Here is a 114694-nt window from a genome sequence, read left to right on the forward strand (position 1 = left end):
CCTCGCGCCATCAGAGATGTGTATAAGAGACAGGTCCTGGATCAGGTCGGTGACGTCCTCGATCGCCGCGACCTCCGACTCCAGCGTCTCGACGCGGTCGAGGGCCTCCTCCGTCCGCTCGTCAACGACGCGAAGCTCCTCGATGGCGGCGGTCGCGGCGTCGGTCCCCTCGGCGGTCCGCTCGGCGACGCCGGCCGCGGTCTCGGCCACCTCGTCCGCGGAGGCCGCGACCTCCTCGGTGGCGGCCGAGACGGTCTGGAGCTCGCTCGTCGCGGCCGCGATGTCGTCGCGCTGGCGGGTCGCGGCCGCCTCGATGTCGTCGACCGCGGCGTACACCTCGTCGCTCTGCGCCTTCGCCCGGTCGACGTTCGACCGGACGTGCTCGGTCGCGCCCGCCACCTCGTCGCCGAAGCCGTCGACGGCGGACACCGTCTCGGCGACCCCGTCGACGAACTCGTTGAGCGTCGCCGCGAGCGCCGCCGCCTCACCGTCCGCGTCCTCGGTCGGGAACCGCGCCCCGAGGTCGCCGTCGGCGAGCCGCTCCGCGGCCTCGCGGAACGCCGAGACCGGAACGTCGTCGCCCGCGGCGGCGCCGGAGGCGGCCGCCCTCTCGCCGGACGCGACCCCGCCGTCGGTGGTCGCGTCCGCGTCCGTCGATGCCGCCGAACGGTCCCTATCCGTCGCTGCCGCCGAGCCGTCCGCGTCGGCGGGGCCCAGACCGGACCCGTCGCTCGCGTCGTCGCCGTTCATTTGTCGCCACTCGCCCACGGGGGTATATAAGAATCAGAGTCGAATTATCCCGGGTGATAGCGGCGCTCCCGGATCCCGGTCGGCGCCGCGGTCGCCCGACCGCGGCGGCTCAGTTCGACGCTGTCGGCCCGCCCTCGTCGACCGGTTCCGCGAACCCGAACCGCGGCTTGACGTCGGTGACCTCGACCGCGAGGGTCTCGCCGACGTCGCCGTCGACGAACAGCGTGTACCCCTCGACGTAGGCGATACCGTCGCCCTCGTCGCCCTCCTCCTCGATCGTCACCTCGACGCGGTCGCCCTCGGCGACCGGCGAGGTCGTGTACCCCTTCGCGACGAGGTACACCTCCGAGGAGGCGTCCCGCGAGGCCGGCGGCGAGACGGTCCGGACGTACTGGAAGGAGTCCGCCACGTCGTCGCGGAAGGCGTCGAGGTCCTCGCCCTGGAACACCTTCACGACGAAGTCGCCGCCGGGCGCGAGCAGCTCGTCGGCGGCGTCGAGCGCCTGCCGCGCGAGGTGGACCGACCGGGCGTGGTCGAGGTTGTACTCGCCGGTCATGTTCGGCGCCATGTCCGAAAGGACCGCGTCCGCGCCCCCCTCGCCGACCGCCTCGCGCAGGTAGTGGCGGGTGCGCTCCTCGGTCATGTCGCCGCGAATGGTCTCGACGTCGTGCTCGTCGAGCTCGTCGATGCGCTGGAGGTCGACGCCGACGACGGTGCCGCTCTCTCCCACCTCCTCGGCGGCGACCTGGAGCCACCCGCCGGGGGCGGCACCGAGGTCGACGACGGTGTCGCCGGGGGCGAGCAGGTCCGCCTCCTCGGCTATCTGTTTCAGCTTGTAGGCGGACCGGGCGCGGTACCCCTGCTGTTTGGACCGGTTGTAGTAGTCGTCCTTCCCGCTCATGCCTCGATCACCGCGGTCCGGGAGGGGACCGCCGAGATCGCGGGCGAATTCGCGCTCATACCCGCAACGACGGGGGCGACCGGGAAATGAACGTCGAATGCGCGCGTCGACCGCTCGGCGCGGGTCGGTCCGCGAGATGCGGGCGTCGGACGCCTACTCGCGCCGTCCCCGGAGCCACGCCGCGACCCGCCCGACGCGAGACGCGAGCGCGGCGAAGGGTCGCCATCTGCCGGTCGACGCCGACGCGTCGGGGGTCGGCTCCGACGAGCGGTCGGACGTCCGCTGAGCCGCAACGATCGACTCGTAGTTGTCGATCACCTGTTGGCGCTGCCGCTCCTTCGACTCGACTTCCGCTTCGAGCGCCGCCACCTCCGCCTCGAGCGATGCGACTTCGTCCGCGAGCAGCCGGACGCGTTCCTCCGGGAGGTCGCGCTCGGCCGGGGGGACGTCGTCACGGACGCGTCGGTCCGCGGCGGGCCGATCGTCGGCGTTCGAGCGGTCGTCTGCGGACGCGGTCGATCGGGGCGGGGGACCGTCGATCGAGTCCACCGCCTCGACGTCGATGCTGCCGGGGTCGAGCGAGCCGGACGCTGAGGGCATCATCTGTGGGGAGACATGCGTACACGTACCACACTGAAAAAGCTCAGTCAGCCGCGAGTCGGACGCGCCGCTTGCGCCCGGTTCACGGCGGCTCGCGACCGGGCACCGACACCCGTCCTTCGAGGCGCTCCGGGCTCCCGTCGGCGGGGGCGACCGCGCGCCCGTCACCGGCGTCGTCCGCCCCGCCGTCCGCGGCGTCGTCCGCTGCCCCCGCCGGCCGGACCGCGAACCCGAGGTCCTCGTAGAACGCCCGCAGGTCGGCGTCGAACGTCGCGGTGACGGCCGCGACGGCGGGGTCGCGCGCGGCGCGCCGCACGGCCGCGGCGACGAGCGCGGAGCCGATGCCCCGGCCGCGCCGCGCGCGCCTGACCGCGACAGCGTCGACGCGGAGGCGGTCGGGGGCGGGACGCACGGCGACCAGCGCGCCGACGACCCCGCCGGTCCGCGCCGAGCGCGCGACGAGGGCGTCGCCGGCCGCGATCCGGTCGTCGACCGCGTCCGCGTCGGTCTCCAGCATCGCGGCGTCGAGGATCCGGAGGACGTCGAGGCGGTCGTCGGGGGTCGCGGGCTCGACGGTCACGTCCGCGGGCGGGTCGGGGAGGTTCCCGTCGACCGTCACGGCGAGTCGCCCGTGCCCGTTCCGCCCTTGATCAGCCGCAGGACCCGCACCGTCTCGGCGTCGACGACGCGGTCGCCCGGGACCGGCGAGCCGTCGACCAGCGCCGACGCCTCCTGCGGGTGGTAGCCCGCGGCGCGGATCAGGTCGTCGTACGTCGCGTCGGCGGCGAGGCTGTACTCCTCGGCGCCCTCCCCGACGACCTCGACGGTCACGTCCATGGACGGGGTAGCGGGCGGGCGGGCGTCAATCGCACGGTTTCGACGCCTCGGCTCAGTCGTCGGCCGGCTCGCGGACGTTCCACTTGTAAAGGAACCACGTGACTGCGACGACGATCGCGACCGTCACCAGCACGTCGGGCCGGGGGACCGAGCCGGTCCACGCGTCGACGATGAGGAGGCTCGTCGCGGCCGCCGCGACGACGAGGACCCGGGCCGCGTCGCGGGCGAGTTCCGCCTCGCGCTCGGGCGGCAGGTCGCCGTCGTAGCCCGCGATCAGGCCGACCTTCCCTCGATACCGGATCGCCCACGCGAGCAGGAGGAGCAGGGCGATCGGGACGGCGGACAGGAGGGTGGAAGCGAGGGCCATACGCGGGATACGTCGCGCGACCGGAATAAAAACGACCGGTCGTTGACGGAAGTGAATCGGATCGGGCGAGTGACATCGCTTGCGGCCATTTATAAGCGAACGACGACGCTGCGACGAACACCTCCGAAGCCCCAGCCGCTCGTTTATAAATAATTTACCGGAGATCGACGGTGAACACCTCCAAAGCCCCAGCCGCGAGGGCTCGGTGCGCTCGCTGCGCGCCTCAGTCGCTCGTTTCACTCGCTCCCTCGGTGCTTACGTCGCGCGCCTTCGCCCTCGCGGCTGCCCCTTTGAGTCCCACCCCGCCCGCACAGCACCGCACCTCACGCCTCCCCAGCCTCGTCAGTCGCCGTCGCTCCGCTCCGGCGACTGACTCCCTCGCGCGTGCGACTCGCGCCCTGCGGGCGCTCGTCGGCACGCGCCAACTGCGTCGTTCTTTATAAATGGTCGTCGCTGCCGCTCACGAGTATTTAAATACCATATCTCCGCCGCCGATCCGATTCGTCCGCTCCCGAAATCGCCCGACGCTCGACCGTCTCAGCCGTCCAGCTCCTCGCGGAGCAGCCCGTTCACCTGTCCGGGGTCGGCGCTGCCGCCGGTCGCCTGCATCACCTGGCCGACGAGGAAGTTGATCGCGCCCTCGTCGCCGTCGTGGTAGTCGGCGACGGCGTCGGGGTTCTCGTCGATGGCGGCCTCGACCGCGGCCTCGACCTCGCCGCTCTCGGCCTTCCCGAGCGCCTCGCGCTCGATGACCGTCTCGGGGTCGTCGCCCTCGTCGAGCATCTCGCGGAGGACGATCTCCTCGGCGTTCTTCACGGTCAACTCGTCGGCGGCGACCAGCTCGATCAGGCGCGTGAACTCGTCGAGCCGGCCCTCGACGTCGGTTATCTCCATCTCGCGGTAGTTGAGCTCGCCGAGGAGGTTGTCGGCGACCCACGTCGCCGCGAGGTCGGGGTCGAACTCGCTCGCCACGTCCTCGAAGAAGTCCGCGACCGCCTTCGTGGAGGTGAGCTTCGAGGCCGCCTCACGGTCCAATCCGTACTCCTCGCGGAAGCGCTCGCGGCGGGCGTCGGGCAGCTCCGGGATCGCGATCTGCTCTTTCCAGTCGGCCACTTCCAAGGCGGGGAGGTCCCCCTCGCGGAAGTAGCGGTAGTCCTTCTCCGCCTCCTTCGACCGCATCCCGACGGTGACGCCGCGGTCCTCGTCCCAGTGACGCGTCTCCTGTTCGATCTCGCGGCCGCGACGCAGGACGTTCTCCTGACGGGTGACCTCGTAGGCGAGCGCCTGCTCCGCGCCCTTGTGGCTGGAGATGTTCTTCACCTCGGCGCGGTTCACGTCGTCGAGCGCGTCGCCGTCGATCGTCCCGTCGTCGGCGACGTGCTCGGCGGGGACGAGCGAGACGTTGGCGTCGACCCGCAGGCTCCCGTCGCGGCCGGGGTCGAAGACGCCGAGGTATTCGAGGACCTCCTCCAGCTTCGCGAGGAACGCGCGCGTCTCGGCCGGCGAGCGGAAGTCCGGCTCCGTGACGATCTCCATGAGGGGCGTGCCCGCGCGGTTGTAGTTGACGAGGGTGTGGGTCGCCGACTCGATCGAGCCGCCGGCGTGCTGGAGGCTCCCGGGGTCCTCCTCGAGGTGTGCGCGGGTGATCCCGATCGTGCGGGGGTCGCCGTCGACGCGGACCTCCAGCTCGCCCGACTGGCAGATCGGCGCGTCGTACTGGGTGAGCTGGAAGTTCTTCGGGAGGTCGGGGTAGTAGTAGTTCTTCCGGTGGAACGTGGTGGTCTCGGGGATGTCGGCGTCGATCGCCTTCCCGATCTTCACCGCGGCCTCGACCGCGCCCTCGTTGAGGACCGGGAGCGCGCCCGGCAGCCCGAGACAGATCGGGCAGGTGCGCGTGTTCGGCGCCTCGTCCTCGGCGGGCTCCGTCGAGCAGCCGCAGAAGATCTTCGTGTCGGTCTCGAGCTGGACGTGGACCTCCAGCCCGATCACGACTGTCCGGTCCGCCGTCGCGGCCTGCGTACTCATTACCCGCCAGTTGTGAGCGGGCCGCCTAAATCGTGTCGGGACGACGAGCGCCGAGGCGACATCGAACGACGCTCGCAGATCCGAAAGTCCGGAGCGAACGATTATGAGGGGGCCGATCCTACCTCGCGCAACGAATGAACCGACGACCCTCTCGGGCGAGTTCGAGTCGCCCGACTGACAGCCGTTGGCCGCGCGAGACGGGAGGCGCGCAAGGTGAATGAGCGCTGAGGACCCCTCGAGCCTCGGGCGACCACTGCGGAGCCGTCTCGCCGCCGATGCCAGCTGAGCCGACGCTTCACGTCGGCGATCCGGTGGACGACCCGTGGGGAGAGCTCCCCGAGCCGACGCGCGTCCGCCGAGCGAGCGACGGCGGGAGCGGCGCCACCGAAGAGTCGGAGTCCGACGGTGGTCCGGAGCGGCTCGTCGTCCGACTCCGGGAGGACGGAGACGACGGCGGCGCGTCGGGACAGAGCGGTTCGGGTCGCGCGAACGCCGACCTCGCGGCCGGCGACGGAGCGGTCGCGACCGACGGTCTCCGTGCCCTCTGCGACCGCTACCCGGACGCGACGATACTCGCGTACACGGTCGACGACGCCCCCGACGCCGCGATCGACGCGAGCCGGCTCGGGGTCGAGTACGCCTCCGGGCGGCGGCTCGCGGCCGACGGCGAGACGCTCGCGGACAGGCTGGCCGAGCGAGCGGGAGCAGACGAACCGGCCGAGCGAGCGGGAGCAGGCGAGGCGGGCGACGGGCGGGAGCGCGCGCTCGAATCCGGCGCCGAGGCGGCGTCGGTCCTCGAACCGTTCATCCGGATCGTCTCGGACCGGGCGACCGACCTCGACGAGAAGCTCGACGCGCTGCTCGAACTGGGGCGCGACCGGCTCGGGCTGTCGATCGGCTACTCCTCGCACGTCGACGGCGACCGGCTCGAGATCCGACAGTACAGCGACGGGACGGGGATGCTGGACGCGCTCCTCGAGAACAACCCCGACGCGGACCGGTCGATCCCGCTGGAGCTGACCTACTGCCAGCAGACGGTGCGCGGCGACGACGTGGTCGCGTTCACGGACCCCGAGGCCGCGGGGCTGGCCGACGACCCGGCGTACGAGCGGTTCGGGTTCGGCAGCTACGTCGGCGGCAGCGTCGTCGTCGACGACGCGGTGTTCGGGAGCCTCTGTTTCCTCGACCCGGAGCGCCGCGACCGCCCGTTCGACGAGTCGGAGCGGCTGTTCGTCGAGCTGCTCGCCGACTGGCTGGGCCGCGCGATCGAGCGGGAGATCGCCCGCGAGGAACGCGAGGCGGCGGTCGAGCGGTTCGAGGAGACGCTCGAACGGATCGACGACGCGTTCTTCGCGCTCGACGACGACTGGCGGTTCACCTACGTCAACGAGAAGGCGGCGGCGCTGCTCGACCGCCAGCCCGACGAGCTGCTCGGCGCCGACGTCTGGGCGGAGTTCCCGGCAGCGATCGGCGAGGAGTACGAGACGAACTACCGGCGGGCGATGGAGACGCAGGAGTCCGTGTCCTTCGAGAGCTACTACGAGCCGCTGGACCTGTGGACGGAGGTGACGGCGTACCCCTCGCCCGACGGGCTCTCCGTGTTCTTCGCGGACGCGACGGAGCGAAAGCGGCGCGAACGGGTCCTCGAACGGCTCCTCGGGACCGTCGAAGCGCTCCAGCGGACCGACAGCAGGGAGGCGGTCGCCGACCGGCTGATCGGGGCCGCGGACGAGATCCTCGGCCACGAGATCAGCGGCGTGCGGCTGTACGACCCCGACGACGACCGGCTGCGGCTGGTCGCCACGAGCGACGGCCTCGGCGAACGGTTCGCGGACAGCCGCGGGCCGCGCCGCCCGGGCGAGGGGTTCACCGGCCGGGTGTTCGAACGGGGGGAGCCCCGGGTGGAGGAGGACATCTCGGCGGCCGGGGACGACCGGCCGTACCACGGGATGCGTTCCGTCGCGGCGGTCCCGCTCGGCGACCACGGCGTGTTCATCGTCGGCGCCGTCGACCCGGACGCCTTCGACGAGAGCGACGTTTCGGTCCTCGAACTGCTGGCCGCGAACGCGGTCGCGGCGATGGACGCCGCCGACCGCCGCCGCCGGCTCCGGACCTACGAGGACGCGCTCAAGAACGTCGACGACATGGTGTGCGTGCTCGACGGCGACGGCGCCGTCACCTACGCCACCGGGCCGTTCGTCTCGTGGATCGGCGCCGACGACCTCGGCGACGTCGCCGGAAGGCCGCTCGATGCGCTCGTCGACGAGGCCGACGCGCCGCGGGTCGCCGACGCGGTCGCGGCGCTCACCGACGCGGCGACCGAGGCCGGCGGGGCGCCGGAGCCGACCCGGACGGTCGACCTGACCGCCGACCGCGACGGCGGTCGTCGGTCGCGACACGGCGAACTGCGGCTGTCGCGGCTGTCCGACCACGGCGCCGGCGTCGTCGGGTCGCTGTCTGACACGACCGACCTCCGCCGGACGCGGACCGAGCTGTCGGCCGAGCGCGACCGCTTCCGGCGGCTGTTCGACCGGATCCCGGACCCGGTGATCGAGGTCGTCCTCGAACCGGAGGAGACGGTCATCGACGGGGCCAACCCCGCGTTCGAGGCGCAGTTCGGCGTGGACGAGACGACGCTCCGCGGCCGGACGATCGACGCGTTGGACATCCACGACGACCGGCTCGGCGACCGCGAGGGGCGCGGCGGGGTCGGGGCGGCGGACCTCGACTCACTGGTCCGCGAACGCGGGTTCGCGACCGAAGAGGTCCGCCGGCGGACCGTCGACGGACCGCGCGAGTTCCTCTTCCGCGGGTTCAGCTACGAGACCGAGGGGACCCGCCGGGCGTTCGGCATCTACACCGACATCACCGACCGGAAGCGCCGCGAGCGGTACGTGCGGATCGTCAACCGGATCCTCAGACACAACCTGCGCAACGAGCTGAACGTCGTTTTCGGCTTCGCCGGCGAGATCGCCGACCGGACCGACGACGACCGGATCCGCGAGTTCGCGGAGCGGATCGAGGCCACGGGCAAGCGACTGAGCGGCGTCGCGGAGGGGGCGGCCACCCTCCGGCGGGTCGTCGAGGAGGGGTACGCGGCCGATCCCGAGCCGATCGACGTGGGCGCGGTCGTCGAGGAGGTCGTCACGCGCCACGCGACCGACCGTCCCGACGCGCGGATCACCGCCGACGTGCCGGCGGGGATCGCGGTGCGGGGCGACGACCGACTCTCGATCGCGGTCGACCACCTCGTGGAGAACGCCGTCGAACACGGCGGGGACGCCCCGCGCGTCGCGGTGACCGCCGAGCGCGACCCGGACGACGGGGTCGTGGCGGTGCGCGTCGCCGACGACGGCCCGGGGATCCCGACCGCGGTGCAGGAGGTGATCACGGGGACCCGCGAGGTGACGCAGCTCCAGCACAACACCGGCGTCGGGCTGTGGATCGCCGCCTGGGTCGTTGAGGCGTACGGCGGCGAGATCCGGTTCGACGACGGGCTCGACGGCGGGGGGACGACGGTGACGCTCGTCCTCCCGGCGACTGAGCGGGGCGGGTCGGGGTTCGACGGCGAGTCGGAGCGGTAGCCGACCCGCGGCGTTCGCGCGCTTCCGACCCGTTTATTGTCGGGCGCGGCCCTCCTCCGCGTATGACCGACGACGACCGACGACGCGAGCTGATCGCCGCGCTCACCGCCGCCGACGCCGTCCGGTTCGGCGAGTTCGAGCTGTCGCACGGCGGCACGAGCGACTACTACGTCGACAAGTACCTCTTCGAGACCGACCCGGACGCCCTGACGCTCGTCGCCGAGGCGTTCGCCGACCGCCTCGCGGACACGGACGCGAAGCTGGCGGGGGTCGCCCTCGGAGCCGTCCCGCTGGTGGCCGTGACGGCCGCGGAGCTCGGCCGCCCGTACGTCATCGCGCGCAAGCAGGCGAAGGAGTACGGGACGGGCAACCGGATCGAAGGCCGGCTCGACGAGGGGGAGGAGATCGTCGTGATCGAGGACATCGCCACGACGGGGCAGTCCGCGGTCGACGCGGTCGAGGCGCTCCGCGAGGCGGGCGCGACCGTGGACCGCGTGCTCGTCGTCGTCGACCGCGAGGAGGGCGCCGCGGAGCGCCTCGCCGACCACGACGTCGAGCTGGAGTCGCTGCTCACGGCGACGGAGCTGCTCGACGAGCGCGACGCGGAGTAGTTCGCGGCTTCCCTTTTTAAACCGACCTCACGCTTCCGGCGCCTCCACCGTCGGCACCGCGACCCGGTCGAGCACGTCGGCGATCACGTCGCGCTCGTCGACGTCGTTGACCGCCGCGTCCGGCGTCAACACGAGCCGGTGCGCGAGCGTCGGCTCCGCGACGCGCTTCACGTCGTCGGGCGTGACGAACTCCCGGCCGGCGAGGAGGGCCGCCGCGCGGGCGGTCTCGAAGAGCCGCTGGGTACCGCGCGGGGAGACGCCGGCCTCGACGCGGCGGTCCTCGCGGGTCGCCCGCGCGAGCGCCGCCGCGTAGCGCAGCAGGTCGTCGTCGACCCGCACGGACTCGGGCACCTCCCGCAGCGCGGCCACGGCGTCGGGGTCGAGCACGCGGTCGACCGTCGGCGACTGCTCGACGCGCCCGGCGCGCCGGCGGAGCAGCTCGAGCTCGCCGTCCTCGTCGGGGTAGCCGATCGACGTCTTGATCGTGAACCGGTCGAGCTGCGCCTCCGGCAGCGGGAACGCGCCCTCGCTCTCGACCGGGTTCTGCGTCGCGATCACGTAGAACGGGCTCGGCAGCTCGTGGGTCTCGCCGTCGACGGTCACCTGGCCCTCCTCCATCGCCTCCAGCAGCGCGGCCTGCGTCTTCGGCGGCGCGCGGTTGATCTCGTCGGCGAGGACGACGTTCGCGAAGATCGGCCCCGGGGAAAACGAGAAGGAGCCGTCGCGCTCGTCGAACACGTTGGTGCCGGTGACGTCGGCGGGCAGGAGGTCCGGGGTGAACTGGATCCGCGAGAACTCCAGGCCGAGCGCGGTCGCGAACGAGCGCGCCGAGAGGGTCTTGCCGGTGCCGGGCACGTCCTCCAGGAGGACGTGGCCGCGGGCGAGGATGCCGAGCGTGACGCGGTCGAGGAACTCGCGGTCGGCGACGACCGCGCCGCCGACCTCGTCGACGACGCGGGAGCAGGCGTCGGCCGCTTCGGGGACGTCCATACCGACCGCACGGGAGCCGGGCCGAAAAGCGTTGTCGGGAGCGGCGAACGCCGGCCGGGACGCGACGGGGTCGCAGACCGGGCGAAAGCGATCGAAACGCATAACAGCGGAACCGGCCAACGTCGAAGCGAGCCGAGGTAGCCTAGCCTGGCCAAGGCGGTAGATTCGAAATCTACTGTCCATTCGGACACCGGAGTTCAAATCTCCGCCTCGGCGCTCCTCTCAATTTCGCCCGACGAGCGACGGCGCCGCCGTCCGCTTCTCCGCTGACGCCTACCCGATCAGCGCCGCCGCGAGGAACATCCCGCCGGCGGCCGCCGGCGGGATGGTGAGGTTGTCGTCGACGGCGATGCCATAGATCAGCGGCGGGAGCCCGTCCGCGATCGCCGCGGGGATCGCGCCGGCGAGCGCGACGATCACACCGGGGTCGGGGCCGAACTCGGGGATCGCGTACGGGACGGCGATCCCGAAGCAGACGAACACCATCGCCGCCACCACTGAGAGCCGCTTCGGCTCCGTCGCCGCGTTCTCGCCGAGGCCGCCGCTTATCGGGTCGCCGACCGAGAGCATCCACATCGCGGGCACGGCGAACACCGGCGCGAACGCGAGCGCGGCCGCGGCCATCCCGACCTGATACAGCGCGTAGCCCGCGACACCGTCGGCCTCGTAGTCGCGGACGAGCGCGTCGTACAGCGGGTCGAGCGGGCCGGCGGAGCCGGAGAGCCGCAGCGCTTCGAGGAGCCCCGCGACCGCGACGCTGAGGATCATCAGCCGCCCGGTCGTCTCCCAAGAGATCCAGCCCAACAGGTACGGGACCGGGTAGAGGGTGCCGCTCGCGTGGACCAGCCGCCGCTCGAACTCCACGCGCTCGCGCCACGCCGCGGCCGGGAGCGTCACCCCTCAGTTCCCCGCGGTCTCGACGTCGGTGTCGACCGCGTCGTACCGGTCGGCGACCGACGCGAACGGCTCGCCCTCGCGCAGCGCGGTCAGCTCGTCGGCCAGGTCCGCGACCGGGACCCGGACCTGCGCCGCGGAGTCGCGTTCGCGGAGCGTCACGGTGTCCGGGCCGTCGCCCTCGATGCCGTCGCGGTCGACCGTGACGCAGAACGGCGTGCCGACCTCGTCCTGCCGGCGGTAGCGGCGCCCGATCGAGCCGGAGTCGTCGTACGCGACCGCGAGCCCCGCGGCCCGTAGGTCGGCCGCGACCTCGTCGGCCAGCGCGGTCAGCCGGTCGTCGTTCGTCACCAGCGGGAAGACGGCGGCGTCCTGCGGCGCGGCCGCGGGTTCTAAGGAGAGGTAGGTGCGCTCCTCGCCGTCGACCTCGTCCTCGCTGTACGCGTGCGCGAGCAGCGTCTGAACGGTGCGGCCGACGCCGAACGACGGCTCGACGACGTGGGGCGTGATGTGCTCGCCGCTCTCGGTCACCTCCTCGACCGAGAAGTTCGCGACGTCGGCGTCGACCTCGACCTCGCGGTCGCCATCGACCTCGACGGTCACCGTCTCGGCGTCGAAGGCGTCCGGGTCGCGCTCGGCGAGGGTTTCGAGCGCGTCGGCGACCGCACCGGCGTCGCCGCCGAACTCCGGCCCGAGGACGGACATGTCGGGGTCGACGGTCGCGCGTTCGACCGTCTTCGGCTCGTCGTAGCGCTTGAACACCGTGAACGCGTCGTCACCGTACTCGTCGTGCTTCGAGAGGTCGTAGTCGCCGCGGTACGCGAAGCCGGCGATCTCGATCCAGTCGCCGTCGACCTCGCTCTCGGCGTCCCAGCAGTCGGCCGCGTAGTGGGCGCGCTCGCCGGCGAGGTGCTGGCGGAAGCGGAAGCGGTCGAGGTCGACGCCGACGCGCTCGTACCACTCCTGGGCGACGCCGAGGTAGTAGCCGACCCACGGGGAGCCGATGACGCCCTCGTCGACCGCCTCGCCGACCGTCGTGTCGAGGTAGTCGCCGTCGTCGGCCTCCTGCTCGGTCGCGGGGTACAGGCGGACCTCGACGTCGCGCACGCGGTCGAGCGGCGGCTCGTCCTCTTCGGGATCGATGAACTGCTCCAGCTCGGCCTGCGTGAACTCGCGGAGGCGGAGCAGCCCGCCGCGCGGCGAGATCTCATTGCGGTAGGCGGGACCGATCTGGGTGATCCCGAACGGGAGGTTCCCCCGGGCGTACTCCTTCAGCCGCGGGAACTCGACGAAGATGCCCTGCGCGGTCTCCGGGCGGAGGTAGCCCGGCTGGGCGTCGCCCGGGCCGATGTCGGTCGCGAACATGAGGTTGAACGCCTCGACCGGCTGGCCGGCGAGCTCGGTGCCGCACGCGGGGCAGGCGATCCCCTCCTCGGCGATCAGCTCGGCGACCTCCTCGCCGGGCAGCGCCTCGGCGTCCTCGACGTCCGTGGCGTCCTCGACGAGGTGGTCGGCGCGGTGGGACTCGCCGCACTCGGGGCACTCGACGAGCATGTCGTCGAACCCCTCGAGGTGGCCGGAGGCCTCGAAGACGGCCTCGGGCATCACCGTCGGCGCCTCGATCTCGCGGTTCCCCTCGCGGATGGTGAACCGGTCGCGCCACGCGTCCTCGACGTTCCGCTTGAGGGCGGCCCCCTGCGGGCCGAACGTGTAGAAGCCGGCGGTGCCGCCGTACGCGCCGTTCGAGCCGAAGAAGAACCCGCGACGCTTCGCGAGTTCGGCGAGCGCGTCCGCGGCCATCTACAGCCCCTCCAGCAGGTCCACGTCGCGGACGATGCCGTCGAGGTCGGTGCCCGAGACGAGCGGGACCTGCTCGATGTCGTTGCTGATGAGCTCCTGGGCGACCTCCTTTGCCGTCCGCGTGGCGTTGACCGTGATCAGTTCCTCGGTCATGAAGTGGCGGACCGCCTCGGCGGGGATCTCGACGTTCCGGGTCGGGAGGTAGCGCGCGCCGGTCGCCTTGATCCCCTCCCAGGACCACTCGGAGTCCTGCTCGGCGATCGAGTCGCCCGTGCTCGCCTCGCCCTCGACGACGCGGGCGACCTCGAGGATGTCGACCTCGGTGAGCATCCCCGCGACCGCGGCCTCGTCGTTGAGGACGACCGCGTACGGGACGCCGGAGAGCGCGATCTCGCGCTCGGCGACCGGCAGCGGCGTCCCCGCGTGGGTCGCGTTGACCTCGCGCGTGGCGAGCTCGCCCACCTGCGTCTCGCCGTCGACCTCGCCGCGGGCGATGGCCCGGACCACGTCGGTGACGGTGAGGATGCCGACCAGCTCGTCGCCGTCGACCACGGGGAGCCGGCGCGACCCCTCCGCGACCATCGTCCGGGCGGCGTCGACGATGTCGTCGTCGGCCCCGGCCGTCGGGACCTCGCGCATCAGCAGCGCGAGCTGGTCCTCGTCCGGCTGGTCGATCAGGTCGTCGCGCGTGACGAGCCCGCGGTACACCTCCTCGCCGCCGGCGTCTTTCACGACCGGGACCGACGAGAACCCGTGTTCTTGAATGTACTCCAGCACGTCGTTCCGGCTCCCGGGAATCTCGACGACGACGAGCTCCGAGCGGGGCGTCATGGCGTCTGCGACGTTCATGCCCGCCTTTCAGCGTGCCACCTCTTGTATACTGCGAAGGTGTGCGGAGCCGGACCACCGACCCGCGGCGTCGGAACGGCAGCGGAGCGACGACGGATCGGCGGCGACCGGGGCCGTCCGCCGGCGTACCGCGAGGGGACGCGAGCCGATGAGAAACTCGACACGTTCGGGCACATCGTCGGCCGAGCGACGGTTTTTCGGGAGATGCGCCGGCGGACGGTCCCCGGAATCTCCGATCCGACGGCCGACGTCGGTCCGGTTCGCAACTCTTATACGTACTGTGAACTATTCACAACCATGTCACGGAGTTCCACCCCATGGGACGAGCCGGACCCCGACCGTCGCCGGACGGCGCTGCCGACGGATCCGGCGCTCGACGCCGCCGACGCGCCGGACGTGATGGCGTCCATCGACTCCTCGTCGTCGCGGCCGGAGCTCGTCATCGCGGACGTCTCGCGGGAGGACGCGTGGGTGTCGGTCGACGAGACCGACGCGACCGTCCTCGAGGAGTGGTGTTGAGCGCGTAGCGGCCTCGAACGCCGCCCGCCCCGGATCCGTTTCGCGGTTCGACGTTACTCCGGACGGAGCCCGCGCGCCGCCTCCCAGCCGCGGAGCAGCGACCCGATAGTTCGGCAGGTCGGCGTCGAGACCCCGTGGCGGTCCGCCCGGTCGACGACCGCGCCGTAGACGGCGTCGACCTCGGTGCGGCGTCCGTTCGCGACGTCCTCGTACATCGACGACCGGTTGGCGGCGGTGTCGGCGGCGACGCGCTCAACGGCGGCGACCGCGCGGTCGTCGACGAGGTCGACCCCGGCCGCTCGGGCGACGCGGGCCGTCTCGCGGGCGGCCGCGCGGGCGACGCCGCCGGCGGGCCCGTCGAGCGTCGGTCCGTTCTCGGTCCGCGCCAGCGCCGAGGGGCCGTTGATCCCGGCGTTGACCGCGAGCTTCTCGAAGCGGCGCGCCGGCATGTCCTCGGCGACGACCGTCTCGATACCGGCCGCGTCGAAGGCGGCCCCGACCCGCGCGGCCGCCGGGCTCGCGCCGCCCGAGAGCGCCCCGACGGCCACCTCGCCGACGCCGGTACAGGTGACCCGGCCCGGCTCCGCGAACCGGGCCCCGTAGCTCGCGGTCCCGGCGAGCACCGTCGCGTCGAGCGCGGCGACCAGCCGCTCCTCGGTGAGCCCGTTCTGGAGCGAGCAGACCGCCTCGTACTCGCCGGTCGCGAGCGCGCGGGCGGCCGCGTCGGTGTCGTACGCCTTGGTCGTGACCACGGCGAGGTCGGCGGCGCGGTGCGTCCCGTCGGTGAGCGCGCGCGGCGTGACGCGGACGTCCACTTCGCCGTCGATCCGGAGCCCGTCCTCCCGGATCGTCCGCATGTGCGGGTCGCGCCCGACGAGCGTCACGTCGTGGTCGCGCGCCAGCAGCCCGCCCACGAGGCTCCCGAGCGCGCCGGCGCCGTAGACGAGCACCTCCATGGGAATACCACGCGCGTCGACCGAAATAGGGGTACCGGTCGGGCGGGTCGGGGACGGCCGGAACGGCCGGCTCAGTCCTTCAGTCCGCTCCCGGTCAGCGGCACGACCACGTCTTCGTCGGGACCGATCTCGCCGCGCTCGCGGAGAACCCGGAGCGCCGCGGGCGCGACCGCGCAGGTCGGCTCCGTGTAGAAGCCGGCGGCGTGGAGCCGGTCGAGTTCGCGCGTCGCGGCCGCCTCGGTGACCGCGAGCGCGTCGCCGCCGGTCGCGTCGATCGCCCCGCGGATCTCCCGGTCGCGGACCGGCTCGGCGATCTGGATCCCGTCGGCCGCCTCGTTGACCGCGCCGTCCGGGTCCGCCGCCTCCGGCCCGTGGAGCGCTCGGACGATCGGCGCAACGCCGGCCGCCTGCGCCCCGTAGAGCCGCGGGACGGAGTCGACCCAGCCGGCGCGTTCGAGCCGCCGGAACCCCCGGTAGGCGCCGAGGAACAGCGTCCCGTGGCCGAGCGGCGTCACGACCGCGTCGGGGGCGTCCCAGCCGCGCTGGAGCGCGATCTCGTACGCGACCGTGGCGGTCCCCTCGAAGAACGCGGGGTTCCAGGCGTGGCTGGCGTACCAGGCGGAGTCGCCGTCGTCGCCTACGCCGGCGTCCGCGTCGTCACCCACGGCGACGTCCCCCTCACCGAGCGCCGCGATACACGCGTCCGTCACGTCTCCCCGGCTCCCCTCGATCCGGACGGGCTCCGCGCCCGCCCGCCGGATCGCACGGAGCTTCGACTCCTTGACGTCGGCGGGGACGTAGATCTCGGCGGCGATCCCGGCGCGGGCGGCGTAGGTCGCGATCGCGGCGCCCGCGTTGCCCGAGGAGTCCTCGACGACGCGCTCGACGCCCAGCTCGCGGGCCCGCGTCAGCGCCGTCGTCGCGCCGCGGTCCTTGAACGAGCCGGTCGGGAAGACGTACTCCAGCTTGAACGACGCGTTCCAGGGAGGGCGGTCGGTTCCCCCGTCCACGGCCGGTTCGCGCCCCTCGTCGGCGTCGACGAGCGGCGTCATCCCCTCACCGAGCGTCACGCGGTCGCGGAGGTCGTCGCCGACGGCGAGCAGGTCGTCGAACGCCCACAGGCCGTCGCGCGCGTCGAACGCGTCGGGGTCGGGCGCCGCGCCCTCGGGCGTCGGCGGATCGGCGAAGTCGAGCGGAGCGCCGCACCGACAGCGCCAGCGGTCGCGGTACGTCTCGCCGCACTCGGGACAGCCGAGCCGGCGGGGACCGGTCGCCGCCGGCCCGGAACCGTCGGAGTTCCCCATCAGTACTCGTCGACGTTGGTGCCGATCGAGCAGACGTACTCGCCGGCGGCCACCTGCGGGAGCCGGCGCGTCCGCCAGAAGATCCCGTCCGTGTCGGCGGTGACGCGGCCCTCCAAGGCGCCGAAGGTGTCGGTCACCTCGAAGAGGACGTCGCCGGCCGAGACGCGCTCGCCGAGTTCGCGCTCGAAGCGGACCAGGCCGCCGGCGGGCGAGCCGTACTGGTCGAAGCCGCGGGCGCGCGTCTGCGATTCGAGGGACGCGTCGCCGTCGAGGAACCCGTAGTGGCGGAGCACGTTGAACACGCCCTCGACGCCGTACCGGATCGACTCCTCGTCCCAGCCGACGCAGCCGCCGAGCTCCGGGTCGACGGTGGGGATTCCGTGCTCCGGGCCGGCGCGGGCGAGCTGACCGTCCGGGCCCTTGATGTCGAGGACGTGCCCGCAGCCGAACGCCTTCGCGAGCTCCAGGCACTCCCCGTGGAGGCGGTGGCGGACGCCGCAGCGCACGCGGGTCTCGTTTATCATCCGGCTCGTCGACCCCTGGTGGAGGTCGAGGATGTAGTCCGCGCGTTTGGCGATCTGAAACGTCTCGTAGGCGATCCGCTCGCTGGTCGTCCCGTCGGCGTCGCCCGGGTAGCCGCGGTTCATCTTCCGGTCGTCGACCGGGTTCCGGTGTTCCGCGGCCTGGAACGCGAAGTGGTTCACGATGCCGACGACGAGGACCGACCCGGACAGCTCGGCCGGATCGAGCCGCGGAACGACGCGGTTGACGACGCCCAGCCCGTTCAGCTCGTCGCCGTCGCTCACCGCCTGGACGTACAGCGTCGGCCCGTCGGCCGCGCCGTTGACCGCGGCGACCGGCAGCCGAACGGGGCTCCCGTCCCGCATCTCCCCCACCTCGAGACGGCCCGTGTCCGTCTCGCCCGGAGAGGCGCGGGCCGTTCCCAGCGTTATCATTACGCGGAGGTGGGGCGGCCGGGACTTTATCCGTTCGGTCCGCGGCGATCCGGCCGACGCAAGCTTTATCGCCGCTTTCCGTCAATGAGTGGTACCCACAACCGCCGCGGCGCCGGTCCCTCGTCCGTCTCGACGACCGCGGCGAGTCCCCATGAGCATCGACATCGACCCGCTGCGCGAGGCCGACGGGATCACCGTCACCGACCACATCGAGAACACGCAGTTCGAGGTGTACACCGACCGACCCGTCGAGCCGCGCCGACGGCCCGAGTCGGAGCACTACTTCCCGGTCGACGCCAGCGTCGCCGTCGAGACGGGGTCGATCGAGATCCCGCGCGTCGCGGTCGTCGAGACACGCGCGGGCGACGGGACGCTCCTCACCCACGGCGACTGCTACACGATGCCGGACGGGACGTACCACGTCGGAATCAACCCGGCGCCGACGAAGCTGTACCTCGCCTTCGACTCCGGGTTCTCAGTCTCGACGACCGACCGGACCACTCGGATCGACCTCGACACGCCGGGCGCCGTCGGGCTCGGGTTCCGGTCGCTCCACCAGACGCCGGCGGGGACGATCACCACCCCCACGGACCCGGAGTCGCTGATGGGCGCCGTCTCCCTGCTCGGCTCCGCGCTCCAGACGACGAGCCCCGAGCGGTCGTTCCCGACCCTGCGGGGCCACCCGCCGCTGGTCGAGCCGGGCGACGAGTTTCACGCACCCGAGCGTGTCGAGCCGGTCGACAGCGGCGTCCGGATCGTCGTCCCGCCGGAGTACCGCTACCTCTACCCCGTCGTCTCGCTGGCGTACTACTTCGCGGCCGAGGTCGTCCCGGGCGACGCCCCGCGGATCGAGGGCGACGGGTGGTCGTACCCCCTCGAACCGGGGTTCGAGGCGCGGACCGCGCAGGTGCTCAGGCAGTCGTTCCACATGGACTGTCTCGCCCGCACGGAGGGGTTCTACCCGGTCGACCTCCACGAGCGCGAGACGACCGACCTCGACCTCGACTGGGAGCGGCTGTACGACCTCCCGCTCGCGGCGCGGCTCGGCGAGTACCTCGACGTCCCGTTCGAGGCGGTCAAGCCCGAACTCCCGCAGTGGACGCTGACGACGGACGTCCGGCCCGACCCGGCGAACGTGGAGATGCTCCCGTTCGTCGCCGGCGAGCTGTCGATCGTCCGCTCGCCGGAGACCGTCACGCCGGTGGACGACGACGGCGGCGTCGGCGTCGGCTTCTTGGGCGGCGCGGACCGGAGCTCGTCGGCGGCCACGAGGCGAGAGGTCCCGGTCGGCGGCGTCGCGCCCGACGGCGGCGCCCTCGGCGACGCCGAGTTCGTTCGCGGCGCCGCGAGCGCGGAGGCCACCCGCGGCGCGGACGCCTCGGCAGACCGCGGCGCCGTCGCGGCACAGACCGACTTCGTTCGGCCGGAGCCGGTCGACACGGTCGAGCACGCGTGGGTCGGCGACGGCGTCCCGCTCGACGCCAACAAGGCGACGCTCGACGCGTATCACCGCCGGCTCGAAGCGGGTCAAGTCGAGCAGTCGCGGATCTCCGTCCTCGTCGTCTGTAACGACGAGCAGATGCGAGAGGAGGGCAACGTCGCTGACCTCTACGGGCTCCGCGACATGGTCCAGTTCGACATCGAGGTGCGCCACGACCTCACGCGCGCGGAGATGCGCGAGACCCTCGAATCCGACGTGGACTTCCTCCACTACATCGGCCACGTCGACGACCGCGGGATGCAGTGCGCGGACAGCTACCTCGACCTGACGGACGAGGACCTCGAAATCGGCGTCAGCGCCTTCCTGCTCAACGCCTGCCAGTCCTACCAGCAGGGCGAGGCCCTCGTCCACCGCGGCTCGCGCGGTGGCATCGTCACCCTCTCCGACGTGGCGAACTCGCCCGCGACGACACTCGGCCGGATCATCGCCCGTCTGATGAACAGCGGGTTCAACCTTCGCACCGCGCTTCACGTGGCGAAGCGCGAACTCATTACGGGCCACCAGTACATCGTCGTCGGTGACGGGGGAACGACGATCTGTCAGAGTCGGAGTGGTGGGGCAATTGTAGTCGATTTAAAAATCAATTCGCCGGACAATATCAAAACACAGACCAATATATACCCGAACGGATCTCACGGGATTGGGTCACTATCCAGAATTAATCTCGAATCTAGCGATACGAACCACTATGTTCCTTCAAAAATACTCACGAATGACGTTTCCAGTAGTGAATTAAAGGATTTCTGTGAGTTGGAACTCTTTCCGATGTTCGCTGACGGTCAACTCCAGTGGAGTGATCAATACTCGATAGATTAGGGGCCAGGATTCACGACAGCCGCATTCGCCGCCGCGGGCGCCGCCTGCGTCAGCAGCAGGAGGGCGGTGAACAGGACGCCGGCCATCTTCGGGTGCTCTGCCACGTAATCTGCCACACTTTCGTGCATATTCGAAACGTATCAGGATAAATAAATATTAAGATTGTTCTGCGGTTGAGCTATAGGGATATTTAAATCTGTTATTTTTTGTATTAAATAAGTAGGAGTGCCGAACGTCGGAGAATCGGCCGCCTAACACGACTACGGACGAGCGAGACCAGTCGAGCTCGCGACGCCGACCGAGGACCGCGTTTTTTCACCGCGCGGCGCGGAACGGACCGTGCCATGACCGACATCGAAGCGGCGATCCGAGAGGCCTTCGAGCACACCGAGTACGACCTCGGCGACGTCGCGGTGAACCGCCGGCAGGTCCGCGTGCCCGTGAGACAGGAGGGCGCCGACCCCGACGCGCTCCGAGCCGTTATCGAGGAGGCGCTCGGCGCGGACGCGCTCGCCGCCGTGACGGTGACCACGGAGCGCATCGCCGGCGAGGACACCGTCGGCACCGTCGTGTCGTTCCGCTACCGGGACTGACGCGGCCGACGGGCGGGCCGAAACCCGAGCACGGTGCCCGGGCCTGCGACGCGATACGGTTAACAGGGCGGTACCCGTACACACGGATCATACGATGACGGCCGAGGTGGGACACGACGGCGCACAGTACCTCGCCGGCTCGCCCGTTCGGGTCGCGATACTCCGGGCGCTGCGCGAGGAGCCGCGGCGCCCGGCCGAGCTGACCGACGCGGTCGACGCCACGCGAACGACTGTCCAGCGGATCCTCGGAGGGTTCCGCGAGCGCGACTGGGTCGTGAAACGCGGCGCCGACTACCGGGTGACGCCGACCGGAGAACGCGTCCACGACGCGTACGAGACGCTGCTGACGGAGGTCGAGCGCGGCGACCGCTATGGTCGGTTCGCCGAGACGGTCGAGCGCGTCGGCGTCGACTTCCCCGCGGAGGGGATCCCCGACAGCGACCTCACGGTCGCCTCCGACCAGAACCCGCTGGCGGCCGTCGACCGCCTCACCGACCTCTTACGCGAGAGCCGCGGGGCCGAGATCCGGGCCGTCTCTCCGGTCGTCCTCCAGCAGTTCAACGACGCGGCGGCCGCGGCGCTGGACGGCGGCGCGAGCGTCGAGCTGATCATCGACCGCGACGTGGTCGACGCGTCGGTCGCGGAGTTCGGCCCGGCGACCGACCGCGCGCTGGAGGACGACGACGCGACGGTGTACGTGAGCACCGAATCGATCGAGTACGGGCTCGTCCGCTGTGACGACGTCGCGTGCGTGACCGCGTACGACGAGCGGAACAACCCGCGGTGCGTGCTCGAATCGACCGACGAGACGGTGGTCGACTGGGTCGACAACGCGTTCGCGTCGCTTCGAGACGACGCGACGCGACTCTCGGCGGTCGTCGAACGCGCCTGAGAACGGGAAAGTGACCGCTACGCGTCGTCGCTCGCGGCGTCGTGGTCGCCGGCCGCCTCGGTCGTCGCGTCGTTGTCCGGGTCGAAGTTTGAGGGAACGACCGTCGGGTGGTCGATGCCGACGGAGGGCGTGGTGGCGCTCATGGCTCTACGTGAAGGTACGCGACTCTCACCCTAAAAATTACCCATAGGCATAACGCATCCGGGCGCGGGCCCCGGATGCTCAGTGGTTATACGGCCGCTACGCGACCTGCTCGTCGTACAGGTCCTGCGCGTGTTCGATCGCCTCCTTCGCCGCCGCTTTGTCCTCCCAGCCGAGCGTTTCGACCTCCTTGCCGGCCTCGAGGTTCTTGTAGGTCGCGAAGAACTCGTCTATCTCGTCGAGGGTCTGCTGGGGGATGTCCTCGAGGTCCTCGATGTGATCGAATCGGGGGTCCTCGGTCGGCACCGCGATCACCTTGTCGTCCTGCTCGCCGTCGTCGTCCATCTTCATCATGGCGACGGGGCGGGCCTCGACGACGCAGCCGGGGAACGTCTGGTCCTCGACGAGCACCATCACGTCGAAGGGGTCCTCGTCGTCGTAGTACGACTGCGGGATGAAGCCGTAGTCGTACGGGTAGTGGACGTTCGAGTGGAGCACGCGGTCGAGCACGACGCCGGGGATGTCCTTGTCGTACTCGTACTTGTTCCGCTCGCCCTTGAGACACTCGACGACGGCGTAGATCTCGTCCGGCGCGTTCGGTCCCGTCTCGAGATCCTCCCAGAGGTTGGCCATGTATCCGTTGGTGGGTGGAAGTCGGCCAAAGTCCTTTCGGGATCGCGCGAGCGCGTCGGTCACCGATCCCCGTCGCAACGACGGAGGGCCGGCGCCACTGACCCCCGTCGCAACGACGGGAGGCCGGCGCCACCGAACCACGAGGAGCCGAGGTCACGAGGGGGGACACCGGGCGAGGCCGGATCTCCGCGGTTTCGATCGTGAGCCGTACGCCGAACGCGACCGACGATCCCTCGGTCCACCCGCTGAAAGCGGAATCGATCAGTCGAACGCGTTCCATCGCCGGATACCACGAGCGTCCGCCGAGAGACCGTCGGTACCGAGAGATCCGGACAACCGTGCGAGGTTACGCATCGCAACGGTCGTGAATGTTGAGAAAGATTATAAGTTCGGGTCCCTTCTCGTCAGGCATGTCAGAGGCACAAACAGTCACTGATGAATCGACGGCGGCAAGCGATCTAACGGCGTTCCAGCAGAACATCCTCACCATCCTCGCCGAGGAGCCGATGTACGGCCTCGCAATCAAGCGGGAGCTGGAGGCGTACTACGGCTCCGAAGTGAACCACGGCCGCCTGTACCCCAACCTCGACGACCTCGTCGACCACGGGCTCGTCGAGAAGAGCGAACTCGACAAGCGGACGAACCAGTACGAGCTCACCGACGAGGGCCACGACGTCGTCCTCGACCAGATCGAGTGGGTCCTCGACCGGTTCGTCACCGACGAGGAACGCGCGGACGAGGTCCGCGCGCTGCTCGAGTGAGCCGGAGCGCCGGCGCCCGCGCGGTATCGGTTTCCAACTGAAATTCTGGCACACGGCGCGGCGAAAGCCGCGTTCTCTTTCCGCCGAGCGACCGCTACGTCGAACCGTCGTCGTCGGCCGACTCTCGGTCGTCGAGGGCCTCGACCGCGACGGACTCGTCCACGTCGGCGGCGACGGATTCGATCACGGACAGCGACTCGTCGGCGACCGCCAGCTGCTCGTCGGTCGGCCAGCCGTTCCGGACCAGGTACTCCTCGCGGAACTCGGCGCGCATCTTCGGGGTGGCGTCGTCGACCGGGCGGACGTAGTGGTTGCTCATGAACGCCGCGAACGTCTCCGCGGTGCGCGCGTGGACGTCCGCCTCGCGCTCGGCGACCGCCTCGGCGACCGCCTCGTTGTACGCGGCGACCTCGCGGTAGCGGTCGGCGTCGCCCGGCCCGGAGAGCGACACCTCGACCGCGCGGTCGGTGTCCTCGACGCGGTCGAGCTGGACCGTCCCCTCCTCCATCCACTCGTCGGGGTACAACACGAGCGCGTCGTCCTCGTCGCGGACGCGCGCGGTGTAGCCGTACTCGGCCGCGAGCGCGTCGCGCCGCTCCCGGTACTGGTCGGCCGCCTGCTCGATCTCCGGCGTCGGCTCCGCGGACTCGGCCTCGCGGGCGAGCCGGGTGAGCCGCTCCGCCTCGTCGACCGCCTCGGCCGGGACGTCCGGGACGCGCTCGTCGTCGCGTTCGGGTGCCTCCGCGGCGTCCGCGGGGTCGTCCGCGTCGGCGGGGCCGTTCGCCTCCGCGTCTTCCTCCGCTGCCATCATCTCCCGCGCCCGTTCCTTCGCCCACTCCGGCGGTTCGTCGTCAGTTCGCGTCATCGAGTGCCTCGTTCGCCAGATCGTCGGCGCGCTCGTTTATCTCCCGCGGTACGTGGGCAATCGACCAGCGGTCGAACCGCTCCAGCAGCTCCCGGGCGCGGACGCGGCGCTCGCGGAGCTCCGGGTCGTTGGCGTTCCACTCGCCGCGGACCTGCTTGACGGTCAGCTGCGAGTCGCCGCGGACGTCGACGGCGTCGAAGCCGTACTCGTCGGCAGCCTCCAGCGCGCGGATCAGCGCGGCGTACTCGGCCTGGTTGTTGGTGGCGCGGCCGATCCGCTCGCCGCCCTCGGCGACGACCCCGTCGGACGTGACCAGACACCAGCCGACCGCGGCCGGGCCCGGGTTCCCGCGGGAGGCGCCGTCGAAGTAGACGTGCGCGCGGCCCCCGCCGTCGCGCAGCAGGGCGGTCAGTCGGGTGGGGTCGCTCCCCTGGACGACGACCTTGTCGTCGTACGCGACCGCGACGGCCCCCTCGCGCTCGGCGCGCCACCGCTCGTGGGGGGTGTTCCCCTCGTCGATCCGGACGCCCTCGCCCGCGAGTCGCTCGCGCGCGGCGGTCGGGTCGCAGTCGATCGTCGGCATTCGTCCGGGTTCCGCGCCCGGCGGACAAAGGGCTGTCCGTCCGACCCCGGAACAAAAAGGACCGGATACGTGAGGCGCCGCCGACACGGGCAGCGCGTCCCTCGATCGCGACACAGTGACCGCTTCGAACGTCGAGCCGAGCCGCCCGGGTGCCGCATCCGCCGCCGACCGGTCGGATCCGAACCTGCTGACCGCGCTCGGCGACGTACGCGAGCGGCGCGGCACCGTCGCCGTCACCTGTCGGTACCGGTGCGCGACCGGGACCGAGTTCGGCGGCGAGTGGCGCGGCGTTCCGGTGGAACCGCTCCTCGACGACGCGCCGCCCGACGCGACCCACCTCCGCGCCGAGTCCGCGGACGGGTACCGCGCGCACGTTCCGGTCCGGAAGGCGTTCGACGCCGTCGTCGCGACGGAGCGCCTCGACGGTCCGGGTGACGGGCTTCCACGGCTCGTCGGCCCCGAGTTCGACAGCGCGCAGACGGTGCGGGATCTCGCAGGGCTCGTCCCCGTCGCGCTCTCGCCGGACGCCGACCCCGTACCGGGGACCGCCGGGGACGACGGAGCGGACACGGGCGACAGGTGAAATTCGGCGTCCGACACGCGCCGCCGCTGAGCCGATCCGACGGAGTCTCCCGACGCCGAACGCGCATGAGATGCGTTCGCATGGTAACGAACTTTTAAGTCAAACCGTTTGGATAGTATATAAATGCGATGACACGGCCCACCCGGCAACGGGATCACGACCGGCAGCGCGTGGGGGACGAAGAGGCCGAGGAAGACGAGATCGACGTCGAGGAGGTCGAGAACATTGACGAGTTGGACCCCGAGGACTTCGATCCGGAGGACCTCACCCGGACGGCAGACGGGGAGCTGATACACGAGGAGACGGGGATGATCATCGAAGACGAGCAGATCGATCCCGGCCCGGAGTGGCGCGCGTTCAACCACAACGAGCGGCAGGAGAAGTCGCGCGTCGGCGCCCCGACGACCAAGACGATGCACGACAAGGGGCTGACGACGACGATCGACTGGAAGGACAAGGACGCCTACGGGCGCTCCATCTCCTCGAAGAAGCGGTCGCAGATGCACCGCCTGCGCAAGTGGCAGGAGCGAATTCGGACGAAGGACGCCGGCGAGCGCAACCTCCAGTTCGCGCTCTCGGAGATCGACCGCATGGCGAGCGCGCTCGGGGTGCCGCGCTCGGTACGGGAGGTCGCGTCCGTCATCTACCGACGCGCGCTCAACGAGGACCTCATTCGGGGGCGCTCCATCGAGGGCGTCTCCACCGCGGCCCTGTACGCCGCCTGTCGCAAGGAGGGCATTCCGCGGAGCCTCGAGGAGATCTCCGAGGTCTCGCGGGTCGACCGCAAGGAGATCGGCCGGACGTACCGCTACATCTCCCAGGAGCTCGGCTTGGAGATGCGCCCGGTCGACCCGAAGAAGTACGTCCCGCGGTTCTCCTCGGAGCTGGAGCTCTCCGAGGAGGTCCAGTCGAAGGCCAACGAGATCATCGAGACCACCGCCGAACAGGGCCTCCTCTCCGGGAAGTCGCCGACGGGCTACGCCGCCGCCGCCATCTACGCGGCCTCGCTGCTCTGCAACGAGAAGAAGACACAGCGCGAGGTCGCCGACGTCGCGCAGGTCACCGAGGTCACTATCCGGAACCGGTACCAAGAGCAGATCGAGGCGATGGGAATTCACAGTTAGGACGGTCTCGCGGTCGCTTCTCTCGCTTCCCTGCTTTCGCTTCCGGGCTTCGCGTCCCGCCGCGCCGGAAACGTTCAAGCCGGTGCGCCGCCAACGCCGACCCGAATGCGGCTCGACGAGTTCATCGAGTTCGAGGCGAACGAGCGCGCCGAGCGGCGGCGCCTCGCCGCGGAGAAGGACTACGGAATCTTGGACCACCTCGACTCCTTCGAGCGGCGCTTCGACGAGCACGTCTCCGACAACGCCGTCGTCGGCAGCGTCTCGCCCGCCATCTTCGTCGGCCGCGCGGACTACCCGAACGTCTCGACCGGGCTGCTCTCGCCGGTCGGCCGCGAGGAGCGCGCGGCGGCGTTCGAGACCTCCGCCGCGTGGTACGACGAGGGGGTCTCGATTTCGGACGTGTTCGACCGCCGGACGAGCCTGCTCAACTCGACGCGCGGGGTCGACGTCGCGGACGCGGGCGCGACCGGCGGGGTGAAATCGGTTGGCGGCGAGAGCGGGCCGGCCGAGAGCGTCCACGACGCGTGGGACGGCTGGCTGGGCGTCCAACGCGAGGTCGCCATCGCCGACCGCCCGGTCGACGTGGAGATCGGGCTCGACGGCCGCCCGGACCTCGACTTCGAGGTCGGCACGGAGGACATCAAGACGCCGACCGGTCCGCGCGCCGCGGCCCGGACCGCCGACCTCGGCGAGAATCCCCACGTCCCGCGGCCGGTGAAGAAGACGCTCGAAGACGACGACTGGCGCGCGGAGGGCGCCATGACGTACCTCTACCGCCGCGGGTTCGACGTGTACGAGATCAACACGATCCTCTCGGCGGGCGCGCTCGGGCAGGGCGAGAACCGGCGGCTCGTCCCGACGCGCTGGTCGATCACGGCCGTCGACGACACGGTCGGCCAGTTCCTCCGCGGCTCGATCCGCGATCACCCGACGATTGACCGGATCGAGGTCCACCGCAACGAGTACCTCGGCAACGCGTTCTGGGTGATCCTGGTGCCGGGACAGTGGGAGTACGAGCTCGTCGAGATGAAATCGCCCGGCTCGATCTGGAATCCGGATCCGGAGGCCGGCGTCTACCTCGCGGCCGCCAGCGAGGGGCGCGAGGGGCGGACCGGCTACGTCGAGGAGACGGCGGGCGCCTACTACGCGGCCCGGCTCGGCGTCCTCGAACACCTCGACGACCGCGGCCGGCAGGCGAAGGCGCTCGTCTGCCGCCACGTCTCCGACGACTACTGGGGCCCGGTCGGCGTCTGGCAGGTGCGCGAGGCCGTCCGCAACGCGTTCGAAGGCGAGTTCGGGGCCGCGGAGACGTTCGGCGAAGCGGTCCGCGGCGTCGCCGACCAGCTCCCCGTCTCGCTCGGCCGCCTCCGCCGGAAGTCGACGCTCGCGGCCGGACTTCAGGCGAACCTCGGGGACTTCGTCGACGCGGACTGAGCCGGCGAGCGACGGCCCCCCGCCCCGATCGCTTTAGTCGCGCCGTCGAGTGGACGGCACATGGTCTCTTTCGTCCCCGCGTTCGGCGGCGTGCCCGGCGGTCCGGAGCTGATAATTATCCTGATCATCGCCGTGGTCCTCTTCGGCGTGCCGCTCGTCCTCGTCGCGGGAGCGGTGGTGTACCTCGCGACGCGCTCCGATGACGAGACAGCGAACGGCGAGGCGACGACCGCCGAGACGGCGGACGACGACCGGATCGCGGAGCTGGAGGCGGAGGTCGAGCGCCTCCGCGAGCAGGTGGGCGACGACCCGGACGAGCTCGAGGAGGAGGAAGCTGAGAGCTCATAATTGCTCGAAGCAGTCGGCGCGCGCCTCCGAGCGCCCGGCAGGGCGCGAGGAGCGCGTGCGAGGGACGCGGCGACCGGAGCGAAGCGGAGGGAGCCGCGAGGCTGGGGAGGCGTGAGGTGCCGTTGCGGGGTGGGACTCAAAGGGGCAGCCGAGAGGCGGGCGCAGGCGACGTAAGCACCGCAACGAGCGTGCGCCCGCCTCCCGGCTGGGGCTTTGGCGGTGTTCGCCGCGCCGACACGGTCTGCCGTTTATAAATAAGCAACGAGAACAGAAGCTGGGTTCCCGGCGTCGTCCTCTCAGTCCTCGGCCCAGTAGTACAGCTCCTCGCGGGGCGCGTCGCAGTTCGGGCAGTTCGCGGGGAGCTGGTCGCCGATCTCGCCCATCTCGCCGCACTCCCAGCAGCGCCACATCACGTAGGCGGTGCCGAACACGTCGCGCGCGTCGGTGAGCGCCAGCGTGTCCGTGTCCGACGGCGACGCGACGTAGAAGCCGTCGTCGTCGACCCCGCGGATCGACCCGAGGCGCTCGCCGTCCTCGTTGTACACCTCCTGTCCGATGCTCACGTTCGCGAAGACGGGTTCGTCGGAGGCCATGCCCGGCCGTACGCGCTGATCCCCTATAAGTGTGGGAGTAGATAGCACGCCACGTGCGGGATATTCGGCCACGGATCGACGGTGACCACCGCCAAATGCTCAGCCACTTGTTTATAAATGAGTGTTAACGGATCGACAGTGAACACCGCCAAAGCTCCCAGCCGCTCGGCTGTAAGTCGCTGACGAGGGGTCGATGGCGAACAGGCGAACACTGTCAAAGCCCCAGTCGCGACGGCTCGCGCGCCTTGCTGTGCTCCTCGCTCGGTCGCTGTCGCTCCCTCGCTGCGGTGCTTGCTGCGGCGTGCTTCGCCCTCGCGACTGCCCCTTTGAGTCCCACCCCGCACCGCAGCCGCTGGAAGACGGTCCTGCTCGCTCGCTTCGCTCGCTGCGCGGGCTGCGACTTCCGCACTCCCGCTCGCTCCCTCTGGTCGCTCGCGGGACCGCAGCCTCACGCCTCCCCAGCCTCGTCAGTCGGCCTCCGCTACGCTCCGGCCGACTGACTCCCTCGCGCGCGCTGACTCGCGGCCTCCGCTTCGCTCCGGCCGCTCGCAGGCGCGCGCCACCGCCGTCACTGTGGGTGACGAGCGAAAATCGCCGGCGAAAGAATCAGAATCTGCTCGTTCAGGCGACCGGGGTGCGCTCGACGACGGTGCCGTCGACGGTCGGGTACTGCTCGACGATCTCGCCCTCGGCGAGGTCGCCGTCCTCGACCATCTCTTCGAGGAGCCACCACGCCACCTCGACGTGGTCCGACTTCACGGTGTAGAACTCCTCGGGGACGCCGAGCGCCTCAAACCGCTCGGCGTCGGCGAACGCCTTCCCGTAGACGAGCGTGCCGTCGTCGGTCACCTCGTCGAACTCGCGGCGGATGTTCTTCGCCATGCGCTTCAGGCGGTTCCGGTGTTGCGCGGCGTCTTTGAACACCGACGTACAGAAGTACACCTGTTCGTGGCTCGCCATCTCCTCGAGGATGGCGTCCTTCGACCCCTCGACCGCGGACATGTGCCCCTCCTGAAGCTCGAACCCCTCCTCTTGCATCCGGCGGTAGTTCCCGTCGGACATCTCGAACTCGTTGATGTTACAGAACTCGGCGGCGCCCTCGTCGAGGAACTCCAGGAACTCCGGCTCGGCGCGAATCCCCGGGATCTCGAAGGCGGGAGTGAGCCCCTCCTCGCGAGCGATGTACAGGATCTCTTCCCACTCGGTGCCGTGCATGTCGCCCCACAGCTCGACGGGCGGGTGGAAGCGGATCTCGTCGAGGCCCGCCTCCGAGAGCTTCCGCATGTTCTCGCGGCCGCCCGTAATTCCGGTGTAGAGGTGGGTGTGGTGGTCCTCGCCGAACTCGTCTTTCAGCAGTTCGAGGTACCGGGTCGTCTTCGCCATCGCCTCCTGCGGCTCGCCGCCGGTGATCGAGGTGCCGAGCGCGCTCATGCGCTTGGCCTCCTCGATGACGTCCTCGTCGGACTCGACTTTCCGCTCGTTGGCGTACACGTCGGTGACGTTCTTGCGGTTCTCTCCGAGGGGGCAGTAGAAGCAGTCCCGCTGGTCGCAGTACCCGTAGACGAAAAGCACCATCTTCCCGCCCTTGGCGCACTGTTCACAGCCCTTGGAGATCATCTACCCCTTCCTACCGGCTGCGGCCTCAAAAAGCGTCCGAACCGCACGTTCCCGGGAGATCCGTTGGCACGGCCGCGGATTCGGCGGTTCGACGCCCAGCCGAGCGGCGCCGAAGCGGAGGTGAGCGAACACAAAGTATGTACCCCCGCCGCCGATACGTGAGGCCATGAAATCCGGTGAGACGTTCGACTCCGCCGACGAGAACCGCTCGACGACCGACGCGACCACCCGTCGGGGGGCGCTCGGGCTCGCGGGCGCCGTCGGGATCGCGAGTCTCGCCGGCTGTACCGCGCTCGACGTCGCGACCGGCGACGGGCCCGCGGAGTTCGCGGCGGGCACCGCGACGGTGCGCGATACGACCCTCTCGGAGAGCGGGTACGAGCTCAACGAGGTGTCCGACGAAGTGATCTCCCGCGAGGTGGAGGTCGGCGGACAGACACGGGAGGTGCGCGTGACGAACACGGTCGCCGAGTACGACAAGGCCGTCGAGCTGTTCGGCGAGCGCTACCAGGCCGCCGTCTTCGCCGCGGTGACGACGCCGCAGATCGAGGTGCTCGGCCGGGCGCTCAACCCGATCGCCGAGCTGGGCACCCGCGAGCGCGCCGACCTCATCCTGAGCCGGTACGAGGGGGTCGGCGACCTCGAACGCGGCTCGGAGTACTCGACGGCGGTGCTCGGTTCCGACGCCGAGGTCGTCGTGTACACGGCCGACGGCGAGATCGAGGGGACGGGCGCGAGCACCGAACTGGAGCTTCACATCGGCGAGCCGGTCGGGGTCGAGGACGACTTCGTCCTCCCGCTGGCGGCGTATCCGGCCGCGTTCAGCGACGGCGAGAACGTCCGCCGCATGATGAACGGGCTCGAACACGAGCCGAACGAAGAGAACTAAGCGCGGTCGCCGACGCGGGGCCACCCCCACCGACGCGACCGCCCGCGACGGCGCAGTCGCCGGGTTCACCGGGCGCGACCCGAGCCGAAAACATATGCCGCCCCCCCGCGTAGCCTCGGACGATGCTGCTCGTCCTCTGTGTCGACCTCGACGACGACCTCGGCCGCAAGACGGGGATCCCCACCCCCGTCATCGGCGCCGACGACGTCACCGAGGCCGCGGTCGCGCTCGCGACCGCCGACCCAGAGGACTCCGACGTGAACGTGCTCTTCCAGGGCGTCAACGTCCACGACGAGCTCGCCGCCGAGGGCGAGGCCGTGGAGGTCGCGGCCGTCACCGGCGTCGACGGCCCCGACGTGAAGGCGAACCGCGCGGTCGGCCAAGAGGTCGACCGCGTGCTCGCCGAGCTGTCGACCGGCGAGGAGGTGTCCGCGGTCGTGATCACCGACGGCGCCCAGGACGAGTCCGTCCTCCCCGTGATCCGGTCGCGGATGCCGATCGACGGGATGCGCCGCGTCGTCGTCCGGCAGGCGCAGGACCTCGAATCGCTCTACTACACGATCAAGCAGGTCCTCGCCGACCCGGAGACCCGCGGCACCATCTTAATCCCGCTCGGCGTGGTCCTCCTCATCTACCCGCTCGTCGTCGTCGCGAACCTCTTCGACGTGGCCGGCGCGGCAGTGCTGGGAATCCTCTCCGGCGCGGTCGGGCTCTACTCGCTGTTCCGCGGGCTGGGGCTCGAAGACACCGTCGACGGCGCCGCCGAGAGCGTCCGCAACGTCCTCTACACCGGGCGGGTGACGCTCGTCACCTACGTCGTCGCACTCGCCTTGGTCGTCGTGGGCGGCGTTCAGGGCGTCGACACCGTCGACGTCGTCCGGACCGCACAGGGGAGTCCGCTCGCCGCCGGCACCGCCCTCGCCGCGTTCGTCCACGGGTTCGTCCAGTGGCTCGGCGTGGCGGGCGTCACCTCCAGCCTCGGGCAGATCACCGACGAGTACCTCGCCGGTCGGTTCCGGTGGCGCTACCTCAACGCCCCCTTCTACGTGGCCGCCATCGCCGTCGTGCTGTTCGCGGTCTCCGGCTTTTTCCTCCCGGACGCGCCCGGCGTGACGGCGCTCGGGCTCTCGGAGCTGGCGTTGGCGCTCGCGGCCGGGACGCTCATCGGCGTGTTGAGCACGCTGGCGTTCGCGGTCGCGGAGTCGCAGCTCCCGTCGGCGGAGCCGGTCTAAGGCAGGGAAAAGAAAGTGCGGACGGCGCTCACCGCGGCGTCCAGGAGTCGCACGCCTCCATGTCGTCCATCAGCTCGTCGTAGTGCGCGCAGTAGGGCCGCATCCCGTCGTCCGTCCGGACGTAGTCGAACTTCGCGCAGTTGCCGCAGTAGGCGTCGCCCGGGCCGTCGCGCGCGGCGGGGGAGCCGGGCGAGGGCGCGGACTCCGGCGTCGACGGCGAGGACGGCCCCGCCGGCCCCGCGCCGTCCAGCGGCGAGGAGATGTCCGTGTCGGCGCTGCCGCCGTCGCTCACGCCCGCCGAGCCGGGCATGGGGGATCCGCCCGTCCCGGACCGGCCCGCGTCGGTCGTCCGCCCGCCCGCGCCGGAGCCTCCCGCGCCGCTCGACCGGCCGCCGGTGGTGTCCGACGCGCCGGTGCCGGTCGCCGCTCCGGAGTCGGCCGTCGTCCCGGGGCCGGACGCCGCGCCGGCGGCGTCTCGGTCCGTCGACCGGTTCGCGTCGCGCGCCGACCGGTTCGCGTCGTCGGGACGGTTCGTCTGCGTCTCCACGTCGCCGTCGGGGGTGCCGCCGAGGAGGCCGACGCCGCCGGGGCCGCTGAGCTGGTCGCGGGGGACTTCGACCACCTTCGTCTCCCCCTTGTGGGTCACCTCCATCGAGACGGTGCCGCCGGGGTCGTTGCGGGTCTTGAAGTTAGCGACGCCGACGAACACGCTCCACAGCGTCGTCGCGGCGCCGAGGAAGTAGACGCCCGCGGTGTGGAGCGTGAGGTTCGGGAGGTCCGGGCGCGGTCCGCCGACCCACCGCTCGGGGTACGCGTAGGTGAAAACCGCCACGCCGAGACACATGACGGCCGCACCGACGACCGCCGCTGCGTAGGTGCTGCGGTCGGCCGGCAGCACGGCCATCACGCCGATCAACACGAGCGGGACGCCGATGCCGCCGAGGACCCCGCCGAGCTCCCGGGCCGCGGCAGAGCTGTACCCCGCAGGCACCGCCACCTCGGCCGCCGCGAGGATGCCCGCGACGAGGAGCAGCGCCCCCGCGGCGAACGATCCCACGCCGAGGTACAGCCGCCGCGGGTCGGCCCCGGAGCGCCCCCGTCCACCGTACGCCTCCGAGAGACTGGTCATAGGCGGGGTACGTCGTCCACCGTGAAAACAGTACGTCAGACGATCACGGATCGCGGGCGAACGCGACCACGAACTTCGGCCGAACCGGACCGGCGCTGCGGCCGAACCGGATCGAGGATACGGCCGAACCGGACGGGGGTCGCGCCCTCAGACGAGCGCGTCGACGTCGACGTGGTCGCCGAGCAGTTCGGCCATCCGGTCGACCGTCCGGACGTCGCGCGTGCGGCCGCCGCGGATGACCCCCTCGGCGCGGTCGATGGCGGTGACCGTGTCGGTGTTCACGGCGAGGACGGGCTTGCCGGCGTCCGCCGCCTTCCCGAGCACCGCGCCGGAGGGACGGTGGCCGCCGGTGAGGACGAGACAGGCCACGCCGGAGGCGTCGAGTGCCGCGGTCTGAACGTCCGCGCGGTCGCCGCCGGTGATGACGGCGGCGTCGCGGGCGCGCCGGAAGTAGCGGAGCGCCTCGTCGCCGCCCATCGCGCCGACGAGGAAGCGCTCGACGAACGCGTCCGTGGGCGCGTCGGTGAGCAGCTCGGCGCCCAGCTCGTCGGCGAGCTCGCCGACCGTGACGCCCGCGAGCTCCTTCTCGTGGGGGATCGCGCCGAAGACGGTGATCCCCTTCGATTCGAGGAACGGGATCCCGTCCTGGTCGAGCGACTCGAAGGCGTCGTCGGACACCTTGTTAAAGACGACGCCGGCGAGGCGGTCGCCGAACGCGTCGGCGGCCGCGAGCACCTCGTCGAGGTCGTTCGGCGAGCCGTACTCGGCGACGAGGACGACCCGCGCGTCGAGCAGCTCCGCGACGTCGACGTCGGTGAGGTCGACGACGCCGCCGGTGGTCCAGCTGCCGCCGCCCTCGACGAACACCTGGTCGTTGTCGGCGGCGATGTCGTCGTACTCCTCGCGGATCCGGTCGCGGAGGGCGTCCGGGTCCTCGGTGCCGCGGATCGCGCCCTCGACGAACGTCGGCGAGTAGACGACGGGCTCCATCTGGTGCATCTCGGCGTCGAGGCCGAGCACCTCGCGGGCGAGCATGGGGTCTTGGTCGAGCGTCTTGCCGACGTTCGACTGGAGTCGGGTGCCCTTCGGTTTCATGTAGCCGACGCTGCGGTCGCGCTCGGCCGCGAGCCGCGCGAGGGCGACGGTGATCGCTGTCTTTCCGGCGCTGTCTCCGGTCGCGGTGACGAGTGTGGTGGGTGTGTCAGTCATCGGTGGGTTCCTCCGCGTCGAGCGGCTTCGGGTCGGTCTCCGCGTCGGTCCCCGGCGCGTCGAGCGCCTCCGGGTCGACGGTGAGTCTCACGTCGACGGCGGCGGCGTTCGTGCCGCCGTCGTCGTCGGGCAGTGCGACGAGGGGGTTGATGTCGAGCTCGAGGATGGCCGGGAAGTCGGTGACCAGCTGCGAGAGCCGGCCGATCGTCTCGATGACGGCGTCGACGTCGACCGGATCGCGACCGCGGGCGCCGCGCAGGAGCGGCGCCGACTGGATCTCCTCGGTCATCTCGCGCGCCTCGGGCTCGGAGACGGGCGCAACGCGGAAAGTGGTGTCCTCCATCACCTCCACGAAGATGCCGCCGAGCCCGAACATCAGCAGCGGGCCGAACTGCGGGTCGCGGTTCATCCCGACGATGGTCTCGACGCCGTCGTCGAGGTTCACCATCTCCTGGACTTGGACGCCGAGGACGGTCGCGTCCGGCTGGTAGTTGCGCGCGCGGGTGATGAGGTCCTCGTAGGTGTCGGCCACGTCGTCGTCGCTCACGCCGACGGCGACGCCGCCGATGTCGGACTTATGCAGGATGTCCGGCGAGACGATCTTCATCACCACGTCGCCGTCGACGCCTTCGGCGACCTCGCGGGCGCGCTCAGGCGAGTCGACGATCTCGCCGTCCGGCGTTGGGATACCGTACGCGTCGAGCAGCTCCATCGCCTCGACGCCGAGGCGGTTGTCGTCGCGGTCGCGCACCGTTCCGAGGATCTCGCGGGCGCGCTCGCGGTCGACGTCGAACGACATCGGCGGCGCGTAGTCGCGCGCCTTGATGTCGCGGTAGCGCGCGAGCGTCGCGAGGCTGTCGATGGCGCGCGCGGGGTCGAAGTAACAGGGGATCCCCTTCGCCTGGAGCTGCTGTTTGGGCTCGCGGGTGCGGTCGCCGCCCATCAGGCAGGCCGCGACGGGCGCGTCCATCTCCTCGCTGACCGCCTCGATCGCGTCCGCGAGCTCGTCGAACTCGATCGTCGCCGTCGGCGCGGCCAGCACGAGCGCGGCGCCGACGTTGTCGTCGGCGACGGTGATCTCCAGCGCCTCGCGGAACCGCTCGACGTCGGCGTCGCCGATCACGTCGACCGGGTTGTGGATGTTCGCCTCCTCGGGCATCGACTCGGCGAGCCGATCGCTCGTCGCGCCGGTGAACGACGCCATGTCGAGGTCGGCGTCGCCCACCGCGTCGGTCGCCATCACGCCGGGACCGCCGGCGTTCGTGACGATGGCGACGCTGTCGGTGTCGGGCAGCGGCTGGCTCCCGAGGATGCCCGCCGAGTCGAACAGCTCGTCGACCGACTCCGCGCGGATGACGCCGGCCTGGTCGAGGCCGGCCTCGTACGCCTTGTCGGAGCCCGCGAGCGTCCCGGTGTGCGAGGAGGCGGCCTGCGCACCGGCGCTCGTCCGCCCCGACTTCACGGCGACGATCGGGGTGTCCTGGGTCGTCTCGCGGGCGGTCTCGATGAACTCGCGGCCGTCCTCGATCCCCTCGAGGTAGCCGATGATCACGTCGGTCTCCTCGTCTGCCCCCCAGTGGTCGACGAAGTCGGTCTCGTCGAGGACGGCCTTGTTGCCGAGCGAGACCACGTCCTTGAAGCCGATTCCGTTGTCGTTGGCCCAGTCGAGGACCGCGGTGACGAACGCCCCGGACTGGCTCATGAAGGAGAGCCCGCCGGGGAGCGCGTTCTCGGGGCCGAACGTCGCGTTCATCCCCGAGGGGGTCGACATGATCCCCAGGCTGTTGGGGCCGACGAGGTTCAGGTCGTGCTCGTCGGCTAGCTCCGCGAGGCGACGCTCCCTCGCCGCTCCGTCCTCTCCCGTCTCGCCGAACCCGGCGGTGATCACGACGACGTTGCGGACCCCCGCCTCGCCGCACGCCTCGATGGCGTCCAACACGATCGAGGGGGGCACGACGACGACCGCGACGTCGGCGTCCGCGTCGGCGACCTCGTCGACGCAGGGCGTGTCGAGCACCTCGTCGTAGTTCGGGTTGACGGGGACCGTGTCGCCGTCGAAGTCGTCGAGGAGATTCGACGTGACGGCGCGGCCGACGGCGCCCTCGCGGGCGGTCGCGCCGACGACGGCGACCCGGTCCGGGTCGAACAGCTCGTTGAGCGTACCCATCAACGCGGGAGTACGCGAAGCGACGGCTTAAGATCCGTGGGAGGTTCTTCGAAATCGGGTCCTACGGTGAACGATCGATCGGGTTTCGGTCGGCCCCCCGGCGATCCTCACGACGGACCGGGGGCGGCGTCGGGGTCGTCGGGGTCGTCGTCCGCGGTCGACTCGCGGCCCCCGATCGGCTCGCCGTCCGCGACCGGCCCACAGTCGGTGGCGTCACGGTTGTCGGGGTCGTCGGGATCGGCGCCGGCGGTCTCGGCCCCGACCGCCTCGGTGTCGCCGGACTCGGCCCCGACAGGCTTGGAGCCGCCGGCCGGCGCCGTCGCGCCGCCGTCCGGCTCGGCCGCCGCCGGCCGGACTTCGGAAACCGGCGGCGGGCCGCGGTCGGCCGCCGGGAAGGAGGGATCGCCGTCGGCGTCGGGGACGCTGATCGTCACCTCGTTGCCGTCGGCGCCAGCGTCGAACGCGAGGTCCCCCCCGGAGCGGTCCGCGATCCAGTAGACGAGCCACAGTCCCATCCCGCCGGTGTGTCTGAGGTCGTCCATCTTCCACCGGTCGGTGATGGGGTCCCGCTCGCCCGGCGGGATGGGCGGCGCGTCGTCGCGGACCGCGATCTCGACGCGGTCGGCGGGCGCGGTGACCTCGATCTCGACCGTCGCCGGCCCCTCGGCGTGTTCGATCGCGTTCTCGATCAGCTCGGCGATCGCGTAGTCGAGCTCGGGGTGCGTGAACGCCCGCGTCCCGTCGGGACAGGAGACGGTGACGTCCGCGGGCGCCTCGTTCGCGTCGTCGACGGCGTCCGCCACCGCGCGCTCGACGAGCGGCGCGACCCGGAGCGGCTGGGGTGACTCGTGTTCTCGGAGCAGGTCGATCACGCCGCGCTGCTTCTCGGCCGTGGTCAGCAGGTCGTCGGCGACCCGGCGGACCGTCTCCGCGTGGTCGATCAGGTCGGCGGCGAGCTCGGCCAAGTCGACGTCCGCGGGGACCGCGTCGTCCCCCTCGGTCGCCGTCGCGGCCGCGCTGACGGCGTCGTCGACCCGGTCGACGATCCGCTCCGCGGTGCCGTCGACGATGTTCATGTCGTTGCGGATGGTGTGCCGGAGCAGGTTGTCCATCACCGTGAGCTGGCGCTCGCGGCGGTACTCGTCGGTGACGTCGCGAGCGAACCCGGCGACTGCGACGACCTCGCCGTCCTCGCGGACGGGGCGCGCGGGCACCCTGACCCAGGTGGTCGGGCCGTCCGGGGAGCCGACCCGGTAGTCGAGGTTCGTCGGATCGCCGGCGGAGAGCCGCTCCATCGCGCACTCGACGTCCGCCCGGTCCTCGGGGTGGACGGCCTCCAAGAACGCTCGCGGCCGGCGCTCGAGGGTCTCGGGGGCGATCCCGAACACCGACTTCGCCGCCCCGTTGACGAACAGCAGTTCGCTCCAGTCGGCGCTGAACATCCACAACACGTCCGGCGACGTCGAGGCGATGGTCTCCAGGCGCCGCCGGGACTCGACCTCGAGGGTGATGTCGCGGGAGCTCAGCGCGTAGCCGTCGAGGCCGGTCTCCGCCGGCGGAAACACGCGGGTGCGGAACCACACCCAGTCGCCGTCGGCGGTCCGGTAGCGGTACTCTAAGGGGGCGTCCGGCCGCGTGCCGTCGGCGACGAGCGACTCGAAGGCCGCCCGGACCCGGTCGACGTCGTCGGGGTGAATCAGGTCGAACGCGTCCGTCCCGACGAGCTCGTCCGGGTCGAACCCGAGCAGCTCGCGGGTGGCCGCGTTGAGGTACCGGAACCGGCCCGCCTCGTCGATCACCGCGATTTTGTCCTGCGCGAGATCGATGAGGGTCTCTGGCTCCGGCGAGCGAGACATATCGGAGACCATCCTGAACTGAGATAAAACGTTGGCCGTTCGATTATCAGATTCGAAACGCAGCCGCGCGGCGCGGCAGCCCGCCGTCGGGAACGGCGGTCAGTCGGCCGAGACCCCGGGGGCATCGAGCGCGGCGGCGAGGGGGTCGGTCCCCCCCTCCTCGACCGTGAGCGCCACGCCGTCGTCATCGAGTTCGATCGCGGCGTCTTCGGCGTCGCGGACGTACTCGGCGGCGTGGTCGCCGTCCGGATCGAACCGGACCCCCTCGGCGAGCAGCGGCGTCTCGCTCAGCAGCTCGACCTTCCGGTAGGCGGTCGAAAGCGCGATGTCGCAGTCCTCTGCGAGCTCGCTCGTCGTCTTCGGCGTCGCCGCCGCCGCGAGGATCGCCCGGCAGTCGGCGTCGGCGAGCGCCTCGAACGTCGCGTCGAGCGCCGCGTCTCCCTCGGTCGTCGTCGTCGCGTCGGTCGTGCGCGGGGGGCGTTTCATATCTGTAAAGAGTGGCTCCACGCCCCCGAACGGTGGCCCATCATATGCTGGGTGTTTTATACCGGGCGGCGCGCCCGCCAACGTTTTTGCCCGGGGCGGGTACGGACGAACGAGATGGGATCGGGAATCCGGGCGGAGGTCTCGCTGCCGACCGCGCTGTCCCCGTTCGACGGGGTCGTCGACGGGGCGACGCCGGTCACCGAGGTCGCGCGCTGTACGCCCGCCGACGACCGCGAGCGCGTGGTCGTGGAGTTCATCGCGGACACCGACCTCGCGGTCCCCGAGGGGGCCGAGGTCGTCTTCGACTACGGCGGCCGGGCGGCGTACCGCTTCGAGGCGGCCGTCGACCCCGACTCGCCGTTCGCCGTCCTCGACCGCCACGAGACGCCCGTCTCGGAGGCGACGATCCGCGACGGGCGGCTCCGGCTCACCTTCCACGCGAGCGACCTGCCGACGCTGCGGTCGGTGTTGGAGGCGTTCCGCGACGCGTGTCCGGACATGGAGGTGTTGCGCCTGCTCCAGTCGACGACGACGCCGACGGAGTCGGATCTGGTGACCGTCGACCGGAGCGAGCTGACGGAGCGGCAGCGCGAGGTGCTAGCGGCCGCCTACGAGGCGGGCTACTTCGACCACCCGAAGGGGGCCAACGCCGGCGAGGTCGCCGAGTCGCTGGGGATCGGACGCTCGACGTTCACGGAACACGTCGCGGCCGCCCAGCGGAAGCTGTTCGGGGCGCTGCTGGATTAACGATCGTTCATCACATTCCGAACCCCCGAGAATCCGAGACCCGTTTGATGGGCGTGGGTGTCGTACTCACGGGTATGACGGGGCGATCCACCCACACCTTCGTCTGCCCGGAGTGTCGGCGCTCGATCGAGGTGGACGACGCGATGCGGGCGACGCTGCTCGAGACGGGCTGTGTCGTCTGCGGCGCGCCGGTCACCGAGGAGGACATCGGCGAGGCGCCGACGATCAGGTGAGCGACCGCGAAGCGACCGCCTCGCGGACTCCGCGCCGCATCGTCGACACCGCCCCGCGGTCCCCGCACCGCGTCGCCCACGACCCCTTGCTAGCCCACCGCCCGCGCCGTCTCGTGCCCTTTAAGCCGCCGTGCGAAGAAATTCGGGGTATGCCGACGAACAGCGAGGTCGAGATGACGCCGGCCGAGGTGGACGCGCACCTGTCCCGCCACGAGACGGGAGTCCTCGCGCTCGCGCGCGACGACGCGCCGTACGCCATCCCGATCTCCTACGGGTACGACGCCGACGACCGTGCGTTGTACCTCCGGCTGGTGTCGACGCCCGACAGCGAGAAGCGCGAGTTCCTCGCGTCGACGCCGGAGGCCCGCGTGGTCGTCTACGAGGAGGACGGCGACGAGTACGCGAGCGTCGTCGGCGTCGGCCCGCTCGAACGGGTCGACCTCGACGAGCTCACCCCCGAGACGATCGCGCAGTACGGCGAGACGCAACGCCCCCTCTTCGAGATCTGGGCCGACGACAAGCCGGAACTCGACATCGAGCTCTACCGCTTCGCGCCCGAGACGCTGACCGGGCGGACGGTCGTCGTCGAGCGCGACGAGGAGTAGGGAGTCGCAGCGTCGTTCAGCGCCAGACGGTCGACTCAGTCACGAACTTCTCATCGTTGGTGACGATCGCTTCAGTGCCCCGGACGCGATGGTTGGCGATGAGCAGCGCGTCGTGGAGGGTGTATTGGTCGATCAGACTCCCATACACCGCGAGGTCGTGGTCGTCGCTCGGAGCGATCCGTACCGGCCCGTCGGTCACGAGCCCACGTAACACCGCGTTCGGAGTCGTTTCGACCTCGACGCCTGCGATCGATCCCTTGTTGACCGCGGTCCAGATCGCCTCGCTGACGGCGACTGTCGGGGCCTCAACGATGTCGACACCGCGCTCGGCGCGTTCAAAGGCGTCGTCGGCAGCGGGCGGCAGGCTGTCGACGAGGTACCGAGCCATCGCGACGCCATCGACGGTGTAGCGGGTCACGGCTGCCACTCGCTTCGACGCTTCTCACGGATCTCGGCTTCCATTTCCGCGGCCATCTCCTCACGCTTCTCCTCGGAGACGTCCTCGTCGACGAGCATCCCGCGGCCCGCCGACCCCGTCGCCTTCCGGACGCGAATTCCGTCGTCGGTCTTCTCCCATCGAAGCTCGTCGCCTTCCTCTAATCCAAACTCCTCGCGGAGCGCTTTCGGGATAGTCACCTGCCCTTTTCGTGTGATACGGGTCGTTCGATTTTCGCTTTCATTGTCAGTGCTCATGCGAAGTACTACGCACTGTACTACATTAAATACACCGAGCGTTGAGAGACGGTCGCAGATGAGTATTATCGAGTCGATCAGGACCCCGTAGTCAAACGTCCGAGAGTGACGTTAGCCCGTCTCGATCCGCGTCCTCCAACTCCTGAAAACGTCGTTCGAGGTCGCGCCGCCGGCGCTGCTGTGCGAGTTGCTTCAGGAGGTCGTCGTATGTCTGGCCCGGTTCCTTCAGCTCGTGGAGTACCTTCCGAGTTTCCTCGGTCACCGGAATGTGTTCGTCCGCCGACATGGTTCTGTACGAACGTACAGGGTAGACAGTTGTAACAGTTATCCCGGCTCTCGATGAGACTCGATCCGTCCACGCTTACCGGGTTGTCGCACTGCGAGCGCCAGCGCCGCCGCTGGTCGAGCGAGGCGCGATAAAGAAAGACCGTGTGTGAGTCGGCCCGCGAGGGCCGATGGTTGCGAGGCTACGAGTCGCGACCGTTAGGCAACGATGTTACTCGTTGCGGCGGGTCGCGAGCAGCGCAGCGGCGATGAGGGCGACGAGCGCACCGAAGCCGGGCGTTCCGTCGTCGTGGAACTCGCCGGACGAACTCACGGTCACGACGAAGGTCGATTCGGTCCGAAGTCGTTCGCGCTCCATTGGGTGTCACGGCGGCGTGGTGTCGACCATGGGTATCACCGTGGCGTGGCGGGCTCAGGTGACCTCAAACTCAGATTTCGGAATCTCGCTCCAGGGTGGAGGAACGCGGCCTCCGCGGCGAGCCGCTCATCTAATAGTACCAGACACCGTCACGCGACTCGACTGCGAGTTCCGTGCCACGGCAACTGTCAGTAGTCGTCGCGTGACAGCGTCCGGCACGCGATGATCGATGGTAGCCCTACTTCAATCTGTAGTGTTCGTGCAAATTTTTGTCACAGAACAGCGGTCTCGTATCAGGCGCACTGCCACTCGCTGTCGCTCACTGGATGAGCGGGATAAAGAAAAACCACGTGTGGGTCGGCCCACAAGGGCCGATAGCGAGAATGACAAAGAGACAATCACAAATAAATTATAGAGATCAGTATAATAAAATGAGTATTTTGGATGGATTATCATCCAGCAAGAATACACCTGTCGGCTGGATAGCAATCCTCGGCTTCATACGGCTGTGTTGAATCGCCATACTGCTGCGAGGTAGGCCGCTAAATCAAAGGAGCTGAAGCGGGAGACTTCAGTTGCCTATGACCCAAATCNGGCTGTGTTGAATCGCCATACTGCTGCGAGGTAGGCCGCTAAATCAAAGGAGCTGAAGCGGGAGACTTCAGTTGCCTATGACCCAAATCTCCCGCTTCATCGGGGAGGTTGTGCCGGTTGCTCAAAGAGTTACTGGCGATGGAGGCGAATCCGCCGCCCCGGACGGTGGCGGCGGATTCGCCGACTACGCACTCGTTTCGCTTCACTGTCTCCGGATTTACCTCGATTCGTCGTACCGCATGACGATCGACCTGCTCAAAGAGATGCCACAAATAACTGGGGAGATCGGCCTTGACGCGGCCGATCTCCCCGCACCGTCCACGTTGTGTAAGGCGTTCGACCGGATCAGCATGAGCGTCTGTCGAGTGCTGCTGCGCCAGTCGGCGCAGCTGCACGATCTCTCAGAACACGCCGCGATCGACGCCACATTCTACGACCGCTCACCAGCCAGCCGCCACTACTGCCAGCGAATCAGCTACCGCGTTCAGAAGTTGAAAGTCACGAAACTCGTCGATACAGCGTCGCAATCCGTCCTTGACGTTCACTGCTCAACAAATCGGGAAGGAAGCGACGCAGACCTTGCTGAGCAGATCGCCCGCCGGAACGCGGGCGATCTGCGGTCTCTTGCGGCCGATAAGGGCTACGACAAGCAATCGCTCCGCGAAGGTCTGCGTGAGCTTGGGATCAGACCGCTGATCAAGCACCGTATCTTCGCACCGTACGACCACGCACACAACGCCAGAATCGACGATAACCGCTACAATCAGCGCTCAATGACTGAAACCGTGAACTCGAGTATCAAGCGCTCGCTCGGCTTCGCCGTGCGAGCGCGGTCATGGTTCCGTGAGTTCCGCGAAATCGCGCTGATGTGTGTCGTCTATAACATCAAACGCTTCGTCAAACAGTGAATCCCTCCGCCTTACAGCGATTCAACACAGCCCTNCGAAATCGCGCTGATGTGTGTCGTCTATAACATCAAACGCTTCGTCAAACAGTGAATCCCTCCGCCTTACAGCGATTCAACACAGCCCTTCATACCGAATGTCATGGTGAAGGCGAGGCCTCTGACGGGTGTTCACTGCGATAGATGCTAGAGACAATCACATGGACATCTGAGAGTGCTGTTCTACAGAAACCACCAGAGTAGTATCATAAACAGACATGAGAGACAGGTCGTCGAGGCGAACACCACGGGGGTAGCCCCCGCAGCGGTTCACCCCTAGCACTGAACTTGGAACGTGTCTTTCAGGGGGAAGACGGGGACACGACAGTATCCGACAAGACACCCTGGTATCGTTCCCACAACAGAACGGCCGGCGGGAGCGCAACGATGGTGAAGATAAATGAGTAGATCACGCTCAACGCCATCAGTAAGCCGAAGTCCCCAAGGACAGGGGTAATTGCGAGCGCAAGCGCACCGGTCCCGAGCGACGTGGTAAGCATACTTCCGAGCAACGCACCACCGGTCCCAGAGAAGGTGATTATCATCGATTCGAGCGCGTCTGCGTTCTCGTTGTACTCGTCGATGAACCGGTGGGTTGCGTGGACGGAGTAGGCAATCCCAAGTCCAATCGAGATAGAGAGGATTGTCGCAGTCAAGGCGTTGAGTGACAGCCCAAGCGCTCGCATCGTCCCGAGGAGGAACGCGATCGCGATTACAATGGGGAACAGGTTCACAATCCCGAGTAGTGGCTTTCCTTCTAAGACCCCGTATGAGATGATCAGGAAGATCCCTGTCAGCCCCATCGCGAGGACAAGCCCTTGGATTGCTGAGTTAAAAATGATATCTGTGACCGCATCGAAGACCACGAGCTGTCCCGTCGCTGTCGCCTCAAGTCGGAAGTTCTCAGCAAACTGTCGCGCATCAGCGGCGGCCTCACCTTGGGTCGCACTCGCGTCGATCGCGTAGTCGATCTGAGCGTTCCGCCGATCAGGAGTGAGGTACTGCGCGGCGCGGTCGCCGGCCGGTGACGCGAACAGCTCGTCATAGATCCGCTCAAGATTCCGATCGGGAACACCATTCCCGTCGACGTCACTCCGGGCAACGAGGCGACCAAATTTAGGGTCGCGTTCGGCCTGTGACTGGATCACAGTAACGATGCTCGTCGGGCGAGCACTGCCACCAGCACCAACAGCAAGTGCTTCAGGTGGGTTGTCGTTCGGGGCCGCAAGCGCCTCTAGGGCGTGATCTTCTTCGAAGTTTCCTTCTACATATATCGTTACTGATTGGTCTTGACTCGTAGAGAAGCGGTCTTGTAACAGCGAGATGGTTTCGGTGACCGTGTATTCACTCGGCGCAAATGGTTCTGGAAGGGTAGTGACGTACTCGGGTAACTCCTCAGGGGGGAGGAAGTCCTCAGTCTCGAAGGAGGTGTCGACGCCGCTGCCGTACGCCGTTGCCATTCCTCCCGAGATGAGCAGCACGACAACGAGCGCAATCGGCGCGTACTGGCTGATCTGCGTCGGGAAGCTGAGTAGCTTGCCGAGCGTCGAATCACTCGAGGAGATGGGCGCGGAGTTGAACTCCGGCACACCGTAGGCGTCGCGGAGCTTGTCGACCTCGAGCTTCGCCGCCGGCAGGAACAGCCCGAAGATCAGGAAGGTGAAGATGATCCCGATCGCCGAAGCGATACCGAGGTCGCGGATCGGGCCGAGATCGGAGATGACGTTGGCACCGAATCCGAACACCGTCGTGGCAGTGACGATGATGAATGCGATCATTAGCTGGTTGTTAGCCTCCCGCATCGCCTCGATGGCGCTGTACCCCTTGACGGTCTCCTCGCGGTACCGATTGATTATGTGGATCCCGAAGTCGACCCCGACGGCGAGCAATAACACCGGGACGGCGATCATCTGTTGGCTGAACGGAATCCCGGAGTACCCGAGGAAGCCGAACGTCCACACGACGGTCATCAGCAGCGACAGAAGCCCCAGAGACAGGTCGATCGGGTCCCGATACGCGACCACCAGAAAGATCAACAGCAACACCACAACGACAGGCATCACGATCGTGAGCGAGTCACCGATGACGTTCGCCGTTTCGGCGTTCGTCACACCTGTGCCGAAAGCACGGATGTCACTCGGGTAGTCGTTGGTAATCGACTGAACGGTTGTCTGGAGTTCCTGAAGCCCCGAGAAACCGGCCGGCACGTCGTGTGACACGACAGTGATCGATGCCGATGCGCTGACGGCGGTCGGGTTGAAATCTGTGGACAACGCGCGGCTAAACTGCGGGTTCTCAGACAGTTGCCGGACCGTCTGTCGAACCGTCGTCGGGCTCGCAGCTTCGAGCGCGCGCCGCTTCTCGGAGATTGTCGTCGCGGAGGGGTCGATCGCACTCGCGACAACCGTCGCCGGACCGTTCACCGAACCGACGCGCAGGTCGTCTCGTTGTGAGAGATCTTCGAGTAGTCGCAGCTCGCGTGTAAGCTCCTCTTTTGTGAGGACGTTTCCACCAGTGTGAATGAGCTGGGTCGACTCGCTATCGGTTTCAAACGGATCGTCAAACTCTTTATTAACTGCGTCGAGCGCTTCCTGCTCAGCAAGCCCTTCAGTGAACGCATCAGTCGCCCCAGTGTCGGTGCTAACGAGTCCGATCCCACCGGCAAACACCGCAGTAAGCACTAGAAACGCGACAATCACCTGTCGCGGCTGGTCTACGATGGCATCGTTGAGCCGCCGGATACCCGCCTCGATCCGATCACTGAGAGACATCAGCTACTGCCGCCTCCGATAGACAACCAACCCGCCGGTTCCCACCACGAGTGCGGCGAGAATGATAATGGGGAGCGGAAGCCCGCCACCTTCACTGGCAGTCACCTCGATCGGCACCCGGTAGGTGTCCGAGAGTTGGCTATCACCGTCAACGTCATCATACCGGAAATCAAGCGAGATTGGGTAAGTACTCCCGGGCGTGGCTGAGTCCGTCGTGGAAAGCTCAAACGTCATGGTCGTCGATTCACCGGCGCCAAGCGACTGGACATACCCGGTGTCGGTGTCACCGGTTTCGAGTGGATCATTCGCGAACAGCCGCGCTTCAAGATCGCTTGCTGGCTCGCCGAGGTTGTTCGTCACGGTCACCTCAACGGTCCGCGTCCCACCAGCGTCGATGCTGCGGTTTTCGATGGCGACGCTGAAGCTGTCACGCTCCGAGGCGACCTCGGCGTTTACGACGACATCGCTGTAGGCGCGAGTCGCGCCTTCATCGTTGCGGTACTGGACGGCAACGTCGATCGTTCGGAGGCCCGGCTCAGCCGTACCGCCGACGGAGAGTGGCAGTGTAAACCTCGTCGACTCGCCAGAGTCGAGCGATCCGACCGCCGCAAACTGTTCGATGGGGATGAGATTCCCAGCGGTGTCGGCATACCGGATGACGACGTTGTCTGTCGCGACCGGTCCAGTGTTCTCCACGGTGCCGGTGATTTCTCCGTCTTCGCCGACGCGGAGCGTCGACTCAACATCTTCGATTGCGAACGTCTGTTCGGTAAGCGGCGTCACGCCCGCAGTGAGTCCCTGATCAGCTCGTGAAATGCCTTCGCGCGTTTCGAACGATACCTGCCCGGAGATCGGGTACTCCCGGACCGGCGCTGTCGACGTGAACGAGACATCGTACGGAATGGTAACCTGCTCACCTGGCGCAATTGAGCCGACCAGCGCCGCGTCTGATGCGCGCTGCCCGAGTGCGAGGCCCGAGCTCAGCGATTCGAGTGCCACGGTAGCGTCGTATGCGGCGGTTGCACCAACGTTTTTAATTGTTGCGTCAAGTGTACCGCGGTCACCAACTTGGGCGTCGGTTGAAATATCGACAATCTTGAATCGGGCGTCGTCGGTGACTTCAACGTCAATGTCGACAGTGGTCCTCTCAGAGTCATCACGGCTGACACCACCCACGACTTCGCCAGTATACGAATACTTCAGCTCAACTTTAATTTCATATTCTCCCGGCTGTGTTCCGTTCGGCACAGACACTGCGATTGGAGCTTTGCGAGGGTTCGCATCTCTTACCGCACCTAACGCGAGCGTGCCAGTTTCCACTGTGAGCGGTGTGTCGTCAGCTTCTGCGGTGAGCTGAACGTTCCGCGCGGTTGTAACAATCTCACGCGATGCTGGCGTGCCACGGTAGAGGTCTCCATCATTGACAATTTGAAGCGTTACTTCATTTGTTCGGCCCGGTGTGACTTCGGGCTGTGTAAGAACCACAGACAGATCCGGTGAACCACTGATAACACCAGAGGTCTGCGGCTGGATAGAAGATTCTGTCGAAGATGCGGTTGAAATATCAGTAGTGGTCGTATCTGGTGAATTTAATGGCGTTAATCCAGCCGCGACTCCGATAGTACCACTCGTGAGCATTAATGTCGTTACAACAAGTGTGAGAATTGACTGTCGGTTCATCAAATCGACCTCACGACGGTGTTACCGGCCGAAGTAGGCCACATACATACAGCGTGCGTTATAGCCTCACATACACCGATTGTTCCGTAAAAGTGCTTCATTTGCTGTGTCTCATACTAGGTACTCGCGAATTGATAAACGTATTGTTCCTGGAGTTCTAAAGATGAATCGATGAAAGCAAGCCAACTCACAAGCGACATTCAATTCGAAGCCATATGAGCCGATTTACTGATCGGGATAGAGAGCGGATTCGTTCGCAGTTACTTGAAGCTGGCAAAGAGCTATTTACACAGTTTGGCTTTGAACGGACTCGTATTAGTGATCTAACAGCAAGGGCGGAGATTGGGACAAGCACATTCTATCAGTTTTTTGATTCGAAAGAGGAATTGTACGTGAAGGTATTACTCCTAGAACGGCAACGTCTCGAGGAGAAGATTGCCGATGTAGTCGCCGAAGGAGAAACACCACGGGAGGAGGTGCGGTTGTTTCTGAAAACAACGCTACATGAGGTTCAAGCAAATCCCCTTATATCTGCGCTCATAGTAGATGGGGAACTGCGAACGGTTCAAGATAAGCTTGAAGAGCTGGAAGCTGACAGAGAGTTTAGTGACAATCACGATACCAGCCCGGACCTTCCATTTGCTGAGCGCTGGGCAACACTTGACTCGTTCAGATATGACAACCAGGACCTTATTGACCAGCTGTTTATTTCGCTCGTGTTCACAGTCCGGTCACGAAATGCACCTGTCGGAGCTGATAGCACAGTTGATTACGATCAAGTTGAGAACGCACTGGTTGAGACGGTTGTCGATGGGCTGTTCGATGATAGCTACCAAGACTGACAGATTGCCAGTGAGCTACAAAGCACCCGTCTCAGTGAGTCAGTGTGCTCAATGGAGACTAGCTAGGCGAACCGATACAGACGGAGAATAAAAAAAACAATCAGTGGGACAGTAGTCGCACCTGATTTAAGTATACCTAACCGGGTATTGGCCTCGAGCGAGCAATCCAGTCCAAGCAATAGATAGCTGTAGTGTAGACGCTGGGCCGATCGTTACTGGTGGCTAATATGTGATAGCGTACTGAACGGAAGCCGATGTGAGGGTTACCCCTGCGTGCTTGTTCGCCAGTGTCGACCTCCTCAAAAAGAACGCACAGTATGTGTATCACCAGCGCTGTTAAACATGATTTTATATGATCCAATAATCGACATAACAGTATGATACGGAGGCGGAAGCTAACGCTGTTGATTGGAGGAACCACTGTCTCGCTGTCTGGTTGCCTATCAGGTGACAATTCGACCGGCCCTACTCGTGAGGAAGGCGGAAAAGCAGCAATTGATAGCGCTGAAGAGAGCATAGACGAAGCGATAGAGCTCATTACAGCGGAGTCCTCAGTTGAGTTCGCCCGCCAGCCAAGCGAGCCAATTCAAACGGGTAGAATCACGCGTGCGCTTGATGATGCTACCATAGCACTCGACCGTGCCGCAGATAGTGGGGCCACCGCCACTGATCAAGAGATACAACCATACCGGACATATACGAAGATACTTAGAAGTCAAACAAGCGCACTGGGATCAGCCAAGCAAGCAATCGACACGATAACAGCAGCCGATGTGTACCGACAGACAAAACGATACGAAGATGCGGTAACGGAGATACACACTGCGAGTGAACTGCTGACAGCAGGGTCAAGTACTGTCGAATCCGCTCGTGTCCGGCTTGAAGATCTTGATATTGGCTCACTTAATTCGAACGTAGTCAATCGCAGACGAGTTACGGACATCGATAATAATCTTACCAGATTATTTAATGAATATCAGTATTATACGTCCGCAACAGTCCGTTTTTACAGGGGACTGGCTACATACTGGACAGGAGTAGAAACATACAATCAAGCGCGGTACAATGAGGCAAGTGCTGTATTTAACGAGGCAAGTAATCAGTTTGATGAGGCAAAAAATCGGTACAAGGACGCTGAAAGGGCGGTGTCGCCACCAGCCAGAACCGTATTTATTGAGCAAACGTGTGTGTCAGAGTCGATGTATAGATCAAGTGAACAGTTTGTTGAGGCGGCGCTAGCAGCTCAAAGAGGAGATACTGAACGCGCTGAGGAGTACGTCAATCAGGCAACTACAACACGAAATCACGAATGTGATGTTTAGTGGCCAGTTGTCGGGTAACGTATATATTCGACCGTAGGAGTATATCCCACCTGTCGCAGCTAAGAGCACAACGGCCACATTACAACCTCTTTAGGCGAAAAACCGATATCTGATATTAGCTGTACTCTAGACCGTAGTGTCTCGTTATTCTCGCTCAGAGCAGACAGATTACAGTTACAGCTACACGGTGGTTTACGGCTAAAATAAAACCGCGTGTGAGTCGGCCCGTGAGGGCCGATAGTTAGGAACTGCGAGTCGCGAGCGCAGCAGCGACGTTAGTCGTTGCGGCGGGTCGCGAGCAGCGCAGCGGCGATGAGCGCGACGAGCGCGACGAGCGCACCGAAGCCGGGCGTTCCGTCGTCGGTCTGGCCATCACTACCGTCGGAACCATCGGAGCCGTCAGACCCGTCGGAACCATCGGAGCCGTCAGACCCGTCGGAACCATCGGAGCCGTCAGACCCGTCGGAGCCGTCGCTACCGTCGGAGCCGTCGGAGCCGTCGCTACCGTCGGCGGCTTCGAGCGTCAGCGTCGCGGTCTGGCTGTCGTCGTCAGTGAAGACGCCGTGCTCGTACTCACCGGCCGAGAGCGAGTCCGTCGGCACGTCCGCGAACTCGACCGTGGTGCTGTTGCCACCTGCGAGAGTGACATCCTGACTGGCGACCGCGTCACCGCCAACGCGGAACTCGACAGTCTGGGTGGCCTCCTGCTCACCGGTGTTCTCGACCGTAGCCGTGATGGTCAGTGCGTCACCGACCGTCGCGGTCACGTCCTGCGGGTTCAGCTCCGAGACGGTGAACGTCGCCGGGCTCTGAACCTCTTCGACGACCGTGCCGTCAACTTCCTCGGTCTCAGACAGACCGAGCTGCTGGATCGAGACCGTGTACTCGTTGTCCACGGTGGTGTCGCTGAAGTCGAACTCAGCACTCCACGTACCGTCGGCAGCCACCGTGACCTCGTCCTGCGTCTTCACGAACGAGGGCTGAGTGCCGGTGTCGGAGCGGGCGCGAACGGAGAACTCAGTGCCGGGTGCGGCGTTCGTCGAGCCCGTCACCGTCTGACCCGCCGCGTTGCTCACGTTGTACGGATCCTGGTCGAAGGAAGCCGTCCGCTCGTTGATCGAGAACGGCGTCGAGACCGTGGTGTAAGAGTCTTCGAACTCGTCCTGTTCGACGTCATCTTCGGGGTTCAGGAGCCGCTGGTCCTGAACCGTGAACTCGACATCGAAGCTGACATCTTCGTCGTCGGCAACATCGCCGTTGTCGAATCCGGCATCAGCCGTGTCGAAGATGAGGTAGTACTCGTCGTTCTCCTCATCAACAACAACGTCGAAGTTCGACGTCTTGCTCAGGTTGAGGACACGAAGGTCTTGGTTCGGTCCCGCGCTGCTGCGGGTTTCTTCAACACGAATCTCGACAGCCGTGTCACCGTTGAGCGTGTTAGAGACGTTGGTGGTTGCGAGGAACTCCAACTGGTCTGCCGGGTTGTCAGCGGCGCCAAGCGTCGTGGTGCCAACCGTCGCACCACTGCTGGCAGCCTCAAGAGCGCCCTCCAGACCGCTTGCGCTGATCTGGTGGATACTCACGTCGTCGTACGCGACGGCCTCACTCTGCGTGATGAGGTCGTTTTCGATTGCGCTGCTCAGGGTGCTGATCTGCTCGTCCTCGTCGGCGCTGGTAACTTCATCAGCGTTGTCGTTCGAGGCGGTCCAGACCTGGACACCCTCGGTCGTCGGCTCTTCAAGGAACATCGTCGCGACGTCGTCGGAGCTGCTGAGCGTGTCAGCAGCGTCCTGGTCGTCGTTGCCCGTCGCGAACGAGGCCGACGAGATGTCGTAGTCGCCGGAGGCGAGGATGCCGTCGATCGTTTCCTCGTCAGCACTGGCGGAGAACTCAATGGCATCGTCTTCGTCGTCAGTGTCGACAACGGAGACGGTCTCATCAATGCCGAGCCCCGCAGTGTAGGTGTTGAATGCCAGGGTGATCTCGTCGTCATCACCGAAGTCGGTGATCGAGACGTTAGCCTGGTAACCGAAGTCCTCCTCGTCGCCAATCACGACGGTTCCTTCGTCGGCCGCACCATCAGACACGACGGTGAACTCGACGATGTCACCCTGCTGCTGAGTGAGGCTGCCTTCCTCAATGTTGACCTCACCGTCGCCGGTGTCAGTCACGTTAATCGAGGCAGTGTCCTCAGCATCGGTGTCAGCGACTTCAAAGGTGAACTCGTACTCGCCGGTGTCGATGTCGGTGAAGTTCGTGTCGACATCGCCGTCGGTGACGTCCTCAAGCAGGAGTTCCTCATCTTCGAGGTCGCCGTCGGACGTATTCGTCGTGTAGGCGTCGTCGAAGATGTTGTTGAGTTCGTCCTGGTCAAGACCCGACGAAGAGACGATGAGGTCCCACTGCGGGCGGTTCGAGTCAACTTCGAGGGTCGTCGTCGCGGCAGAACCGTCGTTGCCGGTCGAGTCGTCCTCGAAGTTCATCGTCAGCGACTGCGGGCTGACTTGGAAGGAGCCCGTGTCGTAGTCGTTTGAATTGGTGGTCACGCCGGTCGCAACGCCATCCGAGTTGTTGAAGAGGATGACCTCATTACGGTTGTTGGCGTTGACGACGACGTAGTCACCATCAAGATCCGACGTATCAATCGTCGCGTTCCGGTCGTCGTCGAGGACGAACCCGTCTGCGACGGTGCCGATGTTGTTATCAGCCGAGTCGTAGGTACGAATCTCGAACTGATCGGCCGTCGGCGAGGTTGTGCTGTTCGGAATCGCGAGGCCAATCTCTTGGCCCGCGTAGTACGATCCACCATTGGTGAAGTTGGCGTCACCGCCAACAGTACCAGTATTGGCTGCCGCTGCGGGAGCAGCCGCGAAGCCAACTGCAGCCATGGAAATTACCATGACCGCAGCGAAGAAGACTGAATTAGCCTTCTTGCGTGTAGTTGTTTCGTTTGTCATTGTTGTGTTGTGTTCTGCGTCGCGACAGTCTGCTTTGTCCTCGCCTGCGTCGCCCGTTCGTCGTCTGCCAACACACTCGATGTGGTACGGCCGGACTTGACGTGGATTACTCGCAATCGTGTCGCATTGTGGGGTAGGGGCTGCGGACGATGATTGAGGCGGTCAGTATAAGTACTTTGTGTCGATCGTCGGAGTGTGTGAACACGTCTCACAGACGTTTCAGGCTCTGAGGCGCCGGTTTTCGATTTCGAGACACTTGGAGCGAGGAGATGTGGGATATGAACTAGCGAGTCATCAAAAAGCCTCTCGACCGAAACAGGTACAAGCCGAGGTTGACATGTTCGAACAGGGCCCCACGGACCCACGCGACCAGGCAGTCACGCTGGCGGTAGGGGACGTCCGGTCGTCTGGGTCCGTCTGGCTCCATTCTGCTATGAGCGACGGTTCCTCCTTTTGAGCTGATAGCAAATCCGAGAGGGTCATCTACGTGGGCGGGATCGTCGTCCGATTGCCAGCGAAGACATCGCTATCGGTCACTGTAACGGTACGATTTCCCACCTGGTACTCGCCGGGATGTGCGACTCGAATCGTCGCCGTCCCGTTCGTGACCGGTGCGTCGCGTGCGTATTCGTACGTTGCGGCGTCGCCGTCCGCACCGACTGTCACCGTCGTCGTCGCAGTCACCTGCTCGTCGCTCGGGTCCGACACCTGAATTGTCGCTCCGGGGACGACCGCAAACGTGCGTACGCCGTCGTCGCTCGCGAGCAGTTGGTAATGCCCGGTCGCGGCCGTGTCGTTGACGCCGAGACCCAACCCGTCGTGGAGCGCCGCGTACGTGGTGTTTTCCGGTGCGCCCTCGCGGTCAGTGACGACGACGTACCCGACCCGGCCTTGGAACTGATCGTACCAGTCATCCGGATCGGACGATGCGAGGAACTGATCGTGATTGCTCCGGGCGTAGCCGTACCCCTGCGACTCACCGTTCACGAAGTAGTTGTACATGCGATTGTCGCCCCACTGGCTCAACACGAAGTTCTGTGGGTACTCGCGGTCGACCTCCTCAGCGTGCGAATCGACCGTGAGCGCGGCGTCGAACTGCGCGCGGTCGTGCGTCGTCTGCCCGACGAGCGACGGAAAGAGCAGCAGATTGAACAGCAACACGACCAGAATCGTCGCGACGAGATACCCGCGCACGCGAGTGCCGTCCGGCAGCCCGAGGGACGTGATCGAACCCTCCTCGCCTGTCGCGTCTTCTTCCCGAGCGCGAGGCGGCTGGGAGTCGGAGTCGGCGGGTCGACCCACGACGGCGACGGGACGTGCGATATCGATCGCCGACAGGAGATAGACGAGCCCGATCCCCGCGAACGGCGCGATCATGATCGCCAGCTGGCCTGCGAATCGGACCTGAACCGTCGCGAGCAGCGTGTAGTACCACGCGAAACAGACCACGACGAGCCACCCCGGCTCGTAGCGGCGAGCGACCGCCCACGTCGCGACCGCGAGGACCGCGACCGCGAAGTAGAAGCCCAGCCCGAGCTGGAGCAGTGGGCCGAATATCACCGCGAAATCCGGACTGAACAGCGAAGCCGTCTCGGAGATCCCCTCGCGGAAGAAGAGGTCGTCTGCGCGCGTCCGAATGCGCTCGATGTCACCCGGGCGGAGGCGCGCGTAGGCGACGAGTCCGCCGACGGCGACGACGGCCTCGGCAGCGACGAGCGCGAGCGGCGGCAGCGAGACGCGACGCCACAGCTCGCCCAGCCCGACGACGGCGAGCGCCCCGCCGGCGACGAGGACGGGCGTGACCGCGGCGATCGACTCGTGCCAGCCCAGCGCGAGGTGCGCGGCGAGCGCCAGCGCGGCCCCGAGCGCCAGCCCGCCCAGAAGCGGCGCGTTGGCGGCGATCGGGGAGACGTCGTGCCGCACGTCGAGCGTGACGCGGAGCCCGGCGACGGCCGCGACCGGGACGAACGTGAGCGGCGAGCCGCCCCAAGCGTGCGCGGAGGCGGCCACGGCGACGGCGAGCCCGAGCGCAACGAGCCACATCGTCGCGCCGCGTGCGTGCTCTCGGGCGGCCGTCTGCGCGTCAGTGTGTCCGATCCGCCGCGCGACGTCGACCCCGAGCGCGGTCAACGTTACGACGAGCAGGCCGAGCCACAGGTACTGGTGCGCCTGATGGTCGAGGAAGCCGACGGAGGTGTACACGACGTTGGCGGGTGCGAGCCCGTAGAACAACACCGCCGCGAGCGCGACGCGCACGTCGCCGGTGAGCAGTCGCGCGAGGCGATACACGAGGTACCCCAGACAGACGGACGCGACGACCGGGAGCCACGCGGCCACCGCGGGCGCAGCGTCGACGCCACCGAGCAGGACCGTCACCCACCAGTTCGTCGCGTGGGCGAGCGGACGCGTGCCAGCGGCCCCGCCCATGTCTGCGAACAGCCCCAGATCGAGAACACCGTCGGCGCGAGCGGCGAGCCTCTCCTGCCAGTAGCGGAAAAAGTACGTGTCGTTGGCCGGCGAGACGACGAACCCCTGCTGGAACACCGCGGGCGCGGCCACGAGCCGCGCGCCGGCAACCGCGAGCAGCGTCCCGACGAGGCCGAGCAGCGTGAGGGGGTCGACGTCGGCTGGAGTGGGGAGTCGCGACAGCGCGGCCGTGGCGGCATCGGACGGTGTCGACGTAGTGGCATTCTCCTCGGCGGGCGCGTCCGCGCCGTCGGCTGGGGCAGCTCCCGCCTCGATCACGGCGCGGATCGCGTCCGGATTCTCGAGGCGATAGCCGTCGTCGACGGACGTCGCGAGGTCGCGGGCGACGAGCTCGCCGAACTGGCCGGAATCGAAGGCGATGTCGGCGAACGTCCACGGCGCTCCCTGAGCGTCACGCTCAACGAGGGCCGCGAGCGCGTCCTCGACCTCGGGGTGGGCGGCGAGGAACTCGCGGGCGGCCGCCGTCGTCTCCTCAGGCGCGGGCATTGGCTGTCACCTATTGGGGGCGCCGATTAGCGGTTTCGGTCGCGGGCGGGAGTCGGCCGCCGTGATGAAGGTGTCGTGAGGGTAGTCGGTTCCTACACCGGTTCAGGGGCGGGAAACATAGTGTTTAACTCGGTACATGTGACAGTAGTCGATAATGGATACGGGATGGCGGTACCGCGCCGCAAGCGTGGGGGGCGTCGCCGGGCTGGTCGCGCTCGCGGTGATGCTCGCCAACAACGGGACCGTTCAGTCGGCGGTGTCGTTGGTGCCGGTCCTCGGGCGCCTCCCCGTGGATCCGCCCACCGGGGCAGAGTTCGTCATCGAGGTCGCGTTGACCGTCGTGGTCGTGACGGGCGCGTTCGTCCCGCTGTATAAGCCGCGGCCGCGACGGATCCTCGATATCGTCGCGCTCGCGCACAAGCGCACCTTCGTGGCCGTGTTTGCCCTCGCGACCATCGGCTACTTCGATTACACCTACAAGGTGCCGCGGCTCACGCTGGTGTTGATCACGCCGCTGTTGGTGGCCGTGCTCCCAGCGTGGTTCATCTGGCTGCGCCGCCCGGAGGCGCGCAGCGAGCGCGCCACTATCGTCGGGGACGACCCCGCACAGATCGAGGAGATAGCGCGTGGCGCAGACCTTCCGCTGCTCGGCTATCTCTGTCCGACCACGGTCCACGCGTTGACCGACGCGCAGTCGGTCGCCGAGGATCCCGGCGTCAGATCCACCGGCGTCGCACACGCCGCGGACGGCGGCCGTCAATCGGCCGGACTCGCGCGGCTGGGCGGCCTCTCGCGGCTTGAAGATATCCTCGTCGAGCAGGATATCGACACGGTCGTGTTGGCATTCGACGAGCCCGACCGCGCGGAGTTCTTCGGCGCGCTCGATGCGTGTTACGAACACGGGGTCGCTGCGAAGGTCCACCCGGCCCACGCGGACACGGTGTTGACTGACCGGCCAGACCCGAACGCGTCACTCGTCGACGTCGAGATCGAGCCGTGGGACATCCAGGACTACATGTTCAAACGCGGCTTCGACATTGCCTTCTCGCTGACGGGGCTGCTCGCGCTGTCGCCGGTGATCGCGGTCATCGCGCTCGCCGTCAAGCTTGAGGACGGTGGCCAGGTGTTGTACCGGCAGGAGCGGACCGCGGTGTTCGGCGAGACGTTCCCCATCTTCAAATTCCGGTCGATGACGCCCGAAGACGAGTCGGCGATGCCGATCGACGACGACGACAACGACCGGATCACGCGGGTGGGGCGGCTGCTCCGGCAGACACATCTTGATGAGATTCCGCAGCTGTGGTCGATTCTCCGCGGTGACATGAGCGTCGTTGGCCCGCGCGCGGTCTGGACCGAGGAGGAACATCTACTCGAGGACGAGGCCGAGACGTGGCGCAAGCGGTGGTTCGTCAAGCCCGGCCTGACCGGGCTCGCACAGATCAACGATGCGAGCAGCGTCGACCCCGGGGCGAAGCTGCGGTACGACCTCCAGTACGTGCGCGAGCAGTCGTTCGCGTACGACCTGAAGATCGTGGCACGGCAGCTGTGGATGGTTGGTGTCGACGTTTGGAAAGCACTACGGCGCTAAGACGAGCCGCGATCGGCCGCTTCAGCGCCGCAACACATGGGAGAACCACGGCGTCGCTTTGGGACCGGGATAGTGGTTAACTCACCTGTTCGACCAGCGTATCCCGATGGCCCTGGATCATCGCGATAGTCACGTCTGCCGCCGCAGCGACCGCAGCCTGGGTCAGTCCGCTATCGTGGTCCTGCCCGGCGACGTATAGACAGGCGGCGGCGAACCCCGTAGGATGGACACCCGCCGTGACGGTCGCGTCACGCGCCCGCTTAGCGAGGTCTCGTGTGCGCCGCCGCACGAAATCGGAACAGTCGAGCGCCGCCGCGAGCCGAGGCACGAACTGCCCGGGAGTCACGGGCGGCGTGGGAAGCCCGAGTTCGGTGTTAAGCGCTTGATAGGCAGTTTCCACACGAGATTCAGCGACACGAACGAGAGCGGCCACCTCGCCGAGCAGGCGAGCCCGGGCACACCGGCAGGCGGCGAAGACGCTGGCCGCAGCCATCGACTCGATCGACCGGCCGCGCAACAGGCTCTCGGCTTGGGCGCTCCGGAAGAGCTGACAGGCCTGATCCCGGAGCGATTCCGCGAACCCGAGCCTGCTCGCAATCCGTCGCACCTCGCTAAGGCCGTGCGCGAGGTTCCGGTCGGCCTTCGACTGGAACTGGCCACGGGCCTGCTCGCGGCGGAGGCGGCTCGCCGAGCTGTGGGCGAGGCGTTCGCGGACCAGGAGCTCACCTTCCAACTTACGCTGTACACGACGACCGACCCGTACCCGGCCGCGACACTCGTCGACCAGTTGGATTCGCGGCTTGCGGATCCCGACGTGGCCGCGACCGAGTCGCTGCGCGCTCTCATCGCCGCCTACCGTGACCAACGGCCCGCTGAGCTGGCGGACACCCACCGGGTGCGCTACTTTCTCGGCGTCGAGGTGGCACCAATCGAGGTGTACGAACGCCACCCCGATGAGCGGACGCCCGCGGAGCGGCTCTCGACGCTGCCCATCGTCGGCGTGTTGGCGACGCCGTTCGTCACGCGGCGGGACCGGCTCACGGAGGCGGAGTTGCGGGGCGCCCAACTCGAGAAGCTGCGCGAGCGGGTCCGGACTGTTGAGACAGAGTTCGTCGGCAAGCTGAGCGACTGTACCACCCGGCGACTGACGACGGCGGAGCTGTTGGGGCTGGCAACACAGTTCTGGACCGGCAGCGACGTCGAGACACTGCCGGTCGCGGCGCAGGCCGGCGTCGATCACCAACGCCGGGAGGAGACCGATGCGTGAGTTTGTGGCTATGCTTTCCGGCGTCGAGTCGGTGGCCCCGTCGACACTCGTCATAGGGTTAACCGTCAGTGGCGGCACTCTCGTCATTGGGTTCCTCGTTAGAGTGTGGCTACAGGCACGGCGTCCACAGCGGGATCCTGAGGTAGACCTGTCGGCGTTTATCCAGCCGCCGGCGGAGCCGCCAACGCCGGATTCGGACGTGCGCTCGCCTTAGGAGCGACACCAAGATGCGGCCGCGCCGCCCGCAGTCGAGTGGGAGAGTCGGTGTGCGCGCGTGGGTGACGAGTGGATGACGATGCTGTATATCGCCGACTGGCCTGACCAGCCGAGCGACGGGTATCTCAGCGAGCTCTTCACGCTGACCGACGTCCGGTTTCACTTCACCGCACACTTCACCCCGCGTGACCAGGAGCGGGCACTCGATCAGCTCCAAACCGCCGCAGACGACCTGAAAGTAGACGCCGATCTGGAGTCGAACGTGCGGAGCACGTACCTTCACAACCGGGCCGACGAGGCTGCCGCGACGTATCGTGCGCTCGAGGCCGGCACCTGGGTGTTCTCACAGGGCGTGTTTGTTACTGTGCGGGCCGACAACCGTGAGGAGCTGCGGACGGCCACCCGCCGGGTGAAACGTGTGTTGCGCGAACAGCCGGCGAAGCTCGCACCGAAGACTGCGATCTGTTCCCAAGAGCGCGCGCTGCGGAGCGCAGCGCCGTTCGGCGGGGCACCACTCGATCGGCAGACGATCGGGTTGAGCGGCGCGGTAGGTGCGCTGTTGGCGTCGCCACATCGCCCCACGCTGCTAGAATCGGACGGCGTCGAACTCGGCGTACACCGGCATACGGACACGCCGGTCGTTGTCGATCCGTTTGCCCGGGAGAACGGGTATTCGACCTTCACGGTAGGTGATCCGGGCTCCGGGAAGAGTTTCAGCGCGAAACAGCGGTTCATCCGGTCGGTGGCACATCACAAGGATCGGATTGGGGTGATCTTAGAGCCGCTCAACGATTGGGCCGGGGTAGCCGAAGCGTTGGGCGCCCAACGGATCACAGTAGGTGGGACGCTCGGGATTAACCCGCTTGAGATCACACCGCCCTCTAAACAGGCACGCGGGCGGTTAGGGGCTGACGCGAGTCCCCTCACCGAAAAGCAGGAGCGCGTGAGTAGCTTCCTGGCGAACTTCTTTGCGCAGCGGGGGATTTCGTTGGGGGACCGGCGGACGACGCTGGAGCTTGCCATCGAGACGGCCTACCGAAACACCGGCATCACCGAGGATGTGACGACCCATCACCGGGAGAGCCTGACACTCCGCGATGTGATCGATGTGCTTGAGGAGTTGGTCGATGATCCCGATGAATTCACGCTGCGGACGGAGGCGGAAGCCGAGAAGCTTCAGGCGGACACCACGTGGCTTATCGACCAGTTGCGGCCGTTCGCCCCGGACGGCCGGTTTGCGCATCTGGGGCGGTCAAGTGAAGTTGATTTCGCGGCCGAGGACCTCATCTATCTCGATTTGGCCCAGCAGGAGGGGCGCGTCGGCGGCCGGACGAGTCTCGTGATGTAGCTGCTCATCTTGTTGGTGTATGAGCGCGCCAAACAGACCGACAAGGAGGTCGTCTTTGTGATCGATGAGGCGCGCTACGTGTTGCGTGACGCGGAGAATCTCGCATTCTTGGAGGCGATCTTTCGGCACCACCGCCACCACGATTTGTCAATTCAGTTGGTCACCCAGACGGTCGATGAGTTCTTCGAGCGAGCTGAAGCGGAGATGATCCTCGATCAGTGTGCGATCAAGCAGTTCCACCGCTTAGATGGGATGGACGACCACTGGGCCGCAGAGTTCGGGTTGAATGACGCGCAGAAACGATTTGTTCAGGAGGCGGTGCCGGGCAACGAGGAACTTGGGTACGCGGAAGCGCTGGTGGGTGTGGATGGGGAGTGGCGTGGTATTGAGGTGCGGGCGTTGGAAGCCGAAAAGCGGGTTATTGAGGGAGAGCGTGTGGATCAGGAGAATGAATAACACCAGCCACCAGCCGCTGGCGAAAGCGCTGGGGCAGTCGGTGGTGAGACAACAGCAGTGTCGGTATCGCTCGTGATGTGGACATGACGGCGATCTCACGAGAACCGCGCGGGTTTTGTGGTGGCCGGCTGAACGACGCGTATGCGCATCCTCGTGACAGGCGGGGCCGGATTCATCGGCGGCCACCTCGCTGAGTCGTTCCTCGAAGACGGCCACGATGTGACGGTCCTCGACAACCTCGAACCCTTCTACGCCGAAGGGATCAAACGCCACACGCTCGACGTCCACTGCGAGGTCGCCGACGACCGGGATGTCGAGTACCGCTTCGTCGAGGGAGACGTTCGGGATCCGGCGACGGTTCAGGAACTCGTCACCGATGCGGATGTCGTCGTTCACCAGGCCGCGCAAGCGGGCGTGCGCGAGAGTGTCGACAACCCCCGAAAGGTGACCGACATCAACGTCGACGGGACGGTCAACCTCTTGGAAGCGTCGAAAGAAGGGGGCGTGAATCGGGTAATTGTAGCGAGCTCCTCGTCGGTGTACGGGAAGCCGAAGTCGCTGCCTTACGAGGAGGACCATCCGACCGAGCCGGTGAGCCCCTACGGGGTGACGAAGCTCACACAGGAGCACATGGCGCGGGTGTACACAGAGCTTCACGGGCTGCCGACGATCTGTCTCCGCTACTTCACGGTGTACGGCCCGCGAATGCGCCCGAACATGGCCATCTCGAATTTCGTTTCACGGTGTGTGAACGACGAGCCGCCGGTGATCTACGGCGACGGCCAGCAGACGCGTGATTTCACGTACGTGGCCGACGTGGCGGATGCGAACCGGATGCTGTTGGACTCGAACGCGGCCGACGGCGACGTGTTGAACATCGGGAGTTCGGACAACATTTCGATTCAGGAGTTGGCCGAGACCGTGCGCGACCAGTTGGCACCTGAGTTGGAGATTGTCTATGAGTCCGCGCGCGAGGCCGACGCCGAGCACACGCACGCGTCCGTCAAGAAAGCTGGCAAGGAGATCGGCTACGAGCCCTCGCGGACGATCGCGGAGGGCGTCGGTGAGTTCATCGAGTGGTATCAGGCGAACCGCGAGTGGTACGAACCGTTGGTACGGGAGTCGTAGGCGAACCCACTCACATGGGCAACAAGACAGTCATCATGGATGCTCGAACACTAATTAGCGCGATTTTACGCGGAGGAAGTCTCCTGGAAGACAGACCAAGGGAATGGGATTTGTATACAGTAGAGGATCTATTGAAATCACCAGTAGATGAGATGTGCTGTTCCGGGTACGGGGGTACAGATAATTAGTTCAATCTCAAAACCTTGATTGAAGATTCAGAAAGGAGTAATGAGAAGTTATGGTGATTTTGAACATATTATCGGCTAAAGATTAGTTGGACTTGCTATCTTGGTCGTAAACACAACAACCGTGACAACCGCAAAGAGCAAGTTTGCCCTTACAGATTCAGAAGTTCTGTTACTAATCGTGCTCGCAGGCGTATCGCTTCCCTTCATACTATGGTACCGTTGCGAAAAGTCGGCTTTTAGTGAGGTTATTGATTGACTCAATTGAATCTTTCTTCAGATATATCCTCGTCTGACAACCCTCGGACTGTACTGTGCGGTTCATTGTTCTTCTGTCTTGACTTACTCAGAGTGTGCGGTCTACATTATGAATGAGAGAGGCAATAGTGAGTTCACGGAACTGCTTCCACCAGCGTCGTGACCGGACGAACCGCCCCCACTCGAACGTTGAGTTGACGGTCTCAGATTGACTCCGCTGGCCGTAGATATCAGCGTCTAAGTACTCGTTCCGTGCTTGTGGAGCGATGTGAACGGATCGACATTCTCGGGAGTGCACCTGATCAAGACGGAGCAATCTGGCTATGGTGTTTCCGTGTTGTTGTCACGTGGAGATTGAAAATTGTGTTCACCTTCGCATCGACCAATCGTGTCACTTTGAACTGCTGAATCGTGAGTTCAGCTCGTTTCGTATATTGTTTCGAGACATGACTGTTGTCAAACATTGACGCACCAACAACACGCTTGTCGGAAGTAGCATCCCTGAGAGGGTCATAAGAGAAACCCTTCCCAATCATATCAAATAGATTAAACTCTTTACAGAGCGCTGATGGCGTAGGTAGTTCAGCTAATCGAAGAGTTCCACGGTTGCGTGGCATTTCGATCAGTTCGTCAAGCAGACCACGGTAGGTCTTGTTCTCCCAAACTTTGATACAGAGCAGAACAACGCACTGAGGAAGTGTATAGGGTGTTTGGAAATTTTAGGGAGCATCGAGAGATAGCTCAGCATGCCAGATTGATTGCCTTTTCAGTGAACTAGAGGATCTACAACTTCGGGAGAGCCTTCATCCTATAGGATTACAGAATAAATCTATGAATATCTGAGGATTTCAACAGAGCCGAGTGAGATATAATATCAGTTATCTTTTTTGTAGATGGTATCAGAAAAATTTTCTGGATAGTCGTCAGGATCAAGCCTATTAGCATAAAGTTGATGTACAGATTGGGCTGGGTCAGTTTCTGTACCATCTAAGAATTTATTCAAAGCGATCTCGGCAGCCGTCTTAGCATGTAACTTTGGTACTGTTTTTAATTTCCCGAAAAGTGATTTTTCAAGGAATGGTTCAATATGATTCACATTACGTCCAAAACTATCGACAGACAACCCATACCAACGTAATTTTTTATCCATTGAATCAAAATAATTTTCAATCTGTCGGAAGAGATCGTCTTTGGAGATGCTATATGTCTCATTAAGTTTCTTTATGTGGTATCCATCAGTAATGTTGTGCTTCTGAAGATAATACGCTTGTAGTGATTTTCCGAGATCATTACTGAAGTCTTCTGTTGCAATGTGAAGCTGTTCGTATTTTGGATTATATAGCATAGGTCGAGCTGGGTTTCTGACTTCTAAGATTGGCGTACCATCCCAGTGTTCTTCCTCACTCCGTGTAGAATAATGATATAGTTTTTCCCAACCAAACTTCACCAAACATATCATTGGCAATATTTGATGGATCACATATTGAGGGGGGAAGTCCATCGCTTCCCGTTCAAATAAATCAACTGAATTCGCCGCTTGGGCGTCATAGATAATAAATTGATCACTAAAATGTCCTGGAGTATAACGATCCTGAAAGAAATTGGTTCGTCCTTTGAAAGCGACAGCAGCGTTTCGTTCTTTCATATCTTGGATTAACTGCTGGAGTTTTTCTTCCGAAAGTTGCCAAGCATCAGCATGTAAGTGCATCACATAATCAACATCAGCAGCTATAGCACCCCGGACCGCAGTTCTAATTGTATTAAATACACGGTATTTAAGATTTGCACTTCTCCGAAAGTCATCCATAGATGAATCGTATTTAATATCTGCTCCCTGTTGAAAACTATCAATATCAGAATTAAGATCCGCAATCCGATCCTCAGCTTCTGGATGGTTTGAACATACAGATATGAAGTAGTTGCCTTCCCAATTCTCTCTGATAATATCAACTAGAATTCCCAAATCATCAAACTTGTCGTAAAGCGATATTGAGATACCAATCATTGTTTAATTATATGATAGTATGCGTTTATGTATTTATATTATGTTCTTGTGCGAAATTTGGTGCGAAATCAACAATATCTTCCGGAGTGCCAAGTACATGTACTGACTCATTGTCTGTTTCTTTTGCCATGACTTCATATTCATTCTCAATACACCATTGATATAGCGGACAGATATACTTTTCACCATATTTGTGTTTAACTGTTTCTCCCATCTCTTCGTACGCATTTTTAAACAACATCCATTCCGCAAAGTAATAGAAGCCAACTGTGGCAAGATTCGAGATGCGTTCCTTTTCAGAAACACTCTGGACCGTCCCGTCATCAGCAATGTCTACAAAACTCCATCTGTCACCCAACGCCGAAAATACTGGGATCCAACCATCTCCCTGGATATCGATTTTTTGTATTTCGCCTGGTTCCACATATGTATCTATATTAAAGATGGCTACTGGATCTGAATCTTCGATTACTGCGTCTGCGTGAAGGGCAGTAGTTGCCTGGCCGTCTGTTACCTCCGTTACATCCAGTATTGTATAGTCCTCAATGCCAAGTTTCGCACATTGGTTTTTTATGAATTCTTCGTCATTAATTTCAGATCTTGTTATGAATATGAATCGATTACTAAAAAATGATGAAAGAGATGACATAGCATAATTAAACATAGGTCGGCCATCGATTTCCAATTTATGCTTTGGTTTCATGATTCCCTCACTTTTAAAGCGACTGCCCCTCCCAGCCATAGTTATTAACACAGTTATATTGGATGTGTTATTTTCATCCATATTTATCTTATAAATTCCGAGCTATATTTTTCGATCCCTTGCCCAAGCATTACATATTGGCGATCTGGTTTATCAGAGTGTAGTGGAAGCATACTAAGCCACAGAAGACTCTCTATCGCTTTAATTCTGTTGAATTCTTGTGGGTAACGTGACTGTAGTAAAGTGATAAATAGATTCTGCCGTCTGTCATGGTTTTCGTTATTCCAGATAGAGTAGTTGATTGTGTCATCTTGAGTGTTAACAGTAAAACGATCATTGATGATGAATTCGTATTGACCACAGACACTATGGGTTAATTTAGCCAGATCATATAAGTAATCACCATGAATATCGTATGATCCAAACTCTCCACGGGGATCAACAAGCTTGATTTTGTGACTCCGCACATCCACCATAATATTTGAAAGCGAAAGATCTCCGTGTATTAGAGTAGGTTCAAATGTATCTAGAAGATTTCGTTGTTTTAGATCATCTTCTAATCTCGTGGCGATAGTTTTTACTGAGGGATACTCAGTTCCGTTTATCGTAAGTGAATCACTCTCAAAATATTTCTGGAGATTCTCTTGATCACTAGCCTGGGAAAGCCGACTGATCGTTTTGTTAAGAAACATTTCTTCTCGTGCAGATGCCGCCATATTCGCACTCTCTGCTTTGTGACTCCGGAATCTATCGACAATATCTAATATAGATGAGAATATTGTCTTCCAAATGTGAATATCATGGCCTCCATACAAATAGAGGTCACTTGCTTTTGGATAACCGACAAATTCTAATTTTATATATGGATCTTCTTCAGTAGAATAATTTAGTACGTGTGGAATCAAGGGTTTCATATCAGCTGGTAAGTTATCATACCAACGAATTTCTGGAGATAGGATTTCCGTATTATCACTTTGTTTTTTTACGATGAATTTATCTTTGTCGACATGTAAATGATTAAACCCTCGTGTATTTAGATATTCAATACCAGCAGCATGATACGTATCAAGGTGTCCAAGATCAATCCATCTGTCTGGCTGACGAAGATCATAATTTTTATTGGATAAATATTCTAGCAGCGATGTATAATATGGGTCATAGTCATTGATACTTTTTTTCTCTAATGTCTGTTGGAGCACTTGGTGAAAAGAATATGGATTGCTAATCTGAAACTGACCAACGAAAGTTTTCTTTTGCTGCTCATTTCCGTTCGTGTATTTTGAAGAAATTTCACTAATCCGATCATCTGATGAGGTTTCGAATGTTGTCCACCGAAGTGGGTGATCAACATAGTCAAATGAGATTCTGTCTCTTTGATCGGAAGAACTCGTTGGATAAACTAGAGTATCTGCAAAATGAATAAACATCCCACTGTCATCGATTAATCCGAGCTCAATCCCTTCACAGATACCTTTTTCAATCGTCTCTCCAAGTGAATTTGGATCATCTACATCAATCACTTCCCAGTCATATTCCGAACGCTCCTGCCAATTTCGAATCTTTTCTGACCCATCATAACAAAGAATGATTCGGCAAAAGTCAGGAGAAGTACCAGCTTCTTCGTAGGATTGAGCGATGTGTTCAAACGCTGTTTTTCCGTCAAGGGGAATCATTCCTGTCGGTATTGGACCAAGATCAAGTTTTAATTCATCAGGGACAAGTCCCGCAGATGGAATCAAAAGTGTGTTTGACATATAATTAGTCTTTGTAGCCGATGTTCTCACTAGAGAGAATAGCTTGAATTTCCGATTCAGTTTTCTCTACAAATTCCGTAGGTCGGACTGCTTTATCATCAATATAGAAGCCTTTGTGGCCACACCATGGCTGCCCATAATATATTTCATCAAATGGGATATCATGTTTGTTAAGCCAATCATGAAGTACAGGAGCGGTTTCCGCATTTATTTTTCCTAATCTTCCCTCATGTGTCCGCATATTTCTCGCAGTCTGAAGAATAATATAAAAACCGCGATCGTCATATTCCCGTAATTTTTCAACGACTTCAGTAACTGGTTCTCGTTCACTGTACTCTTTTTTTGGTTCTTTTTTTGCAAGAACTCCGTCGACATCAACAACAATGCGGTTATCTTCCTCTATATCCATTATTAGTACTTTACAGACACGCCGGTAACAACTTTACGGTGTAGTGCGTTGGATTTGGGGGCAAAGGTCAAGCCTGGCGACCTGACAAGTTCTTTCATTTTCAGTATAGTCCCAAGTCATGGATTGTCAGTTGCCATTTCAAACTGATGCGGGTCTATCTGGAAGCTGGCGACAATCTGCCCGTCGTCTTGATTATTGATTAAGTACATCGGGTTCAACCACCCGATATTTTCGTCCGCATGACTACACTGCTTAAGCGTATGAGAGTCGTACAGGTCGAAGCACGGGGCACGACGGAAGAATATACGTCGTGCGGTGTAGAAACAGAGACTGATCTGGGTACGCGAACACTCCTGGTCGATTTGTGGGTTCGAGCGTGATCGCGATGTGAACGTGGCGATGAATGTCTTACAACGCGACTTTGCTGAATTAGGGTGTGGCCTGAATAGATGCCTGGGAGACTGCGTTCCCTACGGACACCGGTTTGTCTACAAAGCGGGTCATCGAAGCAGGAAGCCCGGGGCTTAACTTCAAGGACCGATTCATGGTGTACGCTGCTCCGGCCGTCGGCCAAGGGTGGGTATCAGGTGAATGAGACCGTAGATCTGTTAGTACGGGCTGTGATGTGGCACCCTTGCGGCTCGGCAAGCACATGAATGTGAACACACCGGGGGACCTGGAGCGGACAATTTGTTAGTCTAGGAGTTGACGGTGGGTGTTAAGTGGATTGACACGGGTCTTGAGTGGATCGCGAGACGAGACCGACGACATTATTCGGGTCGCCGCCGGAAATCGGACAACTCACCGCTATGTCATCGTCAGATCCCGAACCAGTCTCCAGACGCGAGAAACTCGACGCCCTCCGCGATGTCGCTCGGTATAATCCGAAATATACGACAGCGGTCATCACGCTGGGTATCGTCGCCGCAGTGCTTGAGGGAGTGGGACTGAGTTTCATCCTCCCGATCGTCGAACTCGTCCAGCTCCAAGATCCTGCTGCGGAGGCGGAAGGAATACTCGCAGTGTTCGTTACTGCCTATCAGGCGCTTGGAATCCCGTTCACACTGGGATACGTCGTGATTGGCGTGTCCGCCGTGATGGTCGCGCGGTACACGACCAGTTTCGCAGTCGCGTGGTTCCGAGAGGCGCTCCGAACCTACTACATACGGGACCTCCAGACGCGGGCGTTCCGGAACGCCTTGAACGCACGCGTGGAGTATTTCGATAAAGAAGGGTCTGATGACATCCTGAACGCGATCGTCACGCAGACGAACTACGCAGGTCGGGTGATTCAAAATGGGATCCAGTTCTCCCAAGAAGTGTTCCTCGCCGGCGTGTACTTCGCCGTCGCGTTGGTGATCGCGCCAACCTTGACGATCATCACCGGCGTCGTCCTCGGTGGGTTCTCAGTTTTCTTCCGCCGGGTTCTCGATTCGGGGTACGATGTTGGGGACAAGGTCGCCGAAGCGAACGAGATGCGACAGGAGGCCGCACAGGCCGGGACGCAAGGCATTCGTGACGTGCGGATCTTCGGGCTCGCAGAGGAACTCTTCGAAGACTTCACGGACGCAATCGAACAGTTCACGCGGTCGCGGATCGTCCTCCGACGCAATGAGGCCGCAATCCAGAACTTCTACAACCTCGTCGTCGCGGTGTCGGTGTTCGTCCTAATTTACCTCGCGCTGACCTTTGCGAACCTTACGGTCGGCGAACTCGGCGTGTTCCTCTTCGCGATGTTCCGACTCGGACCGAAGGCAAGTCAAGTGAACACGCTGTACTACAGGGTGGAGAACAACTTGCCGCACCTCGTTCGCACCATCCAGTTTACCGACGAGCTGGCAACGTACAACGAACCGACTGGATCGAGTCGAGACGTCCCCGAAGAGATCCGAGAAGTCGAGTTCGACGACGTCCGCTTCTCGTACGACGACGAAGAAGATGTCCTCCGAGGGATTGACTTCACGGTCGAGAAGGGCGAGTTCGTCGGGTTCGTCGGGCAGTCGGGCGCGGGGAAATCGACGATCGTCTCGCTGCTCGCCCGGCTGTACCCGGTCGATGACGGAGAGATCAGAGCGAACGGAGTTCCGATCGACGAGATGGACATCGCGGAGTGGCGCGACCGGCTCTCGATGGTCAGACAGGACCCGTTCATCTTCAACGACACGCTACGGTACAACCTGACGCTCGGGAATCGGGAGGTGTCTGACGAGGAACTCAACCGCGTGTGTTCGATCGCGAAGGTCGACGAGTTTATCGACGAACTCCCGGACGGCTACGACTCGTTGCTGGGTGACGATGGTGTCCGGCTGTCGGGCGGTCAGCAACAGCGCGTCGCGCTTGCGCGAGCGCTTCTCGAAGACGCCGACGTGTTGATCCTCGACGAGGCGACGAGCGACCTCGACTCAAATCTGGAAAAGCAGGTCCAGCAGGCGATCGAAGAGATGGATCGAGACTACGCCATCGTGACGATCGCCCACCGGCTGTCGACGGTGAAAAATGCCGATCGGATCTACACGATTGAGGAGGGGCGAGTCACAGAGACCGGACAGCACGACGAACTCGTTGAGAAAGGTGGGAAATACGCGGAGCTGTACGGGATCCAAGCGAGTCGATAGAGTAACAAAAGGGAACAAGTAGAGACAAAACACATACACAGTCAAAATAATGAAGAAAACAGTTGCTTCGATTGTGACTACGAGGTCACAGTACGCACGCGTCAAGTCAGTATACCAAGCCCTTAACGAGGATTCTCGAATAAAATTCGACCTGATCGTCTCCGGTGGTGGATTAGTACATCGATTCGGAGACCTTACAGAGATCATTGAAGCAGAGGGAATCTCAATTGAAAAGGAGATACACACGCTGTTAGAAGGCGGTGAACCTGTTACGCAAGCAAAAACGACGGGTATGGGTCTGATCGAGTATTCGACTGCGCTCGACGAACTTGATCCCGACATCTTGCTTACGAGCGGTGATCGGTACGAAACCATAGCAACCACGATCGCAGCATCCTATCTCAACATACCCGTTATTCACATGGAAGGTGGCGAAATAACGGGATCAATTGACGACAAGGTTCGTCACGCTACGACGAAGATGTCTGATTATCACTTTGTCTCAACGGACAGAAGTATGGAAATTGTGAAGCGGTTGGGAGAGTCCAGCGATAGAGTGTATCAAACTGGCTGTCCGTCCACAGACATCTGTGAGACGATAATCCAAGAAGACCGGACACACTACGATCCACAACCAGAATACGGTGGCGTAGGCGATACAGTCGATGTAACTCAGGATTTCATCTTAATCCAGTATCATCCACTCCCAACGGAATACGAATCTAACTACGAGAAAATACAACAACTAATTGACGCCTACAAACAGCTCGATATCCCGGCGTTCTGGTTCTGGCCGAACATGGACGCAGGGACTGATCAAGTTTCGAAGGCAATCCGTGAATACAGAGAGACCAGTGATCCTGACGACGTTCATTTCTTCATTAATTTAGATCCACACGATTATCTCACCTTAGTCCGGAATTCGGAATGTGTCGTGGGAAATTCAAGCGTCGGAATTAGAGAGTGTTCCTACTTTGGCGTCCCCAGCGTAAACATCGGGGATAGACAACAATCTCGCGAAAGGGGCCCAAACGTTCTAGATGTTCAGTGTGAAGCGGACGAGATCCGTGAGGGTATCCAGGAGCAGTTGGCTCACGGGAGCTACGAACAGTCCGAGTTATACGGAGACGGAGATGTATCTGAGCGAATCACCGATCTGATTGCTGAAATAGAGCCGGAACTCAAGGAGCCAATGACACCTGAACTATTAGGGATCGGGGCAAAGGCCGATCAGAAGATCAATGACTGATGAGAAAGTCCTCGGATTGATTCCCGCACGAAGTGGGTCAAAAGGGGTCCCAGACAAGAATATACGGGATGTTGATGGTAAGCCCTTGATCGCTCACTCCATTGCGGCCGGTCAGAACGCCTCTTCAATTGATACCGTCGTCGTTTCGACTGACGACGACGCGATCGCGACAGTAGCAGAGCGGTACGGTGCTCGAGTTCCGTTTATACGTCCGGATCACCTCGCTACTGACGAGGCACCGACTGCGCCAGTTATCAAACACGCCGTAGAATATCTCCGGAAACAGGGAGAGGAGTACGATACATTCGTTCTGCTTCAGCCCACATCCCCACTTCGGACGGAGGAACACATAGATGAGGCCCATTCCCAGTATGACCGCTCAGATGTCGATTCACTCATCTCGGCATACCCAACGTATGATACCCGATGGCAGCAAACGCCCGAAGGCGCTGAGAAACTGAACTACGTGGATGCTGACAAACGGAGACAGGATCGCGACCCGGAGTACGTGATTAACGGGGCGGTCTACGTTACAGACGTTGCCGAGTTTATGGAAACAGAGAATATAATCACCGGTAAAACTGGGATATACGAGATGAGCGAACGAGAGTCCGTTGATATTGACACACCGTTTGACCTATGGTTGGCGGAACAAATTCTATCGAGGTGGGAAGACCAATGATTGAGATTGACGGTCGAAAGATCGGCCAGAACGAACGTCCATACATCATCGCCGAAGTAGGGATCAATGCGCGAAACGACGTAACGCTCGCAAAGCGATTTATCGAGGTCGCCGCAAATTCCGGAGCGGACGCAGTAAAGTTCCAGACCCATCTCGCCGACGCGGAGATGGTCGAATCCGAGATGCGATCCGTCGGCGCAGGTGAGGTGTACGATACTGTCGCCGATTGTGAATGGTCAATTGAAGAGCACCGTGAGCTCCAATCGCACGCAGAAACACACAATATTACGTTCTTATCGACCCCGTTCTCTACTGAGGCGGTAGATTTACTCAACGAAATCGATGTGCCGGCGATAAAGATCGGTTCTGGCGAACTAACTAATCGACACCTCATAGAACGCGCTGCCAGTACAGGGAAGCCATTACTGATATCAACTGGTATGAATTCGCTTGATGAGATTGAAGCAGCTTGTGACTACATTGATGACGTGGTAGACGAGTACGTACTCTTTTATTGCGTCTCTGAGTACCCAACTACCGCTGAGGACTTTGATTTCGAGACAATCTCAATATTGGAAGAGAGATTCAACGTTCCGGTTGGGTTCTCAGATCACTCAACAGGAGTTGAAGCTGCGAAGGTAGCGATCGGAAATAGTGCCGCCCTGATTGAAAAGCACTTCACGATCGACCGACGATTGCCAGGACCCGATCAAGAGGTTTCAATTGAGCCAGAGGAATTAGAAAATATTTGTAGTTTTTCAGATCTATATCATAGAACATCCTCAAGAAGGGAAGGACTACACACAGAAGAATCAGAGATTAAGAAGTGGGCACAACATAGTGTAGTTACAAGCAGGCCAATTGAAAGCGGTGAGCAACTGACCAAAGACAACACAACCACAAAACGTCCAAGTAACGGTATTTCCGCAGACCAGTATTTTGAACTATTGGGAACGGAAGTGAATAGATCGATATCAGAGAATACGTGTCTAACGGAAAGCGATCTAAACGGCAGCACTTGATCTGGAACACGATTTTAGGTTGCTCACTCGGTAGCTAATTAACAACGCCCGATGCGCCGCCGTGCCGAAACTCGTTACAATCGTACCGAGGGAGTGCCTGCGGTTGTGTTCGGAAATCGACCGGCTGGATGTCTCTCGACTCGACATTAAAGCTGAACAGACAGTCGACATCGTCTAGAACAGCACGGGTATAATCTGTGAATGTATGGAAACCACCATAGGGATAACAGAATGTTCGCACATCTAACTGGTCAACTGTGGTTGATAGGTAGTCAAATGACGACACGATCTCGTCTCGTTGGTCTGACTGGGAAAGTTTCGAGAACACTTGGTGCGAGATAGAGTGCGATCCAATAATCATTCCGGCGTCTTGCATTTCCCGAAGTTCTGCGGGTCGAAGATAGAACGTCTCAGGGTCAAGGTCCGCGGCAGGGAACTGCTCGCAGAGCGTGTTCAAGACATCTTCACGGTGCCCGTAGGAAATGAAGTAGTTAAGGATACGTTTGACCGTTGTGACGCTCTCAGTATTATTCTGATTCTGGTAGGTTTCGGTGTGGAACTCCTCACGGCGCGCGTCCGGTACCATTTCATCATCTACCACGTCCAGCAACGGCTCAAGCACCGCGTCACCACCGTACTTTCCGACGAGTGCGTGGACACGGTGTACATTCAGCGCCATCCCTTTGGTGTAAGGACCAGTCGGAATGTAGAAGATTCCCCAGAGCCCTCGGCGCTGTAGTTCGGGAAATACCCACTCGTAGTGATCACGCAGTCCGTCGTCGAACGTGAGAATAACTCCGTCCGGTGGGTCAGCGTTGCCACGGACTGCTGCTAGGAACGCATCACGATCTGCGAAACCAAACTCGTCTTCGAAATAGTCGAGTTGCGCCCGGAAATCCTCGATATCAAGGTGATAGTACCAAGGTGCGTCAGAGGCGTTTGACCGGACGTAGTGGTACATTACCGCCTTCATCGCGACTCCAAGATAGGGTTTTTCACGAGCGGTACGTCCGCAGTCCGTTCGTCTTGGTCCGCAAGGTAGTCGTCGACGAGTCCATCGTCAAAGTTCTCGTACAACTGTTGTGTGGCTTCTGTGGAATAGTCGGACATCGTGTAGTAGTGTTCGTTGTCGGGTGTTTCCGGTTGCTCTATGTCACTCAAGTCACCAAACTTTGTGATAATCTCCCGATATGGCCCGACCATGTCCGCGATAAGACGGTTTCCGATTTGATGAGGTGTATCGCCGGGCTTGACACGTGCTCGGATCTGGTGAATAATATCTCCGGTGTCGACGCCTGCGTCAAGATACATGAACGTTGCGCCGACGTACTCGGGTTCACCATTGACGAGCGGCCAGAAGTTCGTTCCTGTCCCTCGGTAGTATGGCGAGAGACCAAGATGGACGTTCAAAAACCGGCCCTCGTATTCGGAGAGAAGGGGGTCTTCGATAATGGAGCAACCGTAGGCAACAAGTAAATCTGGGTTGAGGTCAACGATCTCCTCGTAGTATTGCTCGTCGTTTATGTCGCCGTTCGGAATCTCCTTATGATTTGAATTATCGGGAGTATAATCGACAAAGTGGCGAAAGAAGTCGTCTTCAGATTCCGCACGGGATTCGAGATGTCGGAGTTTGACCTCGTCGCCTTCCTCGCGAACACGGTCGATCGTCGACCCATTCGTGCTCTCGCAGTAAGTCTGTAGGATGTTGATATCGTCGTGAAGCGCGATTGCTTTCCGGACGAATTGATGGCGGAGTTGAGAATTTGTGAGAATGACTACGTCGACCATACTGCTTCGCGGTTAGGGAAGAGATTAGGTATTTCGGATCATCAACGGATTACCACGGCGTTCTAAGTTGGATGACTCATTTTAAACACTATCGAGCACGTCGTAGACCCGCTTATCCGGTGGTCCTTCGTACCTAATCAGGCCGTACTCGCGTAGTTTCGTCATGAGCGCTTTCCGATCGGGGTCTGCCGATATCCAGTGTACAATTGCTCAGCCGCAATCTTGTACCGATCGTGGAGTTCGGAAACCGCGATCTCACCAGCGACTCGAATCAGTTGGCTGCTGAATCTCTGCCTCCCCCCTGGGGTCGGTAGATTTGTCCGGATTAACGATGGCGGATTTAACTTTATCAGTCGTGAAGCGCGTGAAAGACGATTCACAGACATCACACCGATCCGAATCTCCAGTTTCTGCTGAGGTAACGCAGTCCCCGCTGTTGCGTCTAACAAAACTATAGAGCCAATGATTTATAGGTAGCCCAAATCGGAGAGTCGTCCTCTTACGCCATCGTCGTCAATCGATTTATGCTCACGATTGACCGGATCGAAGGTGTTATCCTCAATTCCAATCTCCGATTTATCAACTTCGAACCAAGGTACCTCGCGTAAAATCGGATGGACGATCTGGGGATGATCGTATATTCCGAATTCACCGAGGAACTCTCCGTGATCCGATGTAATTACAACTGGACAATCGACATGTCGGGCAAGTCGACGAATCTCATTAAGCGCAATTTCGAGATTGTCGGTGTAGCCTCGCCAAATATCTTCATCAGTAACAATGTCTTCACGAAGTAAAGCCTGATATCCCCGTCCACCAGAATTTGAGATTTCTAGATCATATTTCAGTTCGTCGCTCCATGTTACATCATATTCAAGGGCTTCTTCCAGAGATATCTCGGAGTTCGCTTCTAGAAAGCTCCTCCGCTCTTCAGGCGAATAGTCCCTACCAAACTCCTGCTCCTGATGATCTAGAACGTAATGTGAGAATCCTTCTTCACCGATGAATGGAAGATGGGGTTGGAGGTAGTGTGCAACGAGTCGTGTAGGCCGGTCACGAGCTGCCTCCTGTAACACGATGTCAGTCATATCCGATGGATACACCGATTCCACCTCGTCGTCCCACGCAAAACTGTATGCGTCAATAAACCGTTCAACATGATCTGCCGCACAGAACGTGGTGTAGCCGAAATCGGAATTTCTGGGCTTGTACTCGAAATCTCCAATTATTGGGTTTGAGCTGATATAAGTCAAGTCGTACTCGGATGTCCACATCTCTGGACCCCATTGTGGTGTCAGGCTACCAGGACTCCATACCGACTCCAAATCACCCATCAGATAGTTTCCAATCACGGACTCGAACACGTCAAACCGGCATGCGTCAAGGACAACCAGAACAAACTCATCGTTTGAGTCTATAAACTCGTAGATCCGCTCACGCTGATCGGCGGCAGATGACTTTGCTCTGTATGCTCGTCCGTACAGCGATAGGAGACCAGGGATCGACTGATTTCTAATGAAGGGAATAACTCTGTGTGGGTTGTGTATTCCCTTTTTTATCAATTGAAATGCTTTCTTCATCATTTTAACACGCGGTCCATCCTCATAAATAACTCTTCCGCTCTTTGGTGAAAAATTACAGACATAAATAGCAACAGACGATATTCAGCAGCAACGATAGTGTGAGCGGTCTATACGGTTGGTTTGATAATCATCGAACCATTGCTATATATTCTCAGTCTATCCGATATCCAGTCGACATAATCAACATATTCTGCCGATTCAATATATTCGAATAGGCTTAAGTAAAAATGCCGTAGATTGGATCGAAGTCCCTAACTTATAGGCGAAAACAGCGAAGACCTTCACGAGATTCATCGTGATTCTTCTCAGACTCCAACTTATCTGAACACTACACAGACATCAGACGGTATTATTTTATTGGTGTGATTTTTATCATCCTGTATCCATGGAATCACTCCCATCTGTGTACTGTCCCTACTCTGTCGATGACCCTCTACTTCAATTGATCGGCAACACGCCAATAGTTCCATTCAGCGGAGCAGAACATGGAAACGTCTCATGTAAACTTGAGAGTCGAAATCCAACAGGCTCAATGAAAGACAGGGTTGCCTTGGGGATCCTATTAGAAGAAAGCCAGAACGGAGAGCACGAGACCGTTGTCGAAGCCAGTTCGGGGAATACTGCGGGATCGGTTGCCTTCGTTGCTAACCGGCTCAATCTAGACTGCCATGTGACTCTTCCAGCGTCGACCAGTACGCACAAAAAAGGATATGTCCGAGCCTTCGATGCCGAAATACACGAGTGTCCAGATGTTTCTGAGGATCACCCCGAGTATTACCATAATGTCGCAGATCGCCTCTCAGAAAAGTTAGACGCGTATTTTATGAATCAGTACTACAACTCTGCGAATCCTGAAGTTCACTATGAGTGGACGGGACCGGAGATCTGGTCCCAAGTCGGTGATGATCTGACACACTTAGTGTGTCCGATGGGTACCGGTGGAACCCTCAGCGGCACGGCTCGGTTCCTAAAAGAGTCCGTCGAGGATTGTGGGCGTGACATCACTATTGTAGGCGTCGACGCAACCAATTCAAACATCTCGACCGCATTTTACGGGTCAGAACCCGTAGAGTACGAAACAACGGTTGAGGGACTCGGCAAAGGCCATGAACTCCCGACGATGTGGTTCGAATACATCGACGAGATCCAGAGCGTCGAAGATGAACAAGCCTTCGAGACGGCCCGACAGGCAGCACGGGAACACGGTTTGTTGATTGGGCCAAGCGCAGGAGCGGCATTGTCGGTCGCAACCACGATAGGAAATACAAACCCCGACGCCGAGGTTCTGAGTGTCGTCTGCGATGGCGGTGAACAGTACTTTGATAGCTTGTTTGTAGATGGAGTGTAGTTTTAAATGAGATATAATATGGAATTTAATGCGCGTGGAGATGATAATAAACAGGAAGTTGGAATTATTCAACCAGACCGTTTAGGTTCAACTGCGTACCAATTGAGAGTATGACTATGATCGGCCGAGAGATAGAGGATCCGGTACTTGGGATTCTCGGTGGGATGGGACCGGAAGCTACGATCAACTTCCAGCGAGAATTGCTTGCTGAGACGCCCGCGGAAATTGACCAGGACCACATCGTCACATTAGTTTCAAACGATCCGAAGATCCCGGATAGAAACGCAGCGATTCTTGACGGGAGTGAAAGTCCACTACCGCGACTACAAAAAAACGCTAAAACGCTAAAAGAGGCCGGCGCAGATGTTATCGCAATGCCCTGTAATACGGCTCATTACTACTATGGTGATCTCAAAGACAGTATTGAGGCTGAATTCATCAATATGATTCAGACAGCATCGAATACACTTGAACAAAATGGAGTTGAACGAGCCGGTCTGCTAGCGACGAAAACAGTACTTGATGTTGGAATCTACGACTCATACTTCGCTAACTCGCCAGTAGATCTTGTAGCGCCCGAAAATAAAACCCGGCTGATGGAGGCGATATACGCGGTCAAGCGAGGTGACCATAGAGAAGCCACCCAAACACTAATTCCGGTGATCGAATACCTCGAACGCCGCGGTTGTGAGGCGCTTCTCATTGGATGTTCTGATCTCTCCGTACTGTCGATTGAATCGGAACTAACCGAGTACGATCCGATTACATTGCTTGCGAGAGAATCTGTTGAACGGGTTACTGAACGAGGATAATGCAGCCGGTGAGAACTCGATAGGGACGATGTTGGGGTGCTATTGCGATCGAAAACATTTCCTAACCAATTGAAGTACGTTATAATATGTCGCGGTTCCACCTGAGTTCCGACGAGTCTGTACATGAGGCTGCGCGCGAATTATGCTCAGCAGCCGAACTCACTAAAGCAGGTGAGGTCACCAACAAAGGGATCAATATCTCGACATATGAAAAACGAACAATCGAGAATACGAACCTTACTGTCTTTGAAAACGGGGGATTTGTCGCCGTCACTGGCACTCTAATTATCAATGGTAAAATGGGTGGTGAGGCACTCGAATCGGTTTATGATACGTTTACTAATGGTGGAGCTGCCGCTGTTCGAGATCAGGCCTTCGGCCACTACGCAGTTATCGTCGGTAAAGGCGACCAGGTAACGGTTTTTGGGGATCCGAACGGCGTATACGAGATCTATTACACCACACAAAATGACTGGGTCGTTTCGAATTCACTTCATCTCTGTTCGTCGACTCTCTCGGAACCAACTGTTAGAAAACACGAATTGCTTGTTAAAGCACTCGAGGTTTCAGAAGTAACTGATTCCACAATCTTCACGGATGTGAAGCGGCTAGAGGGCTCGGAGCTGCTATCGATCGACACGAGCGAAGATGAGATCTCAGTAGAGCCGATGTCGAGACCACAGGCTGGCTGGGAGTACCAAGACGAATCTATTGAGACTGTCGTTGAGGATTACAGTGAGCGTGTTATGTCTGTGTTCGCAGACATCACAGCGGCCACATCAGATATCGGAATCCAAGCCACTGGTGGTCTTGATTCCCGGTCGGTACTTGCTGGGATATTACAGCAGGAAACCAATCCCGCGATCCTGTATGCTGTTGGGAATTCGCCTCTGACGAACACCAAAGATAACGACCTTGACGTAGCACGTAAATACGCGCAAGAATTTAACCTTGATTTCAGACAGCTGGATTGGGGTGGATCACTCCCGACAGATCGATCAAAGTGGACCGCACTATTTCGGAAATATGGGTATCGATACAATACTTACGGTGCGACAGAAAATTTCTACGACAGTTTGGCGTCTTCGGCCGTACCCGAGCTTCTAATGAGTGGCTACGCGTTTGGTACCGTTTCCAACCATTATTATTGGGAACTGACCTCGTCAATGCCGATTACATTGAGAGAGATCGTTGAAAATCACTTCACATATGTCCAGAAATTCTCTGATGATCAATTCGGTCGGAAAGACAAATATATAGAACAACTCTATACAGACTGTCAGACAGCCCTCAATCGTCATGGTTTACAAGTTAACCCGGGCGAGGAACTTCCTTTAGAAACATTCGTTACCGTGATCCAGTTATTGAACGGGCGACCCCAGTCTGCCTATGTAAATATTGCTAATGAATTTTCGTTCCATTTGGCACCCTACGCAACGTTTGAATTGAGTCGACCAATGCTTGATTTCCCACCAAAACACCGCCGTGGAGAACGCATCCGGGTCAAATTGCTTGAAGAGTTATACCCCAACGTGCTCAATATTCCGATGTTCTCGGGGACTGCTCAAGCAAAGATTACAGAGGACAGCGAACTCGTATTCCCAAAATCGCCATCGGACCGGTTGGTTGATTTCGTTAGCCGAAACCTTCCACAACCTCTATTGTCACAGATCCGTCCAATATATCAACATCTGAACTCCGGACCAGTTGGAACTGAGACATATAACGAACTCAAGCGATCGTATCAATCCCGGATACAGGATAGCGAACTCACCGCAGAGGACTTTGATCTGGAATCATATACAGGTGATATCAGATTGCCAGCTAGACTCGTACACTATGTCCATGGGATCGAAGAAGTCGGGTACGGATCAGTCGTTGATCGATAATCTACACACAGATATTGTTAAGATATACTATACCTATAGGAATAAATAATAAGCATAAGTTATTTCGACGATGGTATCAAATCAAACACTACATAGATCAACAATACGAACGACGATGACTAGTAGACGATCGTACCGAGGTGACCGTCTCTTCAAACCCGATTAGTGCGGTTTATCGATCAACGATCGCTTATTTGAGCACCACTCCGCTGATAATAGTTATTGATTTACCTCTAGGTGAGGACAACGCGTTTGTTGATGGAAGTAAATGCTACTGAATACGAGTCTCTTGAAAATGAGTTAGACTTATTCTCAATTCGGGTCGATCAGATCCCAATCTGGGAACGAATACGCTCTAGCGTCTTCCGAGAGATCGCCCGCGAAAAAGGGCGCGGACAGGCTCACACACATAGTGGAGATGGAGCAAAAGACTACCTCCATGGCTTCTCACTATGGCTGAAAAATATCGCTGACAAAAACCCGTATTTCGCCGGCGAACACGACTTCATCTTCTTCGGCCACCAACGCAGAAAGCTCGAAGAAGACGGCTATTGGTGGGATCTTTACTGCGATCCGATCCATGAGCAGGGTGAACTTGACTACGTCCACATGGAAGCACCACATCTCTTGTCACATCGGAGCCCCGCGAAGACGAAGAACCTCAAATATCTTGAGCTCATACAGTACGGAGGAACCCTCCAACGGAAACTCGGTCTGCGCTCGCCGTCACTCCCCGACGATGTCGTCTCGCGACTCCAAGAAGCTGAAGTAGAGATCCGACGACGCTTCGACGTCGACATCGATGTCGTCTCGGAAGCTCAAAATGCGCTCCATATCCGGAACACGACACTCCCGCTATACGAACGACTGTTAGACAGAGTTGATCCCAAAGTCGTTGTCCTCGTCGTCTCGTACGGGAAGGAAGCGCTCATTGAGGCGTGTAAGCGGAAGGAAGTCCCCGTCGTTGAACTCCAACACGGCGTGATACACGATCATCACTTTGGGTACTCCTACCCAGAAGGCGAGACCAAGACTACGTTTCCTGACTACCTCTTGACGTTCGGCGAGTTCTGGAACGAAAATGCCCGGTTCCCGATCCCTGATGACCGCGTAATCCCCGCCGGCTACCCGTACCTCGAACAGCGGCTCGACGCGTACGACGATGTCGAACCCGCCGAACAGCTCTTGTTCATCTCACAGGGAACGATCGGCCGCGAACTCTCGCAGTTCGCCTTAGAGGTTCACGAAGACGACCGGATCAACCACGAGGTTGTCTACAAGCTCCACCCGGGCGAGTACGACCGATGGGAAGACGAGTATCCCTGGCTTGCTGCGTCGGATATTCGGGTAATCGACGAACCCGAACCACCTCTCTACCAACTCTTCGCGGAGTCGAGCGCGCAGATTGGAGTTGGATCAACCGCAGTCTACGAAGGGCTTTGTTTCGATCTCAATACGTTCGTGTTCGAGGCAGATGGTGCGGAGATGCTCAGACCACTCGTTGAGAACGGGGCAGCGTCGATGGTCGAGAGCGTCGACGAGTTGGCTGGAGGGTTGGGTTCAAGCACTGCCAGCCAATTCGATCGTGAGTGGTTCTTCGAGTCAGACTCGGTGGCGAATATTCTCGAGGAGTTGGAGCGAATTCGTGACTCCCATTACGAGTAACAAGGACCCGTAGGCTACGAAACACAGCATGGTACGATGAAAGATAGAACCAGCAACAGTAATGTGGTCCCAACCCGTTCGGACAGGTATGACAGAAGAAGCCGAAGAGGAAAGTAACCATCTCGATGATGTGAAGGACGGCGCAGGATGTACCGAGATATGGGAGTCACTCAGTGCCAAACGAAAGGAAAACGAATCTACTGAGGACCAGTAGCAGGCATTTATGAGTCTTGGATTTTGCTCAGGTACCACGTCTAAACAAGGCTCGAAAACCCATATTTCGCTGAGAAACACGACTTCTGCTTTGGCCGCCAAGGACGAAGGATCGAGGAGGATAGGTACTGGTGTGACCTGTACCACAATTCGATCTACAAGTGGGGCAATCTCAACGATCCCGAAGTCGTCGTCCTCGTCGTCTCGTACGGGAAGGAAGCGCTCATCGAGGCGTGTAAGCGGAAGGAAATAGTCGTCGTTGAACTCCAACACGGCCTTATATACGATCAGCACTTTGGGTTCTCCTACCCAGAAAGCGAGACCAAGACAACATTCCCGGACTACCCCCTGACGTTCGGTGAGTTCTGGAACGAGAACGCTCGGTTCCCGATCCCTGATGACCGCGTGATCCCCGTCGGCTACCGTACCTCGAACAGCGACTTGACAAGTACAACGACGTCGAACCCTCAAAGCAGCTCCTGTTCATCTCACAGGGAACGATCGGGCGCGAGCTCTCACAGTTCGCTCTGGAGGTTCACGAAGACGACCGGATCGATCACGAGGTCGTCTACAAGCTCCACCCGGGCGAGTACGACCGCTGGAAAGACGAGTATCCCTGGCTCGCCGACTCAGACGTGCGCGTGATCGACGAGTCCGAGCCGCCTCTCTACCAGCTCTTCGCGGAGTCGAGCGCACAGATTGGGGTCGGATCGACCGCCGTCTACGAGGGACTCTGTTTCGATCTGGAGACGTTCGTGTTCGAGGCGGACGGTGCGGACGTACTCCAGCCGCTCGTGGAGGACGGGGCAGCGTCAAGGATTGAGAGCGTTGACGAGTTGGCCGGGCAGTTGGGATCGGGTTCCGCGGGTCGGTTCGATCGTGAGTGGTTCTTCAAGTCGGATTCGGTGGCGAATATTCTCAAGGAGTTAGAGCGGATCTGTGACACGCACAGTAAGTGATCTGAAGATCTTTATTTGAGTTCAAGAATTATAACATTAGTAGGAAAAATATTCAAATCAAATCTCTGATACAAGTAAACTAATTTAGATTTCATATTGTTAATTGTTTTGAAGCCTGAGTATCCAAATAATGATGAGAAGAATTGGAAATAGTATCTAAATTTGATTGGATCGCTTTTTATAGCCGCTGCAAATTCGGTCTTTGCTTTATTCATGCTATTTTTTTCAACATACTGAAATCCGCGGGAATAGTGTAAATAGCCTGTGTTAGATTTCTCAATTGTTTTTTTGTGTTTCGAAATCAATTGTTCCAAGGCAGATAATCTACGATCCGGATCTGAAGAGATTTGTTCATCATGTATATGATATTTTACTAGAAAATCAGAGATTGGATGTAGTTCATAATACTGTAGAAATCGTATTAGAAAGTCCATGTCTTGGTAGGCTTCTAGCTCTTCGTCTAGTAATTCAATATTATCAAATATATCTGAAGAGAAAGTAAAAGATGAAAACCCATTTGCTGAATATCTTCTAATTATTTGCTTGGGAGAGTCCAGCACCTTCTTAGCAACAGAAGAGCTATGGAAAGTTCCGTTGAGATATTCTTTCTGGGATGTATATACCCCTTTTGCCGATCTGGGGGCTTGTTCAAGATACGAAATGGCTTTTTCCAAATGATCTGCCGCAAATTCGTCGTCAGAATCCAAGAAAGAAATATATTTGCCGTTTGACTTCCGAATCCCTTCATTTCGTGCTGCGTTTGCGCCTTTATTTGAGCCAAGTTCGATAAATTGGATCCGTGAGTCAGAGTACTGGCTAATCATTTCTTTGGTTCCATCTGTTGATCCGTCGTCAACGATTATAAGTTCAAAATTTGAATAGGACTGATTGAGAACACTCTCGATAGCGCGTGAAAGGATATGGGACCGGTTGTACGTAGGAATAACTACCGAAACTAGCTCCATACTGGCTACAGCGAAAGCAAATAAAATATGTTTTCGGTTTTGAAACTCGTATACACCCTATCATTTTCAACAGATATTACATACATATTCTCCATCAAATTCGCTTAGTACTAGAGGCCACATATATATGATAACCCCATTCAGTTTATTCGTCATCTAACACCGTTCCATAATCGCCCTTTCAAACTTCTCGACGAGAACCTCTTGGGTAAACGACTCAGAGACAGTTTCTCTTCCACGACCTCCGAGTTGTTGACGGAGATCTGGGTTAGTTTTGAGCCTCTCAATTCCGGATACGAACCCATCAACATCAGTAGGGTCATACAGGAATCCGGACTTACCTTGTTCAACGTTTCTCCCGATACCACCTACATCGCTACCGACTATTGGGAGTCCAGCAGCCATTGCCTCCAAAACAGTAATACAGAGGCCCTCCCACAGTGACGGTTGAAAATAAATATCGAGATCTGCGAGGAATGACGGCACATCCTCCGCGAGTCCGTAAAGCGTGACGTTCTGTAAATCTCGTTCCGTTATTTTTTCCTGAATCGCATCGTATAGTTCCCCGTCGCCTACAATTTCGAATCGGATGTTCTCATCCTGAAGTCGTTCTACAACATCCAGTACCATTGGATAGTTCTTTGCTTCCGAGAATCTCCCGACGGTACCTACTGTGACTTCCTCAGTCTCCCTGTGTTCGACCGTTATGTAGTCGTCCAAATCGATTCCGGCTATCGGCACCGTATGAACGAGATCCGGATCGAGTCCGAGGTCAGATGTCAACATCTCCGAAACCGGCTTCGAATCAGCGAGGACGACATCGCTAAACTGGGACGTGAATTTGAAGCTCGATCGCCGAAAGTCGCTTTCGAAGAGGTTCGCGTGATGCCATGTGGCGATCGTCGCGTTTGGCTGTAGTAGCCGGCACAACCGAGCGAGCATACTAGAGTGATAGAGGGACCCAACGATCACGTCCGCCGTGCGAACTGTTGGGTACAGTTCTCGCATGGTTAAGATCCCGATACCGGATTTGAGTCGCAGATCGACGACTCGCACCCAGGAAGGAATCTGGTTCGTGAGGTCCGGGCTGTGACCGTCCAAAGCGAACACAGTCACGTCGTACTTGTCGGGATCCAAACCGTTCAGTAGTCGGCACATACCGACCTCAGCACCACCGGTGTACAGAGAATTAATGAAGTAAACGAGTTCCGTCCGAGAACCGGGGGGTGAGAGGTGGCCGTCAGTCACGTCGCGATAATTCTGCCTCCCAAGCAATAAAGAATCGTTTCGGCATCGTGTCGGAAAACGAGTATCCTCTTATATACTCCGCTCATTGACCCGATAAGTAATGTGCGGCATCTCCGGCGTTTACGCCGTCGACGACCCACCCTCAAAGACGGAACTCGAAGCGATGAACGCATGCCAGCGTCATCGAGGCCCGGACAGCGAGGACTACTTTCTCGACGGTTCGCTCGGGTTCGCACACAGTAGACTCAGTATCGTCGGACTCGACACGGGGGACCAGCCGATCGAAAACGAGGACGGATCGGTCGTCGTCATCTTCAACGGGGAGATATACGGCTACCCCGAACTCCGAGACGAACTGGAATCTGCCGGCCACACGTTCACTACAGATACGGACACAGAGGTCCTCGTACATCTCTACGAAGAACACGGATCGTCGTTCGTCTCGCGACTCGACGGGATGTTTGCGTTCGCGCTGTGGGACAGAGACAGAGAGAAGTTGATCCTCGCCCGCGATCCGCTCGGGATCAAGCCGCTCTTGCTCGCCGATGACGGGGGACGGATCGGGTTCGCATCGGAACTCCCGTCACTTCTCCGGTCAGACGTCGATCAGGGAGAACTCGACGATACGGCGATCGCGGAGTACTTTTCGCTTGGGTTCGTTCCGTCCCCCAAGACCGCGTTCGAGAACATTCGGAAGGTCCGACCCGGAGAAGTAGTGACTGTCTCTGATAAGGAGACGAAGCGTACCCGTTTCTACGAGCCGTCTATCGACGCGGTCTCCGATTCCTTCGACGACGCGAGTTCGACGCTTCGAGACCTCGTGACTAACGCGGTCGAGAAGCGGCTGATGAGTGACGTGCCGCTCGGGACGTTCCTGAGCGGCGGTGTCGATTCCTCAATCATTACTGGGGTCATGTCCCAACTCTCCGAGGAGCCGGTTCAGACCTTCACGGTCGGCTTCGAGGACGACCGCTACGACGAGTCCGACATCGCTCGGAGCGTCGCCGAGTACCACGACACGGATCACACCGAATACGTGGTGTCCGCTGATGACGTTCGCGAGGTGATTCCCTCGGTCCTCGGTCAGTTGGGGGAACCCTTCGCGGACCCGTCGTTGATCCCGACGTACGTCGTCGCGCGTGAGACGAGTCAGGACGTCAAGGTCGCACTCTCCGGTGACGGCGCAGACGAACTGTTTGCGGGGTACAACCGCTACCGTGGAGAACACTACTCCAAGCTGTACCGAACGCTGCCGAACTCGATCCGATCGATGCTGATCGAGCCGATAGTAGACCGGCTTCCGGCATCGAGAGAGACACGTCTCGGAGAGGTGTTTCGAAAGGGGCAGGCGTTCGTCGACGCCGGATCGGACGACATTCACCAGCGACACTTCCAGTGGGTCCGTAAAAGCTCGGATGAGACCGATGCCGCGTACGTGAACTGCGATCCGACGGCTGCCGGAACGTCCGTCATAACACGGGAACACGAGGAAGTCGAGGAATGGCTCCCGAAAGAGAGACGAGAAGACCTCGATCGGATTATGGCGGTCGACACGTATCACGGACTGTCGAATCAGATGCTGCGAAAGGTCGATCTGGCGAGCATGTACAACTCGTTAGAGGTTCGTGTGCCGTTTCTCGACACGGCTGTCGTCGAGTACGCCCTCGGCCTGCCGACCGAGTTCAAGATCACCGCCCGAAACCGAAAGCGGATCCTGAAGCACGCCTTCGAGGACGTCCTCCCCCACGAGGTGATCTCCAGATCGAAACAGGGATTCGAGATGCCGATCGGTAATTGGTTTAAGAACGACTTAGCCGATGACTTCCGGTCGGTCGTGTCGGAGTCGACCGCAACGCAGATCGACGCCGAGGCCGTTCTCAATCTCCACGAGCGACATACGAGCGGCCGGCACGATCACGAGTGGTTCTTGTGGAACGCCTACGTCTTCGCCCACTGGCACCGCCGAATGGTCTCGGAGGGATACGTCGCCGACTGAGCGAGTCCTTTTTATTAGTTCAGTTATCAAACCTGGGTATGGTCGTTTCGGCGGTTCTCGTCGCTCTCTTTCTGCTACTGCTCGTCACTAAGTGGTACGGGAACCGCTTGTTCCAGCTTGCTGCCCTCCCAGCGTTTTTCGGCCATCTATTTGTCTCGATCGTCGTACTCCCTCGGCTTCCCTACGGATGGGATATAGCCAAATTCGATAATGTCGCGTCCGCACTCATATCCGGCGAACTCGTGTCTGCCTCTTCCACGGTTACTGCCTACGGAACGTTCCAAGGCCTACTCTACGTCTTCTTCCCATCAGAACCGGTGACCGCAGCGGTGTTCAACGGGCTCTTCGCCGTGCTGGTGTACATCCCGGTCGCCTATCTCTATCGGTCGCTCTACCCGTGGATGTCGGAACACAACTACGGAGTGATGGCGCTGATCCTCTATCTCCCACTACCGTTCCTCTTTTTCAGCCTACCAATGCGAGACGCGCTCTCCGCGTTCAGTTTTCTTTCGTTGCTCGCCCTCGGAGTGTATGCGCTTCGAGAACGAGACGCTGCGGTGGGGCTGACAGTGGTTCCGTTGTGGGCGATGGTTTTCCTGTTACGGCCCGAACTCGGCCTCGTCGGGCTCCTTGGATTTGGTGCCACGGGAAGCGTCGATCTCATCCGAGCCCTTGAACTGGAGCTATCAATTCCATCGCTCGCGGTCGTCTTGGGTGGTCTCGGTGCGCTCGGGTTTGGTCTGTTCGCGGAGGTACTGTATTCCTTCGAGCGTGTGAACGCCGAGCTCGCCTACCGCGCACAGGGTGGCGCAGTTTATCTCGACGGGATGCAGTACAGCTCGTGGTTCGATTTCCTGCTTGCGGCCCCCGGGCGCGCGCTCTACTTCGTATTCACGCCGTTTCCTCTCCACGTCGAGTCGGTATTCCACTTGCTCGCCTTTACCGCAGTCCCGATCGTGATCGTTCTGTTCGTCGGCGCGGTCCGGTCGCTGTACGAGTGTGAGTTCGACGAGACGGTCGCGGTCCTCCTGATCGTCGTGTTCCTCGCCGGCTCCGCCGGCTACGGCGCGATCAACTCCAACTTCGGGACCGGCGTTCGCCACCGAATGACCTTCGAATTCATTCTCGTCATCATCGCCGCGCCCGTGATCGCGCGCTGGGAGCTACTCGTCCGTGAGTGGCTCGGTGTAGTTCCACGTCACCGCGACGAGCACGACGAACAACAGCGCGAAGCTCAGGAATTGGACGGTCACGTGCAGACCCGAGGAGAGTATCCGAACGAGACTGGCGAGTAACCCCAGTCCGAGCAGTCCCACCAGCACGCGCTCGTCGTTCAGCGCCCGAACCACCAGACTCCGTTCGGCCCACTCGACGATCTGTGCCGAGACGCGGTACAGAAGAGAGTTCTTGATGATTTCGACCGGACTCAGCCCCATTACGCGTTGACAGAAGAGGCGGTTACTTATGAGTTCTTCTCGGCGATCGATTCGAGGGCATGCGTCGTGCTCTCGACCGTATCGGCCCATCGGTGGTCGTTTAATTCGGTTTGCTCGGACGCCGTACCGAGATCGCCGATCGCTTCGAGGAGACCGTCCGCGAACGATCTGTCCCCGTCGTCTGCGACGACATGGCCTCGCTCTCCGAGCATCGGCGTAACCTGATCCAGATCGCTCATCACTATCTCCAGCCCGCTCGCCATCGCCTCTAACACCGTCCGCGGCACCCCCTCCGCCCGACTCGGTAACACCAGTACGTCTCCGCTCCGGTACACCTTCGGCATTTCGTCGTAGGGCACGTGCCCGAGGAACGTCACCGACTCCCCGATTCCTAGCTCCGCTACCTGCGTCTCCAAGTCTTCGCGTAGCGCGCCGTCGCCACACAGGCACAGCTCCGCGTCCGGATGCTCCGCGAGCACCTCCGCGAACGCCTCGACCGCGAGCCAAGGTCGCTTCCCCTCCGCGAACCGCCCGACGAACAACACCACCGGGCCGTCGGCGTCGATCAACTCGCTCTCCGGACCCTCCGGCGTAAATCGCTCCGTGTCGATACCGTTCGCAACGACCTCGATGCGCGAGCTCACGCCCAACTCCCGGACCCGCTCTTTGTCCACGTCGGTGTAACAGAACACCACGTCCGCCTGATTGAACGTCCACCGCCCGAGCGTCTTCAGGTACAGCGAGAACAGACGCTCCGGCGCGTTCTGACTGTACAGTCCATGGTTCGTGATCGCCAACGGAATATCGCCGAGTCGCCGCTTCAGCGCTGCGAGGTTCGTTACGAAGTAGCAGTGCGAGTGCGCGTGCATCACGTCGAAGTCGTCGCCGTCCGCGTGCCAGAGGTACCGCGCCACCGCGGGCGAGACGTCGTTCCCGAGCAGCGTCACGCCCGAAGAGACGCGGACGATCGTGTACCCGTGCGTCTCCTCGATCTGTGGCAGCGACTCGTCCTCCCGCGTCGTGAGCACGGTCACGTCGTGGCCCATCGCGGCCTGGTCTCGCGACATCGCGTGAACGTGGTAATCTCCGCCGCCCTTCGTGTCGGGATAGATCCACGGCGCGATACGGAGAATTCGCATACCGGTGCTACCCGACGGGTGGGGACAAACGTACCGGTTCGGCCCGAGGATCCGTCTCAGCACCGTGAATGCTCCACCTCGGAGGCAGAATCCTTATGATTGCCTGAACTGAATCGTCAGATCATGAAAGCAGTTGTACTCGCGGCCGGCGAGGGCACGCGTCTCCGCCCGCTCACCGAAGACAAGCCCAAGGGGATGGTCGAGGTCAATGGGAAACCCCTCATCACTCACTGCTTCGACCAGCTCCTCGACCTCGGCGCCGACGAGCTGATCGTCGTGGTCGGCTACATGAAAGAGAAAATCATCGACCACTACGGCGACGAGTACGCGGGCGTCCCGATCACCTACACCCACCAGCGCGAACAGAAGGGGCTCGCCCACGCCCTCCTCACGGTCGAGGAACACATCGACGACGACTTCATGCTCATCCTCGGGGACAACATCTTCCAGGCGAACCTCAAAGACGTGGTGCGACGCCAGCGCGAGGAGCGCGCGGACGCCGCCTTCCTCGTCGAGGAGGTCCCCTGGGAGGAAGCGTCCCGCTACGGCGTTTGTGACACCAACCAGTACGGGGAGATCACCGACGTCGTCGAAAAGCCGGAGGACCCGCCGAGCAACCTCGTGATGACCGGCTTTTACACCTTCTCGCCCGCGATTTTCCACGCCTGCCACCTCGTCCAACCCTCGAACCGCGACGAATACGAGATCAGCGACGCGGTAGATCTCCTCATCCAGTCCGGGCGGACTATCGACGCCATCGGCCTCGACGGCTGGCGCATCGACGTGGGCTATCCCGAGGACCGTGACGAAGCGGAGCGTCGCCTCGCCGGCGACGCCGAACGTGAGTCTGACGGGAGCAGCGAAGAGCCGGTCGAACCGGACGCGTAGATCCATCCGAACCGTCGGACTGCGACCATATTACTCGACAACCGAGCGCGACTGCCGCCACAGCCGATAGCGTCAAACACACGCCACGTGTTGCCGATCACACCGGCGCTTCAAGCTCGGCTACCCGCCGCACCCGATAGAACCGCACCCACCGCGTTAGTATCCGCCAACACACGGCGGCGATCACAGCCCCGACCGCGTTCACGAGCAGGTCGCCGAAGTCCGCGGTCCGCGCGTCCAGCGTCGACTGGAGCAGTTCGATGCTCCCACCGTAGCCGACCGCGACGAGGAACACGACCGCCAACACGGAGCGGTCACGCCACGGCGAGTCCTGAAGCGCGTACGCGAGCGTCACCGCGAGCCCGGCATACGCCAGCGCGTGAAGCCACGTGCTGTACGGGAGGACGCCGAGCGGCCCGGTCTGGATCACACCGCTACCCGGGGGCGTGAACACGGAGTAATAGAGGATTGTCGCCGCGACTGCGAGGACGCCTGCCAGGCGAAGCGAGCGTGGGACGAGCAGCACACGCAACCGATCCATTATGTCTGCTCTCCCGCACGAACGGCAAAAGCCTGCGGGTGGACTGCCGAACGGGTACGCTTTTTACCCGCGCGACGGTCGTCGCTGATAATGCTGCGCTCGGAGGGACCTCCATGGAGCTGATTGACGACGAAGGCCGGCTGTTCGGCCGCGTCAACGTCATCGACGCGCTCGTCGTGCTGCTTATCGCTGCCGTCGTCGTCGCGGGCGCCGCGTTCGTCTTCGCAGACGATCCGGAACCAGCGCCGACACCGGAGACGGACACGACGTACGCGACGCTTGACGTTGGCACCGTTTCGCCATACATAGTCGACACGATCGAAGAGGGCGACACCTTCAGCCCAGACGGTGCGTCGACGCTCCGCATTACGGACGTTCACCTCACGCCACAGGGCGAGGACACTCGTGTGGTCCTCCGGGTCGCGCTTGAGGGCGAACTCAACGGACAGGAGAGTCTCATCTACGGAGGCGCCCCGCCACGACTCGGCCGGGCACTCGACATCACCACCGACCGCTACCAGATCAGCGGCCAGCTCCGCGCCGTGGGCGAGAGCGACGCACTCACAACCGAACAACAGCGCGTGCTGCTCTCGAGTCAGGTCGACGCGGCCACCGCAGCCGATGTAACGCCCGGAGATGAGATCCGCCTCAGTGACCGTACAGTGGCCCGCATCGACAACGTAACCACCTACGCGACCAGCCAATCGACCCAACGACAGCTCCTCGTTGAGGCGACACTCACCGCCCACCGCCAGCAGGACCGGCTTCGCTTCGGCGGCAATCCGATCAGACGCGGCCAGACGGTGACGCTCCCCACGAGCGAGTACATCCTCGACGGGCAGATCGAGCAGGTCGGTGGCGATGTCGAGCTGGGCGCGACGACGACTCGGACCGTCACCCTCCGGATGGAAGAGGTCCGCGAGGACTTCGCAGACGCCATCGAACCGGGGATGGTCGAGCGCACCGGTGACACGACCGTGGCGCGCGTCACCGGCGTCGAAACGGAGCCGTCGCACATCATCGCCACCGGCGACGACGGCAGCGTCAACGTGGTCGATCACCCGGTAAACCGCGAGGTGACGATCACCGCTGACCTCCAGCTGCGGGAGACCCCGAGCGGGCTCACGTTCAAGGGCGACCAGATCCGCCAGGGATCGACCGTCACGCTCGATCTCGGCACAGTGACCGTGGAGGCGACGGTCGTCTCCGTGGAGCGGTGACCCACCCTATCGGTTCGCCTCAGCCCCAACACACATGAGCGCCCACCCGAAGATCCACTCAGATGAGTGATGAGACGGAGGCGGGCACGCCGCCCGGCAGCGCGGTACGGCGAGCGGCCCGCGAGTCGCGTCTCGGTCGCCTCTGGAGGTGGACCGCAGCAGCCGTGCGCAGCTCCTCCCTGTACCGCTGGCTCACCGCGGAGCCGGAGCCGGAGGTGATCGTGATCGACCTCAGGGAGACGTGGACGGTCGGCCCGTTCATCCGTCTCCTCGATGCGACCTTCGATCGACTCCTCCCCGCGTTCGACGACTCGCGTATCGCGAGCGCGATACGCGCCGGCGTGCGGTACACGCTGGCGGCGCCGGCGGTCGTCGTTGGCCTCGCGGTCCTCGTGGTGGGCCTCAGCCTCGGACTGGTGAGCGCCGCGGGCGGGACGCTCGGGACGACTCGCCTTGGTCTCACGGTCGGCGCGGTCGTCGCGGGCGTAATCGCGACGCGTGAACGCCGGAGTTGGGCGGCGCTCCGCGAGACCCGACCGGTCGAACTTCTCGTTGCCGTACTCGAACCCCCCGCGCCCCCGGACGAGTCGGAGTCGAGCGCAGCCCTAACCGACGGCAAACGCGATCCCACGGCACCCGATACTGACGAACCCAACCCACCTGAGCAGGACGCGACCACTGACGACCAGACACCTGCCGAGCAGAACCCATAATCGTCGCCTTTTACCTGTCCACCCGCCTCCGATGTCGATAGTGACCACCACGGAGCTGCTCATCGCCATCCTCGCCGGGATCGTCCAGGGCGTCGTCGAGTGGCTCCCCGTCTCGAGTCAGGGGAACCTCTCGCTCGTGCTCACGCTCGTCGGCACGGATCCCGCGGTCGCCGTCCAGCTCGCCTTGTTCCTCCAACTAGGGACGACGCTGTCGGCCGCGACCTACTACCGGACGGAGATCGCGACCATCCTCAAAACACTCCCCGGGTGGCGCCCCACGAACGCGTACGACGCCGACCACGCAATTGCGACGTACGTCGTCGTGGCGTCGCTGTTCACCGGGCTCGTCGGCATCCCACTGTATATCCTCGCCGTCGATCTCGTCAGCGACCTCACGGGCGGCGTCTTCATCGCCGTCATCGGTGTTCTCCTCGTGATCACCGGCCTCCTCCAGCGCGCCTCAGACAGCGTCAGTATGGGTGGCCGCGAGACCCCCTCGCTCGTCGATTCGATCCTGGTCGGCAGCGCCCAGGGATTTGCCATCCTCCCCGGGATCTCCCGATCGGGCGTGACGGCGAGCACGCTGTTGTTCCGTAGCTACGACCCGCCGACCGCGTTTCGGCTCTCCTTTCTCCTGTCGATTCCCGCGTCGGTCGGCGCGGCCGCCCTCACCGTTGCCGGCGCAGGCGGGCTTCCCGGCATCGCCCCGGTGCCCGCAGCGGTCGCACTCGGCGTCAGCGCCGTCGTCGGCTACCTGACGATCGATGCGCTCATGCGCGTCGTCGAGCGCGTGCCGTTCGCGACGGTGTGTTTCGCGCTCGGCGCGCTCGCGATCGTCGGCGGGGGCGGGATCGCGCTCGTCGTGTGATCTCCCAAGCGCATTCACCGTTCTGATCGGCTGGGCCATGCGTTTCAAGTCGGTACGAGTCGATTCTCCGGTATGGGAATCGTTCGGGATAGCGACCACAGCGACGGGGCGCCGACCGTCGGCGCAACGGGGATCCGCGTGAAAGACGTCGCGTCAGCGTACGAACACAGCGGGTACAGCCCCGACGAGATCACGCAGCTGTACCCCGACCTCACGCTCGGCGACGTCCACCGAGTGCTCGCGTACGACTGCGACGAGAGCAGGGTCACTCGTTTGCGTCGATAGTCTCGAACAGCGTATTCCGGTCCGCCTCGGAGAACCGATAGCCGTCTCGGTCTCGCAGTTCCGCAACGAGCGTCGACAGTTCCTCGGTCGTGGAGATCACGTCGCAGTGGATCGCCGCCTGAAACAGCAGTACGAGGTCCCAGACCTCGACGCCGATCTGCGCTCCGCGCGTGCCGACGTGCGCGTCGTCGGTCACGAGTCGCGCGTCGCGTTGCGACGCGATCGCGAGGCACCGCGCGTCGGTCGAGGAAAGCGCGTGGTCACCCAGCTCGTCCGCGAGTTCGAGTTCGGCTCCCGTCGGAGCGACGATCTCGAGCCAGCCGTCGTTGTACGATTTGACGGCGTCGATACGCGTGACGAAATCGTATCCCTCGGCCGCGGCACGGTCGAGTTCGTCGATGACCGACAGCGGCGTCTCGACGGTCTCGAACACCGACGGGAGCAGTTCCAACCGTTCGATCTTCGCGAGGGAACTCAGGACGTTGTTGTCGACGAGCGCCATCCGTCGATCTATTCCAGAAATGTTTCCAAGCGGTCCTCGCGGGCGGACTCGTCCAGGAATCCGGCCTCCCGGTCGATCCCCCGATCCGCGAGTTCGCGTTTGAAGGACTCCGTCGAGACGCCGGCCAGTTCGGCGCCGCGATTGAGACTCACCGCGCCGGTGCGGTACTTCTCGACCGCGAGCGAGAGCCGAAGCTCCGGACGCCGACGCAACAGCTCGCGGACAGCCTCCTCGACCACGGCATCGGTGTCGTCGTAGCCGCCGGCGGCCGCGATGGCGTCGAGATCTGCTCCGAGCCCGGACATACGAGACACTACGTCGGAATCACAGATAAATATGCTGTCGCGTCCGATCGAGCATCTCGTTGCGGACGGAGACGTCAGTGAACTCGGTCTCGAAACGGGCCTCGATGGGCGGTGTGAGAGAGGACGCTTCGTCTGTCTTTGCGCCGCTCACCGGTCCCGTTCGGCCTCGATCTCGCCTCTGATGTCGAGGACGATGTCGGAGTCGATACACCCGCCGAGACAGACGAGATCCACTCTCCGAACCACCGCAGCGTCGAGTGATCGCGGCCGATCACCCATCGACCGACCGAAGACAGACAAAACGTACTCTCTCCACCCGTCGAAGTCGAGAGCGCGGAACCGTGAGACAGACGAAACGGGCTCTCACACCGGGTTGCCGGTTTCGACGGGAACGGACGAAAACACGGACAGGGGCTGCCCGTGACGCGAGTAGACCGAACGGGGCCGAATCGATCGAGTCCGCGAGAAGAAGCGAAGCGCCGAACTTCAGTCGGCGCTCGACGCCACCGTCGCCGCGGACACACTCCGCTCGATGTCACCGTCGCCCCCACCGGCCCCCGACTCCGTCTCCGCCGCCAGCGTCTCCACGTTCGCGAAGACGAAGCCCGCGAACCCGACCCGGAGGAGGAGGTCGAGGTACTCCAGCGTCACCGTCGCGGTGAACGGATCGAACAGCCCGGCGATCTGGAGCATCGCCCACGCGATCAGCACGCCGAACGCGAACAGCGCGAGGTTCCGCGTCTTCTTGTAGAACAGCTCGCGGGCGGGCGCCTGGCGCGCCGCCGCGCTCGCCACGGGTCCGAAGAACAGCCCGACGAGCGTCACGTAGCCGACGAGGATCCCGAGGGTGCCCGCCGTCGCGAGCGGGCCCGCGAACACCTCCGCGAAGTCGTACCCGATCCGCATCGCGACAGTGATCGCGACGATCCCGCCGACGTACCGCCGGCTCACCCCCGCGACGAACGCCGCGAACCCGAACAGGAACGGGTACGCCACGTAGTCGGTGAGCAGCTGGCCGGCCTCCAGCGTGCCGGTGCCGACCGAGAACGTCCCGATCCCGGCGCCCCACGAGGCGATACCGACGCCCGCGAGCGCAACGACCGCGACGAACGGGTAGCAGTACCGCCGCAGGTCGGCCGGCTTGCGCCGCGCCAGCGCGAGCAGCACGACCGCGGAGACGGCGTAGATCCCCGCGGAGGCGAACCGCACCGTCGACGGCTCAATCATCGGCGCTCACCTCCGCGTCGCCGGCGGCCGGGCTCGCGGCGGCCGCGACCCCTCCGCCGGCGCCGCCCGCGTCCGCCCGCGTCTCGAACTGGTCGAGCCGCTCGGTGAGCGACGCGGTGCGCTCGGCGAGCGCCGTCGCCGTCTCCGCGAGGTCGCCGACGGTCTCGGCCGTCTCGTCCGCGGTCTCCGCGAGCGAGCGCGCTCGGTCGGCGGCGTCGGTCGCCGAGCCGTGGACGGCCTCGACGCGCGCCGCGACCGACTCGATCCCCTCGGCGCCCTCGTCGGTCGCCCGCGCGATGTCCCCCATCGCGACGTCGACGTCCTCGACGGTGCCGGTGAGCTCCTCGATCGCCTCCCCGGCGGCCTCGACCGCCGCGGTCGTCTCGTCGAGCTCCGTCATCGTGCGGTCCATCTCGCCGGCGACCGCCGACACGTCCTCGGTCACCTCGCCGATCGTCGCCTCGATCTCCGTCGTCGACTCGCGGGTCTCCTCGGCGAGCCCCTTCACCTCGTCGGCGACGACCGCGAACCCGTCGCCGTCGCCGCCCGCTCGCGACGCCTCGATCGAGGCGTTCAACGCGAGGATGTTGGTCTGCTCGGCGATGTCGGCGATCACGTCGGTGGTCTCCGCGACGCCGTCCATCCGGTCGTCGAGCCCGGCCACGAGGTCGTCGAGCTCTGCGAGCAGGTCGCCGATCGCGACGATCGCCTCGACCGCCTCGGTCGCCCGCTGTTCGCCCTCCTCGCCGAGGTCGGCCGCGGCGCTCGCGTCGCCCGCCACCTCGTCGGTCGTCGACGCGATCTCCTCGACGGTCGCCGAGAAGTCGTCGGTGTCGGCGGCCGTCTCGCGCAGCCGGTCGGTCTGCTCGTCCAGCTCGTCGGCCAGCCCGCGCATCTCGGCGGCCACCTCCTCGTTCATCGCGGCGACCTCGTCGGCCTCCGCGGCCATCTCCTCGCTCGTCGCCTCCACGTCGCCCGCGAACGACTGGATGTCCTCGACGGTGGTCGAGAGCCCGCCCGTCATCTCGTTGTACGCGGCCGTGATGCGCTCGATCGCGTCGACGTCGCTCTCCTCGTCGAGCCGGTGGGTGAGGTCGCCGTCGGCGGCGTCCTCCATGGCGCCGCCGATCTCGTCGGCGCGCTCCAACAGCGTCTCCGACATGGACTCCGCCTCCTCGCGGGCCGCCTCCGCCTCGCTCTGGGCCCGCTCGGACTCGGCGACCGCGTCCCGGAGCGACCGCCGCGTCTCGTCGAAGGCGGCGAACAGGCGCCCGATCTCGTCGCGGCGGTCGGACGTGGCGCGCGCGTCGAACTCGCCGCGCCCGACCGCCTCGGCGGTCTCCGTCAGCCGCCGCAGTTCGACCGCGACGTTGCCGACCAGCACGATTCCCAGCAAACCGAGGTTCAGCGTGACGACGACGCCGACCGACGTCAGCGCCGCCGTCGCCGCCGCCGGCGTTCCGACCGTCGCTACGTGGCCCGCAAAGAGAGCGACGAAGCCGAGCGTCACGGCGAGCGTCAGGATGACGGAGGCGCCGACCCGTCGCCCGTACCGCGTGGTGATTGCGTTCAACATACGTGTTGTCTGAAGGGAATAAGACTCCCCACTTAGGAGTGAAGGCCGAATTATACGAGACAATAATTTGAGCGGCCGGGCCGCGTTCTCGACCGGCTCCGGGATCCCCGAACGCGACCGTTCGTGGCGCTCGCCCGCTTCCGGATCACGACGGTCAGTCGATCCGAGGGCCGGGCTTTTCCCCCGGCCGCGCCACCGGCGAGTATGCCCAGCGTCAGCGACACGTACATCGAGAACCGCCAGCGCGTCCAGCCCACCCACACGAACAACTACGCCTCCGCACACGGGGGGAACGTCGTCAAGTGGATGGACGAGATCGGCGCGATGTCCGCGATGCGCGCCGCCGGCGAGACCTGCGTCACGGCCAAGATCAACGGGCTCGACTTCAAGCGCCCGGTCCCGCAGGGCGACACCTGCGTCATCGAGTCGTACGTGTACGCGGTCGGGCGCACGAGCCTCCGGACGCGGATCCGCGCGTACCGCGAGTCGCCGCGCACGGGCGAGCGCGAACTCACCACGGAGTCGTACTTCGTGTTCGTCGCCGTCGACGCGGACGGGAACCCGACGCCCGTTCCCGAACTGGAGATCACGGGCGAGCGCTGCCGCGAGCTCCGCGACGAGGCGCTCGCCGCGGAGCCGGACGAGGATCGGTGAGCCGCTCGCCGCCGGTCGTCCGGATGGACTCGGGGTCGTTGATTCGTCGGTGTCGGAGGTCGCGGCCGCAGCGGGGACGTCAGACGGCGTCTGCGAGGACGCGATCGACGTGGGGCACGACACGATCGGTCGACGCCGTCGACCGGCCGACCTGATTCAGAACGGGTTCCGAACAGTATTTGAGCCGGTCCGTGGTAGGGATGTCCGATGCCAGCGCCGGACGACCAGGTCATCCGTCTCCTCACCGACGATCCGGACGAGCGGATCGCCCACGACGGCGACGCGTCCCCGTCGGAGTCGACGATTGTGGACAGCCTCGAAGCGACGGTGAACGACCGCCCGGAGCTGTGGGCCGAGTCGGAGGTGAACCTCTGGAAGGAGAAGGCGGCGACGGAAGGGGCCGCAGTCCCGCCTCAGGAGGTCGTCCGCGAACTCGGCCACCCGTTACAGCCGGACATCGACCTGCTCGTCGGATCGGCGTCCGAGGAGGGGCGCGAGGGTCCGCTGATCGGCATCGAGGCGAAGTACTTCAGCACGTACAACGGGATCCGGGGCCACAACCTACTGCCGAAGCGCGTCGACGCGAACGGGAACGACACCGGCGGGTTCTACAGCGGACTGGGGCAGGCGCTGTCGCTCGTCTCTATGGGACTCGATGCGGTGTACCTCTGGCACGTGTTCAAGATAGACGACGACATCTACAGTACCGAGTCGGTCGGCGGAGACCAGACCCGGGACCACCGAGACGTTCTACGGGGGTACACCGGTCGTATCACGGAGATGCTGGACCGGCACGGAGTGCCGATCGGGTACCTCGCCAACGGGGTGGCAGTCGACTTCGGAAACCGGTTTATCCAGCTGTGTCCCCCGCGGAAGGCCCCGCGGTCCGAGAGCCGCGACACGGCGATTCGGGAGCTGTTCGACGAGGCCGTCTTGGGTTCGGGTCGGGCGACCGATTCCACGGCTCCGGAAGTGGCGCTGTCCGAGCTTCGAGGAAGCGGCGAGCGTGTTACCGTCGAGGCCGAGGTCAAGTCGGTCGACTACGTGAAGAAGTCACGGCCGCGGATGCCCGACCTGAAGGGGACGCTCCGGGACCCACGGACCGGCGCACAGGCCGCGTTCATCATCGACGCGGGCGTCGAGCACCCGTACATCGAGGCTGGCTCTCGTCTCCGGTTCGCTGACGCGATAGACCACTACTACGAGGGCGGCGACGAAGTCCAACTCCGCGTCGCAGACGACACCGCGATCCGGTCCGAGTGAGGGACGCGCGGACCGGGTCGGCGGCGAACTCGGATCGCCCGGTCAGTAATCCCCGAGCACGCCGAGCCGCCGCGCCCGCGCCGTCGCGTACTCGAACACGAGGTAGCCGCCGATCAGGTAGCCGACGGCGACCGCGACGAGCAGCGCCAGGTCGACGAGCGGGAACTCCCAGAGTCGGACGCCGTCGACCATCGCGCGCTGGAGCATGGCGCTGCCGTGCGCCAAGGGGAGGACGCGCGTCCACGGCAGGTCGAAGACGGGCGCCGAGATCAGCGCGACGAACCCGAACTGGAGCAGGTTGAGCCAGTTGCCGATCCGCTTGTAGAGGACCGTCACCCCGCCCGCGGCGAAGCCGAGTCCGAGGACAGACGTGATCGACAGCCCCGCGATCGCCACAACCGTCACCGGGGCGAGACTCAGCCGCGTCCCGGTCGCGAGGAGCATGACGGCGAGGATCACCGCGCTCGTGAGGAACGTCCGCACCACCTTCGCGACCCCCTTCAGCAGCGCGACGGGCGCGAAGCCGAACGGGGTGGTGATGTGGCGTTCGAGGGTGCCCCACTGCACCTCGCTGCCGATGTCGTTCGACACCGACGAGTACGCGCCCACCGACAGCGTCCAGAGGAAGTAGCCGACGACGATCCCCTCGATCGAGTCCGTCAGCGCCTGCCCCGCGAGCAGCTGGCCGCCGAGAAACAGCGCGGCGAAGAAGAACAGCGACACCACGATCCCCCCGATGGCGTTGGCCGGGTACCGCACGAAGATCAGGAACTCCCGGTACAGCACCGCCCGCGCCAAGTGGTAGTAGGTCGCCGGGCGAGGCTGGTCGTCGACGGCCGTCGCGTCACCGGACGCGCCGTCGGCGGTCGATTCCGCCGTCGACGCCGTCCCCGCGGACGCGTCGCCGCTCACGAACCCTCACCCCCGGACGCGGGGCCGGCGGCGCCGAGCCCGGTCCCGGTGCGCTCCAAGAACACCTCTTCGAGGTCGGGCTGAACCGTCCGAATGTCCGAGACGGTGACGCCGGCCGCCCGCAGCGCGTCGGTCAGGTCGTAGATCCGGTCGCCCCCGGCCGCGACCGTCACCGCGGGCGGGCGCGCGTCGCGGTCGACGGCGACGACCTCGAACCGCTCGCGCAGGTCGGCGACCGTCTCGGGCGTGAGGTCCGGGCTCGCCACCCGCACCGCGTCGCTCGCGGCCGCGCCGAGCAGCGCCTCGACGGTGTCGTCGGCGACGATCCGGCCGTTCGACAGCATGACGACGCGGTCGCACACCGCCTCGATCGTCGTCATGTCGTGGCTGCTGACGACGATGGTGAGCCCCTCCTCGGCCGCGAGCCGGCGCAGCTCCGCCCGGAGCGTCCGCGCGCTCTCGACGTCGAGTCCGAGCGTGGGCTCGTCGAGGAACACGAGTTCGGCGCCGCCCGCCAGCACGCTCGCGAGCGACACCTTCTGTTTCATCCCCCGGGAGAGGTCGCGAACCGCCGTGTCGGCCTTGTCCGCGAGGTCGAGCCGGTCGAGCAGCCGGTCGTGGCGCGCCGCCACGGAGTCGGGGTCGACCCCGCTGATCGTCGCGAAGTACCGCAGGTTCTCCCGGACCGTGAGCCGCCAGTAGTCGTTGCGCGCGCCCTCCAGCATCGCGTCCACGTCGGCGTACGCCGCCCGCCGGCCGTCGCGCACGTCGTTCCCGAACACCCGCACCGAGCCCGCGTCGGGAACCACGATCCCCAGCGCGCACTTGATCAGCGTCGTCTTTCCGGCGCCGTTCGGCCCGAGCAGGCCGACGACCGACCCGCGCTCGACCGTGAGGCTCACGTCGTCGACGGCCACCACCGCGTCGTCGCCGTCGCCGAACCGCTTCGTGAGCCCCTCGACCGCGAGCGCCGGCGGGTCGGGCTCGCCGTCGGACGACTCTGCGCCGCGTGCCGCGTCCGTCTCGTCGCGCTCGCGGGGACCGCCGCGGGCGCTCGTCGCGCTCCGTGCCATCGCCCTTCAGTACGCGCCGGCGGCGGATATATCCGCGCTCGCCGGCGACCCTCGGTGTGGACCTCGACCGCTTCGCCGCGGACGCCCCCAGCGACGATGCGCCCGGGGACGCCCGCGTCTGCGTCGTAGCGACGCAGGAAGAGACCTTCGAGCGCTGCCGCGCAGGCTTTTACCCCGCGCCGCGGTCGTACGACCGCACCCGCGCCGACTTCGACTACATGGCGTTTTACCGGACCGCGCCGGTGTCGGCGGTCACGCACTACGCTCGCGTCGTCGACCGGACCGAGCAGACGCGAGGCGAGCCGGGACCGATGGACGAGGCGGACTGGGCGGCGCTCATCGACCCGTTCTCCGAGGAGCGCGTGGTCGTGATCTTCGAGCTCGACGACCTCGTGCCGCTGGAGCGCCCGGTCGACAACGACCTGAACGGCGTCCGCGGCGCGTGGTACTGTACGGTCGCGGACCTGCGCACGGCAGAGACGCTCTCCGCGCTCCGGGAGTCAACGGAGACGGGTGCCTGACGCGGCGGCCGGGACCGCTCACCCGCCGTCGGGGCAGACGGACGGCATCGCTGCGCGGTCGACGCGCGCGACTCGGTCGTGTGCGGCGGGCGTCGTCCCGGCGTACTCGGGGTGGAGACAGGCGAAAAGCGCCTCCAGCGAGTCGACGAGCCGGTGGCTCGGTCGGTTGAACAGGCCGTTGCCGTCGACCGCGTAGGCTCGGTCATCGACGACCGCCGTGATCTCGTCGAAGCCGGGGCGGGCGGCGAGGTCGGCGACCGAGTCGACGGCGCGGTCGCGGTCGAAGCCGCAGGGCGCGACGACGAGCGCCTCGGGGTCGAACTCGCGTACGTCGGCCCACGCGACCGGCTCGGAGGGCCCGTCGGGCTGGAACGCGGGGTCGCCGCCCGCTATCTCGACCATGTCGCGCACCCAGTGGCCCGCGCGGATCGGCGGGTCGGTCCAGTCGAGGACGGCGGTCCGGGGGCGCCCCTCGTCGGCGACCGCGCGCTCCGCCCGCTCGCGGACCGCGTCGACGCGCTCGCGAAGGTCCGCCCGGAGGTCGCTCGCGACCGCTTCCTCGCCGACCGCCGCGCCGATCCGCACCACGTCGTCGAGGGCGTCCGCGAAGGAGTGCGGGTCGCAGGCGAGTACGTCGGGCGCCGGGTCGAGCCGCGCGGCGGCCGCGCGGACCTCGCTCGCGTCGACCGCGCAGACGTCGCAGGTGGCCTGCGTGACGAGCAGGTCCGGCTCCAGGTCCGCGAGCCGCGCCTCGTCGAGGTCGTAGACCGCGCCGTCGACGTCGCGCATCTGCTCGTCGATGTCGGCCGCGGAGCGGTCGGCGTGGGCGACGACCGTGCTCGTCAGCGTCGGCAGCTCGCGGGCGGCGGGCGGGTGGTCGCAACTGTGCGAGACGCCGACCGGCTCGACGCCGAGGGCGAACAGCGTTTCCGTGGCGGAAGGGAGAAGCGAGGCGACGCGCATGTCTGGCTCGAAGTCGCGCGAGGGCCTAAAGTGAGGGGCCCGACGCGCCGACGACGTCCGCGGTCGCCGTTGCGTACGCCGCTGCGAGATCGCCGTTCGGCAGCGCGTCGAGCGCGGCCGCACACCCCCACCGGACGCGGTCGCGGCGCTCGCCGGCCGGCAGCTTGTTCGTCGCCACCGTCTCGGCCGTCTCGAGCAGGGACCGCGCGGTGTCGACATCGCCGCGCTCGGCGGCCGCGCGGGCCTCCGCGAGCAGCTGATCGAGGCTGGCGCGCACGTCGTGGGGGACCTCGTCGGAGTCGGTCACGGGTCGGTCGCCCCCGACTCGGTGGCGCCCCCGTCGGGCGCCGCGTCCCCTTTTAGTTTCGCGAACGCGAACTCGGTGCTGCTCCCGAGCGGGTCGGTCGCGGTCCGCGTCTCGACGTCGGCGAACCCCGCCGCGCGGAGCTGGTCGAGGGTGCGCTCGCGGCCGGGCGCGGAGAAGAACATCTCGCCGCCCATCCAGCCTTGCCGCACCGTCTCGAAGCGGCCGCTCGGCAGCGTCGCGAGGAGCCGGCCGCCGGGGCGGAGGACGCGCGCGAACTCGTCGTACACGTCCGGGTGGCGCTCGCGCTCGACGTGAAACACCGCGTGGTACGCCGTGATCGCGTCGAAGCGGTCGGCCGCGAACGGGAGCGCGGACATCTCGCCGTGGACGAGCCGCGCGTCGGGGACGGTTTCGCGAGCGAGGTCGAGCCCGCGTCGGGAGACGTCGAGGCCGACGCTGCCCGGCGGGAGGTTCGCGAGCGTACGGGCGCCGTCGCCGCAGCCGACGTCGAGGACGAGCGGGTCGCCGTCGCCGGCCTCGGGGTCGCCGGCGAGCGCGTCGAGCAAGTCGTCGATCAGCGCCGCGTCCGAGCCGTCGGGGTCGCGGCGGGCGGCGTACGTCTCGGCGACCGCGTCCCAGGCGCGGCGCACCGCGTTGCGGTCCATACGGACGGAAGGAGCGCGAGCAACATGATTGATCGGGCGAGCCGGTGCCGCGTCGGCCGCGGGGGGCGGCGGTCGGGAACCGGCGGTCGGGAATTTATCACGGCGGGGCGCGAGGCCGACGCATGGAGATTCTCCACACCTGTCTGAACGTGGCGGACGCCGACCGGACCGCGGACTGGTACGTCGACGAGCTCGGGTTCGAGCGGTCGTGGGAGTTCACCACCGCGGACGGCGACACCCGCAACGTGTACGTCGCGGACGGGAACGGCGTCGAGTTCCAGCTGTCGGACACCGATGGCGAGGCGCCGAGCGCGGACGGCGACCGCTACGACCACGTCGCCGTCGGCATCGACGACGTCGACGCGGCGTTCGCGGAGATCGATCACCACGGCGTCAGGGAGGCGCCGACCGACCACCCGGAGGCCGGAGCCCGGGTCGCCTTCGTGAAGGACCCGGACGGCCACGTCGTCGAACTGATCGAGCCGCTCTGAGCGGGCGTCGCGAACCGCGTTCGATAGGGAATCGGGTTAGCGGTCTGCGCGGCGGACCACAGCGACGACGAGTAACGCGACCGCGACGGCGACCCCGACCGCGCCGAGCGTCTCGGGCGAGACCAGCGCCGGCTCGGCGGTCGCGGCGGCGGTGTCGATCGGCTGGTCGGCGGCGATCGGGTTGCCGCTCTCGTCGATGAACGCCCCGTTCACGTCGCCATCGTTCTGTGCGAGCGGGCTTCCCGCGAACACGACGCCGACAGCGAGCAGCAGCGCGACGATCACGACGAGCGTCGGGACACGGACCGAGGCTCGTCTCATCCGGCGATCACTGTCGTGCCTGCGTCGTCGGTTCGGGTGCGGCGGCGTATTGAACTCATGCGTGGAATTCAGTGGCGAAGCTATCGGAGTGAGTACCGCGACACGCATAGTATTTCGCCGATAGAACGACTTCGGTGGGATCCTGAGGGTCGTTCAGGATGGGCCTGAAATCCAAGGCAAACGCGTCGACCGCGTCGGTCGGGATCCCGGAGTCGATCGGCTCCCGTGCTACCCGGCCGATACCTCCGGCGCGGGCCGCGCGAACCAGTACCCGTACCCGAACGGGACGGCGCCCGTCACGACGCCGATCAGAACCGCGAGCGGCCCGAAGACCAGTCCGACAACCCCGAGCGCGCCCGCGATCGCCGCCGTGGCGAGGAGCCCGATCCCGAGCGTCGCGCCGGCGAGCAAGGCCCAGCGCCGCTGAGCGGCGAGGACGCCGGCGAGGACGCCTGCCGCGACGACCGTCGCGCTCGCGGGACCGGTGACGAAGCGGGAGAGCGAGCCGCTCTCGAACAGGGCGGTGCCGACGAGCGCGACCGGGAGCGCGAGCGCGGCGACCGCGGCGGCCCGGCGGGCGGTGAGGAGGCGGTCGCGCGTCGGCTCTCGGTAGCGGTACGCGAGGAGGCCGAGCGCGACCGCCGCGTACCCGCGGCCGACCGGCGTGAGGACGAAGCCGACGGCAGCGCCCGCGACCTGCGCGAAGACGGCCGCCTCGCTTTCGACCGCGACGGCGTAGTACGCCCCGTCCTGCCGGTACAGTCCCGACCGGAGGGTCCCGTTCGTCGCGGTCCCCTCGTCGATAGCGGTCCGCACGCCGGGCGACGCCGCGGCCGCTGGGCGCGCGACGGCGCCGAACACCGTCTCGGGGTCGGTCTCCCGCATCTCGATCGTCGCGTTCGTCGTCTCGCCGCGCGTCGACAGCGTCCACTCGTAGTAGCTCCCGTCGTACCAGACGTACGGCGAGTCGGCGTCGTCGAGCGCGATGTCCAACTCCGGGGAGAGCGACCCCTCGAAGGACCCGGTCGCGGCGGCGGTCCGGACCGGCTCCCGGTGCCGATCGGACGTGTCCGAGAGCCGCTCGTCGAGGTCGGTGACGTTCGGCGACGCGCCCGCGACCAGCTCCGGATTCTCGCCGGGTTCGACGGCCGTCGCCTCGTAAGTGATCTGCGTGTCGCCCGCGGTTGCGTGAAAGGCGAAGCTGAGTCCGAGACCGACGACGAGGAGGGCGAGGATCGCGAGCGTTCGAGTGGAGGGCGGCACGGACCGGAGTACATGATAAGCAGTTGTAAATTTGTGGATCGGGAGTCGGGGGAGGCCGAGACGGGGCGGCCGCTCACGGGACGGGGACACGCGAAAGAAACGTCGGGGTTCGAGGCGGGGTCGTCCCCGACCGCGTCAGTCGTCGGCCGGGGCGCGCGGCTCCGCCGGGGGCTCGGGCTCCTCCGTCTCGTCCGCCGGCTCGTCGACCGCGTCGACGTCGGGAGCCTCGTCGAGCTCGTCCGCCTCCTCGGACCGGTGACGCGCCTTGACCTCCGTCCACGTGCGCGCCTCGTCGTAATGGTGGCACATGACAACAGGTAACAAGGCATTGGGCATAATAAAAGTCACGCCGATACGGTCGAAATAGGACGTTTGAGCGGTTCTGTCTGCCATGTGTCCGAATGCCCATCGGCGGCTACTAGTCCGTCGACGGCTGCGGAATCCACGACCGCTCACGTATAAATGAGCGACTACACCTCGGCGACGAACACGGCCAAACCTCAGCCGTTCACTTATAAATTGGCGTCCGTGAATCGACGGCCAGCACCGCCAAAGCCCCAGTCTTTTAGTTATAAATGGGCAACTGTGTCTCGACGACGGAGACCTCCAAAGCCCCAGCCGCGAGGACTCGCGTGACTCGCTGCGCTCCTCGGTCGCTACGCTCCCTGCGGTGCTTGCGTCGCCAGGCTTCGCCCTCGCGGCTGCCCCTTTGAGTCCCGCCCCGCACCGCACAGCACCGCAGCCTCACGCCTCCCCAGCCTCGCGGTTCGCTCGGGGCTCCCTCCGGTCGCCCGTCGCTCACCGCGTCCCTCGCGCGTGCTCCTCGCGGCCGCCGGTGGCGGCCGCTCGCAGGCACGCGCCACCACTTAAAAATCGAGTCGAGCAGACGTAGATCGGAAATCCGGTTTCGCGGCCGTCTACGCGTCGCCGTGCGGTTTGACGAGCACCTTGATCGCCTCCCGTTCGTCCATCATGCGGTACCCCTCGGCGACGTCGTCGAGGCCCACCGTCTCGGTGAAGATCGGCGCGGGGTCGAGCGTCCCCTGGAGCACGTCGGCCATCAGCTCCTCGGCGTACGCGCGGACGGGGGCGACGCCGCCCGCGAGCGTCACGTTCTGCCCGAACATGCCGAACACGTCGAGGCCCTCGTCTTCGACGCCGTAGGGGACGCCGACGTACCCGATCGTGCCGCCGGGGCGGACGGCGTCGATGGCGGTGTTCATCGCGCTCGCGGCGCCGACGCACTCCATCACGTGGTTCGGCCCGCCGTACGTGAGCTCGCGGATCCGCTCGACGGCGGCCTCGCCGCGCTCGGAGACGGTCTCGGTGGCGCCGAACTCCTCCGCGAGTTCGAGGCGGTCCTCGTGGTGCCCGACCGCGATGATGCGCTCCGCGCCGAGCCGGCGGGCCGCGAGGACGCCGCAGAGCCCGACCGCGCCGTCGCCGATGACGGCCACTGTCGAGCCCTCCTCGACGCCCGCACTCACGGCCGCGTGGTGGCCGGTGCCCATCACGTCGGTCAGGGGGAGCAGCGAGCGGAGGGTGTCCTCGTCGTCGGCGTGGCGGTCGGGAACGCGAACGAGCGTGCCGTCGGCGTGGGTCGAACGAACGTACTCGCCCTGGCCGCCGCCGTTGTCGCCGCCCCACGAGTCGCCGTTCTCGCAGGAGGTGTGGAGCCCCTTCCGACAGAACTCGCACTCGCCACAGGAGATCGCGAACGGCGCGAGCACGCGGTCGCCCGGCTCGACGGAGGTGACGTCGTCGCCGACCGCCTCGACGATCCCCATCGGCTCGTGGCCGACCGGGGAGCCAGCGTCGCGGTCGCTGTCGCCGCGGTAGAACCAGAGGTCCGAGCCGCAGATCGCGGTGTGAGTGACGCGGACGATCGCGTCCGTCGGGGCCTCGATCTCGGGGCGCGGTCGCTCTTCCACGTCGATCTCGCCGGGGGCGTTGAAAACGGCTGCGCGCATACCGTCGGTGCGGCGCGAACGCACAAAAGCGCGGCGTCGTCAGCGCGGAGGTTTCAGCCCGCAGAAACGACAGCGTTCCGACAAAAAATAACGCTTAAACTGCGGCGCTGGCGAGGCGGAGGCGATTGGAAGAATGACACGGTGCGGCGACGCGAGCGGGGCGACGGATCGACCGGCGAAACGGGTGTTCGAACCGTGAGCGACGGCGCGACTCTCCGGATCGTCGACGAGCCCGACGACGACCCGGGCGGCGCGGTCCCCGCGCCGGTGCCGCCGGGCGACCCGGAGGCGTGGTACGCGCCGGACGTCCGGGCGCAGTACGAGGCGGCGCCGGGCGTGGTGGCGACCGTCCGCGAGCGCGACGGCGGGCGGTTCGGCTACGACGTCCGCGAGCCGCCGCTGTCGCCCGCCGACGAGCGCGCGCTCGACCGGGTCCGCGACCGCTTCTCCGCCGTGCGACACCGCCGCCCGCTCACCCGGGTCGGCGTCGTCGAGCGCGCCGAGCGCGGGTTCGAGCCGAAGTACGCGACGGCTATCGACCGGCTGGTCGACGCGAGCGCGGCGGCGCGGCGGCGGATCGACTACCACGCGCTGCGGGAGTTCCGGCTGCTCGGCGAGCTCACGCCGGTCGCCCTCGACGACCGGATCGAGGTCGCGGACGTCGGCGACGACCGCGAGCTGGTGGTCCACACCGAGACGTTCGCGCCGCTGGAGACCGGGATCGACGCCGACGCGGACTACGTGGAGCGCGTGGCCGCCGAGCGGCTCGCGCAGTACGCCGTCGAGTTCGCCGGCATCCCGGTCGAGGTCGTCGTCTACCGCGAGCGGCTGCTCGGCTCCGACGCGTTCGAGACGAAGTACGCCGTGCTGGAGCCGGACCTCCTCCCGGGCGACGAGGAACTCATCGAGGAGTGCAAGTCGCGGATCTGGGAGACGACCGTGAGCGACGTGATCGAGGACCGCGAGTCGTTCGTCGCCGCCCGCGCCCGGCGGTTCCTCTCGCGGCGGCTCACCGCGCGCAACACCCGCGCGTGGCTCGACGCCGCGCTCCACCGGGCGCGGGCCGCGCTCGCGGACCGGGGGCTCGCCGCGCCCCCCGTCGACTCGCGGTTCGCCCGCGACCGGCTCGACGACCTCGCGTACTACGTGTTACGCGACTTCGTCGGCGAGGGCATCCTCACGGTGCCGATCCGCGACCCGCACCTGGAGGACGTGGAGGCGAACCGCGTCGGCGAGCGCGTGAAGGTCGTCCCCCGCGCCTCCGTCCTCTCGGGCGCGGCGGGCGGACCGGGCGAGGCGGGGGGGTTCGACGGAGACGACGAGGCGGCCCCCGAAGCCGGCGCCCGCGTCCCGACGAACCTCGCGTTCGAGGACGAGACGACGTTCGTCGACGTGGTCACGGGGATCGCCGCCCGCGACGGCACGGAGCTGAACGCCTCGACGCCCTCCGCGAAGGTGAACCTCGAGCTCGACGGCGTGCCGCAGACGATCCGGTGTGCGGTGGCGCTGCCCGTCATCTCCGAGGGCGGCCCGCACGTCTCGATCCGGAAGCAGCGCGCGGACGCGCTCACCCCGGTCGACCTGATAGATCGGGGGACGCTGTCGGTCGAGCTGGTGACCCTTCTGTGGCTGTTGTACGAGCACCGCGGGGTCGTCCTCTTCGCCGGCCCGACCGGCGTCGGGAAGACGACGCTGCTCAACGCCCACGCGCCCTTCATCCCCTTCGACGCTCGCCCGATCTCCGTCGACGAGGGGTCCCGTGAGGTCCGGCTCCCCCACGAGACGGGCGTCTCGCTCACCACCCGCGACCACGAGGACGCCTACAAGACGGTGGGGATGGCGGAGCTGATGACCGAGGCGAATTACCTGAACCCCGACGTCGAGGTGATCGCCGAGATCAACACCCCCGAGAGCTTCGAGACGTTCGCCGAGAGCCTCAACACCGGCCACGGCGTGATCGGCACGACGCACGCCGAGGACGTCGAGGCGCTCGCCAACCGCCTGCGCGAGCGGGACCTCCCGGCGCGCCTGCTGCGCGAGGTCGACCTCGTCGTCTTCCCCCGGCAGGTCGACGGGGAACGATACGTCTCCCGGGCGATCGAACCCCTCTCCGAGGCCGCCTACGACGGGCTCGACCCGGAGGCGACGCGGAGCCCGACCGGCGACCCGAAGCGCGGCGGCGCGGGCGTCGTCGAGGCCGGCGGCGAGTCGGTCCGCTTCAACACGGTCGCCTGGCGCGACGGCGACGGGACGTTCCGGTTCCCCGGCGCGCCGGGCGGGGACGCGGACGGCGGGGTGGGGAGGGCGGGCGCGGCCGGGGCGGGCGACGTACCGGGCGACGGCCGCGGCGGGCCGCGGTTCCGCGTCTTCGACCGGATCGCGAACCGGACCGACCGCGACCGCGAGGCGGTCGCCGCCGAGTTCGCGTCGAAGCGGCGGTACGTGGAGTACCTCGTGCGCGACGGCGTCGACGACCCCGAGGCGCTGTTCGAGTTCCTCGCCGACCTGCGCACCGACGAGGCGGCGACCGTCGAGCGCGCCGCCCGGACGATGGACCGCGACGGTGACGGAGACCGGGACGACTCGTCCGAACGGGGGCGGCCGTGAGCCGGCGCCGCGCGACCGACGCGGTCGCCGGGAACCGTGACACCGAGGACAGGTCCGCGGACGACGCGCTCGCGACGGGCGGCCGGTTCGCGGTCGTCGACCGCGTCTGCTACGCGCTGTTCGCGCGCCACGCGAGCGACCGGCGACACGACGCCGACCGGAAGCGGTACCGCGGCACCGCGCTCGACACCGGGTTCGAGACGTACCTCGCGCGGGCGTACGGCCTCTCGTGGATCGTCGCGGCCGCCGCCTTCTTCCCCGCGCTGGTGGTCGCGACGGGCGCCGCGCCGGCGGTCGCGGCCGCGGTCGAGGCGCGGTTCGGGGCGGCGCTGCTCTCGGCCGGGTCGACCGCGGCGCCCGCGCCGACGCCGGACTCCGTGGGGCCGCTCCGGACGGCCCGCGCGGCGCTGCTCGTCGCGGTCGCGGTCGCGCTCCTCGCGAAGCGCGCGACCGTGGCGGCCGCCGGGCTCGGCCTCCGTTGGGTCGCCGCGACGCGGCGGACGGACATCGAGCGCACCCTCCCCGGAACGGTCCGGTACCTCGACCTGCTCTCCTCGGGGAGCGACGGGCCGCGGGCGATGCTCCGGAAGGCAGCCGCCGGCGACGCGTACGGCGCCACCGCCACCTCGCTGCGGAAGGCGCTCAACGCCGCCCGGCTGGCCGGGAGCCTCGACGAGGGGCTCCGGCGGGTCGCGCGGGACACGCCGTCGCGGGAGCTGCTCGCGCCGTTCCTCCTGAAGTTCCGCAAGCACGCGGCGACCGGCGACGAGGCGCTCTCCGAGTTCCTCGCCACCGAGCGCCGAATGTTATCCCATCGGCAGGACCGCGCCCGGAAGCGCGCGCGGCGGTTCCTCGAACTGCTCACGGAGCTGTTCGTCGCGGTGCTGGTGTTGCCGGCGCTGCTCGTCATCGGCGCGACCGCGCTGTCGGTCGTGATCCCGGAGCTGCTCCCGCCCGTCGAGACGCCGGTCGGCGTGGTGCCAACGCGGGCGGTAGTGCTGTACGGCGCCGTCGCGTTCCTCGTCGCCTTCGGCCTCGCGGCGGCGGTCGCGGTCGGCACGCTCCGCCCGCCGAGCCAGCGCGCGAGCTACGAGCTGCCGGCGGGCCCGCGGGCGATACTCGCGACCGCCGCGCGGAACCCCGCGAGCACGGCGGTCGTCGCCGTCGTCCCGGCCGTCGCGCTCGCGGCGTGGCTCGCGCTGGCGGGCTACACGCTCGTCAACGTCGTCCTCGTCGGGTACGCCGCCTTCGCGGTGCCGGTCGGGCTCGTCGCCGCGCGGCGCACCCGGATCGACGACGCGAAGGACCGCGAGCTGGCCGACTTCGTCCACGCCGTCTCGGGCCACGTCGCGCAGGGGCGCCCGCTCGAGGCCGCGGTCGCGGCGGTCGCGCGCGACGCCGATCTCGGCGTCCTCGACGACGACGTGGCGGATCTCGCGTTCGCGCTGCGCTCGACGACGGCACCGGAGGGGCCGGACGGAACCGCGGGCGACTCCGCCGACGAGGCGACAGCGGTCGACGTCCGCGGCGCCGCCATCGAGCGGTTCGTCGACCGCGTGGACACCCCGCTGGCGGCGCGGACGCTCGGGCTCGTCACGGGCGCCCTCGACGCCGGCGGCGACGCCGACGCGGTGTTCGAGACGCTCCGGATCGAGGTCGGGCGGCTGTACAGCGAGCAGCGCGCGCTCCGCTCGTCGATGCAGCCGTACATCGCGGTCGGCTGGGCCGCGGCGGTCCTCGTCGCCGGGGTCGTCGCGGTCGTGAACACGCAGGTGGTCGACGCCGCGCGGCTCGCGGAGATCGCCGCCGCGTCGGAGGCGGTGACGGAGCCGGAGGGGGTGTATCCCGAGTTGGAACGCTTCCGGCTGTACGTCGTCACGCAGGCGACGGTGCTGGCGTCCGGGTGGTTCGCTGGCACCGCGGCGCGGGGGCGATATGCGGCCTTGCTCCACTCGGGCGCGCTGGTGGCGTGCTGTTACGTGGTGTTCACGGTCGGCGGGCTGGTGTGAGGCTGCTCGAAGGCCGAGCGAGCGGCGCGCCGCCGCCCGAGCGGACGCGGCGCCGACACGAGGCTTTTCCACCCTGCCCCCGTAGTTCGAACCCCATGGACGAGAAGACCGCCGAACTCCGCGACCTGTTCGTCGACGCCACCGGCTCGGAGACGGTCACCGAACGCCAGGAGGCGGAGCGGGGGACCCTCGTCAATCGCGACGACGCCAGCGAGGGGGTCCGCGACCTCGTCGCCGCGATGCGCGAACGGTACGGCTTCTCGACGCCGCTCGACGACGCCGCCTACGCGCTGGTCGCCCGCGGCCGGTTCGACGACGCGGACGACGCGGCGATCGCGGCGGCGATCCGCGACGCGCTGCCCGACACGGACGGCGACAGCGACGTCGATCCCGCGGACGTCGACGCCGAAACCGTCCGGAAGGCGCGCTTCGACCTCCACCTCGTGCGCGAGTCGGACCGGGAGGTCGACGCGGGCGGCGGCGACTCCGATCCCGCGTTCGAGTACGCCGACCTGAAGCGGCTCACCGCGGCCGGGAACTCCATCGTCGAGTGCGCCGAGGAGTTGGACGCACAGCCCGACACGGTCGCCCGGTACGCCGCCGTCGCGCGGACGGACATCGCCTCCACGCGTGCGAACGACCGCTTCCGCGACGCGTTCCGCGACCTGCTCACCGACGCCGACATCGAGGGGTCGCTCGCGAGCGACGCCCGCGAGGACGGCCTCCGCGAAGCGACCGAGGACATCGAGACGGACGTTTCTTTATAAGTAACAGCAGAGGCGGGGATGAGCGGTTCCGAAGCCCCAACCGCTCGCTTATAAATGACTGACTTCGAATCGACGGCGAACACCTCCAAAGCCCCAGCCGCGAGGAGCCCGTACGCTCGCTGCGCTCCTCGTCACTCGCTTCGCTCGTTCCTGCGGTGCTTGCGTCGCCTACGGGCTCCTCGCGGCTGCCCCTTTGAGTCCCGCCCCACCGCACAGCAGCCGCACCTCACGCCTCCCCAGCCTCGTCAGTCGCCTCCGCTTCGCTCCGGCGACTGACTCCCTCGCGCGTGCTCCTNCCCCAGCCTCGTCAGTCGCCTCCGCTTCGCTCCGGCGACTGACTCCCTCGCGCGTGCTCCTCGCGCCCGGTGGGCGCTCGGAGGCACGCGCCACCGCGGTTCTATTTATAAGTGAAGCCGCGGCCAGCCCGTCTCGTGACCCTCGTTCCGTTCAGCGACCTGG

At 63.9% G+C, this 114694-nt stretch carries 105 protein-coding genes, 1 tRNA gene and 3 pseudogenes (1 of these 109 cut by a window edge); 49 read left to right on the plus strand and 60 right to left on the minus strand.

Translation table 11 applies throughout. The annotated features are described in order from the left end of the window. From C470_RS06850 to gatB, 7 genes are all read right to left on the minus strand, one after another. On the minus strand, nt 1–750 hold a 750-nt coding region (locus tag C470_RS06850), incomplete at its 3' end, for a HAMP domain-containing protein (protein WP_160162940.1). A 109-nt stretch (nt 751–859) separates the two neighbouring features. Next, complete coding sequence (locus tag C470_RS06855; protein WP_004598144.1) at nt 860–1651, minus strand: 23S rRNA (uridine(2552)-2'-O)-methyltransferase; 792 nt, start codon at nt 1649–1651, stop codon at nt 860–862. A gap of 153 nt (nt 1652–1804) precedes the next feature. Continuing rightward, nucleotides 1805–2254: a hypothetical protein gene (locus tag C470_RS06860; protein WP_008366168.1), complete on the minus strand. Its 450-nt coding sequence runs from the start codon at nt 2252–2254 to the stop codon at nt 1805–1807. A 79-nt stretch (nt 2255–2333) separates the two neighbouring features. Next, on the minus strand, nt 2334–2870 hold the full coding sequence (locus C470_RS06865) for a GNAT family N-acetyltransferase (RefSeq protein WP_008366171.1): 537 nt from the start codon (nt 2868–2870) through the stop codon (nt 2334–2336). Further along, on the minus strand, nt 2867–3088 hold the full coding sequence (gene samp2, locus C470_RS06870) for a ubiquitin-like small modifier protein SAMP2 (RefSeq protein ID WP_004598147.1): 222 nt from the start codon (nt 3086–3088) through the stop codon (nt 2867–2869). Before samp2 ends, C470_RS06865 begins: the two co-directional genes overlap by 4 nt. Nucleotides 3089–3140: 52 nt before the next feature. Further along, nucleotides 3141–3455: a hypothetical protein gene (locus C470_RS06875; protein WP_007344999.1), complete on the minus strand. Its 315-nt coding sequence runs from the start codon at nt 3453–3455 to the stop codon at nt 3141–3143. A gap of 537 nt (nt 3456–3992) precedes the next feature. Beyond that, nucleotides 3993–5480, minus strand: a complete 1488-nt coding sequence (gene gatB / locus C470_RS06880) for an Asp-tRNA(Asn)/Glu-tRNA(Gln) amidotransferase subunit GatB (RefSeq protein WP_008366175.1) — start codon at nt 5478–5480, stop codon at nt 3993–3995. 275 nt (nt 5481–5755) lie between these two features. Between gatB and C470_RS06885 the strand changes: the two genes are divergently transcribed. Together C470_RS06885 and pyrE are read left to right on the plus strand one after the other, a co-directional pair. After that, the gene (locus C470_RS06885; RefSeq protein ID WP_193365833.1) at nt 5756–9064 is read left to right on the plus strand and encodes a PAS domain-containing protein; all 3309 of its coding nucleotides are present in this window, start codon (nt 5756–5758) and stop codon (nt 9062–9064) included. Nucleotides 9065–9126: 62 nt separating this feature from the next. Next, nucleotides 9127–9675 (plus strand): orotate phosphoribosyltransferase, encoded by a 549-nt coding sequence (pyrE, locus tag C470_RS06890; protein ID WP_008366180.1) that lies wholly within the window; start codon nt 9127–9129, stop codon nt 9673–9675. A 27-nt stretch (nt 9676–9702) separates the two neighbouring features. Here pyrE and C470_RS06895 read toward each other — a convergent pair whose 3' ends face one another. After that, nucleotides 9703–10665 carry an AAA family ATPase gene (locus C470_RS06895; protein ID WP_004598152.1) on the minus strand — a complete coding sequence of 321 codons (963 nt, stop codon included), beginning with the start codon at nt 10663–10665 and terminating at the stop codon, nt 9703–9705. Nucleotides 10666–10796: 131 nt separating this feature from the next. Between C470_RS06895 and C470_RS06900 the strand changes: the two genes are divergently transcribed. Beyond that, nucleotides 10797–10881: transfer RNA gene (locus tag C470_RS06900), tRNA-Ser, on the plus strand. Between the two features lie 57 nt (nt 10882–10938). On the opposite strand, the gene C470_RS06905 is transcribed toward C470_RS06900, so the two are convergent. The 3 genes from C470_RS06905 to C470_RS06915 are packed head-to-tail and all read right to left on the minus strand — an operon-like array spanning nt 10939 to nt 14208. Next, entirely contained in the window at nt 10939–11562 is a 624-nt protein-coding gene (locus C470_RS06905) for a hypothetical protein (protein ID WP_008366181.1), read from the minus strand. 3 nt (nt 11563–11565) lie between these two features. Then, nucleotides 11566–13359 carry a glycine--tRNA ligase gene (gene glyS / locus C470_RS06910; RefSeq protein ID WP_008366184.1) on the minus strand — a complete coding sequence of 598 codons (1794 nt, stop codon included), beginning with the start codon at nt 13357–13359 and terminating at the stop codon, nt 11566–11568. Beyond that, complete coding sequence (locus C470_RS06915; RefSeq protein ID WP_008366186.1) at nt 13360–14208, minus strand: CBS domain-containing protein; 849 nt, start codon at nt 14206–14208, stop codon at nt 13360–13362. A gap of 297 nt (nt 14209–14505) precedes the next feature. On the opposite strand from C470_RS06915, the gene C470_RS06920 reads away from it, so the two are divergent. Then, the gene (locus C470_RS06920) at nt 14506–14727 is read left to right on the plus strand and encodes a DUF7556 family protein (RefSeq protein WP_004598156.1); all 222 of its coding nucleotides are present in this window, start codon (nt 14506–14508) and stop codon (nt 14725–14727) included. 53 nt (nt 14728–14780) lie between these two features. Here the strand turns inward: C470_RS06920 and C470_RS06925 are convergent, their stop codons facing one another. The 3 genes from C470_RS06925 to C470_RS06935 all read right to left on the minus strand — a co-directional run bounded on the left by C470_RS06925 (nt 14781) and on the right by C470_RS06935 (nt 17943). Next, complete coding sequence (locus tag C470_RS06925; protein WP_004598157.1) at nt 14781–15683, minus strand: ketopantoate reductase family protein; 903 nt, start codon at nt 15681–15683, stop codon at nt 14781–14783. Nucleotides 15684–15754: 71 nt separating this feature from the next. Next, the gene (locus tag C470_RS06930; protein WP_008366188.1) at nt 15755–16987 is read right to left on the minus strand and encodes a pyridoxal-phosphate dependent enzyme; all 1233 of its coding nucleotides are present in this window, start codon (nt 16985–16987) and stop codon (nt 15755–15757) included. Next, complete coding sequence (locus C470_RS06935; RefSeq protein ID WP_004598159.1) at nt 16987–17943, minus strand: succinylglutamate desuccinylase/aspartoacylase family protein; 957 nt, start codon at nt 17941–17943, stop codon at nt 16987–16989. Before C470_RS06935 ends, C470_RS06930 begins: the two co-directional genes overlap by 1 nt. Nucleotides 17944–18094: 151 nt before the next feature. On the opposite strand from C470_RS06935, the gene C470_RS06940 reads away from it, so the two are divergent. Then, entirely contained in the window at nt 18095–20260 is a 2166-nt protein-coding gene (locus C470_RS06940) for a caspase family protein (protein ID WP_008366190.1), read from the plus strand. Here the strand turns inward: C470_RS06940 and C470_RS16370 are convergent. Further along, entirely contained in the window at nt 20257–20388 is a 132-nt protein-coding gene (locus C470_RS16370) for a DUF7503 family protein (protein WP_008366192.1), read from the minus strand. The two genes, C470_RS06940 and C470_RS16370, sit on opposite strands and share 4 nt — an antisense overlap. Before the next feature lie 216 nt (nt 20389–20604). Here C470_RS16370 and C470_RS06945 point away from each other — a divergent pair, with 216 nt between their 5' ends. Both C470_RS06945 and C470_RS06950 read left to right on the plus strand, forming a co-directional pair. Then, nucleotides 20605–20853 (plus strand): hypothetical protein, encoded by a 249-nt coding sequence (locus C470_RS06945; RefSeq protein ID WP_007345008.1) that lies wholly within the window; start codon nt 20605–20607, stop codon nt 20851–20853. A gap of 94 nt (nt 20854–20947) precedes the next feature. Beyond that, nucleotides 20948–21745: a helix-turn-helix transcriptional regulator gene (locus tag C470_RS06950; RefSeq protein ID WP_008366194.1), complete on the plus strand. Its 798-nt coding sequence runs from the start codon at nt 20948–20950 to the stop codon at nt 21743–21745. A 17-nt stretch (nt 21746–21762) separates the two neighbouring features. On the opposite strand, the gene C470_RS16375 is transcribed toward C470_RS06950, so the two are convergent. Continuing rightward, nucleotides 21763–21888: a hypothetical protein gene (locus C470_RS16375; protein WP_275039644.1), complete on the minus strand. Its 126-nt coding sequence runs from the start codon at nt 21886–21888 to the stop codon at nt 21763–21765. 97 nt (nt 21889–21985) lie between these two features. Then, nucleotides 21986–22519, minus strand: a complete 534-nt coding sequence (locus tag C470_RS06955; RefSeq protein WP_004598163.1) for an inorganic diphosphatase — start codon at nt 22517–22519, stop codon at nt 21986–21988. Between the two features lie 410 nt (nt 22520–22929). On the opposite strand from C470_RS06955, the gene C470_RS06960 reads away from it, so the two are divergent. Next, on the plus strand, nt 22930–23280 hold the full coding sequence (locus C470_RS06960) for a PadR family transcriptional regulator (RefSeq protein WP_007994889.1): 351 nt from the start codon (nt 22930–22932) through the stop codon (nt 23278–23280). Between the two features lie 94 nt (nt 23281–23374). Here C470_RS06960 and C470_RS06965 read toward each other — a convergent pair whose 3' ends face one another. After that, entirely contained in the window at nt 23375–24145 is a 771-nt protein-coding gene (locus C470_RS06965; protein ID WP_008366196.1) for a DUF7108 domain-containing protein, read from the minus strand. Beyond that, nucleotides 24132–24728, minus strand: a complete 597-nt coding sequence (gene rnhA, locus C470_RS06970; RefSeq protein ID WP_004598166.1) for a ribonuclease HI — start codon at nt 24726–24728, stop codon at nt 24132–24134. Before rnhA ends, C470_RS06965 begins: the two co-directional genes overlap by 14 nt. A gap of 115 nt (nt 24729–24843) precedes the next feature. Here rnhA and C470_RS06975 point away from each other — a divergent pair, with 115 nt between their 5' ends. From C470_RS06975 to C470_RS06990, 4 genes are all read left to right on the plus strand, one after another. Beyond that, a complete protein-coding gene (locus tag C470_RS06975) occupies nt 24844–25311 on the plus strand; it encodes a molybdopterin-dependent oxidoreductase (protein ID WP_008366199.1) in 468 nt (155 codons plus the stop codon). A gap of 128 nt (nt 25312–25439) precedes the next feature. Continuing rightward, a complete protein-coding gene (locus C470_RS06980) occupies nt 25440–26435 on the plus strand; it encodes a transcription initiation factor IIB (protein WP_049908619.1) in 996 nt (331 codons plus the stop codon). Nucleotides 26436–26540: 105 nt separating this feature from the next. Further along, a complete protein-coding gene (gene nreA / locus C470_RS06985; RefSeq protein ID WP_008366202.1) occupies nt 26541–27869 on the plus strand; it encodes a DNA repair protein NreA in 1329 nt (442 codons plus the stop codon). 60 nt (nt 27870–27929) lie between these two features. Next, on the plus strand, nt 27930–28217 hold the full coding sequence (locus C470_RS06990; RefSeq protein ID WP_008366204.1) for a hypothetical protein: 288 nt from the start codon (nt 27930–27932) through the stop codon (nt 28215–28217). A gap of 296 nt (nt 28218–28513) precedes the next feature. On the opposite strand, the gene C470_RS06995 is transcribed toward C470_RS06990, so the two are convergent. Next, the gene (locus tag C470_RS06995) at nt 28514–28810 is read right to left on the minus strand and encodes a DUF7130 family rubredoxin-like protein (RefSeq protein WP_007345015.1); all 297 of its coding nucleotides are present in this window, start codon (nt 28808–28810) and stop codon (nt 28514–28516) included. 621 nt (nt 28811–29431) lie between these two features. Next, nucleotides 29432–30427 carry a radical SAM protein gene (locus C470_RS07000; RefSeq protein ID WP_008366206.1) on the minus strand — a complete coding sequence of 332 codons (996 nt, stop codon included), beginning with the start codon at nt 30425–30427 and terminating at the stop codon, nt 29432–29434. A gap of 166 nt (nt 30428–30593) precedes the next feature. On the opposite strand from C470_RS07000, the gene C470_RS07005 reads away from it, so the two are divergent. Continuing rightward, complete coding sequence (locus tag C470_RS07005; protein WP_008366208.1) at nt 30594–31316, plus strand: DUF6517 family protein; 723 nt, start codon at nt 30594–30596, stop codon at nt 31314–31316. Nucleotides 31317–31438: 122 nt separating this feature from the next. Then, nucleotides 31439–32548 (plus strand): DUF373 family protein, encoded by a 1110-nt coding sequence (locus tag C470_RS07010; protein WP_004598949.1) that lies wholly within the window; start codon nt 31439–31441, stop codon nt 32546–32548. Between the two features lie 28 nt (nt 32549–32576). Here the strand turns inward: C470_RS07010 and C470_RS07015 are convergent, their stop codons facing one another. From C470_RS07015 to C470_RS07035, 5 genes are all read right to left on the minus strand, one after another. Then, nucleotides 32577–33677 (minus strand): DUF7139 domain-containing protein, encoded by a 1101-nt coding sequence (locus C470_RS07015; protein WP_008366211.1) that lies wholly within the window; start codon nt 33675–33677, stop codon nt 32577–32579. 147 nt (nt 33678–33824) lie between these two features. After that, entirely contained in the window at nt 33825–34886 is a 1062-nt protein-coding gene (locus C470_RS07020; RefSeq protein WP_008366213.1) for a phosphotransacetylase family protein, read from the minus strand. Then, the gene (locus tag C470_RS07025; protein WP_008366214.1) at nt 34879–37053 is read right to left on the minus strand and encodes an acetate--CoA ligase family protein; all 2175 of its coding nucleotides are present in this window, start codon (nt 37051–37053) and stop codon (nt 34879–34881) included. Before C470_RS07025 ends, C470_RS07020 begins: the two co-directional genes overlap by 8 nt. Nucleotides 37054–37160: 107 nt before the next feature. Continuing rightward, the gene (locus C470_RS07030; RefSeq protein WP_049908621.1) at nt 37161–38909 is read right to left on the minus strand and encodes a PAS domain-containing sensor histidine kinase; all 1749 of its coding nucleotides are present in this window, start codon (nt 38907–38909) and stop codon (nt 37161–37163) included. Between the two features lie 99 nt (nt 38910–39008). Then, complete coding sequence (locus C470_RS07035) at nt 39009–39395, minus strand: winged helix-turn-helix domain-containing protein (protein WP_008366218.1); 387 nt, start codon at nt 39393–39395, stop codon at nt 39009–39011. A gap of 114 nt (nt 39396–39509) precedes the next feature. Between C470_RS07035 and C470_RS07040 the strand changes: the two genes are divergently transcribed. The 3 genes from C470_RS07040 to C470_RS07045 all read left to right on the plus strand — a co-directional run bounded on the left by C470_RS07040 (nt 39510) and on the right by C470_RS07045 (nt 40980). Next, the gene (locus C470_RS07040) at nt 39510–40142 is read left to right on the plus strand and encodes a helix-turn-helix domain-containing protein (protein ID WP_008366219.1); all 633 of its coding nucleotides are present in this window, start codon (nt 39510–39512) and stop codon (nt 40140–40142) included. A gap of 74 nt (nt 40143–40216) precedes the next feature. Beyond that, nucleotides 40217–40375, plus strand: a complete 159-nt coding sequence (locus C470_RS16060) for a DUF7560 family zinc ribbon protein (protein ID WP_008366222.1) — start codon at nt 40217–40219, stop codon at nt 40373–40375. A gap of 149 nt (nt 40376–40524) precedes the next feature. After that, the gene (locus C470_RS07045) at nt 40525–40980 is read left to right on the plus strand and encodes a pyridoxamine 5'-phosphate oxidase family protein (protein ID WP_008366223.1); all 456 of its coding nucleotides are present in this window, start codon (nt 40525–40527) and stop codon (nt 40978–40980) included. Nucleotides 40981–40996: 16 nt separating this feature from the next. Here C470_RS07045 and C470_RS07050 read toward each other — a convergent pair whose 3' ends face one another. The 4 genes from C470_RS07050 to C470_RS16065 all read right to left on the minus strand — a co-directional run bounded on the left by C470_RS07050 (nt 40997) and on the right by C470_RS16065 (nt 42316). Continuing rightward, a complete protein-coding gene (locus C470_RS07050) occupies nt 40997–41398 on the minus strand; it encodes a hypothetical protein (protein ID WP_007345026.1) in 402 nt (133 codons plus the stop codon). Further along, nucleotides 41395–41673, minus strand: a complete 279-nt coding sequence (locus C470_RS07055) for an AbrB/MazE/SpoVT family DNA-binding domain-containing protein (protein ID WP_049908624.1) — start codon at nt 41671–41673, stop codon at nt 41395–41397. Before C470_RS07055 ends, C470_RS07050 begins: the two co-directional genes overlap by 4 nt. Nucleotides 41674–41764: 91 nt before the next feature. Then, nucleotides 41765–41959 (minus strand): hypothetical protein, encoded by a 195-nt coding sequence (locus tag C470_RS07060; RefSeq protein WP_008366228.1) that lies wholly within the window; start codon nt 41957–41959, stop codon nt 41765–41767. A 210-nt stretch (nt 41960–42169) separates the two neighbouring features. Further along, on the minus strand, nt 42170–42316 hold the full coding sequence (locus tag C470_RS16065) for an MYXO-CTERM sorting domain-containing protein (protein WP_008366230.1): 147 nt from the start codon (nt 42314–42316) through the stop codon (nt 42170–42172). Nucleotides 42317–42987: 671 nt separating this feature from the next. Between C470_RS16065 and C470_RS07065 the strand changes: the two genes are divergently transcribed. Next, nucleotides 42988–43818, plus strand: coding sequence for an IS5 family transposase (locus tag C470_RS07065; RefSeq protein ID WP_008366231.1), 831 nt, complete (start codon nt 42988–42990; stop codon nt 43816–43818). 337 nt (nt 43819–44155) lie between these two features. On the opposite strand, the gene C470_RS07070 is transcribed toward C470_RS07065, so the two are convergent. Together C470_RS07070 and C470_RS07075 are read right to left on the minus strand one after the other, a co-directional pair. Continuing rightward, nucleotides 44156–46624 carry an efflux RND transporter permease subunit gene (locus tag C470_RS07070; protein WP_008366233.1) on the minus strand — a complete coding sequence of 823 codons (2469 nt, stop codon included), beginning with the start codon at nt 46622–46624 and terminating at the stop codon, nt 44156–44158. Between the two features lie 3 nt (nt 46625–46627). Beyond that, entirely contained in the window at nt 46628–48109 is a 1482-nt protein-coding gene (locus tag C470_RS07075) for a COG1361 S-layer family protein (RefSeq protein ID WP_239638571.1), read from the minus strand. Between the two features lie 410 nt (nt 48110–48519). Here C470_RS07075 and C470_RS15275 point away from each other — a divergent pair, with 410 nt between their 5' ends. Together C470_RS15275 and C470_RS15645 are read left to right on the plus strand one after the other, a co-directional pair. Beyond that, nucleotides 48520–49146 (plus strand): TetR/AcrR family transcriptional regulator, encoded by a 627-nt coding sequence (locus C470_RS15275; RefSeq protein WP_008366237.1) that lies wholly within the window; start codon nt 48520–48522, stop codon nt 49144–49146. Between the two features lie 377 nt (nt 49147–49523). Next, nucleotides 49524–50468 (plus strand): hypothetical protein, encoded by a 945-nt coding sequence (locus tag C470_RS15645; protein WP_152418645.1) that lies wholly within the window; start codon nt 49524–49526, stop codon nt 50466–50468. Nucleotides 50469–50743: 275 nt separating this feature from the next. Here the strand turns inward: C470_RS15645 and C470_RS07080 are convergent, their stop codons facing one another. Both C470_RS07080 and C470_RS07085 read right to left on the minus strand, forming a co-directional pair. Further along, complete coding sequence (locus C470_RS07080; RefSeq protein WP_082226657.1) at nt 50744–53425, minus strand: DUF7827 domain-containing protein; 2682 nt, start codon at nt 53423–53425, stop codon at nt 50744–50746. Between the two features lie 483 nt (nt 53426–53908). Then, nucleotides 53909–56398, minus strand: a complete 2490-nt coding sequence (locus C470_RS07085) for a hypothetical protein (RefSeq protein ID WP_008366241.1) — start codon at nt 56396–56398, stop codon at nt 53909–53911. A gap of 154 nt (nt 56399–56552) precedes the next feature. Between C470_RS07085 and C470_RS07090 the strand changes: the two genes are divergently transcribed. Further along, nucleotides 56553–57986 (plus strand): sugar transferase, encoded by a 1434-nt coding sequence (locus tag C470_RS07090; RefSeq protein WP_049908630.1) that lies wholly within the window; start codon nt 56553–56555, stop codon nt 57984–57986. Between the two features lie 76 nt (nt 57987–58062). Here C470_RS07090 and C470_RS16470 read toward each other — a convergent pair whose 3' ends face one another. Further along, nucleotides 58063–59340 carry a transcription initiation factor IIB gene (locus C470_RS16470; protein ID WP_394295046.1) on the minus strand — a complete coding sequence of 426 codons (1278 nt, stop codon included), beginning with the start codon at nt 59338–59340 and terminating at the stop codon, nt 58063–58065. 127 nt (nt 59341–59467) lie between these two features. Between C470_RS16470 and C470_RS07105 the strand changes: the two are divergent. Then, nucleotides 59468–61273 (plus strand): annotated as a pseudogene (locus tag C470_RS07105) (VirB4 family type IV secretion system protein); the annotation flags it as partial. A 141-nt stretch (nt 61274–61414) separates the two neighbouring features. Then, nucleotides 61415–62401, plus strand: coding sequence for an NAD-dependent epimerase/dehydratase family protein (locus C470_RS07110; RefSeq protein WP_008366250.1), 987 nt, complete (start codon nt 61415–61417; stop codon nt 62399–62401). Nucleotides 62402–62932: 531 nt separating this feature from the next. Here the strand turns inward: C470_RS07110 and C470_RS07115 are convergent. The 5 genes and pseudogenes from C470_RS07115 to C470_RS07120 form a co-directional block, all read right to left on the minus strand. Further along, nucleotides 62933–63603, minus strand: a pseudogene (locus tag C470_RS07115) (IS5/IS1182 family transposase). 115 nt (nt 63604–63718) lie between these two features. Then, nucleotides 63719–64849, minus strand: a complete 1131-nt coding sequence (locus C470_RS15650) for a hypothetical protein (protein WP_152418646.1) — start codon at nt 64847–64849, stop codon at nt 63719–63721. 25 nt (nt 64850–64874) lie between these two features. Next, nucleotides 64875–65633 (minus strand): NTP transferase domain-containing protein, encoded by a 759-nt coding sequence (locus C470_RS15655; protein ID WP_008366252.1) that lies wholly within the window; start codon nt 65631–65633, stop codon nt 64875–64877. A 2-nt stretch (nt 65634–65635) separates the two neighbouring features. Further along, nucleotides 65636–67306: a hypothetical protein gene (locus tag C470_RS15660; RefSeq protein ID WP_152418647.1), complete on the minus strand. Its 1671-nt coding sequence runs from the start codon at nt 67304–67306 to the stop codon at nt 65636–65638. A gap of 4 nt (nt 67307–67310) precedes the next feature. After that, nucleotides 67311–67715: a hydrolase gene (locus tag C470_RS07120; protein WP_008366254.1), complete on the minus strand. Its 405-nt coding sequence runs from the start codon at nt 67713–67715 to the stop codon at nt 67311–67313. Nucleotides 67716–67981: 266 nt separating this feature from the next. On the opposite strand from C470_RS07120, the pseudogene C470_RS16300 reads away from it, so the two are divergent. The 5 genes and pseudogenes from C470_RS16300 to C470_RS15295 form a co-directional block, all read left to right on the plus strand. Next, nucleotides 67982–68310: pseudogene (locus C470_RS16300) on the plus strand (zinc ribbon domain-containing protein); the annotation flags it as partial. A 214-nt stretch (nt 68311–68524) separates the two neighbouring features. After that, nucleotides 68525–70330, plus strand: coding sequence for an ABC transporter ATP-binding protein (locus C470_RS07125; RefSeq protein ID WP_049908632.1), 1806 nt, complete (start codon nt 68525–68527; stop codon nt 70328–70330). Nucleotides 70331–70379: 49 nt separating this feature from the next. After that, complete coding sequence (neuC, locus tag C470_RS15285) at nt 70380–71579, plus strand: UDP-N-acetylglucosamine 2-epimerase (protein WP_008366258.1); 1200 nt, start codon at nt 70380–70382, stop codon at nt 71577–71579. Further along, complete coding sequence (locus C470_RS15290; RefSeq protein ID WP_008366260.1) at nt 71572–72261, plus strand: acylneuraminate cytidylyltransferase family protein; 690 nt, start codon at nt 71572–71574, stop codon at nt 72259–72261. Before neuC ends, C470_RS15290 begins: the two co-directional genes overlap by 8 nt. Further along, nucleotides 72258–73283 carry an N-acetylneuraminate synthase family protein gene (locus C470_RS15295; protein ID WP_152418648.1) on the plus strand — a complete coding sequence of 342 codons (1026 nt, stop codon included), beginning with the start codon at nt 72258–72260 and terminating at the stop codon, nt 73281–73283. The genes C470_RS15290 and C470_RS15295 overlap by 4 nt, the downstream gene beginning before the upstream one ends. A 34-nt stretch (nt 73284–73317) precedes the next feature. On the opposite strand, the gene C470_RS15300 is transcribed toward C470_RS15295, so the two are convergent. The 3 genes from C470_RS15300 to C470_RS15665 form a co-directional block, all read right to left on the minus strand. Further along, nucleotides 73318–74244 carry a polysaccharide deacetylase family protein gene (locus tag C470_RS15300; RefSeq protein WP_160162941.1) on the minus strand — a complete coding sequence of 309 codons (927 nt, stop codon included), beginning with the start codon at nt 74242–74244 and terminating at the stop codon, nt 73318–73320. An 8-nt stretch (nt 74245–74252) separates the two neighbouring features. Continuing rightward, a complete protein-coding gene (locus C470_RS07135) occupies nt 74253–75071 on the minus strand; it encodes a formyl transferase (RefSeq protein WP_008366267.1) in 819 nt (272 codons plus the stop codon). Between the two features lie 467 nt (nt 75072–75538). Continuing rightward, nucleotides 75539–76654, minus strand: coding sequence for a hypothetical protein (locus tag C470_RS15665; protein ID WP_152418649.1), 1116 nt, complete (start codon nt 76652–76654; stop codon nt 75539–75541). 385 nt (nt 76655–77039) lie between these two features. Here C470_RS15665 and C470_RS07145 point away from each other — a divergent pair, with 385 nt between their 5' ends. From C470_RS07145 to C470_RS16305, 6 genes are all read left to right on the plus strand, one after another. Next, nucleotides 77040–78002 (plus strand): PLP-dependent cysteine synthase family protein, encoded by a 963-nt coding sequence (locus tag C470_RS07145; protein ID WP_049908638.1) that lies wholly within the window; start codon nt 77040–77042, stop codon nt 78000–78002. Between the two features lie 110 nt (nt 78003–78112). Then, a complete protein-coding gene (locus C470_RS15305; RefSeq protein ID WP_082226659.1) occupies nt 78113–78814 on the plus strand; it encodes an aspartate/glutamate racemase family protein in 702 nt (233 codons plus the stop codon). 86 nt (nt 78815–78900) lie between these two features. Next, the gene (locus tag C470_RS15670; RefSeq protein WP_152418650.1) at nt 78901–80703 is read left to right on the plus strand and encodes a hypothetical protein; all 1803 of its coding nucleotides are present in this window, start codon (nt 78901–78903) and stop codon (nt 80701–80703) included. A gap of 258 nt (nt 80704–80961) precedes the next feature. Next, entirely contained in the window at nt 80962–82368 is a 1407-nt protein-coding gene (locus C470_RS07150; protein ID WP_239638573.1) for a hypothetical protein, read from the plus strand. Nucleotides 82369–82456: 88 nt separating this feature from the next. Beyond that, nucleotides 82457–82582 (plus strand): hypothetical protein, encoded by a 126-nt coding sequence (locus C470_RS16380; protein WP_275039645.1) that lies wholly within the window; start codon nt 82457–82459, stop codon nt 82580–82582. A gap of 640 nt (nt 82583–83222) precedes the next feature. Then, complete coding sequence (locus C470_RS16305; protein ID WP_239638574.1) at nt 83223–83540, plus strand: hypothetical protein; 318 nt, start codon at nt 83223–83225, stop codon at nt 83538–83540. 11 nt (nt 83541–83551) lie between these two features. On the opposite strand, the gene C470_RS15310 is transcribed toward C470_RS16305, so the two are convergent. Together C470_RS15310 and C470_RS15315 are read right to left on the minus strand one after the other, a co-directional pair. Further along, on the minus strand, nt 83552–84505 hold the full coding sequence (locus tag C470_RS15310; RefSeq protein WP_008366279.1) for a glycosyltransferase family 2 protein: 954 nt from the start codon (nt 84503–84505) through the stop codon (nt 83552–83554). Nucleotides 84506–84661: 156 nt separating this feature from the next. After that, nucleotides 84662–85753, minus strand: coding sequence for a glycosyltransferase family 4 protein (locus C470_RS15315; protein WP_152418651.1), 1092 nt, complete (start codon nt 85751–85753; stop codon nt 84662–84664). 100 nt (nt 85754–85853) lie between these two features. Here C470_RS15315 and asnB point away from each other — a divergent pair, with 100 nt between their 5' ends. Both asnB and C470_RS07165 read left to right on the plus strand, forming a co-directional pair. Beyond that, nucleotides 85854–87749, plus strand: a complete 1896-nt coding sequence (gene asnB / locus C470_RS07160; RefSeq protein WP_008366282.1) for an asparagine synthase (glutamine-hydrolyzing) — start codon at nt 85854–85856, stop codon at nt 87747–87749. 38 nt (nt 87750–87787) lie between these two features. Then, nucleotides 87788–89044: a hypothetical protein gene (locus C470_RS07165; RefSeq protein ID WP_049908639.1), complete on the plus strand. Its 1257-nt coding sequence runs from the start codon at nt 87788–87790 to the stop codon at nt 89042–89044. A 167-nt stretch (nt 89045–89211) separates the two neighbouring features. On the opposite strand, the gene C470_RS07170 is transcribed toward C470_RS07165, so the two are convergent. Next, the gene (locus C470_RS07170; protein WP_008366284.1) at nt 89212–90324 is read right to left on the minus strand and encodes a glycosyltransferase family 4 protein; all 1113 of its coding nucleotides are present in this window, start codon (nt 90322–90324) and stop codon (nt 89212–89214) included. A gap of 123 nt (nt 90325–90447) precedes the next feature. Here C470_RS07170 and aglF point away from each other — a divergent pair, with 123 nt between their 5' ends. Continuing rightward, nucleotides 90448–91212: a UTP--glucose-1-phosphate uridylyltransferase AglF gene (aglF, locus tag C470_RS07175; protein ID WP_049908641.1), complete on the plus strand. Its 765-nt coding sequence runs from the start codon at nt 90448–90450 to the stop codon at nt 91210–91212. A gap of 97 nt (nt 91213–91309) precedes the next feature. On the opposite strand, the gene C470_RS07180 is transcribed toward aglF, so the two are convergent. Next, nucleotides 91310–91642: a VanZ family protein gene (locus C470_RS07180; RefSeq protein WP_239638575.1), complete on the minus strand. Its 333-nt coding sequence runs from the start codon at nt 91640–91642 to the stop codon at nt 91310–91312. A gap of 224 nt (nt 91643–91866) precedes the next feature. Between C470_RS07180 and C470_RS07185 the strand changes: the two genes are divergently transcribed. From C470_RS07185 to C470_RS07200, 4 genes are all read left to right on the plus strand, one after another. Then, nucleotides 91867–92973, plus strand: a complete 1107-nt coding sequence (locus C470_RS07185; protein WP_008366289.1) for a DUF4330 domain-containing protein — start codon at nt 91867–91869, stop codon at nt 92971–92973. A gap of 221 nt (nt 92974–93194) precedes the next feature. Further along, on the plus strand, nt 93195–93686 hold the full coding sequence (locus tag C470_RS07190; protein ID WP_239638576.1) for a hypothetical protein: 492 nt from the start codon (nt 93195–93197) through the stop codon (nt 93684–93686). 31 nt (nt 93687–93717) lie between these two features. Then, the gene (locus C470_RS07195) at nt 93718–94554 is read left to right on the plus strand and encodes an undecaprenyl-diphosphate phosphatase (protein WP_008366292.1); all 837 of its coding nucleotides are present in this window, start codon (nt 93718–93720) and stop codon (nt 94552–94554) included. A gap of 72 nt (nt 94555–94626) precedes the next feature. Next, nucleotides 94627–94839: a DUF433 domain-containing protein gene (locus C470_RS07200; protein ID WP_008366294.1), complete on the plus strand. Its 213-nt coding sequence runs from the start codon at nt 94627–94629 to the stop codon at nt 94837–94839. Here the strand turns inward: C470_RS07200 and C470_RS16250 are convergent. The 4 genes from C470_RS16250 to C470_RS07220 form a co-directional block, all read right to left on the minus strand. After that, nucleotides 94820–95341 carry a hypothetical protein gene (locus C470_RS16250; RefSeq protein WP_008366296.1) on the minus strand — a complete coding sequence of 174 codons (522 nt, stop codon included), beginning with the start codon at nt 95339–95341 and terminating at the stop codon, nt 94820–94822. The genes C470_RS07200 and C470_RS16250 overlap by 20 nt on opposite strands. 8 nt (nt 95342–95349) lie before the next feature. After that, nucleotides 95350–95646: a UPF0175 family protein gene (locus C470_RS07210; RefSeq protein ID WP_008366298.1), complete on the minus strand. Its 297-nt coding sequence runs from the start codon at nt 95644–95646 to the stop codon at nt 95350–95352. Between the two features lie 486 nt (nt 95647–96132). Further along, nucleotides 96133–96873: a bacteriorhodopsin gene (locus C470_RS07215; protein ID WP_008366300.1), complete on the minus strand. Its 741-nt coding sequence runs from the start codon at nt 96871–96873 to the stop codon at nt 96133–96135. Next, a complete protein-coding gene (locus C470_RS07220) occupies nt 96866–98449 on the minus strand; it encodes a methyl-accepting chemotaxis protein (RefSeq protein ID WP_008366301.1) in 1584 nt (527 codons plus the stop codon). The genes C470_RS07215 and C470_RS07220 overlap by 8 nt, the downstream gene beginning before the upstream one ends. A 204-nt stretch (nt 98450–98653) precedes the next feature. Here C470_RS07220 and C470_RS07225 point away from each other — a divergent pair, with 204 nt between their 5' ends. Both C470_RS07225 and C470_RS07230 read left to right on the plus strand, forming a co-directional pair. Continuing rightward, nucleotides 98654–99103: an acyl-CoA thioesterase gene (locus tag C470_RS07225; RefSeq protein WP_004598826.1), complete on the plus strand. Its 450-nt coding sequence runs from the start codon at nt 98654–98656 to the stop codon at nt 99101–99103. A 207-nt stretch (nt 99104–99310) separates the two neighbouring features. Further along, nucleotides 99311–100366 (plus strand): hypothetical protein, encoded by a 1056-nt coding sequence (locus tag C470_RS07230; RefSeq protein WP_007344213.1) that lies wholly within the window; start codon nt 99311–99313, stop codon nt 100364–100366. Nucleotides 100367–100408: 42 nt separating this feature from the next. Here the strand turns inward: C470_RS07230 and C470_RS07235 are convergent, their stop codons facing one another. Next, the gene (locus C470_RS07235) at nt 100409–101278 is read right to left on the minus strand and encodes an ABC transporter permease (RefSeq protein WP_008366304.1); all 870 of its coding nucleotides are present in this window, start codon (nt 101276–101278) and stop codon (nt 100409–100411) included. Next, on the minus strand, nt 101275–102351 hold the full coding sequence (locus C470_RS07240; RefSeq protein WP_008366307.1) for an ABC transporter ATP-binding protein: 1077 nt from the start codon (nt 102349–102351) through the stop codon (nt 101275–101277). The genes C470_RS07235 and C470_RS07240 overlap by 4 nt, the downstream gene beginning before the upstream one ends. A 56-nt stretch (nt 102352–102407) precedes the next feature. Between C470_RS07240 and C470_RS07245 the strand changes: the two genes are divergently transcribed. Next, on the plus strand, nt 102408–102872 hold the full coding sequence (locus C470_RS07245; protein ID WP_008366309.1) for a hypothetical protein: 465 nt from the start codon (nt 102408–102410) through the stop codon (nt 102870–102872). An 18-nt stretch (nt 102873–102890) separates the two neighbouring features. Here the strand turns inward: C470_RS07245 and C470_RS07250 are convergent, their stop codons facing one another. The 3 genes from C470_RS07250 to C470_RS07260 are packed head-to-tail and all read right to left on the minus strand — an operon-like array spanning nt 102891 to nt 104807. Further along, nucleotides 102891–103835 carry an ABC transporter substrate-binding protein gene (locus C470_RS07250; RefSeq protein WP_008366311.1) on the minus strand — a complete coding sequence of 315 codons (945 nt, stop codon included), beginning with the start codon at nt 103833–103835 and terminating at the stop codon, nt 102891–102893. Nucleotides 103836–103860: 25 nt separating this feature from the next. After that, nucleotides 103861–104142, minus strand: coding sequence for a hypothetical protein (locus C470_RS07255; protein ID WP_008366313.1), 282 nt, complete (start codon nt 104140–104142; stop codon nt 103861–103863). Further along, a complete protein-coding gene (locus tag C470_RS07260) occupies nt 104139–104807 on the minus strand; it encodes a class I SAM-dependent methyltransferase (RefSeq protein WP_008366315.1) in 669 nt (222 codons plus the stop codon). The genes C470_RS07255 and C470_RS07260 overlap by 4 nt, the downstream gene beginning before the upstream one ends. A gap of 122 nt (nt 104808–104929) precedes the next feature. Between C470_RS07260 and C470_RS07265 the strand changes: the two genes are divergently transcribed. After that, on the plus strand, nt 104930–105298 hold the full coding sequence (locus C470_RS07265) for a VOC family protein (RefSeq protein ID WP_008366317.1): 369 nt from the start codon (nt 104930–104932) through the stop codon (nt 105296–105298). A gap of 36 nt (nt 105299–105334) precedes the next feature. Here C470_RS07265 and C470_RS07270 read toward each other — a convergent pair whose 3' ends face one another. The 4 genes from C470_RS07270 to C470_RS07280 form a co-directional block, all read right to left on the minus strand. Continuing rightward, complete coding sequence (locus C470_RS07270) at nt 105335–105619, minus strand: hypothetical protein (RefSeq protein WP_008366319.1); 285 nt, start codon at nt 105617–105619, stop codon at nt 105335–105337. Between the two features lie 228 nt (nt 105620–105847). Then, nucleotides 105848–106882: a hypothetical protein gene (locus tag C470_RS07275; RefSeq protein WP_008366321.1), complete on the minus strand. Its 1035-nt coding sequence runs from the start codon at nt 106880–106882 to the stop codon at nt 105848–105850. 135 nt (nt 106883–107017) lie between these two features. Next, nucleotides 107018–107191, minus strand: coding sequence for a hypothetical protein (locus tag C470_RS16070; RefSeq protein WP_162832650.1), 174 nt, complete (start codon nt 107189–107191; stop codon nt 107018–107020). Between the two features lie 608 nt (nt 107192–107799). Next, entirely contained in the window at nt 107800–108852 is a 1053-nt protein-coding gene (locus tag C470_RS07280) for a zinc-dependent alcohol dehydrogenase family protein (protein WP_008366323.1), read from the minus strand. 195 nt (nt 108853–109047) lie between these two features. On the opposite strand from C470_RS07280, the gene C470_RS07285 reads away from it, so the two are divergent. The 4 genes from C470_RS07285 to C470_RS07300 all read left to right on the plus strand — a co-directional run. Beyond that, complete coding sequence (locus C470_RS07285; RefSeq protein ID WP_008366325.1) at nt 109048–111459, plus strand: type II/IV secretion system ATPase subunit; 2412 nt, start codon at nt 109048–109050, stop codon at nt 111457–111459. Beyond that, nucleotides 111456–113468, plus strand: coding sequence for a type II secretion system F family protein (locus tag C470_RS07290; RefSeq protein ID WP_008366327.1), 2013 nt, complete (start codon nt 111456–111458; stop codon nt 113466–113468). Before C470_RS07285 ends, C470_RS07290 begins: the two co-directional genes overlap by 4 nt. Before the next feature lie 95 nt (nt 113469–113563). After that, nucleotides 113564–114235, plus strand: a complete 672-nt coding sequence (locus C470_RS07295; RefSeq protein ID WP_008366329.1) for a hypothetical protein — start codon at nt 113564–113566, stop codon at nt 114233–114235. A gap of 431 nt (nt 114236–114666) precedes the next feature. After that, nucleotides 114667–114694 carry the beginning of a CRISPR-associated protein Cas4 gene (locus C470_RS07300; protein WP_008366330.1) on the plus strand. It continues 668 nt past the right edge of the window, so 28 of the gene's 696 nt are visible here — the first part of the coding sequence; the start codon lies at nt 114667–114669; the stop codon falls past the right edge of the window.

The organism is Halorubrum distributum JCM 13561 (assembly GCF_000337395.1).
Lineage (GTDB): Archaea > Halobacteriota > Halobacteria > Halobacteriales > Haloferacaceae > Halorubrum > Halorubrum distributum.

What these genes read in the sequence shown, in the direction of transcription:
- C470_RS06855 (WP_004598144.1), bottom strand. Translation starts at nt 1,651, where the DNA reads ATGAGCGGGAAGGACGACTACTACAACCGGTCCAAACAGCAGGGGTAC.
- C470_RS06860 (WP_008366168.1), bottom strand. Translation starts at nt 2,254, where the DNA reads ATGATGCCCTCAGCGTCCGGCTCGCTCGACCCCGGCAGCATCGACGTC.
- samp2 (WP_004598147.1), bottom strand. Translation starts at nt 3,088, where the DNA reads ATGGACGTGACCGTCGAGGTCGTCGGGGAGGGCGCCGAGGAGTACAGC.
- C470_RS06875 (WP_007344999.1), bottom strand. Translation starts at nt 3,455, where the DNA reads ATGGCCCTCGCTTCCACCCTCCTGTCCGCCGTCCCGATCGCCCTGCTC.
- gatB (WP_008366175.1), bottom strand. Translation starts at nt 5,480, where the DNA reads ATGAGTACGCAGGCCGCGACGGCGGACCGGACAGTCGTGATCGGGCTG.
- C470_RS06885 (WP_193365833.1), top strand. Translation starts at nt 5,756, where the DNA reads ATGCCAGCTGAGCCGACGCTTCACGTCGGCGATCCGGTGGACGACCCG.
- pyrE (WP_008366180.1), top strand. Translation starts at nt 9,127, where the DNA reads ATGACCGACGACGACCGACGACGCGAGCTGATCGCCGCGCTCACCGCC.
- C470_RS06895 (WP_004598152.1), bottom strand. Translation starts at nt 10,665, where the DNA reads ATGGACGTCCCCGAAGCGGCCGACGCCTGCTCCCGCGTCGTCGACGAG.
- glyS (WP_008366184.1), bottom strand. Translation starts at nt 13,359, where the DNA reads ATGGCCGCGGACGCGCTCGCCGAACTCGCGAAGCGTCGCGGGTTCTTC.
- C470_RS06915 (WP_008366186.1), bottom strand. Translation starts at nt 14,208, where the DNA reads ATGAACGTCGCAGACGCCATGACGCCCCGCTCGGAGCTCGTCGTCGTC.
- C470_RS06920 (WP_004598156.1), top strand. Translation starts at nt 14,506, where the DNA reads ATGTCACGGAGTTCCACCCCATGGGACGAGCCGGACCCCGACCGTCGC.
- C470_RS06925 (WP_004598157.1), bottom strand. Translation starts at nt 15,683, where the DNA reads ATGGAGGTGCTCGTCTACGGCGCCGGCGCGCTCGGGAGCCTCGTGGGC.
- C470_RS06930 (WP_008366188.1), bottom strand. Translation starts at nt 16,987, where the DNA reads ATGGGGAACTCCGACGGTTCCGGGCCGGCGGCGACCGGTCCCCGCCGG.
- C470_RS06935 (WP_004598159.1), bottom strand. Translation starts at nt 17,943, where the DNA reads ATGATAACGCTGGGAACGGCCCGCGCCTCTCCGGGCGAGACGGACACG.
- C470_RS06940 (WP_008366190.1), top strand. Translation starts at nt 18,095, where the DNA reads ATGAGCATCGACATCGACCCGCTGCGCGAGGCCGACGGGATCACCGTC.
- C470_RS16370 (WP_008366192.1), bottom strand. Translation starts at nt 20,388, where the DNA reads ATGCACGAAAGTGTGGCAGATTACGTGGCAGAGCACCCGAAGATGGCC.
- C470_RS06945 (WP_007345008.1), top strand. Translation starts at nt 20,605, where the DNA reads ATGACCGACATCGAAGCGGCGATCCGAGAGGCCTTCGAGCACACCGAG.
- C470_RS06950 (WP_008366194.1), top strand. Translation starts at nt 20,948, where the DNA reads ATGACGGCCGAGGTGGGACACGACGGCGCACAGTACCTCGCCGGCTCG.
- C470_RS16375 (WP_275039644.1), bottom strand. Translation starts at nt 21,888, where the DNA reads ATGAGCGCCACCACGCCCTCCGTCGGCATCGACCACCCGACGGTCGTT.
- C470_RS06955 (WP_004598163.1), bottom strand. Translation starts at nt 22,519, where the DNA reads ATGGCCAACCTCTGGGAGGATCTCGAGACGGGACCGAACGCGCCGGAC.
- C470_RS06960 (WP_007994889.1), top strand. Translation starts at nt 22,930, where the DNA reads ATGTCAGAGGCACAAACAGTCACTGATGAATCGACGGCGGCAAGCGAT.
- C470_RS06965 (WP_008366196.1), bottom strand. Translation starts at nt 24,145, where the DNA reads ATGACGCGAACTGACGACGAACCGCCGGAGTGGGCGAAGGAACGGGCG.
- rnhA (WP_004598166.1), bottom strand. Translation starts at nt 24,728, where the DNA reads ATGCCGACGATCGACTGCGACCCGACCGCCGCGCGCGAGCGACTCGCG.
- C470_RS06980 (WP_049908619.1), top strand. Translation starts at nt 25,440, where the DNA reads ATGACACGGCCCACCCGGCAACGGGATCACGACCGGCAGCGCGTGGGG.
- nreA (WP_008366202.1), top strand. Translation starts at nt 26,541, where the DNA reads ATGCGGCTCGACGAGTTCATCGAGTTCGAGGCGAACGAGCGCGCCGAG.
- C470_RS06990 (WP_008366204.1), top strand. Translation starts at nt 27,930, where the DNA reads ATGGTCTCTTTCGTCCCCGCGTTCGGCGGCGTGCCCGGCGGTCCGGAG.
- C470_RS06995 (WP_007345015.1), bottom strand. Translation starts at nt 28,810, where the DNA reads ATGGCCTCCGACGAACCCGTCTTCGCGAACGTGAGCATCGGACAGGAG.
- C470_RS07000 (WP_008366206.1), bottom strand. Translation starts at nt 30,427, where the DNA reads ATGATCTCCAAGGGCTGTGAACAGTGCGCCAAGGGCGGGAAGATGGTG.
- C470_RS07005 (WP_008366208.1), top strand. Translation starts at nt 30,594, where the DNA reads ATGAAATCCGGTGAGACGTTCGACTCCGCCGACGAGAACCGCTCGACG.
- C470_RS07010 (WP_004598949.1), top strand. Translation starts at nt 31,439, where the DNA reads ATGCTGCTCGTCCTCTGTGTCGACCTCGACGACGACCTCGGCCGCAAG.
- C470_RS07015 (WP_008366211.1), bottom strand. Translation starts at nt 33,677, where the DNA reads ATGACCAGTCTCTCGGAGGCGTACGGTGGACGGGGGCGCTCCGGGGCC.
- C470_RS07020 (WP_008366213.1), bottom strand. Translation starts at nt 34,886, where the DNA reads ATGACTGACACACCCACCACACTCGTCACCGCGACCGGAGACAGCGCC.
- C470_RS07025 (WP_008366214.1), bottom strand. Translation starts at nt 37,053, where the DNA reads ATGGGTACGCTCAACGAGCTGTTCGACCCGGACCGGGTCGCCGTCGTC.
- C470_RS07030 (WP_049908621.1), bottom strand. Translation starts at nt 38,909, where the DNA reads ATGTCTCGCTCGCCGGAGCCAGAGACCCTCATCGATCTCGCGCAGGAC.
- C470_RS07035 (WP_008366218.1), bottom strand. Translation starts at nt 39,395, where the DNA reads ATGAAACGCCCCCCGCGCACGACCGACGCGACGACGACGACCGAGGGA.
- C470_RS07040 (WP_008366219.1), top strand. Translation starts at nt 39,510, where the DNA reads ATGGGATCGGGAATCCGGGCGGAGGTCTCGCTGCCGACCGCGCTGTCC.
- C470_RS16060 (WP_008366222.1), top strand. Translation starts at nt 40,217, where the DNA reads ATGACGGGGCGATCCACCCACACCTTCGTCTGCCCGGAGTGTCGGCGC.
- C470_RS07045 (WP_008366223.1), top strand. Translation starts at nt 40,525, where the DNA reads ATGCCGACGAACAGCGAGGTCGAGATGACGCCGGCCGAGGTGGACGCG.
- C470_RS07055 (WP_049908624.1), bottom strand. Translation starts at nt 41,673, where the DNA reads ATGAGCACTGACAATGAAAGCGAAAATCGAACGACCCGTATCACACGA.
- C470_RS07060 (WP_008366228.1), bottom strand. Translation starts at nt 41,959, where the DNA reads ATGTCGGCGGACGAACACATTCCGGTGACCGAGGAAACTCGGAAGGTA.
- C470_RS16065 (WP_008366230.1), bottom strand. Translation starts at nt 42,316, where the DNA reads ATGGAGCGCGAACGACTTCGGACCGAATCGACCTTCGTCGTGACCGTG.
- C470_RS07065 (WP_008366231.1), top strand. Translation starts at nt 42,988, where the DNA reads ATGACCCAAATCTCCCGCTTCATCGGGGAGGTTGTGCCGGTTGCTCAA.
- C470_RS07070 (WP_008366233.1), bottom strand. Translation starts at nt 46,624, where the DNA reads ATGTCTCTCAGTGATCGGATCGAGGCGGGTATCCGGCGGCTCAACGAT.
- C470_RS15275 (WP_008366237.1), top strand. Translation starts at nt 48,520, where the DNA reads ATGAGCCGATTTACTGATCGGGATAGAGAGCGGATTCGTTCGCAGTTA.
- C470_RS15645 (WP_152418645.1), top strand. Translation starts at nt 49,524, where the DNA reads ATGATACGGAGGCGGAAGCTAACGCTGTTGATTGGAGGAACCACTGTC.
- C470_RS07080 (WP_082226657.1), bottom strand. Translation starts at nt 53,425, where the DNA reads ATGACAAACGAAACAACTACACGCAAGAAGGCTAATTCAGTCTTCTTC.
- C470_RS07085 (WP_008366241.1), bottom strand. Translation starts at nt 56,398, where the DNA reads ATGCCCGCGCCTGAGGAGACGACGGCGGCCGCCCGCGAGTTCCTCGCC.
- C470_RS07090 (WP_049908630.1), top strand. Translation starts at nt 56,553, where the DNA reads ATGGATACGGGATGGCGGTACCGCGCCGCAAGCGTGGGGGGCGTCGCC.
- C470_RS16470 (WP_394295046.1), bottom strand. Translation starts at nt 59,340, where the DNA reads ATGACGAGAGTGCCGCCACTGACGGTTAACCCTATGACGAGTGTCGAC.
- C470_RS07110 (WP_008366250.1), top strand. Translation starts at nt 61,415, where the DNA reads ATGCGCATCCTCGTGACAGGCGGGGCCGGATTCATCGGCGGCCACCTC.
- C470_RS15650 (WP_152418646.1), bottom strand. Translation starts at nt 64,849, where the DNA reads ATGATTGGTATCTCAATATCGCTTTACGACAAGTTTGATGATTTGGGA.
- C470_RS15655 (WP_008366252.1), bottom strand. Translation starts at nt 65,633, where the DNA reads ATGGATGAAAATAACACATCCAATATAACTGTGTTAATAACTATGGCT.
- C470_RS15660 (WP_152418647.1), bottom strand. Translation starts at nt 67,306, where the DNA reads ATGTCAAACACACTTTTGATTCCATCTGCGGGACTTGTCCCTGATGAA.
- C470_RS07120 (WP_008366254.1), bottom strand. Translation starts at nt 67,715, where the DNA reads ATGGATATAGAGGAAGATAACCGCATTGTTGTTGATGTCGACGGAGTT.
- C470_RS07125 (WP_049908632.1), top strand. Translation starts at nt 68,525, where the DNA reads ATGTCATCGTCAGATCCCGAACCAGTCTCCAGACGCGAGAAACTCGAC.
- neuC (WP_008366258.1), top strand. Translation starts at nt 70,380, where the DNA reads ATGAAGAAAACAGTTGCTTCGATTGTGACTACGAGGTCACAGTACGCA.
- C470_RS15290 (WP_008366260.1), top strand. Translation starts at nt 71,572, where the DNA reads ATGACTGATGAGAAAGTCCTCGGATTGATTCCCGCACGAAGTGGGTCA.
- C470_RS15295 (WP_152418648.1), top strand. Translation starts at nt 72,258, where the DNA reads ATGATTGAGATTGACGGTCGAAAGATCGGCCAGAACGAACGTCCATAC.
- C470_RS15300 (WP_160162941.1), bottom strand. Translation starts at nt 74,244, where the DNA reads ATGTACCACTACGTCCGGTCAAACGCCTCTGACGCACCTTGGTACTAT.
- C470_RS07135 (WP_008366267.1), bottom strand. Translation starts at nt 75,071, where the DNA reads ATGGTCGACGTAGTCATTCTCACAAATTCTCAACTCCGCCATCAATTC.
- C470_RS15665 (WP_152418649.1), bottom strand. Translation starts at nt 76,654, where the DNA reads ATGATGAAGAAAGCATTTCAATTGATAAAAAAGGGAATACACAACCCA.
- C470_RS07145 (WP_049908638.1), top strand. Translation starts at nt 77,040, where the DNA reads ATGGAATCACTCCCATCTGTGTACTGTCCCTACTCTGTCGATGACCCT.
- C470_RS15305 (WP_082226659.1), top strand. Translation starts at nt 78,113, where the DNA reads ATGACTATGATCGGCCGAGAGATAGAGGATCCGGTACTTGGGATTCTC.
- C470_RS15670 (WP_152418650.1), top strand. Translation starts at nt 78,901, where the DNA reads ATGTCGCGGTTCCACCTGAGTTCCGACGAGTCTGTACATGAGGCTGCG.
- C470_RS07150 (WP_239638573.1), top strand. Translation starts at nt 80,962, where the DNA reads ATGGAAGTAAATGCTACTGAATACGAGTCTCTTGAAAATGAGTTAGAC.
- C470_RS16380 (WP_275039645.1), top strand. Translation starts at nt 82,457, where the DNA reads ATGACAGAAGAAGCCGAAGAGGAAAGTAACCATCTCGATGATGTGAAG.
- C470_RS15310 (WP_008366279.1), bottom strand. Translation starts at nt 84,505, where the DNA reads ATGGAGCTAGTTTCGGTAGTTATTCCTACGTACAACCGGTCCCATATC.
- asnB (WP_008366282.1), top strand. Translation starts at nt 85,854, where the DNA reads ATGTGCGGCATCTCCGGCGTTTACGCCGTCGACGACCCACCCTCAAAG.
- C470_RS07165 (WP_049908639.1), top strand. Translation starts at nt 87,788, where the DNA reads ATGGTCGTTTCGGCGGTTCTCGTCGCTCTCTTTCTGCTACTGCTCGTC.
- C470_RS07170 (WP_008366284.1), bottom strand. Translation starts at nt 90,324, where the DNA reads ATGCGAATTCTCCGTATCGCGCCGTGGATCTATCCCGACACGAAGGGC.
- aglF (WP_049908641.1), top strand. Translation starts at nt 90,448, where the DNA reads ATGAAAGCAGTTGTACTCGCGGCCGGCGAGGGCACGCGTCTCCGCCCG.
- C470_RS07185 (WP_008366289.1), top strand. Translation starts at nt 91,867, where the DNA reads ATGGAGCTGATTGACGACGAAGGCCGGCTGTTCGGCCGCGTCAACGTC.
- C470_RS07195 (WP_008366292.1), top strand. Translation starts at nt 93,718, where the DNA reads ATGTCGATAGTGACCACCACGGAGCTGCTCATCGCCATCCTCGCCGGG.
- C470_RS07200 (WP_008366294.1), top strand. Translation starts at nt 94,627, where the DNA reads ATGGGAATCGTTCGGGATAGCGACCACAGCGACGGGGCGCCGACCGTC.
- C470_RS16250 (WP_008366296.1), bottom strand. Translation starts at nt 95,341, where the DNA reads ATGGCGCTCGTCGACAACAACGTCCTGAGTTCCCTCGCGAAGATCGAA.
- C470_RS07210 (WP_008366298.1), bottom strand. Translation starts at nt 95,646, where the DNA reads ATGTCCGGGCTCGGAGCAGATCTCGACGCCATCGCGGCCGCCGGCGGC.
- C470_RS07215 (WP_008366300.1), bottom strand. Translation starts at nt 96,873, where the DNA reads ATGATTGAGCCGTCGACGGTGCGGTTCGCCTCCGCGGGGATCTACGCC.
- C470_RS07220 (WP_008366301.1), bottom strand. Translation starts at nt 98,449, where the DNA reads ATGTTGAACGCAATCACCACGCGGTACGGGCGACGGGTCGGCGCCTCC.
- C470_RS07225 (WP_004598826.1), top strand. Translation starts at nt 98,654, where the DNA reads ATGCCCAGCGTCAGCGACACGTACATCGAGAACCGCCAGCGCGTCCAG.
- C470_RS07230 (WP_007344213.1), top strand. Translation starts at nt 99,311, where the DNA reads ATGCCAGCGCCGGACGACCAGGTCATCCGTCTCCTCACCGACGATCCG.
- C470_RS07240 (WP_008366307.1), bottom strand. Translation starts at nt 102,351, where the DNA reads ATGGCACGGAGCGCGACGAGCGCCCGCGGCGGTCCCCGCGAGCGCGAC.
- C470_RS07250 (WP_008366311.1), bottom strand. Translation starts at nt 103,835, where the DNA reads ATGCGCGTCGCCTCGCTTCTCCCTTCCGCCACGGAAACGCTGTTCGCC.
- C470_RS07260 (WP_008366315.1), bottom strand. Translation starts at nt 104,807, where the DNA reads ATGGACCGCAACGCGGTGCGCCGCGCCTGGGACGCGGTCGCCGAGACG.
- C470_RS07265 (WP_008366317.1), top strand. Translation starts at nt 104,930, where the DNA reads ATGGAGATTCTCCACACCTGTCTGAACGTGGCGGACGCCGACCGGACC.
- C470_RS07270 (WP_008366319.1), bottom strand. Translation starts at nt 105,619, where the DNA reads ATGAGACGAGCCTCGGTCCGTGTCCCGACGCTCGTCGTGATCGTCGCG.
- C470_RS16070 (WP_162832650.1), bottom strand. Translation starts at nt 107,191, where the DNA reads ATGTGCCACCATTACGACGAGGCGCGCACGTGGACGGAGGTCAAGGCG.
- C470_RS07280 (WP_008366323.1), bottom strand. Translation starts at nt 108,852, where the DNA reads ATGCGCGCAGCCGTTTTCAACGCCCCCGGCGAGATCGACGTGGAAGAG.
- C470_RS07295 (WP_008366329.1), top strand. Translation starts at nt 113,564, where the DNA reads ATGGACGAGAAGACCGCCGAACTCCGCGACCTGTTCGTCGACGCCACC.